Origin of the sequence: Cupriavidus sp. IDO, from assembly GCF_000812465.1 — a bacterium.
Classification (GTDB): domain Bacteria; phylum Pseudomonadota; class Gammaproteobacteria; order Burkholderiales; family Burkholderiaceae; genus Cupriavidus.
The window spans coordinates 114,286-213,886 of sequence record NZ_JWMA01000006.1 but is presented as its reverse complement, the minus strand read 5'-3'; the positions used below and the strand labels follow the sequence as shown (position 1 = coordinate 213,886).

Here is a 99,601-nt window from a genome sequence, read left to right as displayed (position 1 = left end):
ACGACCCGCACGCACATGCGCACGGGTCGTTAAGTCTCGACCTTCTCGTTACACCGTTCGGTTCCTGAGAAAGGACCTTAACTGAACGGCATTACAGCTTTGGCTGCGGTTTTTTTCTGGGTTTGTCGCTAGGGTATCGGTGCGCCAGTGAGGTAGGCCGGAGGTGCGCCCAAAAAAATCTTGATCTGTTGTGCGCGTCCGCAGCATGAGCGGTCACTCCGCGGTGCCAAGTATCATGGCGTCGACGGCTCCGTTATGAGCGGTGCCACATACCGGGCCGAGAGCATCGGCCCCTACCGGCTGAGCTTCGCAGAACGCCGTTTACACAGTTTAAGAGGAGGGCTATGCGCGCCATTTCTCGCTTGGTTTTGTGGTTGGGCTTCTTGCTTGTATGCGCCGTTCAGTGCTGGCTGGCGCTAGCCCAATTTTTTGGCAAGCCATCTCTCCTCGCGAGCTATCAAAGACATTACCCAGGCGAAGTCTGGATGATTGCATCATTGATCCCCCCCTTGTGACCAGCCTGCTGTCGCTGACCCTGATTGTCAGGACCGTACTAGGCAGGGCGGATTTACTCCGCGGAACGTTGCTATCCTCCGCATTGATTGCGATTCAACTACTCTTGTCTACGCGACTGGCAATATCAGTCCTCCGATTCACCTTCGGTTGAAGTCAAGAGGCCGGCGCACCCCGCTCCGGTCGTACGTTGAGTGGAGACGGTGAGCAACGACTGCAACGAGTCGGCTGCGGCCGCCCTTTAGCGAAGTCCCACCCAGATTAGGGGTCTGACATACTGTCTCAGAGCACGAATGACAGACAGCATGACCCAAAAGACGAGCGATGGGGCTATTCCAGAGGCCGAGCAAATCGATGCAATTTTATCTGGACGTATATGGAACCTCGTCCACCGATATTGCAATGGAGCGTGGAACCGCTTGCCGGCCTGCTGGACAGCGTCATTTGTTGATATTCTCGCGGAAGGCAGGAGGCGCGGCCTTGGCAGCTTTGTAATGGCAAGATCAATTACTGAAGGGTATTGGCTGGCCAGTACGGAATCCGGTTACGCCACCTTCTATTGGGAAAGGGGTATCCGAATGTACGAAGGACTTCGTCGATCTTGAGCAGGCCTTTGAGGCATGGCTGAAGCAAGAGATGAGTTCCATGCAACTACCAATCCTGCCGCGGGATACCTGAAGGTCTACTCAGGGTCCGTAAACCGGCGGCTGACGTCGGCTGCTGGTGGAGATTGCCTGGCGAAGGGACCCAAGGAGAATTGCGAATCCTCTGATCGCCACGCCAGACAGAAACGGCAACACTAATCGCCGTCGCCGAAACAACGGCGACCGGGCGTAGCAACCCGAACAACTCCAGAGGATGCCGTTTCAGACGGTCTCGTCCAGCGTTTTTACGCACCATTCAATGGTGGGCCGGGCGGGGCAGCCGTAAGGCTGGCCGGGCTCCTCTGGATTGCCGGTATTGCTACCCCCGCCGTCAGGCCCGCCACCCTTTATCTGAATGCATCAGGCGGGTTTCCCAATCCTTTGTAGGAACTCGCAATGCAAGAAAGAACCACGTCGAAACACGAAACCGTGCTTGCAGCCATTCCGGCTTCATGCCTTGAATCACTCGATCGCGTCAGTGCCGGCCTCGGCAGCATCCTCTCCCTCCTGGAAGTCCAAAGCGAACACTCAGAGGCCGCTCACCGCGTGCATTGCCTGCTGGCAATGATCAAATCGCAGCTCGACCAGACTGCCGGAGAGCTTTGTCCAGCGGAGTAAGGAGGGGGTGCAGGTTGTTGGGAGGCGCTGGTGATGGACGCGCTGGCCCTCTCCCCCGGCCCCTCTCCCGCAGGCGGGAGAGGGGAGCAAACTAATATCAGAACGGCGGCAGCATCGCCTCCGTGAACTCCTTCGCTTCTTCCAACTGACGTTGTGCCCTGCAGCGGCTAGCAATCCAACTCCCTATTGGAACGTCAGCGAACCCTGCTGCCCGTTGACGGCAAAGCCGGTTACCTTTTCCGAGACGAACTGGATATTGCCCATGGTATCGACCCGGAACGTCGTTTGCGCGTCCGCGGTCTTGACGCTGTTGTTGTCGAAATCGGTCTCGGTGAACGTCACCAGCAGACTGGTCGAAGTATCCGCGGCAACGCTATAAGAGCGGGTGACTGTGCCGATCTTGGTTGTCCGGGCGCTGCTGGAGAACGCCGTGCCGGTGACGAGCGTGGCCGAATCGCCGGCCTTCACCGTTGCGGGATACGTGTAGTCGGGGAAGTCGACGACCTGGTCACCGAGGTCTTCGGAAAACTCCGCGAAAGTCGCGGGATTCCTGAAAATGATCGTTGTGACAGAAAACGGGGCAGAAACTCCGTTCACCGTGATGGTGCCGCTGACGGTCTCCGTTGTCTTGAGGGCGGCAGCGCCGTTGAACGTGGCGGCAACAGGCTTGTCATCCTTCAGTGTTCCCGACCCGGTCACCGGGACGCCGCTGACCGTGCCCGAAATCGAGAAATTCACGGTGATGCCGTTATTGACCTCATTCGCCACGGCGGTCTGCAGGGGAACCGAGACGCTCTGCGTCGATGCGCTGTTGCTACTGCTGCCACCGTCTCCGCCTCCTCCGCACGCTCCCAGCAACATTGTGAAGACTACGGCCATCAGATTGTTCTTGCGCATTGCCGTCTCCTGTCAGACCCGTGATCATTCGAGTTCTTGTCCCCACCTAGCAATTTCACTATATGGAGCCGGCGGCCAAGCACAATTGACTCGCGGTTTACTCAGATCTGTCAGAGATTAAATTCGTTACATTGATGAAACGGGTTGTCGGTGGCGTCTGGGCGGAGTCCATTCGACGGCAGGTCATGGCCCCTTATAAGCCCTGGCCGCAGCCGCGATCTCCGCCTGGTTGAAACTGTTGATGTCGCCGATCAGGTCATTGGTGATAAGTTCGCTTGCCGGGACTTTTCCTTTGGTGATCCCCCATTTCTCCATGAAGTCGGCATAGGCGGCGTAGTGGGTTTCGGAACTCTCTCCCCACCTGGAGACACCGGCTTTCTCGAGTTTCCAGTTCTGGGTGCGCGCTTCGAGCGTCTTCGTGCCTTCGCGGATGGCGGTGGCTTCGTCGATACCGGTCGGCCTGGTTTCGGGAAAGACCTCCCAAAGAATGCGAATGGCCGCCACCGGATTGGCAATGGTGAAGATGGTTCCCTTGGCATAGCCCTGCGCCAGCGCAACCGCCTGTTTGCGGTTGTTGCGCAGCGTGTCCTCAAGCGCCAGGAAGCCGTTGGAAGGGTACTGCTCGATCTCCTTGCCAGGCAGCATCCGCAGCTTGATGCCTGCGTTTTCGACCATTGCGTATTGCGTGTCAAACTGGCTCAGCGCGTCGACCTGCCCGCTGCGAACCAGGGCCGCCGTCTGCGCGCCTTCGCCGACCACGACGATGCGGATGTCGCTGTCGGGATTGAGTCCGGCATTGGCAGCCAGGGCGCGCGCGATGATGACGCCGGCCGAGCCCATCGACGTGACGCCGATGGTCTTGCCTTTGAGGTCCGCTGCTCGCGTGATGGCGCTGCCCTGGGGCACGGCGAGCCCATAGATGTTCCCCTGGTATGCAGTATAGAAAATCCTTGCCTTCACGCCTTGCTGCCGGATGATGGCCAGTGGCTCGACCGAGGGCAGGGAGTACGGAACTTCTTTCGTCGCCACGAGCTTCACGCAGTCAGTGGAGCCTGCAATGGGCACAAGCTCTACCTTGATCCCGTCACGGGCATACCAGCCCATCTTCATGGCAACGGCGAACGGCGCGGCGGCGGTGCTGATCGTGCGTGCACACCAGCCTAGCCGCACGAGCGTCTGGGCAGAGGCGTCGGCAGCGCAAATGCCAAGGAAGATGACTGCAGTGGCAAGGAAATGAATGCGCTTCATTTGAGTTGTCCCTCCGGTGGCATATCGGGGGTCTTCTGCTGCGAGACTTCCCAGAAGAGCAGTCGCCTGCGAATGACGACGATCAGGGTATGGAGCAGCAGGCCCAGCAACGACAGGATGATGAGCACCGAGAACTGCCCGGCGACATCCATCGTGAACGTCATGCTCATGATCAGCACGCCAAGCCCTTTCTGCGCGCCGACGAATTCCGCGACGATCGCGCCGATCAGCGAAAGCATCATGGCGATCTCGAAGCCGGCGAAGATGAACGGCAACGCGCTGGGAATGCGCAGCATGCGGAAGATCTGCATGTCCGAGGCGTCGATCGAGCGCATGAGTGCAACGCGATCCTCGTCCGCCGAGTTCAGGCCGGCGATCGTGTTGACCATCAGCGGAAAGAAGGCAGTCAGGGCTGCCTGCGCGACTTTTGAACTGATGCCCAGTCCGAACCAGACGATGATGAGCGGGGCCAGTGCCACTTTCGGCATCGCCTGGAACATGACGATGAACGGGTAGAGGAAGTATTCTCCGTGGCGGCTCAGGGCGATCACGGTGCCGAGCGTGAGGGCAAGCACGGAGCCGGCCAGGAAACCGATCAGCGTTTCGGCAAGGGTGATCCACAAGTGCCGGACATAGAGCATCGATACGGTGCCCTGGTACAGCGCCATGAAGACTCTCGACGGCGCCGGCAGGATATAGGCAGGCATTGCCGAGAGGCGTACGGCGCCTTCCCAGATAGCGAGCACCACGAGCACGAGGAGCAGGCGCAGCACGAAGTCTGGTGGCCGGATCATGGTGCAGACGCCCCCGAATTCGTGAATTCGGCCCGAATGCGCTTCACATGGCTGCCAAACTCCGATGTGGTCATGACATCCAGGCTGCGCGGTCGTGCAAGATCCACGGCAAGGTCATGCACGATCCTGCCCGGGCGCTGCGTCATCACCAGCACCCGGTCCGCCAGGAAGACGGCTTCGGGGATGGAGTGGGTGATAAACAGCACGGTTTCCGCCCGGTCCAGCCAGATCTCCTGCAGCTGCAGATTCATCTGCTCCCGGGTCATGGCGTCCAGCGCGCCGAACGGTTCATCCATCAGCAGGATCGCAGGGTCATGGATCAGCGCCCTCACCATCGCCACGCGCTGCTGCATGCCGCCCGACAACTCGCGCGGATAACGCTCTTCAAAGCCCTGCAGGCCGACCAGGGAAAGCAGGGCCATGGCGTGCGTCCTCAGCCTGTCGCGGCCCAGGCGCTGGACATCCACGGGAAGCATGACGTTGCCGAGCACGGTACGCCAGGGAAACAGGACCGGCGACTGAAAAACAACCCCGATATCGCGCCGCGGCCCGGTAATCGGCGTGCCGCTGAGGCGGGCCTCGCCGTGCGAGGCGGGGATCAGCCCCGTCAGTATCTTGAGGAGTGTTGTCTTCCCGCAGCCAGACGGGCCGACAATGGCGACGAACTGGCCCCGTTCGACCGTGAAGTGAATGTCACGCAGTGCAACCACCGGACCCGTTCGTGTCCGGTAGGTCTTCCCGAGGCCATTCACCGCAATGAGTTCCACGACGACACCAGGCAGCGTGATCAGCCGCGCCGATCGCGGCTGACTGGGGCCCGACTATTCCCGAGCCGGGGCGCTTATGGGCGGCGCCAGGCATCCGGATGCAACGCCGTTGCCGGCGAGCCGCCGGTGGGATTTGGCAGGCACATGAATTCTAGGCAATCCATGATGGTTCGAAACCGGACATTTGGCCGGTAGGGCACGTGGTCGGAATGATGCGGTGCGGCAAGGCTTCGATATCAGACCGATGCGCAGATCGGCCCTGAGACAGGCCATCGGCGCCCCGGCCTTATTCCTCGCTAGTCCACTCGACTTGCACGCCGAGGCTGCGCAGGTTCTCGACAAAGCGCGGGTGCGCGCGGCGGATCGGCGTGGCGTTGCGGATCTCGGAGCGGCCATCGATGCTGGCCGCGACCATGAACAGGGCGATCGCGACCCGAATGATGTACGGGCTCTCGACCACCGCCGGCGTCAGCGGATTGCCGCCGAACGTGATCAGCCGGTGCGGGTCGGACGAGAACACGTGCGCGCCGAACTTCGACAGCTCGCCGGTCCAGCCGAGCGCGCCGTCGTAGATCTTGTTCCAGAACATCGCGTTGCCCTGCGCGCGCACGCCCAGCGCGATGAAGATCGGCAGCAGGTCGACCGGGAAATACGGCCACGGCGCCGCCTCGACCTTGGTCAGCACGTTGCTGGTGAAGGGCGTCTGCACCTTCAGCGGACCCGGGCGCAGCGCGCGCGACCAGCCGTTCTCGTGCACCACCTGCACGCCGAACTTGGCGAAGGTGCGGTCGATCAGCGGAAAGTTGCCGGGCGTGCTGTTGCGCACTGCCACGTCGCCGCCGGTGATCGCGCCGAGCGCGAGGAAGGTGGTGATCTCGTGAAAGTCCTCCTCGAAGGTGAACTCGCCACCGCGCAGCCTGGCGCCGCCGCGCACCGTCAGCCGCGAGGTGCCGATGCCGTCGATGTCGGCGCCCATCATTGCCATGAAGCGGCAGAACTCCTGCACGTGCGGCTCCGAGGCGGCGTTGGTCAGCGTCGATTCGCCTTCCGCCGCGGCCGCGCACAGCACGAAGTTCTCGGTGGTGGTCACCGATGCATAGTCGAGCCAGTGGTGGGTCGGCTTCAGCGGGCCGCCGCTACGGACCAGCAGCGAGCCGCTGGCGCGCTCCACCTCGCCGCCGAACGAGCGGAAGATATCGACGTGCGGATCGATCTCGCGCACGCCCAGCGTGCAGCCCTTGACGTTGTCTTCGAGCCGCGCCACGCCGAAGCGGGCCAGCAGCGGCGGCACCAGCATGATCGACGAGCGCATTTCCTCGGGCAGCCGGTGCGTGGCGGCGTCGAACGCGGTGTCGCGATGGTGCAGGTCCAGCGTGCCGGTCGCGTCGTCCAGGTGAACTTCACTGCCCAGCGTACGGAAAATATCGAGGATCTTGCGGACATCCGTGATGTCCGGAACGCCGTGCAGCCGCAGCGGCTGGTCGGTCAGCAGTGTGGCGCACAGCACCGGCAGCACCGCGTTCTTGTTGGCCGAAGGCGTGATGCGGCCGCGCAGGGGCGTGCCACCGTGGACGATGAGATTGGACATGGGCGAGGCGGTCGGGTGGCGGGAAAGGCAGATTGGGGAAAGGCGCCAGGTATTTTACTGTTCTCGCGCAGCGAACGCCCCGATCCGCCGCGGGCGACCCTGCCAGTACAGCACCTGCGGCAGCCACCGGCCAATGCCGCGGTACACATACGACAGCGCTAGCGGCACCACCTGGATGGCGTTCCGACACCCTGTTGAAACTGCTGTGAGCCCTGCTATCCGCCAGTCTTACTGGAAGTCGTGCCGTGGCACGGGACTCGCTACGGCGTTATCGGCCGACGCTCCTGAATCGATCCATCCAAGCAGCCTGGCCTTTACCCACTCCGAGAGCCCGCGCTCAAGGAGCGCGTGGCTGATAGCGGCGAATACCAGTGCGAGAACGGTGGTGAACAGGATGTGCGACCAGGTTTGCGTCAGATCGTGGCGCCGCATGCCGTCCAGAATCCGCGTCACGATGCCTTGCGCAATAGGGTGGGCAAGGTAGAGCGAGAACGAGACTTCGCCCAGCCACATCAATGGCCCCGGTACCTGGATGTCGAGGTTCTTCGATCCCAGCGCGAAAACCGTAAAGGCGACTGCCAACGGTCCGCCCCATTCCGTAATGCCATGGATTGTCGAGACGCCGGAGTAAGACCACCAAAGCGCAAAGGCCACCAGAAGGCAGACGAGGCAGCGGGTTGCCAAGCAGTCGGCAAGGCACAGGCGGGTCCGATACAGCAGGCCCGCGGCCACGCCGGCGCCGAAGACCCAGATAATGGGATTGGTGGCCTGGTTGAGGTAGCCAAGGCTGAAGTGATAGTCATGATCAACCTTCAGGCTGAAGTGTCCGGCGGCAAGCAGCGGCAAGCCGATCAGCGAAATGCCGAGCCACCCGAAAAACACGGGCCAGCGGAGCCGCCCGGCCAGCATGGAAATCCCGAACACAAGGTAGAAGTAGATCTCGAAGTTTAGCGTCCAGCCAAGGCCGTAAGGCAAGCCATAGAACGGGGGGCTGTATGGCGCGACGGGCAAGAACAGCAGGCTCTTGCCAAAGTCGGCCAGATGAGCCGGATCGGCGAAGTACGCCAACGGCATGATGGCCTGGATGCCCAGAAGGGCGAGCACGGCATAGACAGGCCAGATCCGGGCGATCCGCTTGGCGAGGAAGTGCATCACTTCGCGCGGTTTGCCGGCGGCATCAGCCGTGGTAAGGACCATGATGAAGCCGCTGATCAGGAAAAACAGGTCGACGCCCATCGCGCCCGGGCGCATGAGCGCGTTCGCAAAATTCTGGGTGGGGGTCCAGCTGAAGAAATAGCGGGCATGCACAAACACGACAAGCAGCGCGGCAATTCCGCGCAATGCCTGCAACCACGCGAGTTTCTTCGTTTGCATTCCCGGGCCTCACCGCGTCTTTTTGACGCGCGATGGTAGGTCCCGGGGAAGAATTTTGGGAATCACCCTGCAGGAGGGCAAGTCCGCCCATGGCATCTCTCACAGGCTGCAAGCGGGCGGCGAGTGCAACTTTCGTTGGCTTTCCTGCTTTGTTATAGGTCATCGTATAACTAGGGAGGGGGCCAAATATTGGGGAAGGGCGCAAAAGCGATCAGATAGGGGTGATTCCAAAGGCTCAGCCAGTCCGGGAGAAGTGGCACTCGGTTCACGTGATCAGGCGCGAAGCCGTGCGGGTTTGCGGCGATTACCGGCGGGAAATCCATCCAATTGCCTTGATCGCACGGGCTCACAGCCCGTGGAAAGATCTTCGGCTAGGGAAATCCCCAATAAGGCAGACATGGTATCGCAACAGTCTAAGTTGTATGATGACGTAACACAGGATAAGTGCCGCTGGCGGAACGTATATCCGCACAAACGGAGGCAGCTTGGGGCGCGACGACACGGTCCGCCCGGCCTGCATTGAGGGCATTGCCCCTCCGCTGGCGAGATCGCCGCGAAGGGGCAATGCCACTCCGATGCCGGACTACCCTGACTTCAAGGGGGCAGGTCTGCAAGAAGCATCGTTCCCCACGCTGGCGCGCGACGCCCACAAATTGCCAACAGGATTCCCTATGTCATCTCAAGCCACACCGCTGATCACTTCGCTGCGCGTGATTCCCGTCGCCGGGCGCGACAGCATGCTCATGAACCTGAGCGGGGCGCACGGACCGTTCTTCACCCGCAACCTGCTGATTCTTACCGACAACGCCGGGCGCACCGGCGTAGGCGAGGTGCCTGGCGGCGAGAAGATCCGCCAGACACTCGACGATGCAAGCGAACTCATCGTTGGCCAGCCGCTCGGCTCGCATCAGCGGCTGCTTGAAGAAGTGCACCGCAAGTTCGCGGACCGCGATTCAGGCGGGCGTGGCCTGCAGACTTTTGATCTGCGCACAACGATTCATGCGGTCACGGCAATCGAGTCTGCCTTGCTCGATTTGCTTGGCCAGCATCTGGGCGTACCGGTGGCGGCCTTGCTGGGGGAGGGGCAGCAGCGCAGCGCGGTGGAGATGCTGGGCTACCTGTTCTACGTTGGCGACCGCACGAAGACCGACCTGCCCTATGCGAGCGACCCGGGTGCCGACAACGACTGGTTCCGCCTGCGCCACGAAAAGGCGCTGACGCCCGACGCGGTGGTACGCCTGGCCGAAGCTGCGCACGCGCGCTACGGCTTCAACGATTTCAAGCTCAAGGGCGGCGTGCTGCGCGGCGAAGACGAGGTCGAGGCCATCGAGGCGCTGCACGAACGCTTCCCGCAGGCGCGCGTCACGCTTGATCCGAACGGCGGCTGGCTGCTCAAGGACGCGATCCGCCTGATGCGCAACATGCACGGCGTCGTTGCCTATGCCGAAGACCCTTGTGGCGCCGAAGACGGCTTCTCGGGCCGTGAAGTGATGGCCGAGTTCCGGCGGGCCACCGGCCTGCCGACGGCCACCAACATGATCGCCACCGACTGGCGCCAGCTGAGTCATGCCCTTGCGCTGCAGTCGGTCGATATTCCGCTGGCCGATCCGCACTTCTGGACCATGGCCGGCTCGGTGCGCGTGGCGCAGACCTGCCGAGACTGGGGCCTGACCTGGGGCTCGCACTCGAACAATCACTTCGACGTGTCGCTGGCGATGTTCACGCATGTCGGCGCCGCGGCGCCGGGCCGCGTGACGGCGATCGATACGCACTGGATCTGGCAAGACGGCCAGCGGCTGACCAGGGAGCCGCTGCGTATCGAAGGCGGCCTCGTGCAGGTGCCGACGAAGCCGGGCCTGGGCGTCGAACTTGACATGGGCGAGGTCGAGAAGGCGCACGCGCTTTACAAGCAGCACGGTCTGGGCGCGCGCGACGATGCCGCGGCGATGCAATACCTGATCCCGGGCTGGACCTTTAACCCCAAGCGCCCGGCGCTCGACCGCTGAGGCAGGCAGGGTTGCCGTCAGGCAAGGCGCCATCGGCGATGCCATGCAGGGATCGCCGACATCATGAGAGCGCCATTTCAAGATCTAAGTGGTAGCAGGAGCGCGAGTTGAATGTTGTAACCGCTGTCGCAGACAGCAAAATGAGCCGGACGCGCTACGCGATTGTCGCGATGCTCTTTCTGGTGACCGCCGTGAACTATGCGGATCGCGCGACGCTGTCGATCGCGGGCACGGCATTGTCCAGGGACTTCGGCTTTGATTCGGTGACGATGGGGTACATCTTCTCGGCGTTCGGATGGTCCTACGTGATCGGGCAGCTTCCGGGCGGCTGGCTGCTGGACCGCTTCGGCTCGAAGACTGTGTACGCCGCGAGCATCTTCATCTGGTCGGTCTTCACATTCCTGCAGGGCGGCGTGAGCTTCCTGACGGCCACCGCCACGACAGCGGTCGTCGTGCTGTTTTCGCTCCGGCTTCTGGTGGGCTTCAGCGAGGCGCCGTCATTCCCGGCGAACGGGCGCATCGTCGCAGCGTGGTTTCCTGCAAACGAGCGTGGAACGGCGTCCGCGGTGTTCAACTCGGCCCAGTACTTTGCCACCGTGCTGTTCGCGCCGGTCATGGCGTGGATCACGCATACCTATGGCTGGCCCTATGTGTTCTATTTCATGGGGGTGGTCGGCGTCCTGGCCAGCGTGATCTGGTGCAAGGTGGTCTACAGCCCGAAGGACCATCCGCACATCAACCGCAGCGAACTCGATTACATCGAGCAGGGCGGCGCGCTGGTCGACATGGACCAGGCGAAGGCTGCCCGGACGGGTGGCGCCGGCACCGCTGCCAATGCGCGGGCGGCAGCCCCGAAGCTGTCATACATCAAGCAACTGCTGGGCAACCGGATGCTGCTGGGCATCTACATCGCCCAGTACTGCATCACCACGCTCACTTACTTCTTCCTGACCTGGTTCCCGGTGTACCTGGTCAAGGAGCGGGGCTTCTCGATCCTGAACGCAGGCTTCGTCGCGGCCATTCCGGCGATCTGCGGATTCGTCGGGGGTGTGCTTGGCGGCCTGATTTCCGACTACCTGTTGCGCAAGGGGCATTCGCTCACCTTCGCCCGGAAAATGCCGATCGTGCTCGGCATGCTGCTCTCGACCTCGATGATCGCGTGCAACTATGTGAGCAGCGCATCCGTGGTGGTCGCGGTGATGGCGTTTGCGTTCTTTGGCAAAGGCCTCGGCGCGCTCGGCTGGGCGGTGGTGTCCGACACCTCGCCGAAGGAGATCGCGGGTCTGAGTGGTGCGCTGTTCAATACGTTTGGCAATGTCGCGGCGATCACCACGCCTATCGTCATCGGCTACCTCGTCAAGGGCACCGGCTCCTTTAACGCCGCGCTTGTTTTTGTAGCCGCCAATGCGCTGGTGGCTGTTTTGAGCTACCTCTTTCTTGTCGGCGAGATCAGGCGGGTCGAGTTGACCAAGGACTGATCCCCGTTGCCGCCCGGCAGGCGGTTGCTTCGAATCCCAGGAGATTGGCCATGAGAACAAACAGGTTGCGCGAGGTCTGGAGTCAGGGAGGGGCTGCCGTCAACGGCTGGCTCGCCATCCCCAACAGCTTTTCCGCCGAGACCATGGCCCACCAGGGCTGGGACTCGCTGACAGTCGACCTGCAGCATGGCGTCGTCGACTACCAGGCGATGGTTACGATGCTGCAGGCGATCTCTACCACCAGCACCGTGCCGGTCGTGCGCGTGCCCTGGCTGGAGCCCGGCATCCTGATGAAGACGCTCGATGCGGGCGCCTACGGCGTCATCTGCCCGATGGTCAATACGCGCGAGGACGCGCAGAAGCTGGTGGCCTGGACGCACTATGCCCCGCGCGGCAGCCGCAGCTTCGGGCCGGTGCGGGCGCTGCTTTACGGCGGCGCCGACTACCCGCAGCACGCGAACGATACGGTCGTGAGGTTCGCCATGATCGAGACGGCCCAGGCCCTGGACAACCTCGACGAGATCCTTTCCGTCGAAGGGCTCGATGCCATTTACATCGGCCCGTCCGACCTGTCGCTGGCGCTGGGGTGCAAGCCGACGTTCGACGATGTGGAACCCAGGGTGGCCGAGGCCATCGACCATATCCTTGCGCGCGCAAAGGCGCACGGTGTGGTGGCCGGTATCCACAACGGCAGCCCGGAAGCGGCCTTGAAGCGCATTGAAAAAGGCTTCCAGTTCGTGACGGTCAGCTCGGACGCACGGCTGATGGCCGCGGGCGCGCAGCAGGTGATCGCGCAGATGGGCGCGGCGCGCAAGCCGGCTGGCTCCGGCAGCTATTGATACTTCAGTGCCCTGCCTGCAGGCCGCCGTTTGCCCGATGGTTCGGGCCGATCGGGTGCGGGCCGGAAATCGAAGACGCTGGCCCGTTTTCTTTCAGCCTGGTGCGCAAGCGCGGGCATCACTCAATGCAGCTCAAAGGAGCCATACATGAAGATCGGATTTATCGGCCTTGGCATCATGGGTACGCCCATGGCCCTGCACCTTGTGGGAGCGGGTCACCAGCTGTTCGTCAATACGGCAGGCAAGCTGCCGGAAAGCATTGCAGTCTCGACGGCGACACCCTGCGCCAATGCGGCCGAGGTGACGCGCAATGCCGAGATCGTCTTTACGATGGTGCCGGATACGCCAGACGTGGAGTCGGTGCTGTTCGGCAAGGACGGCGTCGCGGACGGCCTGAAGGCTGCGGGCGACGGTGGCGCGCGCCGGATCATCGTCGACATGAGTTCGATCTCGCCGATGGCGACCAAGGCTTTCGCCGGCCGGATCAACGCCCTCGGCGCCGACTACATCGATGCGCCGGTCTCGGGCGGCGAGGTGGGCGCCAGGGCGGCTTCGCTGACGATCATGTGCGGCGGTGATCCCGCCGTGTTCGAGAGGGTGCGCCCGTTGCTCGAGACGATGGGAAAGAACATCACCCTTGTCGGCGGCAATGGCGACGGCCAGACTACCAAGGTGGCGAACCAGATCATCGTCGCGCTCAATATCGCTGCGGTCGGCGAGGCGCTGTTGTTTGCCTCCAAGGCGGGTGCCGATCCTGCAAAGGTCCGCCAGGCGCTGATGGGCGGCTTCGCATCCAGCCGCATCCTCGAAGTCCACGGCGAGCGCATGATCAAGCGCACCTTTGAACCGGGATTCCGTCTCCGGCTGCACCAGAAGGACCTGGGTCTTGCCTTGCAGGGCGCGCGCGAACTCGGCGTGGCGCTGCCGCAAACGGCAGGCGCCGCGCAACTGATGCAGGCGTGTGCAGCCAATGGGATGGCCGACCTCGATCACTCGGCGCTCGTGCGGGCGCTGGAGCTGATGGCACAGCACGAAGTCGCCGGCGACGCCTGAGGCAGGCGCCGAGGTGCGTCGCGGATAGGGGCTTCGGAGAGAACGCGGTCTGAACGGCGCCGACGGGAAGTCTGCTTCCCCGGGCGCCGTCCCGCGCAAAACGATGGGTCCTGCTTCTCAGGCCCGCACCGGGCCTGCACCGGCCATCAGAACGACGGCAGCATCGCGCCCTTGAACTGGGCCTTCATGAACTGCTTCACATCTTCCGACTGATACGCCGCCACCAGCTTCTTCACCCACGGCTTGTCCTTGTCCTGCGTGCGCACGACGATGATGTTGGCGTACGGGCTGTGCAGGTCTTCCAGCGCGATCGCGTCCCTGGTCGGCTGCAGGCCGGCGGCCAGCGCGTAGTTGGTGTTGATCACGGCGGCGCCGACGTCGGGCAGGGCGCGCGCGAGCTGGGCGGCGTCGAGTTCCACGATCTTCAGCTTCTTGGGGTTCTCGGCCACATCCAGCGGCGTGGCGTTGACGCCGTTGGTGCCCGCGCCGGCCTTCAGCTTGATCACGCCCTGCGACTGGAGCAGCAGCAGCGCGCGGTTCTCATTGGAGGGGTCGTTCGGCACGGCCACCTTGGCGCCTTGCGCCAGGTCCTTCGGCGACTTGAGGCTCTTCGAATAAACGCCCAGCGGCGAGATATAGGTGTAGCCGACGCTCACCATCTTGTAGCCGCGCTGCTTGACCTGGCTGTCGAGGTAGGGCTGGTGCTGGAAGCTGTTGGCGTCCAGGTCGCCGGCGTCGAGCGCCGCGTTGGGCTGCACGTAGTCGTTGAACTCCACGACCTTGACGTTGAGGCCGTTCTTCCTGGCCACTTTCTGGACGACTTGCCAGACCTCGGCGTCCGGCCCGCTGACGGTGCCTACGCGAATGGTCTGTTCCTGGGCCGACGCACTGCCGGCAGCGATGAAGCCGACGGCGGACACGGCGACCGCCAGGCGTTTGTAGAGAGAAGAGCTGCGCATGAGAGATTGGATTTTCGTTGGAATCATGTGACTTCTGAGAGCCATCCTCCGCCGACCGGCCGGGCCAGTCGGGCGAGGTCACAGATTAACGCAATTGCGTCCAAGTCGGGCAGCGTGATTGATTCTGGCGTCTATTTCTTTTTCATATGCTTATGAAATCCAAACGACGCTGGAATCTGGCATTTAATGCTTTGCCGCTGGAGGGGCGTCTGCTAGACCTTGCGGCGAACTACCATTTCAGCGCCGCATCATCATTATTGGCAAACTCACCTAGCGCCAAGGCGTCATCGCCGGAGTCCGCGACGGCCCGGCTGGCCTCGGACCAGCCCGACCGCCGTTGCCTCAGGCGCCTGATGACTAGCGCGTCATTCCTGACTTCCAACTCGACCTCATCTTCGAGGCCTAGCTGTGCAAGGATTGGCTCCAGGATCAGGAGTCCCCGGGAGCTGCCGAATTTGAGGATTGTTGCTTTCATTACGTCGTCGTCTCATCACTGTTTGCACCGCGAAAGGGGCGGGGCAGCACTACGTGATAGCCGCGCGACAGCCTCGATACAAGGCGAAACTTCTGAATCCGCAGAGCGTGTTCTTTCTGGCCCGCCTAATGCCGCACCACCCCATACCCCTCACCCTTCCACTCAATAAAACAAAGCCCATGCCCGAACGGGTCCGACAGCGTCGCCTGCCGGCCCCAGTCGAATTCCTGCGGCCAGTCTTCGATCTCCGCGCCGGCTTCCAGCGCGCGCTCGATCGCCTGTTCCAGGTTCGGCACAACAAAGTCCAGGTGCACCGGCGTCCAGTGGCGCCGGTAGTCGCGCCGGGTATCGGCGCGTGAGGTCGGGCGGGTACCCGGGGGCTTGGCGAGCAGGTAGATGGGGGTGGCGCCGCCCAGCATTTCGGCGACGGAGCCGTCGAACAGCTTGCGGTTGAGTTTCAGCCCCAGTCCCTGCTGGTAAAAGCCGATGCCGCGTGACAGGTCATCGACGTCGATATTGATCAGCAACTCCATGACAGCCTCCTGACGGCGTTCTGTTGAGAGCCGCCGCATTGTGCGCCGGGTCTCCTGACACCTGCTGTCAGGAGTGATGTTTCAGCGCGGCCGTCGGGCTGGACTGTCAGCGGCCGAGCAGGTCGCGCACCACCGGGCGCAGGGCGTCGCCGAGAGCCAGGTGGGCGTGGGCGTCGAGGTGGACGCCATCGACGTCGCTGGTGCGGATGACGGTGCCGGCGTCGAACAGGTCGCAACCGAGGCTGGCGCAGACGTCACGGTAGGCCTCGGCCAGCCCCACGCACTTGTGCTCGCCGCCGGCGAACTTGGGTGCGAGCGGGCCGCGCGGGGTGCGGATCGGCGGTGGCGTGATCACCAGCAGCGGGGGCACTGGCATGCCGGGCTCGATCGGGGCGGTGCGGATGGCGTTGACCAGTGCGCCCACGCCTTGCGCCGCGTGCCAGGCGTTGTGCGGGTGCATGGACTGGAAATCGTTGCTGCCGAGCATCAGGATCACCAGCGCCAGCGGCGAGTGGATTTCGATGCGCTGCGCCAGCCCCTGCATGCCGTTGCGGCCGGGCTTGAACGGGTCGTCCCAGACCGTGCGGCGGCCGTTCAGGCAGTCTTCAAGGATGCGCACCGGGGGCTGTCCGTCAGCGTTCAGACCGATTTCCAGCCGGCCGGGCCAGCGCACCGGGAATGGCAGGCGCTGGCGGGTGCCGGGGACGATGCCCCATGAGAGTGAATCGGCGTAGACCAGGACCTGCAGGGGATCGATATCGGCCGGCGCGGGTGCGGGCATGAAGAACTCCAGGAAAATGCCGTCAATACAGGCGAAGAAGGATTAACCCGGGCAAGAAACGCAGGGATTATGTTGCGCCGCGTAGACGAAATGGTCTCTGTCAAATGCGCGGAGACTTCATAATATCGCTTAATCACAGATATGGAGAATGAAGTTGCGCTTCGAGCACTTGGTAGAGATCAACGATCCAGGCAATCCTCAACTGGATCCGCTCACGCCTGAACAGCTCTGGCAAGGGCTAGTGCTGCGCGCCGAATCGCCCGAATTGTTCGTGCTCGGGCTGGACCGCGCGGAAGTTGTCGGGCGAGGCGACAACTGGATCGATCGCGTGCTGCATTTCGGCGAGGCCAGGATCCACGACCGGGTCGTGTTCGAGTCGCGCCGCCAGGTCCGCTATGAAACGGCCGCGACGGCTGAACATGCCGGCGGCACGCTGACCATGGTCATCGAAACCCCGGGGCCGGGCGCGCTGCTGGTGCGCTTTATCTACGAGACCACGCTGCCGGCAGTCGATGCCACCGGCGACGACCGCTACGCCGAGATCGTCAAATCGGCCTACCACCAGGCCGACCTGGACACCGTCCGCAAGATCCGCGAGATCGCCGACACCGGGCGGCTGGGGTGAGCGAGGGTTTGGGGGCGCCGGATCATTCCGGCGGCGAGCGGGCCGGCCCGACCCGCGCGATCCTGCATGCGCGCTATGGCGACCGGCTGCGCTGGCTGGTGCTTGTCACGCTGATGCTGGGCACCGTCTCGTCGATCGTCTCATCCACCATCATCAACGTTGCGATTCCTGACCTGAGCCGGCATTTCGGGCTGGGGCAGGAACGCGCCCAGTGGGTGGCAGCCAGCTTCATGATTGCCATGACGCTGTCGATGCTGCTCACGCCCTGGCTGCTCAATCGCTACGGCCTGCGCCGTACCTTCCTGGGTGCGCTGCTGCTGCTCGGGGCGGGCGGGCTGGTGGGCGGATTCTCGCCGACGTACGGCGTGATGATCGCCATGCGCGTGGCGGAGGGCGCGGCGGCCGGGGTCATGCAGCCGCTGCCCAATATCCTGATCCTGCGGGTGTTCGATGAGCGGGAGCAGGGCAAGGCGGTGAGTATGTTCGGCTTTGGCGTGGTGCTGGCGCCGGCACTGGGGCCGAGCCTTGGCGGCTTCCTGGTGGAGGCGTTCGGCTGGCGGTCGATTTTCTTCGTGGTGGTGCCGCTGACGATAATTGGCGCGCTGCTGGCGCGCCGCTTCATGGCGGTGGATTCCGCCATGATGGGCGAGCGCAAGCCGCTGGACTGGCGCGGCCTGGCGCTGGCCGGGGTTGCCACGGTCAGCCTGCTCAACGGGCTGGTCGAGATGCGAGAGAGCGTGGGAGCCGGCATGGCGATGGCGGGCCTTGGCGTGGTGCTGCTGGTCGCCTTTGTGCTGTGGCAACTGCGCGCGCCCGATCCGCTGATGAATATGCGGCTATACAGCTACCAGCAATTCTCAGCGGGCGCGGTGGTGGCATTCATCTACGGCGCGGGGTTGTTCGGCTCGACCTACCTGTTCCCGGTTTATATGCAGATGGCGCTGAACTACTCGCCGTCCCGGGCTGGCCTGGTGCTGCTGCCGGCTGGCGTCGTGCTGGCCCTGACCATTGCTGCGGCGGGGCGATTCACCAATCGCGTTTCGCCACACTTGCAGGTGTCGTTCGGGCTGGCGCTGCTGGCGTTGTCGTTCCTGCTGATGGCAACCGGATCGCCGGCCACGCCTTACGTATTGCTGGTGCTGCTGGCCGTGCTGGGGCGGATCGGGCTGGGCTGCATCCTGCCGTCGCTGACGCTGGGCGCAATGCGCGGCGTGGACTTCTCGCTGATTGCGCAGGGGTCGAGCTGCATCAACTTCCTGCGGCAGCTCGGCGGCGCCATTGGCGTGGCGCTGGCGGGCGTCGGGCTGCAGTGGCGGCTGGGCGAGCATGGCGCGGTGCTCGGGCATGGCGGCGATGCGGTGGCGCAGGCCGCACGCATCCGGGCCTTCGATGAAACCTTCCTGGCGGTCGGCGTGGTCATTGCCACGGCCATCTTCGCGGCCTGGCGGATTCGTCCGCGGCCATTGCCAGCGAACTGAGGACTGACCGGCGGGCGCTGCCTGCCGGTCATGAGCTTGCGGGGCCGCTCAGGTGGTGGCGCCGCTGCGCAGTTCCTCGACCAGGGCGATGTACTTCTCCATCGCTTCATCCTTGCTGGTGCCCTTCAGCGTTTCCCAGGCTTCGAACTTGTAGCGGCCGACAAAATCGGTCATGCCGGGCTTGTCGCCGTGGGCATCGCCTTCGCTGCCTTGCTTGAAGAGGGCGTACAGGCGCAGCAGCGTCATGTTGCTGGGGCGCTCGCTGAGTTGCTTGACGTCGATCTGGGCTTGGTCGAAGCGGGCCTGCAGGTCGCTCATGGGGATCTCCTGAATCAGATGGCAAGTAAGGGGTTCGATGATAGCCGCGCCACAGTGTCCGGCGGGCCGTATGAAACCGAAGAAGGACTCGGTTTCGGGCGGCTCCGGCTACAATCGCGCCATGTCCTGGATTCTTGCTGTTGAAACTTCCACCGAGTGGTGTTCGGTCGCGCTTGGTCGCCCCACAGCCGATGGCGGCATCGAGTGTTTTTATCGTCATGAACACACCGGACCGCGCTCCTCGTCGCGCGTGCTGCCGGCCGCCGGCGAGTTGCTGGCCGAAGCCGGCATCGCGCTCGCGGACTGTGCCGCGATCGCCTTCGGGGCCGGCCCGGGCTCGTTCACCGGCCTGCGCACGGCTTGTGGCGTGGCGCAGGGGCTGGCCTTTGGCGCCGGCCTGCCGGTCATTTCCGTCAATACGCTGATGGCCTGCGCGGAAAGCGCACGCTACGCCACGCCGCCGTTGCCCGCCGACACCGCTGTGCTGGTGGCGCTGGATGCCCGCATGGATGAAGCCTACTCGGGCGCCTTCCGCTGGGACGCGGCCGTGCAGGAGTGGGCCACGGTCACGCCGATGCGCGTCGGCGCGCCGGAAACCGTGACGTTGCCGGACGGCGACTTCTGGCTGGCCGGCAATGCGGCGGCGGTCTTCGATGAACGCCTGCCAACGGCGCGCGCGCAGCGCGTGCTGGCCGATGCCATGCCGCATGCGCGCCAGGTGGTCAGCATCGCCCTGCGCGCACTGGCCCGTGGCGAGACCATCGATGCGGCCGATGCCATGCCGCTGTACCTGCGCGACAAGGTCGCCCAGACCATTGAGGAGCGCGAGGCCATTGCCGCCGCGCGCGCCGCGGCGCAGGCCACGGCAGGAGGGGCGTCGTGAGCGCAGCCCTCGGACCTTCGACCGATCATGACGCCGACGATGCCCGCTGGCCCGTGGTGCCGGTCATGCCGGCGCTGCCGGCTGGCTGGGAACTGGGACGCATGAGCGCACTCGACCTCGAGGCCGTGGCCGAGATCGAGAAGCGCGCCTACAGCCATCCATGGACGCGGGGCAATTTCGAGAACTCCGTCAAGGCGGGGCACCTCGGCCTTACGCTGCGGAACCCGGCGGGCAAGCTGGTGGCCTATGCGGTGCTGATGCCGGTGGTGGACGAAATGCACCTGCTGAACATCACCGTGGATCCGCGCCTGCAGCGGCAGGGGCTGGGCCGGTTGCTGCTGGGCATGGCACTGGCCACCACCCACGGACACCATCTCTACACCATGCTGCTGGAAGTCAGGCCGTCCAACACGGGCGCGCTGGCCTTGTACCAGGAGGCCGGATTCACCGAGATCGGCCGCCGCAAGGGCTACTACCCGGCTGCCGGGCAGCGGCGCGAAGATGCGCTGGTACTGCGCCGCGCCTGGCCGGCTGGGGAGGGAGGGGCATGAGCCGTCGCGCGCAGTTTCTTGAGGTGCTCGGCATCCCGACCGAGTGGGTGCCGCGCCGAACCGCGCCCGGCTTGCCAGCGGCGGAAGCCGTAGCCGAAGTCGCCGTCACGCAGGTCCTGGCCGAAGAGCTTGCACCGATCCCGGCGGTGACTGAATTTGCAGAGCCGCCAGTCGCGGTTGCTGAAACGGCAGCCCGGCCAGTGCCCGTCGCCCTGGTCCCGGAATCCGCACCATCCGATCGCGAGGCCGCCATCGCGGCCATGTCCTGGGCTGAGCTGGAAGCCGCCGTCTCGGGCTGTACCGCTTGCGGCCTTTGTGAAACCCGTACCAACACCGTATTCGGCGTCGGCGACCGCGAGGCCGACTGGATGCTGGTCGGCGAGGCCCCCGGCGAGAACGAGGACAAGCAGGGCGAGCCCTTTGTCGGCCAGGCCGGCAAGCTGCTCGACAATATGCTGGCCTCGCTCGGGCTGGCGCGGGGCCGCAATGTCTTTATCGCCAACGTGCTCAAGTGCCGGCCGCCGGGCAACCGCAATCCGGAACCGCAGGAAGTGGCCGAGTGCGAGCCCCACCTGCGACGCCAGATCGCGCTGATCCGGCCGAAGGTGATCGTGGTGCTGGGCCGCTTTGCCGCCCAGTCGCTGCTGCGGACCACCACGCCGATCGGCAAGCTGCGCGGCACTGTGCACACCTACGAAGGCATTCCGGTGGTGGTGACCTATCACCCCGCCTACCTACTGCGCACACTGACCGACAAGGTACGCGCCTGGGAAGACTTGTGCCTGGCCCGGGAGGTATATGACCGTGCGGGAGCTCGGACCTGATCTCGCGGTGAGCCCTGGCGGCGACGGCGCGCATCGTGACGCGCCGCCGCTGTGGCGCCATGCCGCCTCGCCGCGTACGCGCGACCTGGCCTGGTGCACGCTGTCGCCGCAGTTGCTGGCGCAGCTTCCTGCCGAATACAACGGCGACACGGCACTGGCGCGCTGGCCGGCCGGCTTCCGGCAGGCGTGGCAAGGCTGGCTGCAAGCCGCCGATCCCGCCGTGCTGCCGGCCACCATCACCGAGCTGGCCAGCGGCGTTTCCGATCAGACCGATGCGGAAACCAGCGCCAGCCGCAGCCTGCGGCTCGGGCGCCACGCCGAGCGCCTGCTGCACTTTGGCCTGCGCCATGGCGAGGGCCTGGAACTGCTGGCCGCCAACCTGCCGGTGCGCCGCGCGGGCAGCCACGGCGTGCAGACGCTGGGCGAACTGGACTTCGTCTGGCGCGACACGGCTAGCGGTGCAGTCGTGCACTGGGAAATGGCGGCCAAGTTCTATCTGATGGTCGAGCCGGAAGCGGGAGCGCCTTCGCGCACCCAGGATTTCGTGGGGCCAAACCTCGTCGACCGGCTGGGCGACAAGCTCGATCACATCGTCCATCGCCAGCTGCCGCTGGCACGCACGCCGCAGGCGCAGGCATTGCTGGGCCGTTCGGTCGATCGCAGCGAGGTCTACCTGCTGGGCTGGCTGTTCTACCGCAACGGACACAAGCCGGCTGATCTGTACTCACTGGGTATTGCAGACGATCACCTGCATGGCTGGTGGTCCTCGCTGGAGGAGTGGGCTGCGCGGGCCGGTGGCTCAGCCGGCACACGCTGGTGCCGGCTGCAGCGCTCGGGCTGGCTGTCCGGCGCGCTGGTGGCCGACAGCGAAACCGAGTCTGTCGAAACCTTGCGCGATGCCCTCGCGCAGCGATTCGCCGATCCGCACCACGACCGTGGCTGGCGGCGCGAGTCGCCGGTCATGCTGTGTGAACTGGAGCCGGCCGGACCGGGGTTGCCGGGGCTGTGGCGCGAGCGCTCGCGGGGCTTTGTGGTGCCGCCGGGGTGGGAAGCGAGGGCGCGCGCGCGCGCCGCCGAGCCGGCGGTGCGTCAGGGAGAAAACGGGGAGGTCGCCCGCTAGTGGCGATCTGACGGCGGGCGGCCGGATGACCGCCCGGGAAGCTGGTCAGTGGTGCTTGTCCTCGCCGATCATCGCCAGCGAGTTGTAGTTGCGCACATTGGACTTGTGCAGCCGCATCACCATCAGCATGGTGATGCAAATGAACAGGCCCAGCGCGATGATCACAAACCCGATCGGCGCATTCAGCTTGATCAGCAGGGCGTACAGGCACAGCATCAGCAGCACCGAGACGTTCTCATTGAAGTTCTGCACCGCGATGGAGTGGCCGGCCGACAGCAGCACATGGCCGCGGTGCTGCAGCAGCGCATTCATCGGCACCACGAAGTAGCCCGACATCGCGCCCACCAGCATCAGGAAGACATAGGCAATCGCCATGTACAGCGGCATGTTCATGCCCATGGCGTGCAGCGTGACCTGCGGCATGGTGTCCTTGGTGTAGAACGCCATCAGCATCACCGTCGCGCCCATGGCCACGCCGAAAGGCAACACCGACAGCGACTTGCGCAGCGGAATACGCGCGGCCGCGAGGATGGCACCCACCGCCACGCCAACCGCCACCACCGCTTGCAGCAGGGCACCCTGCGACAGGTTCAGGCCGAGCGACTTCTCGGCCCATTTCAGCACGATGAACTGCAGGGTGGCGCCCACGCCCCAGAACAGGGTGGTCACCGCCAGCGAGATCTGGCCGACCTTGTCGCGCCAGAGCGCGCTGAAGCAGTCGCCGAACTCGGCAATCAGCTTGATCGGGTTCTTTTCCTGCTGCGGGTAGCGCGCGCCGGTATCGGGGATAAACAGGTTGAAGACCGAGGCGATCACGTAGAACAGCATGATCACCACCATCGCGGCTTCAGCCGGGGTCTGGATGCCGGTATCGATATAGGGGATGTCGAAGCGCAGCAGGATCTGCGACACATGCACCGAGATCAGCGCGCCGCCGACCACCGTGCCGAGGATGATGGAGCCCACCGTCAGGCCCTCGATCCAGCCGTTGGCCATGACCAGCTTCTCGGGTGGCAGCAGCTCGGTCAGGATGCCGTACTTGGCCGGCGAATAGGCCGCCGCCCCGAATCCCACGATGCCGTAGGCAAGCAGCGGATGCAGCCCGAACATCATGATGGCGCAGCCGGCGATCTTGATTGCGTTGGTGATCAGCATCACCCGGCCCTTGGGCATGGAGTCGGCAAATGCGCCGACAAAGGCAGCCAGGACGACGTAGGAGAGGACGAAGAACAGCTTGAGCAGCGGGGTCATCCACTGCGGGGAGTGCAATTCGGTAAGAAGGGCAATGGCGGCGATCAGTAAGGCATTGTCGGCCAGCGACGAAAAAAATTGCGCGGCCATGATGGTGTAAAAACCCTTCTTCATACTGTCGACTTTGTCTCCATCGCGCACTCCGTGCAGATCGGGCAGGCTGAAGCCCACCGGCGTGGCCATGGTTTGCAGGGAACCTTGGGCCGTGGCCGTGTCGAATTGTGTCGGATGCGCGGCGCTCTGGCGCCGTCCGGCTTTCCTGACCCTCATTGACATATTGCTTCGCTTTTAGAACATGGCCGTAGCGTCCGGCTTTATATCACGAAAGTACGACAATCCCGAACCCCGGCAAGGCGCCTGTTTGACAGCCGGGGGCCGTTCCGATTCCCGGAAGTCGTGCCCGAATGTGTTCAAATAACGGCTGCGATCGCGGCCCGTCGACCGGGTCTTCCCTGATCTGGTGCAATCGCCGCGAGGCGTGACGACTGATCCACATGAAGGTGGGCAGCGCCATCCTCCCGGCCGCCGCGACGCCTGCTTCCTGAGATGTGACTCCATGCCAAGACCCATCCACGCCGTCATTCACCAACCCGCCATTGCCAACAACCTTGAAGTGGTCCGCCGCAGCGCGCCCGATTCGCGCGTCTGGGCGGTCGTCAAGGCCAACGCCTACGGCCACGGGATCCGCCGTGTCTTTGCCGGCCTGCGCGCCACGGACGGCTTCGGGCTGCTGGACCTGAACGAGGCCGTGCTGCTGCGCGACCTCGGCTGGCAGGGACCGATCCTGCTCCTTGAGGGGTTCTTCCAGCCGCAGGACGTTCCCCTGCTGGAACAATATCGCCTGACGACGGCTATCCACTGCGAAGAGCAACTCCGCATGCTGGAAACCGCACGTCCGAAAGGCCCGCTGGCGATCCAGCTCAAGCTCAATACCGGCATGAACCGGCTGGGCTTCCATCCGACGCAGTATCGCGCCGCCTGGGAACGCGCCCGGGCCATGCCCTGTGTAGGCAGTATCGTCCATATGACGCATTTTTCCGATGCGGATAGTCCCCGAGGTATCGCCCACCAGATCGAGGCCTTCGATGCTGCCACGGCGAACCTGCCGGGCGAGGCCAGCCTGTCGAACTCGGCCGCGGTGCTGTGGCACCCGCAGGCGCACCGCGCCTGGGTGCGCCCTGGCGTGATCCTGTATGGCGCTTCGCCCACCGGCCGCGATGCGGACATCGCGGGCACCGGCCTGCAGCCGGCCATGTCGCTGCACAGTGAGCTGATCTCGGTCCAGGATCTGCAACCCGGCGATACCGTGGGCTACGGCTCCATGTTTACCGCGGAGCGCCCGATGCGCATCGGCGTGGTTGCCTGCGGCTATGCGGACGGCTATCCGCGCCATGCGGCCGGCTGGGGCGAAAACCGCGCCCCGGTGCTGGTCGACGGCGTGCGCACCCAGCTCGTCGGCCGGGTGTCGATGGACATGATTTGCGTGGATCTTGCGCCGTGCCCGAAGGCCAGGGTCGGCAGCCCCGTCACCCTGTGGGGCCAGGGCCTGCCCATCGACGACGTGGCGCAGGCTGCCGGCACGGTCGGCTACGAGCTGATGTGCGCACTGGCGCCGCGCGTGCCGACCACCGTGGCAACCATCACCGCCTCGGACAGCGCCGCCCCGGCTGTCGCCTGAGCGCCAGCAACTGACTGACCGATCCAGTCGGCCGGACGTCACATGACGCCGGCCGCTTTGCCTTGCAAGGACACCCGTTGGCCAAGACCAAGACTGTCTATACCTGTACCGAATGCGGCGGCACCACGCCGCGCTGGGCGGGCCAGTGCCCGCACTGCCAGCAGTGGAACACGCTGGTCGAGACCGTGGCCGAATCGGCTTCGAACAAGCGCTTCCAGCCGCTGGCGGCATCCGCCACGGTGCGCAAGCTTTCCGAGATCGATGCCGCCGACGTGCCGCGCTTTTCCAGCGGCATCGACGAATTCGACCGCGTGCTGGGCGGCGGGCTGGTATCGGGCGGGGTGGTGCTGATCGGCGGCGATCCGGGGATCGGCAAGTCCACGCTGCTGCTGCAGGCGCTGGCCAACCTGGCCGGGCAGCGGCGGGTGTTGTACGTGAGCGGCGAAGAGTCTGGGGCGCAGATTGCCTTGCGCGCGCAGCGGCTGGGCGTGGAGAGCCCGTCGCTCGGCCTGCTGGCCGAGATCCAGCTGGAAAAAATCCAGGCCACGCTCGAGGCGGAAAGGCCCGAGGTGGCCGTGATCGACTCCATCCAGACCCTGTACTCCGAGGCGCTGACCTCGGCGCCCGGCTCGGTGGCGCAGGTGCGCGAGTGCGCGGCGCAGCTGACGCGTATCGCCAAGAGCAGCGGCATCACCATCATCCTGGTCGGCCATGTGACCAAGGAAGGCAGCCTGGCCGGGCCGCGCGTGCTGGAGCACATCGTCGATACGGTGCTGTACTTCGAGGGGGACACACATTCCTCGCACCGCCTGATCCGCGCCTTCAAGAACCGTTTCGGCGCGGTGAATGAACTGGGCGTGTTCGCCATGACGGAGCGCGGCCTGCGCGGCATCAGCAACCCGTCGGCACTGTTCCTGTCGCAGCACGAGGAAACCGTGCCCGGCTCCTGCGTGCTGGTGACGCAGGAGGGCACCCGCCCGCTGCTGGTGGAAGTCCAGGCGCTGGTCGATACGGCGCACGTGCCGAATCCGCGCCGGCTGGCGGTGGGGCTGGAGCAGAACCGGCTGGCGCTGCTGCTGGCCGTGCTGCACCGGCATGCCGGCATCGCCTGCTTCGACCAGGATGTGTTCCTGAATGCGGTGGGTGGCGTCAAGATTACCGAGCCCGCGGCCGACCTGGCCGTGCTGCTGTCGATCCATTCGTCCATGCGCAACAAGCCCTTGCCGCGCGGCCTGGTGGTGTTCGGCGAAGTGGGCCTGGCCGGCGAGATCCGCCCCAGCCCGCGCGGGCAGGACCGGCTGAAAGAGGCGGCCAAGCTGGGCTTCACCATCGCCGTGATCCCCAAGGCCAACGCGCCCAAGCAGAAGATCGACGGGCTGGAAGTGATCGCGGTGGAACGCATCGAGCAGGCCATCGATCGCGTGCGGCATCTGGATTGATCCGGACATGCCCGCATTGATCGAGCTCGAAACCGATCGCCTGCGCCTGCGCCAGTGGCGCGAAAGCGATCTTGAGCCGTTCGCTGCGCTCAATGCCGATCCCGAGGTGATGCAGAACTTCCCGGCCACGCTGACGCGCGCGGAGAGCGATATCCTGGCGACCCGTTGTCGCGACCGCATCACAACGATCGGCTGGGGACTCTGGGTGGCGGAACGCAAGGCTGACGGCGCCTTCCTCGGGTTTGTCGGCCTGAACGAGCCGGCGGCCGCGCTGCCGTTCTCGCCATGCGTTGAAATTGGCTGGCGGCTGGCGCAGCACGCCTGGGGGCAGGGCTACGCCACCGAAGCCGCGCGCGGCGCCTTGCAGGTTGGCTTCGAGCGGCTAGGCCTCGACGAAATCGTCTCTTTCACCACCCTCGGCAACCGCCGCTCGCGCGCCGTGATGGAGCGGCTCGGCATGCAGGAGGACCCGGTAGGCTTCGAGCATCCCGGTGTGCCGGCGGGCCATCCGCTGCGGCCGCACTGCCTGTACCGGCTCTCGAAGGCGTGCTGGGAGAAAGGGATTTCGGGCTGACAGAACCCGCGACGCGGACCCTGCGTCATTTCGCCACAGGCACACTCGCTGCGGATCGATCCCTGCAGCCATTGGCGAAGCGCAAAATCGGTAATAATGCGCAGCAATGCTGGCGCCGGACCTGAAGGTGGCGCCGGCCGCCTCAATCCGAGTCAACCCATCGCCCATGCAAGCCAACTCTCGCGCCTATTTCCTGCTGATCGCCATCATTTCGTTTGCGCTGGTCGGCGTCGCGCTCTACCTGCAATACGAAAAGGGCTACCAGCCCTGTCCGCTCTGCGTGATGCAGCGCTTTGCATTTATCGGCATCGGTATCTTCTCGCTGCTGGCGGCGATCGCGCAGAACACGCGCACGCTGTGGCAGGGGCTGGGGATGCTGTCGGGCGTCGGCGGCATTGCCGTGGCGGTGTACCACGTGTCGCTGCTGCTGAATCCGAAGGCGAGCTGCGGGATCGATCCGCTGGAGAACTGGGTCAATGCCTTGCCCACGGCCAAGGTGCTGCCGCAGGTGTTCTATGCGGACGGGCTTTGTACGGCGCCGCTGCCGCCGGTGCTGGGTTTGTCCGTGCCGGCGTGGTCGCTGATCTGGCTGTTCATCCTGACGCTGACGCTGGCGGTGGGGCTGATTCGGCGGGAGAAGAATTTCCGCTAAGCGGTGAAGTCATAAACAAAAAACCGGCGCCGAGGCGCCGGTTTTTATTGGGGGCAATGCGTGGTGCCAGGGAGGGGACTCGAACCCCTCACGCAATCATCTCGATCTGCTCCTGCAGCTCCAGCCATTTCTCTTCCAGCTCGCCAAGCTCGCCGTTCACTTCGCCCTGCCGCTTGAGCATCTCCATCAGCTTCGCCTTGTTCGCCTCGGCATAGCTGGTTTCATCGGCCATGAAGCGGTCGATCTCGTCCTTGGCGCTTTGCAGAACCGCCATCCGCTTTTCGACCTTTTCCAGTTCCTTCGTCAAGGGCTTGCGCAGCGCTGACAGCCGCTGCCTCTCATCCGCCTCCGCACGGCGCTGGTCCTTGCGGTTGACCGCGCCATTGCCAGCGTCGCCGCCAGCCTCGGCCTGATGCGCTGCCGTCGCGGCATTGCGCTTGGCCGCTGCCTGCTGCAGCAGCCAGTCGCGGTAGTCGTCCAGGTCGCCGTCGAACGGCTTGATGGTGCCGTCGGCCACCAGCATGAACTGGTCGGACGTGGCGCGCAGCAGGTGCCGGTCGTGGGAGACCAGGATCAGCGTGCCTTCGAACTGCGCCAGCGCCATGGTCAGCGCCTCGCGGGTATCGAGGTCGAGGTGGTTGGTCGGTTCGTCGAGCAGCAGCAGGTTGGGCTTCTGCCAGACGATCAGCGACAGCGCGAGCCGCGCCTTTTCGCCGCCGGAAAAGGGCTCGATCGGCGAGGTCGCCATGTCGCCGCGGAAGTTGAAGCTGCCGAGGAAGTCGCGCAGTTCCTGCTCGCGCGTATCGGGCGCCAGCCGCGCCAGGTGTTGCAGGGGCGAGTCGTGGTCGCGCAGGGTTTCCAGCTGGTGCTGGGCGAAGTAGCCGATCTGCAGGCCCTTGCCGAGGCGCAGCGTGCCGGTGAGCGGATCCTGCGTGCCGGCCAGGGTCTTGACCAGCGTCGACTTGCCCTGGCCGTTGGCGCCCAGCAGGCCGATGCGCTGGCCGTTCTGGATCGACAGAGCCAGGTTGTGCAGGATGGTGACCGGCGGGTCGGCCTCGGCGTAGCCGCAGTCAACGCCTTCCAGCACCATCATCGGATTGGGCGCGGCGTCCGGCTCGCGGAATTCAAAGGCGAAACCGGCGGCGACGTGCACCGGCGCCAGCCGCTCCATCTTCTCCAGCGCCTTGACCCGGCTCTGCGCCTGGCGCGCCTTGGTGGCCTTGGCCTTGAAGCGTGTGATGAACGACTCCAGGTGCGCGATTTCCTTCTGCTGGCGCGAATAGGCGGCCTGCTGTTGCGCCATCTGCTGCAGGCGCATGGTCTCGAACAGCGTGTAGTTGCCGCCGTAGCGGCGCAACTGCTGGTTCTCGATGTGCACGGTGACGTTGCAGATCGCATCGAGGAATTCGCGGTCGTGCGAAATCATCACCAGCGTGCCGGCGTAGCGCGCCAGCCAGTCTTCCAGCCAGACGATGGCGTCCAGGTCCAGGTGGTTGGTCGGTTCGTCGAGCAGCAGCAGGTCCGACGGGCACATCAGCGCCTGCGCCAGGTTCAGGCGCATGCGCCAGCCGCCGGAGAACGACGACACCGGCTGCGATACCTGCGCCAGCGTGAAGCCCAGGCCCAGCAGCAGGGCTTCGGCGCGGGCCGGGGCGGTGTAGCCGTCGGCGTCGGCGAAAGCGGCGTGGGCTTCTCCTTCGGCGCTGCCGTCGCCGGTGCCCTGTGCGCGGGCGATGGCCGCTTCGATCTCGCGCAGCCGGGTGTCGCCGTCGATCACATACTCCACGGCGCTGCGCGCCACCGCCGGTGTTTCCTGCGCGACGTGCGCAATCCGCCACTGCGCAGGCACGGCCACATCGCCGCCGTCCGCGTGTAGCTCTCCGCGCAGCATGGCGAACAAGGTCGACTTGCCGCTCCCGTTGGCGCCGACAAGGCCGACGCGCTCGCCCGGGTTGATGGTCACGCTGGTGTGGTCGAACAGCACCTTGGTGCCGCGCTGGAGGACTAGCTGGTCGATTCGGATCACGGAGGGAACTTCGGGATGAAAGCGGAAAAAGCGGAGAACATGCAGGCAACTGTCAGAGTTGCGGCGCTGGCCGGCATTGTAGCGTTTCCGGGCTGTCCTTCCGCGGCGAATGCGCGCAACTGGGGCCCGCGTGCTGTTCGATTCCCTAGGGAATACCCTCGATCCGTAAAACTCTATTTTCTTTGGGGCGCGATTCCGTGTAAATTCATTTTCATCACGTGGCCGGGAATGAAAATTTCCAACCACCCCCAGACAACCCACTCTCCAGACACCTTGCCGACCGACGCCAGCATGCCGAATGGCTATTCGATCTCAGAACGCATCGCGCGCAGCCTGCCGACGCTGACGCCCGCGCATCAGCGCATGGCGGAATATGTGCTGGCGAACCTGTTCCGTGCCGCCACCATGCGTATCGACGAGTTCGCCGCTGCCGTGCAGGTGTCGGTGGCCACCGCCAACCGCTTTGCGCGTGCGCTGGGTTTCGACGGCTACCCGCAGTTCCGCGCCGAACTGGTGCGCGGCTTCGAGGCCACGCTGGCACCGGTTGAGCGGCTGCGCACGGAACTGGAGCGGCCCTCTACGGCAGCGGAGGTCTTTGCCGCCTCGCTGGAAGATGCAGCCGCCAACCTGGAGGCCACGCGCCGCGGGCTCGATGCGGAAACCTGTGAGCGCGCCGTCACCGCCATCCTGGCCGCGGACCGCATCTATGTCGCGGGCTTCGGCGCCAGCGGCTTCCTGGCGGGGCTGGTCCAGCACGGGCTGGAAATGCATTGCCGCACCGTCATGTCGGTGGCGGGCGCGGGCGGTGCCTCGCATGCCGCGCGGCAGCTGTTCAAGCTGCAGCCTGCCGACCTGGTGATCGCGATTGCCTTCCCGCGCTATGTGGCCGATACCGTGCTGCTGGCCAAGCGCGCCAAGGCGCACGGCGCGCGCCTGCTGGCGCTGACCGACGGGCCGACCTCGCCGCTGGCGCCGCTGGCCGATATCGCGCTGTACGCACAGGCAGCCAACCGCCTTTCGGCCAACTCCGATGCAACGGTGCTGGCGCTGATCGAGGCGCTTTGCGGTGCGGTCGCGCACCGGGCTGAACGTCCGGTGAAGGCCGCCGCCGAAATGACTGAATTCCTGCTGCCGTGGCTTTACGGCACCGAGGCGACCGGCACCGCCAGCGCGACGAACACCCAGCGCAGCGGCGAGCCGCGCGCGCCACAGGCCGCGGCCGATGCCGCCGGCGACAAAAACAAACGTGCCGCACGGCATTTCAAGGCGTAGCCACTCATGAATCAAGCAGTCATTGCCATCCACGGCGGGGCCGGCACCATCACCCGTGCCGCCATGGATTCCTCCCGCGAACGCGAATACATCGAAGCGCTGGAGCAGGTGCTGATAGCCGGCCAGCGCGTGCTGGCCGACGGCGGCAGCGCCATGGACGCGGTCACCGAAGCCGTGCGCCTGCTCGAAGAGTGCCCGCTCTTCAACGCCGGCAAGGGCGCCGTGCTGACGCACGAGGGCACCTACGAACTGGATGCTGCCGTGATGGATGGCGCCACGCTGAATGCCGGCGCCGTGGCCTGCGTCACGCGCCTGCGCAATCCGGTGCTGGCCGCACGCGCGGTGATGGACCACAGCGAGCACGTGCTGTTCGCAGGCGAGGGCGCCGAGGCCTTCGCCCTGTCGCAGGGGCTGGAACTGGTCTCCTCGGATTACTACTTCACCAAGGCGCGCCACGAGCAATGGGAGCGCGCACGGGCGGTCAAGGGCATGGCGCTGCTGGACCATGACGCGGCAGCGCTGGCGAACGGCGCGCTGGCCGGCCAGGCCGACCCCATCGACCCGGACAACAAGTTCGGCACGGTCGGCGCGGTGGCCTGCGACGCTCACGGCAACCTGGCGGCCGCCACGTCGACCGGCGGCGTCACCAACAAGCAGGTCGGGCGCGTCGGCGACACGCCGGTGATCGGCGCCGGTTGCTATGCCGACGATGTCGCGGCGATCTCCGCCACCGGCACCGGCGAGATGTTTATCCGCACCGTGGCCGCGCACGACGTGGCCGCGCAGATGCGCTACGCACGCGTGACGCTGGAAGAAGCCGCACGTCGCGTGGTGATGGAGAAACTCCCGGCCATCGGCGGCCGCGGCGGACTGATCGCGGTCGACCGCGCCGGCAATGTCACGCTGCCATTCAACACCGAAGGCATGTATCGCGGCCTTGCCCGCGTGGGCGAGCCGGTGATGGTGGCGATCTACGGCTGAGGCGCGGCTTCAGTCATCCAGGCAGGAATCACGCTTCAAGCATCAAGGGGTACCAGTGGCTGCATCCTCTTCTCAATCCAACCTCGTGCTGCCGCCGCAGCGCGTGGTATCGGTAGACGGGCTGACCGTGCGCTTTTCGACGTCGGAGCGTACCGTCGAGGCCGTGCGCAATTTGTCGTTCCACGTCGACCGTGGCGAAACGCTGGCGGTGGTGGGCGAATCCGGTTCGGGCAAGTCGGTGACCTCGCTGGCGCTGATGCGGCTGGTCGAGCATGGCGGCGGCAAGATCGCTTCGGGCAGCATGGCGCTGCGCCGGCGCGGCGGCGAGGTGATCGACCTCGCCCGCGCGAACAGCGCCACGCTGCGCAGCGTGCGCGGCTCGGACGTGGCGATGATTTTCCAGGAGCCGATGACCTCGCTCAACCCGGTGTTCCCGGTGGGCGAGCAGATTGCCGAGTCGATCCGCCTGCACCAGGGCAAGAGCCGCGCGGCGGCGCGCGCCGAGGCGCTGCGCATGCTGGAACTGGTGCGCATCCCCGAGGCGAAGCGCGTGCTGGACCGTTTCCCGCACCAGCTGTCCGGCGGCATGCGCCAGCGCGTGATGATTGCCATGGCGCTGTCTTGCAAGCCGGCTTTGCTGATCGCCGACGAGCCGACCACCGCGCTGGACGTGACCATCCAGGCCGAGATCCTGCAACTGATCCGCAACCTGCAGTCCGAAATGCACATGGGCGTGGTCTTCATCACGCACGACATGGGCGTGGTGGCCGAAGTGGCCGACCGCGTGCTGGTGATGTATCGCGGTGAGAAGGTGGAAGAGGGCACTTCGAACGATGTGTTCAAGGCCCCGGCCCATCCCTATACCCGCGCGCTGCTGTCGGCTGTGCCCAAGCTGGGCGCGATGGCCGGCACCGACCTGCCGGCCAAGTTCCCGCTGCTGCAGCTCGGCAGCGCCAATGCCGAGGCGGAAATCCCGCAGGACACCGTGACACCGGGCGTCCAGCCGATCCTGCGCGTCAGCGACCTGGTGACGCGCTTTGACGTGCCGGGCGGCCTGTTCGGCCGTGTCACGCGCCGCGTGCATGCGGTGGAGAAGGTCAGCTTCGATCTCTATCCGGGCGAGACGCTGGCGCTGGTGGGTGAGTCGGGCTGCGGCAAGTCCACCACCGGCCGCTCGCTGCTGCGCCTGGTCGACACCCAGAGCGGCACCATCGAGTTTGCCGGCCAGAACATCAGCCAGATGCACGGCCCGGCGCTGCAGAGCCTGCGCCGCAATATCCAGTTCATTTTCCAGGACCCGTTCGCTTCGCTCGACCCGCGTGTGCCGGTCGGCTACTCGATCATGGAGCCGCTGCTGGTGCACAAGGTGGCCAGCGGCAAGGAAGCCGAGCAGCGCGTGGCCTGGCTGCTGGAGAAGGTGGGCCTCACGCCCGCGCATGCGTCGCGCTACCCGCACGAGTTCTCGGGCGGCCAGCGCCAGCGCATATGCATTGCGCGCGCGCTGGCGCTCAACCCGAAGGTGGTGGTGGCGGACGAATCGGTCTCGGCGCTGGACGTTTCGATCCAGGCCCAGATCGTCAACCTGATGCTCGACCTGCAGCGCGAGCTGGGCGTGGCCTTCCTGTTCATCTCGCACGACATGGCGGTGGTTGAGCGCGTGAGCCACCGCGTGGCGGTGATGTATCTGGGCCAGATCGTCGAGATCGGCCCGCGCCGCGCGATCTTCGAGAACCCGCAGCACCCGTACACGAAGAAGCTGATGTCGGCGGTGCCGATCGCCGATCCGGCGCGGCGGCATCTGAAGCGCGAGCCGCTGAACGATGAAATCCCCAGCCCGATCCGCATGGTCGGCGACGAGCCGGTGGTGCAGCCGCTGGTGGCGGTCGCCGGCAGCGGCGCGAATGGTCATTTTGTTGCCCGGCACGCCGTTGGCGGCGCCTACTGAAGTTCTGGTCTATCCAAGGAGATTCGATAATGTCTGCACGTATGGTTTCGCCCGGGCTCGTCGCCGGCGCCTTTGCAGTAGGCGCACTGGGCACGCTGGTCTCGGCCCCCGCCTTCGCGGCCAAGGACGCCGTGATGGCGGTGTACTCCACCTTCACCACGCTGGACCCGTACGATGCGAACGACACGCTGTCGCAGGCCGCCAGCAAGTCCTTCTATCAGGGCCTGTTCGGCATGGACAAGGACATGAAGCTGGTCAACGTGCTGGCCGAAAGCTATGAAGTCAGCAAGGACGGCCTCACCTACACCTTCAAGCTGAAGAAGGGTGTCAAGTTCCACGACGGCACCACCTTCGACGCCGCCGCCGTCAAGGCCAACCTCGACCGCGTGACCAACCCGGCCAACAAGCTCAAGCGCTACACGCTGTTCAACCGCGTGGCCAGGACCGATGTGGTCGACGCCAATACCGTCAAGGTCACGCTGAAGGAGCCGTTCTCGCCGTTCATCAACGTGCTGGCCCACCCGTCGGCAGTGATGATTTCGCCGGCGGCGCTGCAGAAGTACGGCAAGGACATCGCCTTCCACCCGGTCGGCACCGGCCCGTTCGAGTTCGTGGAGTGGAAGCAGCCCGATCACCTGAAGGGCAAGAAGTTTGCAGGCTACTGGAAGACCGGCTATCCGAAGATCGACACGATCACCTGGAAGCCGGTGGTGGACAACAACACCCGCGCCGCCATCATGCAGACCGGCGAGGCGGACTTTGCCTTCAGCATTCCGTTCGAGCAAGCGGCCGTGCTGAAGAACAGCGCAAAGGTGGACCTGATCTCGGCGCCGTCGATCATCCAGCGCTACCTGAGCCTGAACACCACGGTCAAGCCGTTCAACGACCCGAAGGTGCGCCAGGCCATCAACTACGCGATCAACAAGGACGCACTGGCCAAGGTGGCCTTTGCCGGCTACGCGGTGCCGTCCGAGGGCGTGGTGCCGCCGGGCGTGGACTTCGCCGAGAAGCTGGGCCCGTGGCCGTATGACCCGGCCAAGGCGCGCGCGCTGCTGAAGGAAGCCGGCTATCCGAACGGCTTCGAGACCACGCTGTGGTCGGCCTACAACCACACCACCGCGCAGAAGGTGATCCAGTTCGTGCAGCAGCAGCTGCAGCAGGTGGGCATCAAGGCCCAGGTGCAGGCGCTTGAAGCCGGCCAGCGCGTGGAGAGGGTGGAAAGCGTGCCGAAGCCGGAAGAGGCCGGCGTGCGCATGTACTACGTGGGCTGGTCGTCGTCGACCGGTGAATCGGACTGGGCGCTGCGTCCGCTGCTGGCTTCGGAATCGATGCCGCCCAAGCTGCTGAACACCGCGTACTACAAGAACGACCAGGTCGATGCCGACATCGCCGGCGCCCTGCGCACGACGGACCGCGGCGAGAAGGCCAGGCTGTACAAGGACGCACAGGAGCGCATCTGGAAGGATGCACCGTGGGCCTTCCTGGTGACGGAGAAGGTGCTGTTTGCACGCAGCAAGCGCCTGGCCGGTGCGTATGTGATGCCGGATGGTTCGTTCAATTTTGACGAGATCGACATCAAGCAATAACTGCAGCAGTGCCTTGCGCAGCGTGGCAATGCGCTGCAGTAACGAGCAGTAAGCAGTAAGCCGTAGAAAGCCGCCTGCCCAGGTTTGCGGGGGCCAGGGCGGCGGCTGGCGGCCTCTTAATCTGGTGTGTGATGCTGAACTATTTCCTCAAACGATTCCTGGGCGTGATCCCCACATTGCTGATCGTGGCAGTGCTGGTGTTCCTGTTCGTCCACCTGCTGCCCGGCGACCCGGCGCGGCTGGCCGCCGGCCCCGAGGCCGACGCGGCCACGGTCGAGCTGGTGCGCAAGGACCTGGGCCTGGACCGGCCGATGCCCGAGCAGTTCGTGAACTTCTTCTCGAACGCGGTCCGTGGCGAGTTCGGCCATTCGCTGCGCACTAAGCGCCCGGTGAGCGAGGAGATCGGCGACCGCTTCATGCCGACGCTGCTGCTGACGCTGGCCTCGATGGTCTGGGCGGTGGTGTTCGGCATGGTGATCGGGGTTTGCTCGGCAGTGTGGCGCAACCGCTGGCCGGACCGGCTGGGCATGACGCTGGCCGTGTCGGGGATTTCGTTCCCGGCTTTTGCGCTGGGCATGCTGCTGATGGAAATTTTCTCGGTGCAGCTGGGCTGGCTGCCGTCGATCGGCGCCGACACCTGGAAGCACTACATCCTGCCTTCGCTCACGCTGGGCGCGGCGGTGGCGGCCGTGATGGCGCGCTTTACCCGTGCCTCGTTCGTGGAAGTGCTGCAGGAAGATTTTGTCCGCACCGCCCGTGCCAAGGGCGTGCATGAAACGGTGGTCGTGGCCAAGCACACGCTGCGCAACGCCATGATCCCGGTGGTCACCATGATGGGCCTGCAATTCGGCTTCCTGCTGGGCGGCTCGATCGTGGTCGAGAAGGTGTTCAACTGGCCGGGCCTAGGCCGGCTGCTGGTCGATGCGGTGGAAATGCGCGACTACCCTGTGATCCAGGCCGAAGTGCTGCTGTTCTCGCTCGAATTCATCCTGATCAACCTGGTGGTGGACATGCTGTACACCGTGATCAACCCCACCATCCGCTATAAGTGAGGCCGGCCATGACGCAGCTTTCCACGCCCGCCGCAGACGAAGCGGCACCCGCCACCGCCCCCGTGCCCGAGGCCGTGCGTACGCCCTGGAGCGAGTTCTGGCGCAAATTCCGCAAGCAGCACCTGGCGCTGGGGGCCGGCGTGTTCGTGCTGCTGCTGATCGTGGTGGCGGTCCTGTCGCCGCACCTGGTGCCGTACGACCCGGAAAACTTCTTCGACTACGACGCGCTCAACGCAGGGCCGTCGGCCGCGCACTGGATGGGCGTCGACTCGCTCGGGCGCGATATCTTCAGCCGCATCCTGGCCGGTACGCGGATCTCGCTGGCGGCGGGCTTCCTGTCGGTCATCATCGGCGCGGTGATCGGCACTGTGCTGGGCCTGCTGGCCGGCTACTACGAGGGCTGGTGGGACCGCATCGTGATGCGGATCTCCGACGTGCTGTTCGCCTTCCCGGGCATCCTGCTCGCGATCGGCATCGTGGCCATCCTCGGCAACGGCATGACCAACGTGATCTTCGCGGTCGCGATCTTCAGCATTCCGGCGTTTGCACGGCTGGTGCGCGGCAATACGCTGATGCTCAAGCGGCTGACCTATGTGGAAGCGGCGCGCAGCATCGGCGCCTCGGACTGGACCATCCTGATGCGGCATATCCTGCCGGGCACGGTGTCGTCCATCGTGGTGTACTTCTCGATGCGGATCGGCACCTCGATCATCACCGCCGCAAGCCTGTCGTTCCTCGGTCTTGGCGCGCAGCCGCCTACGCCGGAATGGGGCGCGATGCTCAACGAGGCGCGCGCCGACATGGTGACCGCGCCGCACGTGGCGATCTTCCCGAGCCTGGCGATTTTCCTGACCGTGCTGGCCTTCAACCTGCTGGGCGACGGGCTGCGCGACGCGCTCGATCCCAAGATCGACCGTCGCTGAGTTTGCGATGACGGACACCATGCGCGGAATGCCGGCCATCGGCACGCTGCCGGCCGGCGCGCTCGACAGCATTGCCGACGTGCCCGGCGTGACCGTCGGCCATTGCACGCTGGACGAGGCGGGCCTGCAGACCGGCGTGACCGTCGTCCGCCCGCACGCGGGCAATCCCTACATCGACAAGGTGCCGGCTGCCGCCACCGTGATTAACGGATTCGGCAAGAGCGTGGGGCTGGTGCAGGTCGAAGAGCTTGGCGTTCTCGAAACGCCCGTTGCTCTGACCAATACTTTCTCCGTCGGCGCGGTGGCGCAGGCTCAGATTCGCGAGGCCATCACGGCCAATCCGGAAGTCGGGCGCTCGCTGCCTACCGTGAATCCGCTGGTGTTCGAGTGCAACGACGGCTATCTCAACGATATCCAGGCGATGGTCGTCAACGGCCGCCACTACGCAACGGCTTGTGCGTCGGCGGATACGGAGTTTGAACAGGGCGCGGTCGGGGCAGGGCGCGGCATGTCGTCGTTCGGTGTGAAGGGTGGCATCGGCTCTGCGTCACGAATGGCCGGCGGCTACTGCGTCGGCGCACTGGTGCTGGCCAATTTCGGCACGCCGGAGTCGCTGACCATCGCGGGCCGCGCGGTTGGCGCGATGCTGGCGGAGCGGCTTGCGCAGCAGGCGGCCGGGCCGGAGAAGGGCTCGATCATCATGATCGTGGCCACGAATGCGCCGCTGGACGCGCGCCAGCTGCGGCGCCTGTCGCTGCGTGCCGGTGCGGGGCTGGCGCGCACCGGCTCCGTGTTCGGGCATGGCTCCGGCGACATCGCGCTGGCATTCTCCACCGCCTATACGGTGCCGCAGCACGCGGACATGCCGATGCCTGCGGTGGCCATGGTCCACGAGAGCCGGCTCGATCCGCTGTTCAGGGCCGCTGCCGACAGCGTCGAGCAGGCCATCCTGCGCGCGCTGTGGTGCGCCCAAACCGTACAGGGACGCGATGGCCATAGCCGGCGCGCCTTGCTGGACCTGATGCCGGAACTGGCAGCGTCTTCATCATGAAAATCCTGATCTCGACTGACATCGAAGGCATTGCCGGCGTTTTCCACGCTGAACAGACACGGGCCGGCAACGGCGAGTACGAGCGCGCGCGCGCATGGATGACTGCCGAAGCCAATGCCGCCGTGCAGGGCGCCTTTGCCGGCGGCGCCACACAGGTGCTGGTCAATGACTCGCACGGCGGCTTCCGCAACCTGCTGCCTGACCAGCTCGACCCGCGCGCCCGGGTCGTGCTGGGCAAGCCTCGCTACCTCGGCATGATGGCCGGGGTGGAGACGGGCTGCGACGGCGTATTCATGATCGGCTACCACGGCCGCGCGCAGAGCCGCGGCGTGCTGGCGCACACCATCAACAGCAGCGCATTTGCCCGGGTCTGGCTGAACGGCCAGGAACTGGGCGAAGCCGGCCTGTACGCGGCGCTGGCGGGAGAGTTCGGCGTGCCGGTCCTGCTGGCCAGCGGCGACGATGTCTTCGTGCAGGAGACGCAGGCGCTGATGCCGTGGGTGCGCTATGTCGAGACCAAGTCCGCGGCCGGCTTCGGCAGCGGTACGACGCTTTCGCCGGCCGCGGCGCGCGAAGCCATTGCCGCGGCAGCCGAAACCGCGGTGCGCGAGCGTGCCCGGGCCAGTTGCCTGCAGATCGCGGCCCCGGTGACCTGCCGGCTGCAGACGCAGACTTCCGCCCACGCAGACCTGTTCTGCCAGTGGCCGGCGCTCGATCGCATCGACGGCGTCACGCTGTCTTTTGGTGCCGATTCGGTCCAGTCCGCAGTGCGCATGCTGAACTGCCTGTCGGCCATGTCGTTCATGCTGAAGTAGCCGTTTCAGCCGCGCATGGCCGGGGATCGGCGACAATAGCGGTTTGCGGCGCGGGCCGTGCAGCGCCTCCGCCGTCTTCTCCAGGCAATACCGCAGACTCATGACCCAGGCACAGGACGGGGGCTGGATTCCCGTACGCAAGGATTTCGTCGATCTCGACACGCGTTGCCACGCGCGCGGCAACAGCAGGCGGCATCACGGCTTCCCCACCGGCCAGGCCTACATCCTGCGAGACCCTGCCGGCCACGAATATCCTTTCGGCGAAGACTGCGCCCGCGCTGCAGTGCTGCATGCGGGGCTGCTTGCGCAAGTGCCGGACTACACCGAGCGCGATGTCGTCAGCCGGTTGGCCGAGCCAGGCAATCTGCCGCCACCGGCCCGCGCCCGCCGGCCTACGGCCGCGCAGGCCGAGGCCGCGCAGCGCGCCGCCGCCATCCGCTACCTCGTGCTCCGCATGGAAAAGGCCGCCGCGGTGCCGCGCGTGCAACCCACCGTGCGCTTTGCGCCGCTTGAGGCAGTTTACGAGCAGTACCAGCGCACGGGCGAGATCACGACGGCGCAGGTCCGCCGCATCCTGGCGATCGAGCGCAGCCCCACCACGCCACCGCGCTTGCGGGCCACCAACCTGCTGGACGTCTATACCGCGCACATCAAGCTGGAACGCCTGATTGCGGCTTCGAACAGCGTCGACAACATCCGTTTCCTGCGCAGCCTGCACGATTGGCTGGCGCGTCACCTGGTGCTGTCCACCGCGCAGCTCGCCGCGGCCGGGATTGAAATGCATCCGCAGGCATTCGGTTCCCCGGGCGTGTGGGGGCCGGAAGACGCGGCGCCTGCCGGCAGTACCGGATCGCTGTTCTAGCGCCCCGCGCCCGCTGGCAAGCCGGCCGGAATTGGCGTCTAATGCCTGCATTGCCATTCGCGACGGTGCGCCGCCATGAGTCAGTTCTCGCGCAGTTATGCCGAAGCCCGCCAGAAGTTCCTGACCGCCGCGCGCGGCGCGGGGGCGACGCTGGCGGAGTTCCCCCATCCCACCAAGCGCGGCAGCGCGGGCGAAGACCTGGCGATGGACGTGGCCTGGACCGGCGCGGCCGATGCCCGCCATTGCCTGATGATCACCTCCGGCACGCACGGCGCGGAGGGTTTCTGCGGCGCGGGCGCGCAGGTCGCCATACTGGAAGACGCCTCGCTGCTGGCCGACTGCGAGGCCACCGGTATCAGCCTGCTGCTGGTCCACGCGATCAATCCCTATGGCTTTTCGCACCTGCGGCGGGTCAACGAGGACAACGTTGACCTGAACCGCAACTTCATGGATTTCACGCAGCCGCTGCCGTACAACACGCCGTATGCGGAGGTCTCGCCGCTGCTGCTGCCGCCTCAATGGCCGCCGTCCGATGTCGACCAGGCGCAGCTGATGAAAATGGTCGCCGAGCGCGGCATGCAGTGGTACCAGGCCGCGGTGAGTGGCGGCCAGTACCAGGAGCCGGACGGCATGTTCTTCGGCGGCGACAAGGCTACCTGGAGCAACTACACGCTGCGGCGGGTACTGGCGCGCTTCGGCGCCGGCCGCCAAACGCTGCGCTGGATCGACATCCACACCGGGCTCGGGCCCTGGGGCTATGGCGAATCGATCTACATGGGTCCGGACGAGACCGGGCAGGTCGCCCGCACGCGCAAGATCTGGGGTAGCGACGTCACCTCGATCTATGACGGCTCATCGACTTCGGCCAACCTGACCGGCCTGGCCTGGCTGGCGGTACCGGAAACGCTGCCCTCCGTCGACTATGCCGGCATCGCCCTGGAATTTGGCACGCTGCCGGTGAGCGAAGTCCTCGATGCCCTGCGCGGCGACCACTGGCTGCATCGCCATCCCGAGGCCGACGAGAACCAGCGCACGCTGATCAAGCAGGCCATGTGGAAGGCTTTCTACGGCGATACCGACGACTGGCGCGAAGGCGTGGTGGCGCAGGTTACGGATGCCGTGCGCAAGGTGCTGGCTGAAAAGTAAGCGGCGTCGTCAGGCGATGGGGGCAATCCCCATCGCCAGTCAGATCTCCATTTCCTCGCACCATTTCACCACCGCATCCCGGAAATCCTGGCAGATGGGCGACAGGTATCCGCTCGCCCGCCAGAACATGGCCAGCTCATGCTGCCATGACATGCCGGGGCCTTCGATGGCCGCCAGTCCCTGTCCTTCAGCCTGTTTCAGGATGCGGGGCGGCATGATGCCAAGCAGGTCGGACTGGCGCAGCAGTTCGCCGAACGCGATCGGCGATGCCGTGCTTTCAACGGCCACGCGGGGTGGCGGCAGGCCGATCGAGGTAAAGCGCTCTTCCAGCCATTGCCGCAGGTAGAGCGAGCTGGCGGGCACGGCCCAGCGCTCTTCGCTCAGGTCGGCCAGCGTGTGGAAGGCCGCGCGGCGCGGATGCCCGGTGCGGGCGACGATCTGCATGGTCAGCGGGCCCAGCGGCAGGCCGCAGACATCCTCGGGCACGCTGGTGGGGCGGGCCGCGAGGATCAGGTCGACATTGCCGCTTTGCAGGACCGCCATCAGCCGCGCGCTCAGGTGCGTGTCAATCGAGAAAACGGCCAGCGGCCGGCTGATGAAGAAGCGGGCCAGCAGTGGCGAGAGCAATGAAGGCACCAGGTACGGAATCGCTCCCAGGCGCACCGAGCCGGTCCGCGCCAGGCGCTGCTCGGCCAGCTCGTTGCGCATGTCGCTGGCGGCCAGCGAGATCCGGCGCGCGTGGGCGAGCAGGGTGCGGCCCACGCTGGTCGGCACCAGCCCGCGGGGGGTGCGCTCGAACAGCGGCATGCCGGCTTCGCCTTCCAGCCGTGCCAGCGTCTTGGACAAGCCGGACTGGGTCATGCCCAGGGTGTCGGCGGCGCGGTGCAGATTGCCGTGCTCGCTGACAACCAGGAAGGCTTCAAGATCCTCGAATCGCATGGCGCCCGCGTTGTCGCGCAAGAGTGGGGTCGGCGCATTGTAAAGCCTGTGTTGCGTCCGGCCGCCATTCCCGGCAGGACTTGCGTCGGTCCGCGCAGGAATCGCGCGGTGCGGGGCACTGGCCTAGACTGCGGGCAAGGCATCTCTCGGACACAGCAGGGAGCCGCACACAGGAGACAAACCGAATGTTCATCAGAGCCGCTGTGCTTGGTGTGGTGCTGGCCGCCGCTGTGGCGAATGGTGCCGCCGCCGAGGCCGAAGCCTATCCCTCGCGCCCCCTGACCATCGTGGTACCGTCGGTGGCCGGGAATGTGAACGACGCCGTGGCGCGGCTGATCGGCCAGGAGCTGACGAAAACCTGGGGGCAGCCGGTCATCGTCGACAACAAGCCCGGCGCCGGCACCACCACGGGCACCAAATACGTGGCCCGGGCCGCGAAGGACGGCTATACCGCGCTGCTGACCTTCACCGCGCACGTGCAGAACCCCTCGCTGTACCAGCGCATCGGCTATGACCCGATCGCGGATTTCACGCCGGTCAGCGAGGTGGCGATCTCGTCCACCATCCTGGCGGTGTCGCCGGACTTCCCGGCGCGCACGCTGCCCGAGGTGGTGGCGCTGCTCAAGGCCAATCCGGGCAAATATCCGTACGGCTCCTACGGGGCCGGCACCACCGGGCATATCCTGGGCGAGCTGTTCAGGCGCGAGGCGGGGTTGCAGATGGACCACGTCGCCTACAAGGGTGGTGCGCCGCTGGCGACGGACCTGGCAGCGGGCCATGTCAAGCTGGGCTTCATTGCCGTGGGCACCGCCATGCCGCTGCTGCAGGGCGGCAAGCTGGTGCCGGTAGCCATTGCCGGCACCGAGCGCTCGGCGCTGCTGCCAAAGGTGCCGACCTTCCGCGAAGCGGGCTACAAGGGCTTCGAGCCCGATGCCTGGATGGGCTTGCTGTTTCCCGCGGGCGTGCCGAAGGCCAGGGTCGAGGCGCTGTCGCGCGAGGTCGCGCGCATCGTGCGCCTGCCGGAAGTCGCAAAGAAGATGCAGGACCTGAACCTGGTGCCGGTGGGCGGCACGCCGGAGGCCTTTGACACGGTGATGAAGAGCGACCGCGACAAATGGAGCCGCATCATCAACGATGTCGGCATCACGCTCGAATGACAGGATCGGCGATGCAAGAGAACGACTACCTGGGACTGGTCTGCTCACGCTGGTGCCACTGGAGCGAGCTGGCGCTGCAACGGATCCCGCGCCAGCCGCTCGCGCCGGGTCAGGTGCGCATCCGCGTGCGGCATGCCGGCGTGGGCTTTGCGCTGAGCCTGTTTGTCTCCGGCAAATACCAGCGCAAACCGCCGCTGCCATTTACGCCGGGCACGGAGGCCGCGGGCGAGATCATCGAGGTTGCGCCAGACGTGACCCGGCTGCGTCCGGGCCAGCGCGTAACGGCGGCGCTCGACTGGGGCGGCTTTGCCGAGGAAGTGGTCACGACGGCGGATACGGTCTACCCCGTGCCCGACACGCTCGATCTGGCGCACGCGGCGGCGCTGCCGGTCACCTGCGGCACTGTATGGGCCGCGCTGGACTGGCGCGCGGCGCTGCGGCCCGGCGAGACCATGCTGGTGCACGGTGCGAGCGGCGCGCTGGGCACGGCGGCGGTGCAGATCGGGCGGCTGATGGGGGCGCGCGTAATCGCTACGGCAAGCACCGAGGCCAAGCGCGAGGCTGCCTTGCGCAACGGCGCCACGCATGCGCTGCCGCCCGACCCGGAGACGCTGGCGGCGGCAGTCAAGGCACTGTGTCCCGCCGGGGGCGTCGATATCGTGTTCGATCCGGTTGGTGGAGATCTGTTCGATGCTTCGCTGCGTTGCGCTGCCCCCGGCGCGCGGCTGCTGTCGATCGGCTACGCCAGCGGGCGCATCCCGCAAGTGCCGGCGAACCTGCTGCTGGTGAAGAACCTGACGCTGATCGGTTTCAACTACGGCTACTACATCGGCTGGGGCCTGACCGACGAGCGCCGCCGCTTTGCGCCGCAGGTGCAGGAGATGGTTGGCAGGATCCTCAACGCCGTCGACAAGGGCGAGCTGCCGCCGCCAGTGCTTCAGCGATTCCGCCTTCAGGACTGGTACGAGGCAGTCGAGACCACGATGTCGCGCCGCGCCATCGGCAAGGTCATGCTGGACCTCTAGGAAACAAACATGAACGAGAATGCTGACGACGAAGGCATGCTGGCCGGGCTGACGGTGCTCGACCTGAGCCAGGGCATTGCCGGGCCCTACTGCGGGCTGATCCTGCGGCAGCAGGGTGCGCGCGTGATCAAGGCGGAACCGCCGGTCGGCGACTGGGCCAGGCAGATGGGGCGGGTGCGCGAAGGACAGACCGCGATTTCGATTGCCTACAACGCGGGCAAGGAGAGCGTGGTGCTTGATGCGCGGACGGAAGACGGGCGCGCCGCCATGCGTATGCTTGCCGAGCAGGCCGATGTGATCATCCAGAACTTCCGGCCCGGCGTGGCCGAGCGGATGGGGCTGGGCTACGCAGACCTGGCCGCGCTCAATCCGGCACTGGTCTATGTGTCGATCTCCGGTTACGGCCACACCGGCCCGATGGCGGCGATGCCGGCGGTCGACACCACCATGCAGGCGTTCAGCGGACTGATGCATATCAACCGGGACAGCGCCGGCCAGCCACGGCGCATCGGTTTCTTCCTGGTCGATCTCAGCACCGGCCTGTACGCCGCGCAGGGGGCTTCGGCAGCGCTCTACAAGGCAGCCCGCAGCGGCAAGGGGCGGCATGTGCAGGTATCGCTGCTGGAAGCCAGCGCCGCGCTGCAGTCTTACCTTGTGCTGGACGACGCCATGTTCCCGGATGCCGAGCTCGCCGCGGCCAACGCGCCGACTGGCATGTTCGAGGCATCTGATGGGCAGCTTTATCTGAGCATGCTCAACGACGCCATGTTCAGCCGGCTCGCCAGGCTCCTCGGGTTTCATGACTGGCTGGCAGACGCCGGGCTGCGCACCAGTGCCGGACGCCTGCCGCGTGCGGCGGAATTGTGCCAGCGCGTAGGCGCCGCGCTGCGCGCGCGGCCGCTGGCACACTGGGAGGCCGCCTTCACCGAGCACGATGTGCTGTTCGCGCGAATTGGCCATCCGCGCGATTTGCGCGGCAGCGCCCAGTGCAGGGAAGTCGGTGTGTTTGCCCGGTTGGCGCAGGCCGGGCTGGGCGAGCTGCCCTGGGCGAACCTGCCGGGGCAGGCCAGCGCCGCCCGGCCGCTCGGCGTGGCACCGCTGCTGGGAGAGCATACGGACGCCGTGCTGGCGGAATTAGGCATCGCCGGCGCATGACCCGAACAGCCTGATCCGGGACGGGTTTTCCCCACTTATGGGCGCGCATCGCGGTGAGACAATCCAGCCGTGCCGCACGACGCAGGCTTCGTGGCGATGCACTGATGACCGCAGGTCAACCCAAGGGAGAAAAACATGCGTCGCTTTGCCGTTCTTGCTGCTGTCCCGGCCGCCTTTGCTTGCGGCTACCTTGCGGCCCGCGTGGAGCTGCCGCAGGCTCACGCGCAGACCCCGCCGGCCGCGCTGACGCCGCAGATCATCAACCTGGCAGCGATGACCAATGAAGACATCGGACCGCAGGTTCCCAATATGGGCACGCTGCGCACGAAAGGGCTGGTGTCGACGCCGCACGGGACCATTGCCGTGCAATCGGGAAACGTGCCGAAGCACTATCACACCAGCGCCGACGAGATCCAGTACGTCATTTCGGGCAGGGGCACATTCTGGCTGGGCAGCGAACAGCGCGAGGTCGGCCCTGGTGACCTGATCATCATCCCGAAGGGCGCTGCGCATGCGGGCTCGGTCGCAACCAGTGGCGAATTCAAGGCGCTGGCAATCAAGTTGCCGCCACAGGCCGCGGGCGATACGCACTTGCTGCCCTGAACCATCGCCCTGAACCACCGGAGAAGCCGCCGGCGCGGCCAAAAAGAAAACGGACGGCATGCATGACTGCGTGCCGTCCGTGTCCTGTTGTGCGTTGGTAGGCTCGATTGGACTCGAACCAACGACCCCCACCATGTCAAGGTGGTGCTCTAACCAGCTGAGCTACGAGCCTAGCGAAGGCGCGAATTATAGAGACGCCTTTGCAATTGCGCAAGCGCCCTCGCGAACTTTCCCTGAGCGTGTCGTGCGCGCCGCGTCAGGCGCCGGCGATGCGGTCGCGCAGTTCGCGCTTGAGCACCTTGCCGATGGCGCTGCGCGGCAGGGTGTCGACCTCGTGCAGCGCGGCCAGCCGCTGGGTCTTGCCCAGGCGCTCGTTGGCCCAGGCCAGTATGTCCTGCGCGGTGGCGCCGCTGCCTGCACGCAGCGCGACGAATGCCACCGGCGTTTCGCCCCAGCGCTCCGAGGGCACGCCTACCACTGAGACTTCGGCGACCGCCGGGTGTTCGCGCACCACCGACTCGATATCGCTCGGGTAGATATTGAAGCCGCCCGAGATGATCATGTCTTTCTTGCGGTCCAGCAGGATCAGGAAGCCGTCTTCGTCAAAGCGGCCAATGTCGCCGGTGCGGATGAAGCGGTTGCCCTCGACGTCATGCCATTCCGTTTCGGCGGTCTTGGCCGGCTGGTTGTGATAGCCGTTCATCATCGCGGCCGAGCGGCCGACGACTTCGCCGACGCTTCCCGGTGGCAGTTCCTTGCCTTCGTCGTCGATGATGCGCACGTCGGCGCCGGTGGCGGGGCGTCCGACCGTGTGCAGCTTGTCCGGGAACTGGTCGGCAGCCAGCAGGCACCCGCCGCCACCTTCGGTCATGCCGTACAGCTCCATCAGGCCGCCGGGCCAGCGCCTGAGCACTTCGGCCTTCAGCGCAGCACTGAACGGCGCGCTGGTGCAGAACTTCTGCTGGAAGGCCGCCAGGTCGGCGCGATCGAAATCCGCATGCGCGAGCAGGCGCTGGTACTGCACCGGCACCAGCATGGTATGCGTCACGCGGTGGCGCTGCGCCAGTTCGAGATATTCCCTTGCATCGAACTTCGCCATCAGCACGGCAGTGCCGCCCAGCCCGATGGTGGGAAAGAAACTCGCCAGGGTGGTGTTGGAGTAGAGCGGTGTCGACAGCAGCGTGATCGCGCTGGTGCCATAGCCGGTCATCGCGCCACGCGACACATGCGCCCAGCGCATGCCGTGCGACTGCACGATGCCCTTGGGGCTACCGGTGGTGCCGGAGGAGTAGATGATGTTGAGCGGCATCTCCGCGCCGATCTCGGGCTCGGTCACGGGCGTGCCCGCGGGAGCGAGCCAGGTCTCATACGGCTGGCCCGCGTCGCTGCCATCCAGAGTGACGATGGGCGTGCCCGCCAGCTTGTCGCGCACGGGCTGCAGCGCGCCGGCCACCGTAGCGTCCGTGAACAGGATGCGCGCGCCCGAGTCGGCAACCATGCCGGCCAGGCTGTCCGGCGTGGACGATGGCGCCAGCGGCGCCACCACCACGCCCGCGCGCACGGCGCCCAGGTAGACCGCCGCGTATTCGATCGACGACGCGGCGCAGATGGCAATGGCCTCGCCGGGGCGCACGCCGTCGCGTGCCAGCGCGGCGGCAACGCGGTCCATGGCGGCGTCGAGGCCGGCATAGTCGAGCACGCGCTCGCCGTGCATCAGGGCGCGCTGCGTGGGGCGTTGGGTGGCGTGCTCGCGCACGAGCACGGACATGGTGGTGAAGGGGCGTTGGATCGGGGTCGGCTGGGTCATGTTCGGCAAGGAGGAGTGCGGGCGCCGGCGTGGCAGCGCCCGGCAGGCAATGATGGCTCGAAGGACGTATCGAAGGACTTATTGGATTTGCGCCCCGGATTCCTTGACCACCTTGCTCCAGCGGTTGATCTCGGCATCGATGTGGGTGCGCAGCGCGGCGGGCGTGGAGCCCACCGGCTCATAGCCGTTGGCGGCCAGCGTGGCTTTCAGTTCGGGTTGGCGCAGCACCGTCGCGATCTCGGTGCTGAGCCGGTCGATGACGGGCTGCGGCGTGCCGGCCGGCGCCAGCACCGCGTACCAGCCGGTGATGTTGATGCCTGGCACGCCGGCCTCGGCCAGCGTCGGCACCTCGGGCGCGACCGCGGCCCGCTGGCTGCCGGTCACGGCCAGCGCGCGCAGCTTGCCGCTGCGCACATGCGGCAGGGTGGTGGAGATGCTGTCGAAGGTCAGCTGGACCTCGCCCGACAGCATCGCCGTCACCACCTGCGCGCTGCCCTTGTAGGGAACGTGGGTCATCTTGATGCCCGCGACGGAATCGAACAGCTCGCCGGCGAGGTGGCCGGTGTTGCCGTTGCCCGCCGAGGCGAAGGTGAGCTTGCCGGGAGCAGCCTTGGCCTGCGCGATCAGCTCCGCCACATTGCTTGCCTGCAGCGACGGACTGCCCGCCAGGATCATCGGCAGGTTTGCCACCAGCGAGACCGGTGCGAAGTCCTTGCGCGTGTCGTACGGAAGCCTGGGGTACAGGCTGGCGTTGATGGCGTGCGCCGCCAGCACCATGATCAGCGTGTTGCCGTCAGGCCTGGCGCGCGCCAGCATCTGGCTCGCGATGGTGCCGCCGGCGCCGGGCCGGTAGTCGAGCACCACGGGCTGGCCCAGCCGCTCCTGCAGCCTGGCCGCGACCGGGCGCGCCAGCAGGTCGGCGCTGCCGCCGGGCGGATAGGGGATCAGCAGCTGGATCGGCCGGGCTGGCCAGACCTCGGCCTTTGCGGCGACGGGATGCCCCAGCGCGACGGCTGCGACGGCAGCCATTGCACCCAGCGAGAGCAACGATCTGCGGCGCAGCGTGGCGCGCGGGCAGAGGCGCGAAGATTCCATGCCTTGTCTCCTTGGTGTCGGTCCTCTGATTTGGGACGCTTTTGTCACAGACGGTAAAGGCCCGAGGACGGGAGCGGAATTCGGGAATCGCTAAGGCAGCCTTTCTGTGCCCGGAACCGTCCTGATCGCCGGCATTGACGGCAGCACGGTTGGTGAGCTGCGGGACGAACAGGATATTTTGGATGTGCGTGATCCGCTTTACAATCGCCGCCGACAGTGCGGGCCTGTCGCGCCCGTGAGAGGAGCTTTCAGCGCTTGCCCGATCCCGGGCTGAAGAGATAAGGCACCAGCGACGCGGCAATCATCATGGCGGCGCAGAGGAAAATTGCCGAATAGGTCGTCGGCATCGGCCACTGGCGCACATGGCCGGCGTTGGCGATCAGCCCGAACGCCCACGACGCCAGCGCCGAGCCCAGGAACACGAAGGTATTGAGCAGGCCCAGGCCGCGCCCCCGGCTCGATGGCGGAATCAGGCCGCGGCCCTGCGCCATGACCAGCGGATGAAGCATGCCGATGGTCGACAGCAGCGCCATGAAGCCGACGCCCGACGCCACGCCGCCGGCAGGCCAGAGGGTCAGCACGATGCCGCCGGACATGGAGACACACGCCCACGCCACGATGGCCGTCTTGAGCGTACTGCGCCGGACCAGCACCGGCAGGACAAAGGCCGTGAGGAAGCCGGCCAGGCTGAGCAGGGTCAGCGCCACGCCGCGAGGGCCGGAGCCCATGCCGTAGACGTCGGCCAGGTACGGACCGCTCCAGGCGTTGCGGAATGCCGTGCCTGCCGCCATTGCCGCGCACAGCGGAATCAGCGTCCAAAGCGGCGCCATGCCCAGCAGCCTGACGCTTTGCGAGAGCATCGAACCCAGCGGCGCGTTGCGGGCTTCCGCATGGCCCTCGTCGCGCACGAAACGCCACACGCCGTAGCAGGCCGCGACCGTGCCAAGGGCGGACACCGACATCGAGGCACGCCAGCCGATCCACTCCGTGGCCCAGCCCAGCGGCGCCGTGGCGCACAGCGCGCCGATCATGCCCATGGCGTTCGATTTGCTGACGATCCGGGTGTAGTCCCGTTCGGAAAGCTGCTCCGAGGCAAAATGCAGCAGCCCCATGAAGACCGGCGCGCAAGCGAGCCCAAGCCCGATCTGCGCCAGCGTGGCGACGGTACCGCTCGGCGCCAGCACGAACAGGACGGAGCACACCGCGCCCACACCCAGCAGCAGTGCGGTGGGCCGCCCGACGCCATAGCGGTCGAAGGCGATCCCGCACGGTATCTGCGCCACCGCGAATGCCAGGAAGAAGCAGGACGACAGCGCGCCGAACCCTGCCGGCGACAGGCCGAAGTCATGCTGCAGTTCCGGCGCCATCACGGCGAGGCATGAGCGGAAGAACTGGCTGAGCATGAACGCGAAGGTCAGCCATGCAATACCGTGCGCCGCGCTCCGGGCGGCAGCCGACTTGTCGGGCACGCTGGAAGATGAGGGGAGCGGATGGTTGCTGGCGGTCACGGCTTCAGCGGGCGCGGCCGTTCCGGGCCGCGTTGTCTCGATATTGTGTGATTCGATTGCCACCAGTGGCGGTGGTCTGCCGCGAGTGTAGATGGTCTGCGGCCATGGATGTCGGGGCCTGGCCGGTGTTCGCCCAGTTTGCGCGGGTGATGGCGGGCAGGATCGAGTATGCGAGACCCCTTGCGGGCTCCCTCTCCCGCAAGCGGGAGAGGGGAGCAAACAATCGGGCGGTTGGTTACCCCGGCAACGCGTCGTAGGTCAGCAGGAATACCTGTTCGTCGCCGGCGCTGACGGGCAGCCACACGATCTCCAGGTCCGGGAAGGCCGCTTCCACGTTGGCGTGCTCGTTGCCGATCTCCACCACCAGCACGCCGCCCGGATTGAGCCGTGCCTTGGCGCCGGCGATGATCTGGCGCACCACGTCCATGCCGTCGTCGCCGCCGGCCAGGGCAATGCGCGGCTCGGCGAGGTATTCGGGCGGCAGCGCCTGCATCGAGGTTTCATTGACATACGGCGGATTGGTCAGGATCACGTCGTAGGTGGCGCCGGCCGGCAGCGGGGCGTACAGGTCGCCTTCGTACAGATGGATGCGGTCTTCCATCTTGTAGTCGGCCACATTGCGGCGCGCGACCGCCAGAGCGTCGGAGGATATGTCCACCGCGTCGACCTGCGCGTTCGGCCAGACGTGCGCGGCGATGATCGGCAGGCAGCCCGAGCCGGTGCACAGTTCCAGCACCGGGCCGATCTTGCCGGTCTCGCCGATCCACGGCTCCAGGCCTTCCTGCAGCAGTTCGCCGATGAAGCTGCGCGGCACGATGACGCGCGAGTCCACGTAGAAGCGCAGGCCATGCATATAGGCCTCGTGCGTGATGTAGGCGGCCGGCACGCGCTCGTTGACGCGGCGGTCGATGACCTTCATCACGGCGTCGATTTCCTCGGGCAGGAGGCGCGCGTCGAGGAACGGGTCGAGCGTGTCGAGCGGCAGGTTCAGCGTGTGCAGGACCAGATAGGCCGCTTCGTCATAGGCATTGGCGCTGCCGTGGCCGAAGGACAGGCGTGCAGCGGTAAAGCGCGAGACTGCGAGCCGCAGCAGGTCGCGCACGGTGCGCAGGGGGGAGGGCGTTGCCATGTGTGGTGTCTTCCGGCGAAAAAAATCAGGCGATCAGGCGTTCCAGCACGCCGCGGTAGACGTTCTTGAGCGGCTCGATGAAGCGGACTTCGACGTGTTCGTCGATCTTGTGGATGCTGGCGTTGGGCGGACCGAACTCGATCACCTGTGGGCAGATCCTGGCGATAAAGCGGCCGTCGGAGGTGCCACCGGTGGTCGACAGCTCGGTCTTGACGCCGGTCTCGGCTTCAATGGCCGCGGACAGCGCATCGGACAACTCGCCGCGCGGGGTCAGGAACGGCTCGCCGCCCAGGGTCCAGTCCAGCGTGTATTCGAGCTGGTGGCGGTCCAGGATGGCATGCACGCGCGCCTTCAGGCCTTCCGGCGTGCTGGCGGTGGAGAAGCGGAAATTGAAATCGATGGTGACGTGGCCCGGGATCACGTTGGTGGCGCCGGTGCCGCCGTGGATGTTCGACATCTGCCAGCTGGTGGGCGGGAAGTACTCGTTGCCTGCGTCCCAGGTTTCGGCAGCCAGTTCGGCCAGCGCGGGCGCGGCCTCGTGGATGGGATTGCGGCCCAGGTGCGGGTAGGCGATGTGGCACTGCACGCCAATGACGGTCAGCTTGCCCGACAGCGAGCCGCGTCGGCCGTTCTTGACCATGTCGCCCAGCGTATCGACCGAGGTCGGCTCGCCGATCACGCAGTAGTCCAGGCGCTCGCCCCGGGCTTTCAGCGCTTCGACGACCTTGACGGTGCCGTCATGGGCCGGGCCTTCCTCGTCGCTGGTGATCAGGAAGGCGATGGAGCCGGCGTGGGCCGGGTGCGCCTTGACGAATTCCTCGACGCCCACCACGAAGCCGGCGATCGACGTCTTCATGTCGGCGGCGCCGCGGCCGTACAGCTTGCCGTCGCGGTGGGTCGGCTGGAACGGATCGGAGTGCCACTGTTCGAGCGGGCCGGTGGGCACCACGTCGGTGTGGCCGGCAAAGACCAGCAGCTTGCCGTCCTTGCCCTGCGTACCGCGCTTCACCGCCCACAGGTTGGTCACGCGGAAATCGTCGGGGCCGCTGACGAGGGCTTCGCAGTCAAAGCCAAGCGCCTTCAGGCGGGTTTCCAGCACGGCCTGGCAGCCTTCGTCGGCGGGCGTGACGGAGCGACGGCGGATCAGGTCTTCGGTGAGGGCAAGGGTGGCGGTCATGGGACGACGGAATAGGGGATCAGAACTGGCTGGCGTATTGGTCGGTGGAGAAGCCGACCATCACCTTGCCGCTGTGGGCCAGCACCGGACGCTTGATCAGCGACGGGCTTTGCTGCATCAGCGCGATGGCGCCGGCTTCTTCCTCGGCACGGGCCTTGTCGGCGTCGGACAGCGCGCGCCAGGTGGTGCCCTTGCGGTTGAGCAGCGTCGCCAGCGGCACATGCCTGAGCCAGCCGCGCAGCATGGCTTCGTCCACGCCTTGCTTCTTGAAGTCGTGGAACGTGTAGGCCACGCCGTTGGCATCCAGCCAGGTGCGGGCTTTCTTGACGGTATCGCAGTTGGGAATGCCGTAGAGCAGGACGGTCATGGCTTGTCTTGGAGGAATTCGGATACGTTGGCCAGAGCAGGCTTAGCGGAACAGCAGGTTTAGCGCGATCACCAGGCTGCCGAGTCCCAGCGCCACGCCGCCCATCGCCACCGCGGTCATCAGGCGCAGCCGGCGGTCCAGCCGGGCGGCTTCCTTGCGCAGCGCCTCGATGGTGATGGCATGCTGTTCGGCCAGCAGCTTGACGGCCTCGGCCTGCTGCACGGCGGCGGCTTCCAGCTCGGCAATGCGGGCCGCGGGATCGCGCGCGTCGGCAACGGTTCCCTCCGGCATCCCGTCCTTGCGCTTGCCCTTCTTGATCTTCTCGATGGTCTTGTTGGCCTGTTCGAGAATGGTGGGCAACAGGGAGAGCACGGTACTGACGGTGGTGGGATCCAGGGCCATGAGTCGCTTGCGGAGGGAAGGCATGTTCAGCCTGGCCAGGCGGGGTGACAGCAGGAAATGCGGTCCCGGGGCACGGCCCCGGGACAGTGTGGCGCAGCCCTCAAGGCGTGCGCCGTACGCGGAATCAGTCGCCGCGCAGCAGGTCGTTCAGGCTGGTCTTGGCACGGGTCTGCGCGTCGACCTTCTTCACGATCACGGCGCAGTACAGGCTGTACTTGCCATCCTTGGAGGGCAGGTTGCCCGCCACCACCACCGAGCCGGCCGGCACGCGGCCATAGTGGATCTCGCCGGTTTCGCGGTCATAGATCTTGGTCGACTGGCCGAGGTACACGCCCATCGAGATCACCGAGTTCTCTTCCACGATCACGCCTTCGACCACTTCCGAACGCGCGCCGATGAAGCAGTTGTCTTCGATGATGACCGGGTTGGCCTGGAGCGGCTCCAGCACGCCGCCGATGCCCACGCCGCCCGACAGGTGGACGTTCTTGCCGATCTGGGCGCACGAACCGACGGTGGCCCAGGTGTCGACCATGGTGCCTTCATCGACATAGGCGCCGATATTGACGTACGACGGCATCAGTACGGCGTTCTTCGCGATAAACGAACCGCGGCGGGCCACGGCGGGCGGCACCACGCGGAAGCCGGCCTTGGCGAAGTCGTCGCCGCTCCAGTTGGCGAACTTGGTCGGGACCTTGTCGTAGAACTGGGCAAAGCCGCCGGCGCTCATCGGCGCATTGTCTTCCAGGCGGAACGACAACAGCACGGCCTTCTTGACCCACTGGTTGACGATCCACTCCTTGCCTTGCTTTTCGGCCACGCGCAGGGCGCCGGCGTCGAGCTGGCTGATGACGTTGGCAACCGCTTCGCGGATATCGTTGGGGGCGGACTTCGGCGACAGGCTGGCGCGGTCTTCCCAGGCCTGGTCGATCAGGGCTTGCAGTGCTTGCGTCATGTTCGTTTTCTCAGTGGTTGATTGGGTTGCGGGAGAGGGCGGAAACCCCTCCCGGGATTCATGCGGGTCAGCCCAGCGATTTGCAGAAGGCGACAATCCGGCGCGCGCCTTCCAGGCATTCCTCGGGCGTGGCGACCAGCGCCATGCGTACGCGGTTGGCGCCGGGATTGATGCCGTCGGCTTCGCGCGCGAGGTAGCTGCCGGGCAGCACGGTCACGTTCTGTTCCGCCAGCAGGCGGGTCGCGAATGCCGTATCGCTCAGGCCGGTGCGCGAGACGTCGGCCCACAGGTAGAAGCCGGCGTCGGGCAGCGCCACGTCGAGGACTTCCGCCAGCAGCGGCGTCACTTCGCTGAACTTGCGGACGTAGGCGGCGCGGTTGTCGCGCACGTGCGCCTCATCGTTCCAGGCGGCCACGCTGGCGGTCTGCACCGCCGGGTTCATGGCGCCGCCATGGTAGGTACGGTATAGCAGGAATTTCTTCAGCAGCGAGGCGTCGCCGGCCACGAAGCCCGAGCGCAGGCCCGGCACGTTGGAGCGCTTGGACAGGCTGGAGAACATTACCAGCCGCTCAAAGCCGCGGCCCAGCTTGTGGGCGGCTTCCAGCGCACCCAGCGGCGCACGGCCTTCATCGAAATAGATCTCGGAGTAGCACTCGTCCGAGGCAATCACGAAGCCGTAGCGGTCCGACAGCGCAAACAGCTGCTTCCAGTCTTCCAGCGAAAGCACCGCGCCGGTCGGGTTGCCCGGCGTGCACACATAGAGCAGCTGCACCTTCTGCCAGACATCGTCGGCGATGCGGTCGAACGCGGGCGCAAAGTTGCGCGCCGGGTCGCTGTTGGCGAACACCGGGGTGGCGCCGGCCAGCAGCGCCGCACCTTCGTAGATCTGGTAGAACGGGTTCGGGCACAGCACCAGCGCGCCCGGACGGGTGCCGTCGACCACGGTCTGGGCAAAGGCGAACAGGGCCTCGCGCGAGCCGGTTACCGGCAGCACCTCGGTGGCGGCATTGACCTTGGGCAGGCCATAGCGGCGTTCCAGCCAGCCGGCAATGCACTGTCGTAGTGCATCGGAACCAGCCGTTGTGGGATAATTCGCCAGTCCCGCCAGCGACTCGGCCAGCGCAGTCTTGATGAACTCGGGCGTGGGATGCTTGGGTTCGCCGATGCCGAAGCTGATTGCCGGCTTGTCGGCAGGTTTCACATCCGCGAAGAGCACCCGCAGTTTCTCGAAGGGGTAGGGCTGGAGCAGGTCGAGGCGCGGATTCATCTGGTTGGGGCCGGTTAAAACGAAGCATTATAGAGGAATGGCACGGTTTTCCGTGCGGCGGCAAGGGCCTGGCGGCAGTCTGCGCACCAATGCCGGGCATCACCTTCCGGTGATGGCAACCGCACTGGCCCGTCACTGGCCGAATGCCGGCGACTTCCTCGCCACGCCGCGCGCTTCCTGCGGCCACCGGCCTCCAGTCTTTCCCGTTCCAATGAGCGCATCTCCTGTTGCGGCGCAACATTCCGCCGCCGACCCGCATTCGGTCAAATCCTCCCTGTCCATCCTGCTGGGCGCCTCGGTCTGGGGCATCGCCTGGTTCCCGTATCGCCTGTTGAACGGCTGGGGCCTCGGCGGCATGAGTGCCGCCGCCCTAGTGAGCTGCACTGCCGCGCTGATTTCGCTGATCGCGTTCCGGCGACAGCTGTCGGGCATGCGCGCGTCGTGGCTGTTCGTGGCGATCGGGCTGGCGGCCGGCGTGACCAACGCGGGCTTCGTGTGGGGCAGCGTCAACGGCCACGTGATGCGCGTGCTGCTGCTGTTCTACCTCACGCCGGTATGGACCGCGCTGTTCGCCCGGATTTTCCTCGGCGAGCGGCTGTCCGCCGCGGGCCTGCTGCTGGTGGCGCTGGCGCTGTTCGGCGCCGGGCTGATGCTGTGGACGCCGGAGGTCGGCGTGCCACTGCCCGGCAATGCTGCCGAGTGGTCGGGGTTGATCGGCGGCATGGGGTTTGCCGTCAACAACGTGCTGTCCCGCCGGGCCGGCCAGCGCTTTCCGGACATGGATGCCCGCCTGCGCACGGTCGTCGTCTACCTTGGCTGTACGGTGGTAGGCGTGCCCTGCGCGTTGTTTCTGGAAGCCGGGCACGTGGTGCCGGCGCCTGGCGCGCCGGTGTCGGCGGGGATGCTGGTGCTGGGGCTGGCCGCCGTGCTGGTCGTGAGCAATTCGGTCGTCCAGTACGGGCTGCAGCGGCTGCCGGCCAACCGGGTGTCTTTGCTGATGCTGTTCGAAATCGTGGTTGCGGCGGTATCGGCCTGGTGGCTGGCCACCGAGACGCTGAGCTGGAAGGAAGCTGCCGGCGGGCTGTGCATCGTGGCGGCGGGTGCCTTGTCAGGACTGGTGCACCGGACTCCGCGCGCGTCCGCCAGCGAGGCCTGCGAAGCCGGCGCGGCGGCCTGAGCACGACCCCCGGCGATTCTTGCTACAGTCCCTGCATGGCTGCGGCCGGCGGGTGCAACGCTGACCGCAAGGCGCGATCCGAAGGGGGCATCATGCGAATTCTCGTTGTCGGCGCGGGGGCGGTAGGCGGATATTTCGGCGGGCGGCTGGCCGCTGCCGGCCGCGATGTGACGTTCCTGGTCCGGCCGCATCGCGCGCAGGCGCTGCACACCAACGGCCTGATCATCAGCAGCCCCCGCGGCGACCTCGCCCTGCACGAAATCAGGACCGTCCTCACCAATGCGATTACAGACCCCTTCGACCTGGTCCTGCTGAGCTGCAAGGCCTACAGCCTGGACGAGGCCATCGCATCGTTCGCGCCCGCGGTCGGTCCCTCGACAGTGATCCTCCCGCTGCTGAACGGCATGCGCCATATCGACGTGCTGAAGCAGCGGTTCGGCCATGACAAGGTGCTGGGCGGCCTGTGCATGATCGCCGCCACGCTGAATCCCGAAGGGGAAATCGTCCATCTCAACGATACCCACGGCCTGACCTTCGGTGAGCTGGAGGGCGGCCTGTCGCCGCGCTTGCAGGCCATTGCGGCAGCACTGGGCGATGCCGGGTTCGATGCCTCGACCAGCATCCAGATCATGCAACGCATGTGGGAGAAGTGGATCTTCCTGGCCACGCTGGCAGGCAGCACCTGCCTGATGCGGGCGGCCATCGGCGATATCCTTGGCACGCCGGACGGCCGGCGCGTGATTGAAGGCATTCTGGCCGACTGCCGCGCCGTGGCGCAGTACAACGGCTTCCCGATGCCGCCGGATTTCGATTCTCGTGCCGGGCAGATGCTGCTGACGCCGTCGCCGCTGAACGCCTCGATGCTGCGTGACGTGGAAAACCGCTCCCGCACGGAAGCGGACCATATCCTGGGCGACCTGATCGCGCGCGGGGCGCCGCAGCAGGGCGGGCCGCTGTCGCTGCTGCAGGTCGCATACAGCCACCTGAAAGCCTACGAGGCCCGGCAGGCGCGCGGCGGCTGACGGGCCGGCTGCCGTTCAGTGCAGCATGACCCGTGATACGACCGCCACCAGGGGCTTGCGCACCGCTCGCTCCACGCCGCTATGCAGGTGCAGCGGGCGCAGCAGCATCTTCACGGTCATATCGATCGGCAGGTTCTTGCGGATCACCGCGCTGACGCGGGAGTTCAGCGCCTTCACTTCCTGGTCGGGGATCTCTTCGACGCCGCGCTCCATGCGCAGCACGTTGCGCAGCGCGATCTCGGCGTCCTCGTTCTTGATTTCCAGCAGGCGGCGCGTCAATGCGCCAAGGACGCGATGGCGGCCCAGCCCCTCCTGGTCCAGGAACTGGTTGAAGAACCGGTAGAAGTGCTTGTAGTGGCGGACCTCGTCATTGGCAATCCGGCGGGTGAGGGCACGCAGCACGGGCTCGTCGCTGGCCTGTTCCAGCGCGCGATAGTAGGCGGCGGTGCCGGTTTCGACCACGCAGCGGGCGGCCATTTCCAGGGCCTCGGTGGGCTCGAACTGATCGATCGAGCAGGTGACGCGGTATTCCTCGAAGAAGCGGGCGTAGCCGCGCTCCCAGTCGAACTCGGGCCAGACATGCTCGACATAGCGGCGCAGCGCCAGGCCGTGCTGGAGTTCTTCGGCTTCCCAGTGTCGGGAAAGCCAGTCGGCGGCCTCGGGTGTGTGCGCGTAGTAGGTGGCAAGGTTGCCCGCGTAGGTGTCGGATCCGCTTTCGATAAACGAGGCCGAAGCCAGCAGGTAGAACAGGTCGCGATCCGGGCGGATGCGGTCCACCTCGATCGCCTGGTAATCAATCTCGCTCACTGACCACGGCAGCTTTGCCGGGGACGATTCGATCATGCTCAGTCCTCCTGTGGGGCCGCGCACTCCTGGCCGCGGCCGGTGCGATGCCGAGGGCATCCGGGATCACGCTGACATTATTCAGAGACTAGCATTTACCCTAGTTAGTTTCCCGACTGTTACATAACCATGTCAGACAGCAGCCACAGGCACGAATTCAGAAGTGAAGGCGGTGGCGCCCGGAAGTGGCCGGCAAATGGCGGAAAGGCAAGGGAATGCTGGCGGGAAATATGGCCTGGAGGAGACTGGCAAACCGGTCGGAAGCCGGGGCTGCGATGGTATGATTAGCGCCAACTATCGGGCACAAGGGGGGCGGAAAGGGGCGCAGGCAGCACGCCGCGCCGGCCCTCCTGTGGCCCGGCTTTCCTGAACGCTGCATAGGCCGATACCACACGACAACGTGCGACTATCCTCGATCAAGCTGGCGGGCTTCAAGTCATTTGTCGATCCCACCAATTTTCAAGTCCCCGGCCAACTGGTCGGCATCGTAGGTCCCAACGGCTGCGGCAAATCGAACATCATCGATGCGGTGCGCTGGGTGCTGGGCGAGTCACGCGCTTCCGAGCTGCGCGGCGAGTCCATGCAGGACGTCATCTTCAACGGTTCCACGGCCCGCAAGCAGGCCGGGCGGGCAAGCGTCGAGCTGGTCTTCGACAACGCCGAGGGCCGCGCCGCCGGCCAGTGGAGCCAGTACGCCGAAGTGGCGGTCAAGCGCGTGCTGACCCGCGACGGCACCTCGTCCTACTACATCAACAACCAGCCGGTGCGCCGGCGCGATATCCAGGACATCTTCCTGGGCACCGGCCTGGGGCCGCGCGCCTACGCCATCATCGGGCAGGGCATGATCTCGCGGATCATCGAGGCCAAGCCCGATGACATGCGGATCTTCCTGGAAGAGGCCGCTGGCGTGTCCAAGTACAAGGAGCGCCGCCGGGAGACGGAAAACCGGCTATCGGATACCCGCGAGAACCTGACCCGCGTGGAAGACATCCTGCGCGAGCTCGGCGCCAACCTCGAAAAGCTCGAAGGCCAGGCCGAAGTCGCGCAGCGGTTCAAGACGCTGCAGGCCGACGGCGAAGAGAAGCAGCACCTGCTGTGGCTGCTGCGCAAGCGTGAGGCGCAGGCCGAGCAGGAGCGTCACCAGCGCGCCATCGAGCAGGCCCAGATCGACCTGGAAGCCCAGACGGCGCAACTGCGCCACGTCGAGGCCGAGCTGGAAACCATGCGTGCCGCGCATTACGCGGCGTCCGACGGCATGCACGCGGCGCAGGGTGCGCTGTATGAAGCCAACACCGAGGTCAGCAAGCTCGAAGCGGAAATCCGCTACGTGGTCGAGTCGCGCAACCGCGTGCAGGCCCAGATCGCCGCCCTGACCGCCCAGCGCGAGCAGTGGCAGGGCAAGGCCGGGCAGGCCACCGACGAACTGGCGCAGGCCGAGGAAAACCTCGCCGTGGCGGAAGGCCGCACGGTCGAGGCGCAGGAGGCCGTTGCCCACAAGAACGACGAACTGCCGACGCTGGAAGCCCAGTGGCGCGATGCCCAGCAACTGCTCAACGAGCAGCGCGCCGGCATCATGCAGGCAGAACAGGCGCTCAAGCTCGAAGCCGCCCAGCAGCGCAGCGCCGACCAGATGCTGCAGCAGCTCGAGCAGCGGCGCGAGCGCCTGTCGGCGGAAGAAAAGGGCCTGGACCGGCCCGATGAAACCCGCCTGGAGCAGGCCCGCGCCGAACTGGCCGAGCAGGAAGCGGTGCTGGAAGAGGCGCAGGCCATCCTGGTCGATGCCGAAGACAGCGTGCCGCGCCTGGACAGCGAGCGCCGCGCCGCGCAGGAGCGCGTGCAGAGCGAGGCCGCCGCCATTGGCTCGCTGGAAGCCCGGCTGTCAGCGCTCAGGCAGCTGCAGGAAAACGTGCAGACCGACGGCAAGGTCCAGCCCTGGCTGGCCAGGCACGGCCTGTCGGAACTGCCGCGCCTGTGGAAGAAGGTCCATATCGAGCCGGGCTGGGAAAACGCCCTCGAATCCGTGCTGCGCGAAAAGCTGGCCGCGCTGGAAGTGTCAAACCTGGACTGGGTCAAGGCCTTCCTGTCCGACGCCCCGCCCGCCAAGCTCGCCTTCTATTCGCCGCCGCCGGCCGCGCGTCCGGTGGAAACCCCGGCCGGCCTGCGTTCGCTGATGTCGCTGGTGCAGATCACCGAGCCGGGCATCCGCGCCGTGATGCAGGACTGGCTGGCGGACGTCTATGTCGCGACCGACATGGCCGCCGCGCTGGCCGCGCGCGGTACGCTGCCCGAAGGGGCATCGTTCGTCGTCGCCGAAGGCCACCTCATCGGCCGCAACGCGATCCAGATCTACGCTGCCGATTCCGAGCAGGCCGGCATGCTGGCCCGCGAGCAGGAAATCGAGAACCTGCAGAAGCAGGCGCGCGCGCAGTTGCTGCTGTCCGACGAGGCCAGGAGCCAGGCCGTGCGTGCCGAAGCGGCATACACGCAAGCCAGCCAGTCGCTCGGCGAAGCGCGCTCGCGCAGCGAGCAGGCCACCCGCCGCGTGCATACGCTGCAGATGGACGTGCTCAAGCTGTCGCAGGCGATGGAACGCTACTCGGCCCGTAGCGGCCAGATCCGCGAGGAACTGGAAGAAATCGGCGCGCAAATCGACGAACAGCGCGCCATTCGCGCCGAGTCGGAAGCCAGCTTCGAGCAGCACGACGCCGCGCTGGCGGAGATGCAGGCCACGCACGAAGACCAGCAGATGGCATTCGAGGCGCTCGACAGCAAGCTCTCGGGTGCCCGCCACCAGTTGCGCGATCTGGAGCGCGCCGCGCAGGAAGCGGTCTTTGCCGAACGCAACCTCGCCAGCCGCATCGACGAGCTGCGCCGAAATATCCAGGTGGCCGCCGACCAGGCCGAACGCATCGCCGAGTCGCTGGAAAACGCGCGCGCCGAGCTGGAAACCATCAATGAGCAGACCGCCCACACCGGCCTGCAGGAAGCGCTGGAACTGCGCGCCGAAAAGGAAGAGAAGCTGGGCGCGGCCCGCATCGAACTCGATGCGCTGTCGGCCCAGTTGCGCCAGTTCGACGACCAGCGCCTGGCCGCCGAGCGCAGCCTGCAGCCGCTGCGCGACCGCATCACCGAGCTCCAGCTCAAGGAACAGGCTGCGCGCCTGAACCAGGAGCAGTTCAGCGAGCAACTCGCCACCGCCGAGGTGGACGAAGCCGCGCTGGCGGAAAAGCTCACCGGCGACCTGAAGCCGTCGTACCTGCAAGGCGAAGTCACGCGCATCAACAACGCCATCAACGGGCTGGGCCCCGTCAACATGGCCGCGCTCGACGAACTGGCCGCGGCGCGCGAACGCAAGACCTTCCTCGATGCGCAGTCGGCCGACCTGAACGACGCCATCACCACGCTGGAAGACGCCATTGCCAAGATCGACCAGGAAACCCGGGCGCTGCTGCAGGGTACCTTCGATCAGGTGAACCATCATTTCGGCGAGCTGTTCCCGTCGCTGTTCGGTGGCGGCCAGGCCCGCCTGATCATGACCGGCGAGGAAATCCTCGACGCCGGCGTGCAGGTCATGGCGCAGCCGCCGGGCAAGAAGAACTCGACCATTCACCTGCTTTCCGGCGGCGAGAAGGCGCTGACCGCGATCGCGCTGGTGTTTGCGATGTTCCAGCTCAATCCGGCACCGTTCTGCCTGCTGGACGAGGTGGACGCGCCGCTGGACGACGCCAATACCGAGCGCTACGCCAACATGGTGGCGCGCATGTCCAGCAAGACGCAGTTCGTATTTATTTCACACAACAAGATCGCCATGGAAATGGCTCATCAACTCATCGGCGTGACCATGCAGGAGCAGGGTGTCTCGCGTATTGTGGCTGTCGACATGGACGCGGCGGTTTCTATGGCGGAGGCAGCATGAGCATGGCCATTGATTCCTCGGAGGCTGCAGCATGAACCTGAACATGGACCTGCAGACCGCGCTGATCGTCGCGGGCCTCGTCTTCCTGGCGCTGCTGTTTGCCTACAACCAGTGGCAGATCCGCAAGGCGCGCCGTCCGCGCGAGCTGAGCCCGGAAGACGACCTGCCGCCGATGCGCGAGCCGGTGGTAGGCCAGACCACTGCGCCTGAAGTCGCGGCCAAGCTGCATGAGACACCCGCGCAAGAGCACATCGAGCGACGCGAGCCGACGCTGGCGGCCAAGCCGGCGGCACCGGCGCCTTCGCCAGTCACCTCGAACGACGTGGCGGTTGCCGCAGCGGCAGCTGCCGCCAGTTCCGCCGATGCGGACGAGACAATTGCCGAAGAGGTGGCACTCGCCGCAGCGCCTGCTGCTTCGACGTCGGCCCATGCACAGCCTGGGCCGGCTGCCCAGGCCGAGGCTGTCGAGGAAGAGCCTGCCGTGGCCGTGCTGGATGGCCAGCCCACGCCGGCCGTGATCGATCCGCTGATCGACTGCATCGTGCCGCTGCACCTGGAGCGCAAGGCTTCCGGCGACCGCATCCTGCCGCTGACCGGCCGTCTGCGCCGCGCCGGCACCAAGCAGGTTCATATCGAGGGCCTGCGTGCCGAGGCCAATGCGTGGGAAGCGGTGACCGCCGGCCATCAGTACGAGGATATCCAGGTCGCCGTGCAGCTCGCCAATCGCGGCGGTCCGCTCAATGCGCTGGAATTCTCCGAATTCGTCAACGCCGTGGAATCGCTGGCCGAATCGCTTGACGCCTCGGCCGACCTGCCCGACATGACGGAAACCGTGGCCAATGCGCGCGAGCTCGATGCCTTTGCGGCAGGCTGCGACGTGCAGCTTGGCGTCAACGTGATCTCCGACGGCGCGCCGTGGTCTGCCGCTTACGTGCAGAACGTGGCCACGCAGGACGGCCTGGTGCTGTCGCGCGATGGCACCCGCTTTATCCGCTACCAGGCTGGCCCTGACGGCGTGCAGCGTCCGCTGTTCACGCTGCAGTTCGGCGATACCAACTTCCTGCGCGATGACCTGACCATCAAGGCCGGACGCCGGATCACGCTGCTGCTGGATGTGCCGCAGGCCGACCAGTCGGCAAAGCCGTTCAAGACGGTCTGCGAGTATGGCCATACCCTGGCGCAGCGCATGGGGGCGCAGCTGGTCGACGACAATATGCGGCCGCTGAGCGAGCCGTCGTTCGTCGCCATCTTCAACCAGCTCGAAGCGCTGTACGTCAAGCTGGAAGCGCGCGGCATGCCCGCCGGCTCCCCGGTGGCGGTGCGTCTGTTCAGCATTTAGCCGGAGTCAGCAATGAGCGGAACCCATCACGGCGCGAAGGCCAATGCCTCCGCGCCCGGCGCCGGCTTGCCGCCCAAGGCGGCTGCCGATCGCGTCCAGTGGCTGCGCGAAGAGCTGGATCGCCACAACTACCAGTATTACGTGCTCGATGCGCCGACCATTCCGGACGCCGAATACGACGCGCTCTTCAGCGAGCTGCAGGCGCTGGAAATCGAGCATCCGGAGCTGCTTACGCCCGACTCGCCCACCCAGCGCGTCGGCGGCCAGCCGCTGTCGGCGTTCGACACCGTGCGGCACCGCGTGCCGATGCTGTCGCTCAACAACGGTTTCTCCGACGAGGACGTCATCGCCTTTGACCGCCGCTGTGCGCAAGGGCTGGGCCGCAGCGTGCTTGCCGGCGGCGCGCAGGACCTGTTCAGCGCCGCCGATGCGGTGGAGTACGCCTGCGAGCTGAAGTTCGATGGCCTGGCGATGTCGCTGCGCTACGAGGACGGCCGGCTGGTGCAGGCCGCCACCCGCGGCGACGGAGAGACCGGCGAGGACGTGACCGTCAACGTGCGCACCATCAAGGCGATCCCGCTCAAGCTGCGTGGCCAGGCGCCCGCGGTGCTGGAAGTGCGTGGCGAGGTGTTCATGTACCGCCGCGACTTCGACAAGCTCAACGAGCGCCAGGCCGAAGCCGGCGAGAAGACCTTCGTCAATCCGCGCAACGCCGCCGCTGGCAGCCTGCGGCAGCTCGATCCGCGCATTACCGCGCGCCGGCCGCTTTCGTTCTTTGCCTATGGCCTGGGTGAATTGCAGGGCGTGGACCGGCCGCCAACCCACAGCGCCATGCTCGACGGGTTTGCCACCCTGGGCCTGCCGGTCTGCAAGGAGCGGGCGGTGGTCAAGGGCGCGCAGGGGCTGCTGGATTTCTACCGCGATGTCGGCGAAAAGCGCGATGCGCTGCCGTATGACATCGACGGCGTGGTCTACAAGGTCAACGCGCTGGACGAACAGGAGAGGCTCGGCTTTGTTTCGCGCGCGCCGCGATTTGCGCTGGCGCACAAGTTCCCGGCGCAGGAAATGACGACCATCGTCGAGGACATCGAGGTGCAGGTGGGCCGCACCGGCGCGATCACGCCGGTGGCGCGGCTCAAGCCGGTGTTTGTCGGCGGGGTGACCGTGACCAACGCCACCCTGCACAACGAGGACGAGGTTCGCCGCAAGGATGTGCATATCGGCGACACGGTGATCGTGCGCCGCGCCGGCGACGTGATTCCGGAGGTGGTGGCAGTCGTCGCCGACCGGCGTCCTGCCGACGCGCGCGCCTTTGTGATGCCGACCGAATGCCCGGTGTGCGGCTCGCACATCGAGAAGCTTGAGGATGAAGCGATTGCACGCTGCACCGGCGGCCTGATCTGCGCCGCCCAGCGCAAGCAGGCGCTGCTGCATTTCGCGCAGCGCCGCGCCATGGATATCGAAGGGCTGGGCGACAAGGTGGTCGAGCAGCTGGTCGACCAGGGCATCGTGCGCACGCCGGCCGACCTGTTCAAGCTCGGCGTGGCTAAGCTGGCGGCGCTGGACCGGATGGCGGACAAATCGGCTTCCAACCTGGTGGCTGCGATCGATGCTTCGCGCGAGACCACGCTCAACCGCTTCATCTTTTCGCTGGGCATCCGCCATGTGGGCGAGGCCACGGCCAAGGACCTGGCCAGGCATTTCGGCAAGCTCGACGGGCTGATGGCCGCCGACGAGGCCGCATTGCTCGAAGTGAACGATGTCGGCCCGGTGGTGGCGCAGTCGATCGCGAATTTCTTCGGCGAGCCGCACAATGTCGAGGTAATCGAACAGCTTCGCGCGGCAGGCGTACACTGGCCGGAAAGCGAACCGGCCGCGAAGGCGCCGGCGCCGCTGGCGGGCAAGACTTTCGTGCTCACCGGCACGCTGCCGACGATGTCGCGCGAAGACGCCAAGGAACGGCTGGAAGCAGCCGGTGCCAAGGTGGCGGGTTCGGTTTCAAAGAAGACTGACTATGTGGTGGCCGGCGCCGAAGCCGGCAGCAAGCTCGACAAGGCCGAGGCACTGGGCGTGCCGGTCCTGGACGAGGCAGGCATGCTCAAGCTGCTGGCCGAATTCGGCGCAGGCCAACCGGGGGAACCGCAATGATTCGCGAAATTCTCAAGATGGGCGATCCGCGCCTGCTGCAGGTGGCGCGGCCGGTGGAGCGCTTCAATACGCCGGAGCTGCGCATCCTGGTCGACGACATGTTCGACACCATGGACCATGCCAATGGCGCGGGCCTGGCGGCGCCGCAGATCGGCGTCGACCTGCAGGTGGTGATCTTCGGCTTCGACCGCAATCCGCGCTATCCGGACGCACCGACGGTGCCCAAGACGGTGCTGATCAATCCGGTGCTGGAAATGCTGTCCGATGAGATGGAGGACGGCTGGGAAGGGTGCCTGTCGGTGCCGGGGCTGCGCGGCGTGGTGCCGCGCCATGTCAGTCTGAAATACAGCGGCTACGACATGATGGGCAACCGCATCGAGCGCATTGCCGAAGGCTTTCATGCGCGTGTGGTGCAGCATGAATGCGATCACCTGCAGGGCATTCTGTATCCGATGCGGGTGAAGGACTTTGCGCGTTTCGGATTTACCGAGGTGCTGTTCCCCGACTTGCCGCCCAACAGCGACGACTGAAATGCCGCTGACAGTCCGGCGTGCCCTCCTCATGTGAGGACACGCCGGATCTCGCTACCTCAGAACTTCTCGAACGGTCCCAGGAAACGCCACTGTCCGGGCGGCAGATCGCCCAGCACGACGCGGCCCATGCGGACCCGCTTCAGCCCCACCACTTGCAGGCCCACCTGTTCGCACATGCGGCGAATCTGGCGCTTGCGGCCTTCGCGCAGGACAAAGCGCAACTGCTCCTCGTTCTGCCAGCTGACCTTGGCCGGCTTCAGTGCCACGCCGTCGAGCGACAGGCCGTGGCGCAGACGCTCGATCTCTTCGGGCGGGAAGACCGCGCTGATATTGCGCTCGACCAGCCCGTTCGGCGAATCCCAGGTCACGCGAACCAGATACTCTTTCTCGACGTTCGAATCCTCGCCGATCAGCGCACGCGCCACGCGGCCGTCCTGCGTGAGCACCAGCAGGCCGGTGGAGTCGATATCGAGGCGGCCAGCCGGCGCCAGGTTCTTGCGCTGCCAGGGCGCAAAGCGCTTGCGCGTCGGGTCTCCCTCCCACTGGTTCTCCGCGGTAAAGAGCACCGCTGCCGGCTCGTAGCCGTCTTCCGCCTGGCCCGACACAAAGCCGACCGGCTTGTTCAGGAGCACGGTCACGCGTTCGCCTTGCTCGGAGCGCGCAGCCTGCAGAATCTCGATCTCGGCGTCAGGGCGGATGCGCGAGCCCAGTTCGGTGACCGGCTTGCCGTCGACCAGCACCCAGCCCCGCGGAATCCATTCATCGGCCTCGCGCCGCGAGCACAGGCCGAGCTCGGACATGCGCTTGGACAGGCGGACCAGCCCGTCGTCGTGCGCCGGTTCGCGTGCCATGGCAGCAGGCGCGGCCGGGCGGCTTTCCGTGCGTGCGTCCGGTTGGCGCGCGGCGCGGTCGCCTGTGGGGCGTGCCGGCCGGGCGCGATCCGCCGTGTCGCTGAACCGGCGTGCAGGCGCTGCGCCTTCGCGGCGGCGGTCATCGGGACCCGGCGCGCGGCGCTGGCGGCCTTCGTCATCGCCGAAGCGCCGCGGACGGGATTCGCCGGTGTCAGGACGGCGCGGACGCGACTGGCTGCTGTCGTCGCCATAGCGGCGTGGACGCTGCTCGTCATTGCTGAAGCGGCGCGGGCGCGATTCATCGTCACCGGCCCTGCGCGGGCGGGACTCTCCGTTGTCGAAACGTCGCGGGCGTTGCTGGCTGTTGTCATCGCCGTAACGGCGGGGACGCGATTCATCATCGCCAAAGCGGCGCGGGCGCGATTCATTGTCACCGGCCCTGCTCGGGCGCGACTCGCCGTTGTCGAAGCGCCGCGGACGCTGCTGGCTGGTGTCGTCACCATAACGGCGAGGACGCGATTCATCATCGCCAGAGCGGCGCGGACGCGACTCGTCATTGCCGAAGCGGCGCGGGCGTGATTCATCGTCACCGGTCCGGCGCGGGCGGGGCTCGCCATTGTCGAAACGCCGCGGACGCTGCTGGTTGTCGTCGCCATAACGGCGGGGACGGGATTCATCGTCGCCAAAGCGGCGTGGACGGGCCTCGCCTTCCTCGAACCGGCGCGGGCGGGCCTGCCGTTCGCCGTCGGCCGGACGTCCTTGCCGGGCCGGGCGGAAATCGCGGTCGCCCTCGCTGCGTGCCGGGCGGGCGGGCCTGCCGGCGGCATTGTCACGGCGCCCGCCTGCACCTTGCTCCGGCTGCGACGGTGTGCGCTTGGCAGACTTTTCGCCGGCCCGCTCGTGCGCACGCTTGATGCCTTCGGCAACGGCCTGGACGCGCTTGCGGTTCAGGTCGGAGACGCGCACGGGCCGGTTGCCGGAGGGCTTGCGGGTGGCGGTGCCGGCGGGCGGCTTGATGCCCAGCGTCTTGCGCTTGGGCGAATTGCTATCGGTCATATCTTCAATGCTGCCAGCGGGAATCAGATTTCCAGCGCGGCGAGCAGGTCCTGTTCAAGCTGAATCTGCGATCGGTTGTCGGCGGCAAGACGGCTGCCGTCGACCAGGAACACGTCTTCGACGCGTTCGCCAAGGGTGTTGATGCGGGCGGTGTGGACTGAGACGCGATGCTGCGTGAGCACGCGGGCAATCGCATACAGCAGGCCAGTGCGGTCGTTGGCCGACACCGACAGGAGGTAATACTGGCCGCGCTCGTCAGGCCGCAGGTCTACGCGCGGCTTGATCGGGAAGCTGCGCGACTGGCGCGACAGCCGGCCCTGGCTGGGCTCGGGCAGTGGCGCCTGCAGGCGCAGGCGCTCGGACAGCTCGTGTTCCACCAGCGCAAGGATGTCACGGTAGTTGCCGCCGTCGCCGGAGATGCCTGGATCGGTCACCTGGAAGGTATCAAGCGCGTAGCCGTGGCGAGTGGTGTGGATCTTGGCGTCCTGGATGGAGTACGCCTTGCGCTCGAAGTAACCGCAGATCCGTGCAAACAGGTCCGGCTGGTCCTTGACGTACACGGCCACCTGCAGGCCCTCGCCGGCGGGCGAGATGCGCGCCTTCACTACTGGCGTGGGGCTGTTCACCTTGTCGTAGAGATGGCGCGTGAGCCAGGCGATGTCGCGCGAGTCATGCCGCAGGAAGAACGCCACGTCGAGCTGCGCCCACAGCGGCTTGCCCAGCTCCGGGTCGAAGGCCTTGAGGCGCAACTGCGCGATGGTCTCTTCCTTGCGCTGGGACCAGAGCGAGTGCGGATCGACCCTGGCGCCGCCGAGCACGCGCAGCGTGATGCGGTAGAGGTCTTCCAGCAGCTTGCCCTTCCATGCGTTCCAGACCTTCGGGCTGGTGCCGCGGATATCGGCCACGGTCAGCAGGTAGAGTGCCGTCAGGTAGCGCTCGTTGCCGACCACGCGGGCAAAGGCATGAACCACTTCCGGATCGGTCAGGTCCTGCTTCTGCGCCACGTGGCTCATGGTCAGGTGATGCTCGACCAGCCAGCAGATCAGGTCGGCGTCCTCGCGCGCGATGCCGTGCTGCTTGCAGAAGCGGCGCGCATCCACGGTGCCGAGCTTGGAGTGATCGCCGCCGCGGCCCTTGGCGATGTCATGGAACAGCGCCGCCACCGACAGAACCCATGGCTTGTCGAAGCTGGCGATCAGCTGGCTGCAGAACGGGAATTCGTGCGTGTGCTCGACGATGGCGAAGCGGCGCATATTGCGCACCACCATCAGGATGTGCTGGTCCACTGTGTAGACGTGGAACAGGTCGTGCTGCATCTGCCCGACGATGCGCCGGAAGTTGATCAGGTAGCGGCCCAGCACGCTGGTCTGGTTCATCAGGCGCAGCGCGTGAGTGATGCCCTGCGGCTCCTGCACGATGGCCAGGAACAGGCGGCGGTTCTCGGGATCGTTGCGCCAGCTTGCACCCATGAGGGTGCGCGCGTTGTACAGCCCGCGCAGCGTGCGCGGCGACAGGCCCTTCACGCCCGGCGTGCGCTCGTACAGCAGGAAGGTTTCGAGGATCGCGTGCGGGTCGCGCTCATAGACGTCGTCGCTGGTGATTTCCAGCATGCCCTGGCGCTCGACAAAGCGCTCGTTGAGGACGCGCGTCACCTGCGACTCGCAGGGGAACAGCAGCGCCTCGATATTGAGCAGCAGCACGCTGTTGAGCTGCGTGACGGCCTTGGCGGCCCAGTAGTAGCGGCGCATCAGCTGTTCGCTGGCACGCTTGTTGTCGTTCTGCCGGTAGCCGAAGGATTCGGCCAGGGCGGTCTGCAGGTCGAACACCAGCACATCCTGACGGCGGCCCGCCACCAAGTGCAGGCGGGCGCGGATGGTCTTCAGCAGGCGTTCGTTGCGGGCCAGTTCCTGGGCTTCGCGCTCGGTCAGCAGGCCCTTCTCGAACAGCTCTTTCCAGCTGTCGCCGAGACCCGCCGCCTTGGTCATCCAGAGGATGACCTGCAGGTCACGCAGGCCACCGGGGCTTTCCTTGCAGTTGGGCTCCAGCGCGTAGGGCGTGTCCTGGTACTTGGCGTGGCGCTGGCGCATTTCCAGCAGCTTGGCCTGGAAGAATGCTGCCGGGTCCAGGTCGGCCTGGTAGCGTTGCTGCAACTCCGCAAACAGCTTGCGACTGCCGGTCAGCAGGCGTGCCTCCAGCAGCGAGGTCTGGATCGTGACGTCGAGCCGCGATTCACGAATGCAGTCGTCGACCGTGCGCACGGATGAGCCGATTTCGAGTCCGAGATCCCAGCACAGGCCGATGAAGCGCTCGAGCCGGCCGGTGGTGTCTGCGTCCGGCTCGGTCGGAAGCAGGAGCAGGACATCCACGTCCGAATAGGGAAACAGTTCGCCGCGGCCATAGCCGCCAACCGCCACCAGTGCCGCGCCGGCGGGCATCTCCAGCCCGCGCCAGGCCTCGATCAGGGCGGTATCCACCGCCCGGCGCAGACGCGTGATCAGCGTCGTGGCCTGGGCAGTTGCCTCGAAATCGGCGAACAGGGCCTGCTTGTCGGACTTCAGTCTGTCGCGAACACGGGCGGCGAGCAGGAGTTCCGGCGTGGTGTCCATGGAGTGGGCGTGGAGGTTCGTGGGCACGGCTGAAATGAGAAGGGCGCCTGTCAGGCGCCCCTGGCTTGGTGCGGCGTCAGGCCGCAACGGATTCCGTAATGAACGCGGGCGGCGCCGGGGTGTTGGCCGACACGGTCAGCACTTCGTAGCCGGTCTCGGTGACCAGCACGGTGTGCTCCCACTGGGCCGACAGGCTTCGGTCGCGCGTCTTCACCGTCCACTGGTCGGGCATGGTGCGGATGTCGCGCTTGCCGGCGTTGATCATCGGTTCCACCGTGAAGATCATGCCGGCCTTGATCTCGGTGCCGGTGCCGGGGCGGCCGTAGTGCAGGATCTGCGGGTCTTCATGGAAGTTCTTGCCGATGCCGTGGCCGCAGTATTCGCGCACCACGCTGTAGCCGGCGGCCTCGGCGTGCACCTGGATGGCATGGCCGATGTCGCCCAGGCGGGCGCCGTCGCGCACCTGCGCGATGCCCTTCCACATGCACTCATACGTCACCTGTGCCAGGCGCTTGGCGAGGATCGAGCCCTCGCCGACGATGAACATGCGGCTGGTGTCGCCGTAGTAGCCTTCCTTGGTGATGACGGTGATATCCAGGTTGATCGCGTCACCGCTCTTCAGCACGCGCTCGCCGGGGATGCCGTGGCAGATCACGTCGTTGACCGAGGTGCAGATTGCGCCGGGGAAGGGCGGATAGCCCGGGGGCGCGTAGTTCAGCGGCGCGGGCACGGTGCCTTGCACGTCACGCATATAGGCATGGCACAGGCGGTCCAGCTCGCCGGTGGTCACGCCCGGCTTGACGAAGGGGGTGATGTAGTCGAGGACTTCGGAGGCAAGGCGGCAAGCCACGCGCATTTGGGCGATGTCTTCGGCGGTATTCAGATAGATGCTCATGCTGCGTCGCCAGAAATGTGACGGCGAGGCCTCAGGCCGCGCCGGAATCGAATGGTCAATGTGGGATTATCGCACCATCGCGAGGGGATCGCAGCCAATGGCGTGCCAATCGGAGGCAGACAAGGCTTCTGTATTCCCGAGGCGTCTGGCCGGAGGTGATGCAGGGGCGCCTCGTCCGGCAAAGGTCGGGCAGGCTTGAGCGGCCTGCGTTTTTATTGCTACAATAGCAGGCTAGCTTGTTTGCGATGCAGCAAACCCTTTGCGGGGATGTTGCCGGCAGGCCGGAATCTCGAAATCGCTGGTCCGCTCATCCGGGGTGTTCCTCTTCAGGAATGTCGGGGCGGACTTCAGACCAAACCCTATTGGAGAATTACATGTCCGTCACCATGCGCGAAATGCTGGAAGCCGGTTGCCACTTCGGCCACCAAACCCGCTTCTGGAACCCGAAGATGGCTCCCTTCATCTTCGGTCACCGCAACAAGATCCACATCATCAACCTCGAAAAGACGTTGCCGATGTTCCAGGACGCACTGAAGTACGTGCGTCAGTTGGCCGCCAACCGCGGCACCATCCTGTTCGTGGGCACCAAGCGCCAGTCGCGCGAAATCCTGGCTGAAGAAGCCGGCCGCGCAGGCATGCCTTACGTCGACGCCCGCTGGCTCGGCGGCATGCTGACCAACTTCAAGACGGTCAAGATCTCGATCAAGCGCCTGAAGGACATGGAAGCTGCCAAGGAAGCCGGCGCGCTGGACACCATGAGCAAGAAGGAAGCGCTGATGTTCGAGCGCGAGATGCTCAAGCTGGAAAAGTCGATCGGCGGCATCAAGGACATGGGCGGCGTTCCTGACGCCATCTTCGTGGTCGACGTCGGCTACCACAAGATTGCCGTGACCGAAGCCAACAAGCTGGGCATCCCCGTGATCGGCGTGGTCGATACCAACCACTCGCCGGAAGGCATCGATTACGTGATCCCGGGCAACGACGACTCGAGCAAGGCCGTGGCCCTGTACGTGCGCGGCGTGGCTGACGCGATCCTGGAAGGCCGTGCCAACGCGGTGCAGGAAGTCGTGGAAGCCGCACGCGGCGGCGACGAATTCGTCGAAGTCCAGGAAGGCTGATCGCCTGCCGGCGAAAGGACCCCGATAGCGCGCATCGCCTCGGAACGACAAGCAGGCATCGTCAGCCGCCCGGAGCATGGGGCGGCCGTTGCGCGAAGCCGGGGGACGCCGGCATATAAGCAGGGCGATAAAAGGGGGCACATCTGGCGCCCCTTTTTTTTGAATTTTTGATTTGTTGTCATCCGCCGCAGGCAATCTGTCGCGGGTGAGGCTGTACACCCCGGCCGGCAGTCTGACAGGGCAACCGCGGACAGGCTGGCGCGAACCATTCAAGGAGTGACAAATGGCGGCAATTACCGCAAGCATGGTGGCTGAACTGCGCGCGAAGACCGACGCGCCGATGATGGAATGCAAGAAGGCCCTGACCGAGGCCGACGGCGACCTGAACAAGGCTGAAGAGCTGCTGCGCGTCAAGCTGGGCAACAAGGCCAGCAAGGCCGCGTCGCGCGTGACCGCCGAAGGCGTGGTCGCATCGTTCATCGACGGCACCACCGGCGCCCTGGTCGAACTGAACTGCGAGACCGATTTCGTCTCCAAGAACGACGACTTCCTGGCTTTCTCGGCCAAGGTGACCGAGCTGGTCGCCAAGCAGAACCCGGCCGACGTGGCTGCCCTGTCGGCGCTGGAAATCGACGGCGTGAGCGTTGAGGCCACCCGCACCGCCCTGATCGGCAAGATCGGCGAAAACCTGACGATCCGCCGCTTTGCCCGCTACGCCAACGGCGGCAAGCTGGTGTCGTACCTGCACGGCACCCGTATCGGCGTGATGGTCGAGTTCGACGGCGATGAAGCCGCCGCCAAGGACGTCGCCATGCACGTGGCCGCCATGAAGCCGGTGTCGCTGTCCGCCGACCAGGTCCCCGCCGACCTGATCGCCAAGGAGCGCAGCATCGCCGAGCAGAAGGCTGCCGAATCGGGCAAGCCGGCCGAGATCGTCGCCAAGATGGTTGAAGGCTCGGTGCAGAAGTACCTGAAGGAAGTCTCGCTGTTCAACCAGCCGTTCGTGAAGAACGACAAGCAGACCGTTGAGCAGATGCTGAAGGCCGCCAACACGACCGTCAAGGGCTTCACCCTGTACGTCGTGGGTGAAGGCATCGAGAAGAAGCAGGACGACTTCGCCGCTGAAGTGGCCGCCCAGGTGGCCGCTGCGCAGAAGGCCTGATGTCCCGGCGGTCCGGACCCCTCGTGGAGGGTGACTGGCCCGCCGTATAATGCCGCAGGGGCGCCGAAAGGTGCCCCTCTGCACAAGTAGGAACACGCTGCCTGTCCCGCGCGGCGTGCGCTGCAGCAGTCTGTTTTCGCGGTCACCCGCCCAACTGGACGGGTGACCGCGAAAACCGGCTTTCTCCCGCGGACGGCGCGCCGATCCGTGCCGTTCGCGTTAAAACATACGTCTCAAAACGAGCGTCCAGCTCTTGCCCGAGGGTGAACATGCCAGCCTATAAGCGCGTCCTTCTGAAATTGTCCGGTGAAGCCCTGATGGGCGACGATGCCTTCGGCATCAACCGCTCCACCATCGAGGCCATGGTCAATGACATTGCCGAGATCGTGAAGCTCGGCGTCCAGGTGGCGGTGGTGATTGGCGGCGGCAATATTTTCCGCGGCGTCGCCGGCGGTGCCGCCGGCATGGACCGCGCCACGGCCGACTACATGGGCATGCTGGCCACCATGATGAACGCACTGGCCCTGCAAGACGCCATGCGCCACGCCAACATCGAAGGCCGCGTCCAGTCGGCGCTGCGCATGGACCAGGTGGTCGAGCCCTACATCCGTCCGCGGGCGATCCGCCAGCTGGAGGAGGGCAAGGTGGTGATTTTCGCCGCCGGCACCGGCAACCCTTTCTTCACCACCGACACCGCCGCAGCGCTGCGCGGCTCGGAAATCGGTGCCGAGGTCGTGCTCAAGGCGACCAAGGTGGACGGCGTGTACACCGCCGACCCCAAGAAGGACCCGAGCGCCACGCGATACACCACCATCAGCTTCGACGAGGCCATCTCGCGCAATCTGCAAGTGATGGACGCCACCGCCTTCGCGCTGTGCCGCGACCAGAAGCTGCCGATCCGGGTGTTCTCGATCGTCAAGCCGGGTGCGCTCAAGCGCATCATCCTGGGCGAGGACGAAGGTACGCTGGTGCACGTCTGAGCGCCGCCGGCCGCGCCACAATGGTGGTACGCGGCCGGGCAAAGAGTAGAATGATTCATTTTCGATCCCGGCCTGCGGGATCATGATTGCCCTGTTTTCCGGAGGTTATGATGAGCGTCGCCGACACAAAGAAGAGCGCCGAGCAGAAAATGCTGAAGTCGATCGAGTCCTTCAAGGCCGATCTGGCGAAGATCCGCACTGGCCGTGCCCACACCGGCCTGCTCGACCATGTACAGGTTGATTACTACGGCTCGATGGTGCCGATCAGCCAGGTCGCCAACATCGGCCTGGCCGACGCACGGACCATCTCCGTGCAGCCCTGGGAAAAGAAGATGGTCGGCGCGGTCGAAAAGGCCATCCGTGATTCCGACCTGGGCCTGAACCCGGCCACCATGGGTGACATCATCCGCGTGCCGATGCCTGCCCTGACCGAAGAGCGCCGCAAGGAGCTGACCAAGGTCGTCAAGAGCGAGGCCGAAGGCGCCAAGGTTGCCGTGCGCAACCTGCGCCGCGATGCCAACGAGCAGTTTAAGAAGCTGGTCAAGGACAAGACCATCTCCGAGGACGACGAGCGCCGCGGCCAGGACGAAGTGCAGAAGCTGACCGACAAGTTCGTCGCCGAGATCGACAAGATGGTCGCGGAAAAAGAGAAGGAGATCATGACGGTCTGACCCGTCCCCGGCGAGCTTTCGCCGGGACTGTCAGTGACCGTCTGCCATCATGCAGCACATCAGTTCAACGCTCGGCGTTCCCGATACCACGTATGTGCCCCGGCACGTTGCCATCATCATGGACGGCAACGGCCGCTGGGCGACTCAGCGACACCTTCCGCGCGTGGCCGGCCACAGCCGTGGGCTGGATGCCGTGCGGGCGGTGGTGGAAGCCAGCGCAGCGCGCGGCGTGCAGTTCCTGACGCTGTTTGCGTTCAGTTCCGAGAACTGGCGCCGTCCGGCGGATGAAGTCTCGTTCCTGATGCGGTTGTTCATGACCGCCCTGCGCCGGGAAGTGGTCAAGATGCACGCCAACAACATCCGCGTGCGGGTGGTTGGCGACCTGAGCCGCTTCAGCCCGCGCATCCAGCAGCTGATCAGGGACGCCGAAGCGCGTACGGACGGCAATACCGGCCTGACCGTGACGATCGCCGCCAACTATGGCGGGCGCTGGGACCTGCTGCAGGCCATGCGCAAGATGCTGGCCCGCTCGCCGATGCTGGATCCGGACACCATCGACGAGGCCGTGCTGGCCCCGCACCTGGCAATGTCATACGCGCCGGAGCCCGATCTGTTCATCCGCACGGGCGGTGAGCAGCGCATCAGCAATTTCCTGTTGTGGCAGCTCGCGTATTCCGAGCTGTATTTCACCGACGTCTACTGGCCGGACTTCGACGCCGCGGAACTGGACAAGGCCTTCGCCTCGTACCGCCAGCGCGAACGCCGCTTCGGCCGCACCAGCGCACAGCTGGTCGCCCGGGGGCTGTCCGGCACCGCCTGAGCCGGCCCTTTCCACCATTACCCAACGGGAACCACCGCAGCGCATGCTCCTTACCCGCGTCATCACCGCCCTGTGCCTGTTGCTGCTGATCCTGCCGATCCTGTTCCTGGCGCCGCCCGTGGCGCTGGCCGGGCTGATCGCGGTGATCGTGCTGCTGGCGGGCTGGGAGTTCGGCCGACTGATCGGGCTGCGCCGTGCCTGGCCTTACGTCTATGCGGTGGCTTGCCTGCTTGCGCTGATCGTTTGGCATGACCTTCCGGGCCGCGCTGCGCTGACCTGGCTGCTCGAGGCCGCCGTGGTCTGCTGGGGCGTGGCGGTGGTGTTGCTGGCCCGCGGCGTGCGGACTGCCACGCCGGGCTTTACCGCACTGGGCGCGATACTCGGGCTGGTGATGCTGCCCGCGTTCGGCCATGCCACGATGATCCTGCGCGGCGCCGGCATCGGCGTGCTGCTCACCGCCGCCGTGCTGGTCTGGGCCGCCGACATCGGCGCATACTTTGTTGGCAAGGCCATCGGCCGGCGCAAGCTGGCGCCGGCCATCAGCCCGGGAAAATCCTGGGAAGGGGCCATCGGCGGCTGGCTGCTGGCCATGGCGATCGGCCTCGGCTTGGCCGCCACGCACGCGTTCGAGCCGACCTGGTTCTCGGTCATGGGCGACCGCGGCGGGCCGGTGCTGGTTGCAGTCCTGACCACGCTGCTGGTCGCCGCCAGCATCGCCGGCGACCTGTTCGAGTCGCTGCTCAAGCGCCAGGTCGGCATGAAGGACAGCAGCCGCCTCCTGCCCGGCCACGGCGGTGTGCTGGACCGCATCGACGCCTTGCTGCCGGTATTCCCGCTGGCGGCTCTCATGGTGACATTTTTCTGAAGCTGGCCTGATATGCATCGCATTACCATCCTTGGCGCCACCGGCTCGATCGGCGAAAGCACGCTCGACGTGATCCGGCGCCATTCCGACCGCTATGCGGTGCACGCGCTGACGGCGCACCGCCAGGTGGCCAAGCTTGCCGCCAGCTGCATCGAATTCCGCCCGGCCCGGGCAGTGGTTGGCACGGCCGAGGCCGCGCGCGAACTGGAAGGCCTGCTGCGCAATGCAGGCGTGCCTACCGAAGTCAGCCACGGCGAGGCGGCACTCGAGTCGGTGGCAAGCGACGCTGGGACGGATTCCGTAATGGCCGCAATCGTTGGCGCGGCCGGCCTGCGACCGACGCTGGCCGCGGCGCGCGCCGGCAAGCGGGTACTGCTGGCGAACAAGGAAGCGCTGGTCATGTCGGGGCGCATCTTCATGGATGCGGTGCGCGAGCATGGCGCCACGCTGCTGCCGATCGACAGCGAGCACAACGCCATCTTCCAGTGCCTGCCGGCGGACGATCCGCGCTACCGCGCCGGCGTGGCAAAGGTCGTCCTGACGGCCTCGGGCGGGCCGTTCCGCACGCGCGATCCGGCCACGCTGCACGACATCACGCCCGACCAGGCCTGCGCGCACCCGAACTGGGTGATGGGGCGCAAGATCTCGGTCGATTCGGCCACGATGATGAACAAGGGCCTGGAGGTGATCGAGGCCCACTGGCTGTTCGGCGCACCGCCGGAACGCATCGAGGTGCTGATCCACCCGCAGAGCATCGTGCATTCGATGGTCGCGTATATGGACGGTTCGGTGCTGGCGCAGCTCGGCAATCCCGATATGCGCACGCCGATCGCCTACGGCCTGGCCTATCCGGAGCGGATCGAGGCGGGCGTGTCGCCGCTGGACCTGGCGCTGGCGGGCACCCTCAGCTTCGAGAAGCCGGAGATGGCGCGCTTCCCGTGCCTCGGGCTGGCCTTCGACGCGCTGCGCGTCGGGGGGCTGGCTCCGGCGGCGCTGAATGCCGCCAACGAAGTGGCGGTTGAGGCCTTTCTGGACGGAAAGATCCGCTTCACGGATATCGCCCGCATCGTCGCTCGTGTGCTCGAAAAGGCACCACAGGGCGTGGCTGATTCGCTCGGCGCGGTGCTGGAGGCAGATACTGCCGCACGTGAGGCGGCACGTGCAGCGCTGGGCAAGCTTGGCTGAACTGGCGTCTGTGACGGGGCGGCTCGCGGCATCTGCGACAATGGCGCTGCGGCTGCGCCCGGCTGTGTCTCCGGGCCGCTGCCAGCCCCGCTATCGTTTCTGACGACCCAACGCTGCCATGCAAACCGTTCTCGCTTTTGTCGTCGCCCTCTGCGTCCTCATCTTCGTGCACGAGATGGGGCACTACCTTGCCGCGCGCGCTTGCGGGGTGAAGGTGCTGCGCTTCTCGATCGGCTTCGGCCGTCCGCTGCTGCGCTGGATTTCCAGGGGCAGGGACCGCACGGAGTGGACCGTCGCGGCGATTCCGCTCGGCGGCTACGTCAAGATGCTGGATGAACGGGAAGTCGATCCCCAGCGCGAAGCGCCGATCGATCCCGCCGAACTGCCGCGCGCGTTCAACCGCCAGCCGGTCGGCAAGCGCTTCATCATTGTCGCGGCAGGTCCGCTGGCGAATTTCGCGCTGGCCATTGTCCTGTATTTCGGGTTGTTCTCCGGCGGCATGCGCGAGCCCGCGCCGGTAGTGGCCGCGCCGGCGGCCGGCACGGTGGCTGCGCAGGCGGGCCTCCGCGAAGGTGACCGTGTGCTGTCGCTCAGTGCCAATGACCGCACCGAGCCGGTCCGCTCCTGGAACGACTTGCGGATGGCCGTATTTTCAGAAGGTTTCGGCGATGCGCGCGCTGTGCTGCGCGTGCGCGGCGCGGACGGCGCCGAGCGCGACGTTACCCTGTCGCGCCTGCCGAATACCGGCGGGAATCCCGAGCAAGACCCGCTTGCCACGCTCGGCCTGTTCCTCAAGGGCGGGCCGGTGACGATCACCGAGGTCATGCCGGATTCCGCCGCTGAACGCGGCGGCCTGAAGCCGGGTGACCGCGTGGTGGCCTGGCAGGGCAAGCCGCTGACGCAGGCCAGCGAGCTGATCAAGGCCGTGCGCAGCCAGCCCGGCCAGCAGGTCACGCTCGGGATCGAGCGCGGTGGCCAGCGCCTGGAGATTCCGGTGACGCTGGACACGAATCCCGCCGCGAAGGACGGCGCCGGCAGCGCCGCGGGACCGACCGGCAAGCTGGGCGCGGCGCTCAGCCAGGCGGTGCAGATGGAAACGGTGCGCTACCGGCCGGCCGAGGCGTTCAGCCGGGCGGTCGGGCAGGTCTGGAATACCAGTGCGTTGTCGCTGAAGCTGCTTGGCAAGATGCTGGTCGGGCAGGCATCGCTGCAGAACCTGAGCGGGCCGCTGACCGTGGCCGATTACGCCGGGCGCGCCGCAAACCTCGGCTGGCAGGCCTTTATCAGCTTCCTGGCGCTGGTCAGCGTGAGCCTTGGCGTGCTGAATTTGTTACCTATTCCGGTTCTGGATGGGGGGCATTTGCTGTATTATTGCGTGGAATTTTTGACTGGCAGGCCCGTCCCAGACCACTGGCAGGCAATGCTGCAGAAGGTTGGCATCGCCTGCATCTTGCTCCTGACTTCGCTCGCTTTGTTCAATGACGTCAGCCGAATGTTTCTGGCACACGGCTAGAAACACATGTCGGCGCAGGGGCGGTCGTGTCATCGACACCGTCGCCCGGGACGCTATTGTCAGGCGCAGCCCGACGAAGCATCGGAGCGCAATCCTGGATGGAATCAAAGAGGGGATCAAGATTGATCAGACATAAGCGCATTTCGCTAGGGTTGCTGGCGAGTGCCGTTATTTCCGCCTGGAGCCCGGCGAGCTGGGCCGCCGATCCGTTCGTTGTCAAGGACATCCGCGTTGAGGGCCTGCAACGCGTGGAACCGGGCACCGTGTTTGGCTATCTCCCGGTCCGCGTCGGCGAAACGTTCACCGACGACAAGGGCGCCGACGCCATTCGCGCGCTGTACAACACCGGCTTCTTCAAGGACGTGCAGATCCGTGCCGAGGACGGCGTGCTGGTCGTGCAGGTGGAGGAGCGGCCGGCGATCTCGCAGCTCGAGTTTGTCGGCATCAAGGAATTCGACAAGGACACGCTGCGCCGTTCGCTGCGCGCTGTCGGCGTTGCCGAAGCCCGCTACTACGACAAGGCACTGATCGACAAGGCCGAGCAGGAGCTCAAGCGCCAGTACGTGGCGCGCGGCTACTACGCGGCTGACGTACAGACTACCGTGACGCCGGTCGACCGCAATCGCGTGTCGGTGGTATTCAACGTGGACGAAGGCCCGGTCGCCAAGATCCGCCAGATCAATATCGTCGGCAACAAGGCCTTCAAGGAAGGCACGCTGCGCGACGAGATGCAGCTTTCCACGCCGAACTGGCTGTCCTGGTACACCAAGAACGACCTGTATTCCAAGCAAAAGCTCACGGCTGACCTGGAAGCGCTGCGCTCGTACTACCTGAACCGCGGTTACCTCGAGTTCGCGATCGAATCGACCCAGGTGTCGATCACGCCGGACAAGAAGGACATCTACCTGACGCTGAACATCAAGGAAGGCGACCAGTACAAGGTGTCGGATATCCGCCTGGCAGGGGAGCTGCTCGGCAAGCAGGAGGAGATGGAGAAGCTGCTGCAGCTGAAGAAGGGCGATATCTTCTCGTCCGAAAAGCTTACGCAGAGCACCAAGTCCATCACCGACCTGCTGGGTACCTACGGCTACGCATTCACCACGATCAACCCGCAGCCGCAGATCGACCAGGAGAAGCGTGAAGTCGCGCTGACGCTGATGGTCGACCCGGGTCGTCGCGTCTATGTGCGCCGCGTCAACGTGATCGGCAACAGCAAGACCCGCGACGAAGTGGTGCGCCGTGAAATGCGGCAGATGGAAAGCTCCTGGTTCGACAGCGAGAAGCTTACACAGTCGCAGGCGCGTATCAACCGTACCGGCTACTTTACCGACACCAACATCACCACCGAGGACGTGCCCGGCGCGCCCGACCAGGTCGATGTGAACGTCAACGTGACCGAAAAGCCGACCGGCCAGATCAGCCTGGGTGTGGGCTTCTCGTCCACCGACAAGCTGGTGCTGCAGGCAGGCCTGCGCCAGGACAACGTATTCGGCTCGGGCACGAGCCTTGGCCTGGACGTGAACACGGCCAAGTCGTTCCGCACCATCTCGCTGACGCAGTACGACCCGTACTTCACGGTGGACGGCATCAGCCGGTCGACCGATATCTACTACCGTACGTCGCGTCCGCTGTATTACACCGGCGACCAGGACTACAAGATCGTGTCGATGGGCGGCGGCTTCAAGTTCGGCGTGCCGTTCTCGGAAGTCGATACGGTGTTCTTCGGCATTGGCTACGAGCGCACGCAGGTCTACACCTCGGTGAACACGCCGAACCAGTACACGCAGTGGCTGAAGGATATCGGCAAGGCCAGCGGCGACCCGATCAACAACATCCCGTTCACGATCGGCTGGGCACGTGACCGCCGCGACAGCGCGCTGGTCCCGACCAAGGGCCCGTACACCCAGGCCAACCTGGAAGTCGGCCTGCCGGGCGGCGATACGCAGTACTACCGCGCCAGCTTCCAGCAGCAGTACTTCTATCCGATCTCGAAGGCGTTCACGCTGGCGTTGAACGGCGAAGTCGCCTATGGCCACGGCTACGGCAATACGCCGTTCCCGGTGTTCAAGTACTTCTACGCCGGTGGTATCGGCTCGGTGCGCGGCTACCAGACCAGCACGCTGGGTCCGAAGGACCAGAACGGCAACCCGGTGGGCGGCGCCTCGAAGATGATCGGCAACGTCGAATTCATCTTCCCGCTGCCTGGTTCGGGGGTCGACCGTACGCTGCGCCTGTTCACGTTCTTTGACTTCGGTAACGTGTACCAGGAAGGCGCACCGCTGTTGTTCAGCGACCTGAAGTATTCGACGGGCTTCGGTATGTCCTGGCTGTCGCCCATCGGTCCGCTGAAGATCAGCATGGGCTTCCCGCTGAAGAAGGATGCCACCGACAAGGTTCAGCGCTTCCAGTTCCAGATCGGCACTGCGTTCTGATTCTGATAAAGGATCTGTTTCATGACGACAAAATACAAATTGGTCAAATCCCTGAGCGCCGCGGCGCTTGCCGCCGCAGCACTGTGCGCGGCGGCGCCGGCGATGGCGCAGGAAGCGCGCATTGCCGCCGTCAACTCCGAGCGCATCCTGCGCGATTCCCAGCCTGCCAAGCAGGCCCAGGTGAAGCTGGAGCAGGAGTTCTCCAAGCGTGACCGCGAACTGCAGGACATGGCCCAGAAGATCAAGGGCATGGCCGACAAGCTCGACAAGGACACCGCCGTCCTGGCCGATTCGGACCGCCAGCGCCGCCAGCGTGAAGTGGCCGATCTCGACCGTGAATTCCAGCGCAAGCAGCGCGAGTTCCGCGAAGACCTGAACCAGCGCCGCAACGAAGAGCTGGCCCAGGTGCTGGAGCGCGCCAACCGCGTGATCCGCCAGCTGGCCGAGCAGCGCAAGTACGACCTGATCGTGCAGGAAGCGGTGTATGTGAATCCCCGCATCGACATCACCGATGACGTGATGAAGGCGCTGAACGCCGGCGGCAAGTAAGCCGCGGACGTTTTTTTTCAAGGAAGTACCGCCATGCAGACACCCACACTGGGTCAGCTCGCCACCGAGAACGGCGCGCAGGTTGTGGGTGACCCCGACCTGGCGATCGTCGGTCTGGCGCCTCTGGATCAGGCCGAGGCCGGCGAGCTCTCGTTCCTTTCCAATCCGCTTTACCTGTCACAGGCGCTGGCTTCCCGAGCTGGCGCGGTGATCGTTTCGGCGCAGGACCTGGCGCGCATCCGCGCGGAAGGCCAGGCCGACGGCCGCAACTGGCTGGTGGCGCGCAATCCCTATGTCTGCTTCGCCCGCGTCGCGCAGCGCTTTGATCGCGCTGCCAACAGCGACGCGCGCAGCGGCATCGATCCGCGTGCCAGTGTCTCGCCGGACGCCGTGGTGCCGGCATCGTGCTATATCGGCCCGAACGTGGTGATCGAGCGCGGCGCGCGCCTGGGCGAGCGCGTGCGCATCCTGGCCAACGGCTATGTCGGGGCCAAGGCGGAGATCGGCGACGATTCGCTGATCTACGCCAATGTATCCATCTATCACCAGTGCGTAGTCGGCGCGCGTGCGATCCTGCACAGCGGCGTCGTGATCGGCGCGGACGGTTTCGGCTTTGCGCCAGATATCGGGCCGGCCGGGGTCGAATACGTCAAGATTCCGCAAACCGGCCGCGCCGTGCTGGGCAATGACGTGGAGGTCGGCGCCAACACGGCGATCGACCGCGGCGCCATGGCCGACACGGTGATCGAGGATGGCTGCAAGATCGACAACCAGGTCCAGATCGCACACAACGTGCGCGTCGGGGCCCATACCGTGATCGCTGGCTGCGCGGCTGTGTCGGGCAGCACCAGGATCGGACGTTTTTGCGTGATCGGCGGGGCGGCGAATTTTGCCGGACACCTGACAATCGCCGACCGCACCACGGTATCGGGGGGCACCTCGATTACCAAATCCATTACCAAGCCCGGGGGGCACTTCACCAGCGTGTTTCCGTTCCTGCCGCATGGCGACTGGGAACGCAATGCCGCCATCGTTCGGGGCCTGACCAGGCTGCGCGAACGCGTGGTGCAGCTGGAACGCCGCCTGCGCGGACAGCCCGCCGGGAACCATACCTCACAAGACGAAGAGAAATCATCATGACCGCAGCCGACATCGATATCCGCCAGATCCTCAAGCTGCTGCCGCATCGCTACCCGTTCCTGATGGTGGACCGCGTGCTCGAATTCGATCCGGGCAAGCGCATCAAGACGCTGAAGAACGTGACCATCAACGAGCCCTATTTCATGGGCCACTTCCCCGAGCAGCCGGTGATGCCGGGTGTGATGATCCTCGAGGCGCTGGCGCAGTCCGCAGGACTGCTGACGTTTGGCGCGGAGATGGAGCGCAAGGAAGGCGCGCTGTACTACTTTGTCGGCATCGACGGGGCGCGCTTCAAGCAGGTGGTGCTTCCGGGCGACCAGTTGCACATGAACGTGACGGTGGAACGCTACATCCGCGGCATCTGGAAGTTCAAGGCATTCGCCACGGTGGACGAGAAGGTTGCCTGCGAAGCCGAACTGATGTGCACCGTCAAGCAGGCCGAGTAAAACCCGCTTTCGGGGCGACGGCGCGAACGTCTGGCGAAACCGCCGGCCGCTGCGCGCCGCGTCCTGAGAACGAGTCTGGACCCAGCGGTCCATTGTTGCAAATTCAGACCATAGGACAGGACGTATGACGCAAATCCATCCCACCGCACTGGTCGACCCGAAGGCAGAACTTGGCGCCAACGTTACCGTCGGCCCGTTCTCCATCGTCGGCCCCAATGTGCGGATCGGCAGCGGCACCCGGATCGGCTCGCATACCACCGTCGAGGGCCACACCACCATCGGTGCGGACAACCGGATCGGTCCCTATGCCTCGGTTGGCGGCATGCCGCAAGACATGAAGTACCGCGACGAGCCGACCCGGCTCGAGATCGGCGACCGCAATACCATTCGCGAATTCACCACCATCCACACCGGCACGGTGCAGGATCGCGGCCTGACCAACATCGGCAACGACAATTGGATCATGGCCTATGTGCACATCGCGCACGATTGCAGCGTGGGCAACAACACGGTGTTCTCGAGCAACGCGCAGATTGCCGGGCACGTGGAGGTTGGCGACTGGGCCATCCTCGGCGGCATGAGCGGCGTGCACCAGTTCGTGCGCATCGGTGCGCATGCCATGCTGGGCGGCGCATCGGCACTGGTGCAGGACGTGCCCCCGTTCGTGATCGCAGCCAGCGACAAGAACGGCAACAAGGCCACCCCTCACGGCATCAACGTGGAAGGGCTGCGCCGGCGCGGTTTCGATGCCGGCCAGATCGCCGCGCTGCGCCAGGCTTACAAGCTGCTGTACAAGTCCGATCTCAGCTTCGACGTTGCTCGCAACGAGATAGCCGCCACGCTGGCGCAGGCCGATGCCGGCACTGCCACGCCGCTGCGCGCATTCCTCGATTTCCTCGCCGCGACGCAGCGCGGCATCGTGCGCTGAGACCGGGCCGGACATGATCGACGCCGCGATTCTGGGCGAGATGCCCGCGAGCACCGGAACCCACGGCAGCAAGCGCGGCACCATTGCCATGGTGGCGGGCGAGGCTTCAGGCGACCTGCTGGCCTCGCTGATGATGGGGGGGCTCAAGGCCCGCCTTGGTGATACCACGGAGTACTCGGGCATTGGCGGCAAGCGCATGATGGCCGAGGGGTTCGTCTCGAACTGGCCGATGGAGACGCTTTCGGTCAATGGCTATGTCGAGGTGCTCGGCTCGCTGCGCGAGATCCTGGCTACCCGCCGCGCCATTCGGGAGCAGCTGCTGGCAAAGCCGCCGCTTTGCTTTATCGGCGTCGATGCGCCGGATTTCAATTTCGGGCTCGAAGTGCCGCTGCGCCGTGCCGGCATCCCCGTGGTCCACTTTGTCAGCCCGTCGATCTGGGCGTGGCGTGGCGGACGTATCCGCACCATTGCGCGCGCGGTCGACCATATCCTCTGCCTGTTTCCGTTCGAGCCGGAGATCTATGCCAGGGCCGGCATTCCCGCAACCTATGTCGGTCATCCGCTGGCCGATGTGATCCCGATGGTGCCCGACGTCGCCGGGGCCCGCGCGGCCCTGGGCCTGCCGCCAGGACACCGGGTGGTTGCGGTGCTTCCCGGCAGCCGGCAGTCGGAGGTGCGCAATCTTGGTGCGACGTTCTTCGCCGCCATGGCAAGGATGCAGCGCATGGATGCCAACCTGGCATTCGTGCTGCCGGCAGCGAGTGCCCCGTTGCGGGCGATCGTCGAAGAGTTGCACAAGCAGTACCCGGAGATTCGCCTGACCATTGTCGATGGCAAGTCGCATCTGGCAATGGAGGCGGCCGACGTCGTGCTGCTGGCCAGCGGCACGGCCACGCTTGAGGCCGCGCTGTACAAGAAGCCGATGGTGATCTCGTACAAGGTGCCCTGGCTGACCGCGCAGATCATGAAGCGCCAGGGCTATCTGCCCTATGTGGGATTGCCTAATATCCTTTCAGGGCGCTTTGTCGTGCCCGAGCTGCTGCAGGACGATGCCACGCCCGAGGCACTGGCACGCGAAACGCTGCTGCAGCTCAATGATGAGGGCAACACCGCCTTCCTGTACGAGCATTTCACCAGGATGCACGAGACCCTCAAGTGCAACACCGCCCAGCTGGCCGCCGATGTGGTGGTCGACCTGATGCATAGCCGGGGAGTGGTCTGATGGCCCGCCGCAATGCCGATACGCCGCAGATGGGGCTCGATCTCGCGCCCGCGACGGCTGCCGTGCAGCGCCTGTGCGGGGTGGACGAAGCGGGCCGCGGGCCACTGGCTGGTCCGGTCTATGCCGCCGCGGTCGTGCTCGACCCGGCCCGGCCGATCCGCGGCCTGGACGATTCCAAGGTGCTGACTGCGCGCAAGCGTGAAGAGCTCTACGACAAGATCTGCGAACGCGCGCTGGGCTGGCACATCTCGTTTGCCACGGTTGAAGAGATCGACACGCTGAACATCCTGCACGCAAGCATGCTCGCCATGCAGCGCGCCGTGCACGGGCTCGCGGCCAGCGGCCTGACGCCTGACCTGGTGCAGGTGGACGGCAATCGCTGCCCGCAGGTGCCGTTCCCCGTGGAGGCCATCGTCAAGGGCGATTCGCTGGTCAAGGCGATTTCGGCCGCCTCGATCCTGGCCAAGGTAGCGCGCGACCGCGAACTGCTGGTCCTGCACGAGAGCTATCCGCAATACGGATTTGATTCGCACGCCGGCTACGGCACGCCGCAGCATCTGGCTGCGCTGGCGGAGTTCGGCGCAACGCCGCACCACCGTCGTTCCTTCGCCCCGGTTCGCGAAGCACTGGCCCGCGGGCCGATGCTGTCCTGATCGCCGGGTGCCATGACATTGACACCGTGAAGCATGTAACGTCGCGCGACAACGCGCTGTTCAAACACCTCAAGGCGCTTGCCACCTCCACGCACCAGCGCCGCAAGGCAGGGCAGTCGCTGCTGGACGGCGTTCACCTGGCGCAGGCCTACGTGGCCGCGCTCGGCCAGCCCGTCAGTTGCGTGGTGTCGGAACGTCACTACGATCACATCGAGGTGGCGCCGCTGCTGGGACAGGTCGAAGCGGACCGGCTCGTGGTGCTGGCAGACACGCTGTTTGCGCAGATCAGCGGGGTCGTCAACGGGATCGAGCTGATGCTGGTCATCGAGACGCCGTCCGGCCACCTGCCGGCTAGCATCGATGAGGACTGCGTGATCCTGGATGGCGTGCAGGACGCCGGCAATGTCGGCTCGATCCTGCGCAGCGCGGCTGCGGCCGGCATCCGGCATGCGTTCCTGACCACCGGCTGTGCCTTCGCGTGGTCGGTCAAGACCCTGCGCGCGGGCATGGGCGCGAACTTCCATCTGAATATTGTCGAGCACTGCACGCTCGACTCGCTGGCACCGCGCCTGGCGGTGCCCTTGCTGGCCACCTCGTCCCATGCGGACGCCGCGGTCTTCGATACCGATCTGCGCGGGCCGGTTGGCTGGGTGGTAGGGAATGAAGGGGCGGGCGTGAGCGAGCCCTGGATGGAACGCGTCACACGTACCGTGGGCATTCCGCAGCCTGGCGGGCTGGAATCCCTGAATGTGGCGGCGGCGACGGCTATCTGCCTGTTCGAGGCGGTGCGCCAGCGTCGTCCCGGCGCCTGAATCCCGATCCAGACCCCGGGGCGGCGAAATTGCCGCAGCCCGGGTGCAGAGCTTAGTAGTTGTCGCGATCTACCTTGATTTCCTGCAGGATCGTCGTCGCGATCTCTTCGATCGACTTGTGGGTCGACGACAGCCACTTGATCCCTTCACGCCGCATCATGGCTTCGGCCTCGTTGACCTCGTAGCGGCAGTTCTCCACCGCCGCGTACTTGCTGCCTGGGCGCCGCTCGTTGCGGATTTCCGTCAGCCGCTGCGGGTCGATCGATAGCCCGAAGATCTTGCTCTTGTAGTCATACAGCGCAGAGGGCAAGCGTCCGCGCTCGAAATCATCGGGGATCAGCGGGTAATTTGCCGCCTTCAGCCCGTATTGCATCGCGAGGTACAGGCTGGTCGGGGTCTTGCCGCTGCGCGACACGCCAACCAGTATCACATCCGCCTCGGCCAGGTTTTTATGAGACTGGCCGTCATCATGCGCCAGCGAGAAATTGATCGCCTCGATGCGGTTCTTATAGGCCTCGGTGTCGGCATTCTGGTGGAAGCGGCCGATCGCATGGGTCGACTTCAGTCCCAGTTCTTTCTCGAGTGGCTCGATAAAGGTCTGGAACATGTCCAGGATCATTGCCTTGGCGCGTCGCAGTGCCTTGTTCGACTCCTGGTTGACCAGCGTCGTAAATACGATGGGCTGCACGCCTTCCGCATAAAAAGCCTCATTGATCTTGCCGACCGCAATATGTGCCTTTTCCGGCGTGTCGACGAACGGCATGCGCACTTTTCGGAAGCGCATTTCGAACTGGGCAAGAATGGAGTGGCTGAATGTTTCGGCGGTAATGCCAGTCCCGTCGGAAACGATGAATACCGACCGCACTGCCGGACGATCCACGGCTACAGGCTGGGGTGCCGGCGCGATTGCGGCCTGGGATGCCGGCTGGGAGCCGTCCGGTGTTTCTGGCAGAGACATAAGCAGCTAATAAATTGATTCAATGTTCCGCAGAAAAGTGCGGCGCAGCACGGTAGAATAGCGGCGATCTTTTCGCTAAGCAATTCCGCAGGCGCTGGCCGGTCCAACCATCCAGGGCAGGGATTGTCGACAATGTGCGCTGCGAGATGAAAGCCACGACGCAATTCCCCTGTCAGATAAATGGGGTTGTTTAGCCAAGCGATCCGTCCGGGAACAGAACGCCAACAACATACCGGGCACACGCGACAGGTTTCTTACTTTGTTTTGAGGCTTTCATGACTAACCAGGCAGATAACGGCGCCTACGTGTTGCCGTTCGAGCAGTTGCGTATGGCGGATGTGGAAATCGTCGGCGGCAAGAATTCGTCGCTCGGCGAGATGATTTCCCAGCTGGCGGAAGCCGGCGTCCGTGTTCCCGGCGGCTTTGCCACCACGGCACTCGCATTCCGCGACTTCCTCGCCCACAACAACCTGACGGCACGCATCTCCGAGCGCCTGAAGGCGCTGGACGTTGACGATGTCAAGGCACTGGCCGAGGCCGGCGCCGAAATCCGCGGCTGGGTTGCCAATGCCCCGTTCCAGCCCCGCCTGGAACAGGAAATCCGCGACCACTACGCACGCGTGTCGGCCCGTGAAGGCGCCGAAGCTTCGTTCGCCGTGCGTTCGTCCGCCACCGCGGAAGACCTGCCCGACGCTTCGTTCGCCGGCCAGCAGGAGTCCTACCTGAACGTCAGCGGCATCGATGACGTGCTGGACAAGATCAAGCACGTGTTCGCCTCGCTGTACAACGACCGCGCCATTTCCTACCGCGTGCACAAGGGCTTTGCCCACGACGTGGTGGCCCTGTCGGCAGGCGTGCAGCGCATGGTCCGTTCGGACCTGGCCGCTTCGGGTGTGATGTTCACCATCGACACCGAATCGGGCTTCCCTGACGTGGTCTTCATCACCTCCAGCTACGGCCTGGGCGAAACGGTGGTGCAGGGCGCGGTCAACCCGGACGAGTTCTACGTCTTCAAGCCGACCCTGCAGGCCGGCAAGTACCCGATCATCCGCCGCTCGATCGGCTCCAAGCTGATCAAGATGGAATTCACCAAGCCGGGCGAAGCCGGCCGTGTGAAGACCGTGGACGTGCCCACCGAACTGCGCAACCGCTACTCGATCACCGATGACGACGTGACCGAACTGGCGCGCTACGCCATGATCATCGAGAAGCACTATGCGCGCCCGATGGACATCGAGTGGGGCAAGGACGGCAAGGACGGCAAGATCTACATCCTGCAGGCCCGCCCGGAAACGGTGAAGAGCCAGTCCGCCGGCAAGGCCGAGCTGCGCTTCAAGCTCAAGGGCACCGCACCCGTGCTGACCAGCGGCCGCGCCATTGGCCAGAAGATCGGCACCGGTCCGGTCCGCGTCATCAACGATCCGTCCGAGATGGAACGCGTGCAGCCTGGCGACGTGCTGGTGGCCGACATGACCGACCCGAACTGGGAACCGGTGATGAAGCGCGCGTCGGCCATCGTGACCAACCGCGGCGGCCGTACCTGCCACGCGGCCATCATTGCCCGTGAACTGGGCGTGCCGGCCGTGGTCGGCTGCGGCGACGCCACCGATGTGCTGAAGGACGGCACGCTGGTGACCGTGTCGTGCGCCGAAGGCGACGAAGGCCGCATCTACGACGGCTTGCTCGAAACTGAAGTGACCGAAGTCCAGCGTGGCGACATGCCGGAGATCGACGTCAAGCTGATGATGAACGTGGGCAATCCGCAGCTGGCGTTCGACTTCGCGCAGATCCCGAACCACGGCGTCGGCCTGGCCCGCCTGGAATTCATCATCAACAACAATATTGGCGTCCACCCGAAGGCCATCCTCGACTATCCGCAGGTCGATGCCGACCTGAAGAAGGCCGTGGAAAGCGTGGCCCGCGGCCATGCCAGCCCGCGCGCGTTCTACGTCGACAAGCTGGCCGAGGGCATCGCCACCATCGGCGCGGCGTTCTACCCGAAGCCCGTGATCGTGCGCCTGTCTGACTTCAAGTCGAACGAGTACAAGAAGCTGATCGGCGGTTCGCGCTACGAGCCGGATGAAGAAAACCCGATGCTGGGCTTCCGCGGCGCCTCGCGCTACATCGCCGACGACTTCGCCGAAGCGTTCGAGATGGAATGCAAGGCCATGAAGCGCGTGCGCGACGAAATGGGCCTGACCAACGTCGAGATCATGGTGCCGTTCGTGCGTACGCTGGGCCAGGCTGCCAAGGTCATCGAGCTGCTGGCCAAGCACGGCCTGAAGCGCGGCGAAAACGGCCTGCGCATCATCATGATGTGCGAGGTGCCGTCCAACGCGATCCTGGCTGAAGAGTTCCTGCAGTACTTCGACGGCTTCTCGATCGGCTCGAACGACCTGACGCAGCTGACGCTGGGCCTGGACCGCGACTCCGGCATGGAGCTGCTGGCCAAGGACTTCGATGAACGCGATCCGGCGGTGAAGTTCATGCTGTCGCGCGCCATTTCGACCGCGATCCGCCTGAACAAGTACGTCGGCATCTGCGGCCAGGGTCCTTCGGATCATCCGGACTTTGCCGCGTGGCTGACCAAGGAAGGCATCAAGTCGATCTCGCTGAACCCGGATTCCGTGGTGGAAACCTGGCGCCTGCTGGCATCCTGAGGCATTTCGCGTCACAATAAGCAAACCATAGCCGGTGCCCGTCGGGCGCCGGCAGGCACCGGCCCTGCGTCAGGTGTTGCATCTGCCCCCGCAGACGCCGTTGGCGTTGCGGGGGTTTTTACTTTTTGGGCCTTCAGGGATTCGGGACTTTCGGGGAGCTTGGATGTCGCACTACATCTGGTTCGTGGCAGCCGTGGTGCTGGTGATCGTCGAACTGGCGACCGGGACTTTCTACCTGCTGATGGTGGCGCTGGGTCTTGTCGCGGGCGGCGTGGGCGCCTGGTTTGGCCTGGAGCCCGGAGCCCAGACCCTGTTGGCGGCGCTGGTCGCGATCGCCCTGATTGCCGCGCTGCGCCGTACGCGCTTCGGGCGCCTGCGCCGCAGCACTGCCGCCACCGATCCGGACGTGAATCTCGATATCGGCCAGGTACTGGAAGTGCCGGCATGGGACGCCTACCGCCGCGCCCGCGTTCCGTATCGCGGCGCCGACTGGACCGTCGAGCTGGCCCCGGACTATGCGGCGGCGCCCGGACGGTTCCGCATCGTCGCGGTGCAGGGCTGCACGCTGATTGTTTCGCCGTGCTGACGCGATAGCCTCAGCACGCCATGCAGCAAAGCCGGCCTTGTCTGGCGGCTTTCTTTCCGTCGTTTCCAGCCTGGAGGGTATTACATGCTCGCATTGCAGCTTGGCCTGTTGCCGCTGATCATCCTTATCGCCGCCGTGGTGCTGATCGCCAAGTGCATCAAGATCGTGCCGCAACAGCACGCCTGGGTGCTGGAACGCCTTGGCCGCTATCACGCAACGCTGACGCCGGGGCTCTCCATCGTGGTGCCGTTCGTCGACCGGGTGGCCTACAAGCACGTGCTGAAGGAGATTCCGCTCGACGTTCCCAGCCAGGTCTGCATTACCAGGGACAACACGCAGCTGCAGGTGGACGGCGTGCTGTACTTCCAGGTCACGGACCCGATGAAGGCCTCGTATGGCTCCAGCAACTTCGTGGTGGCGATCACGCAGCTGTCGCAGACCACGCTGCGCTCGGTGATCGGCAAGCTGGAGCTGGACAAGACCTTCGAGGAGCGTGAATTCATCAACCACAGCGTCGTCAACGCGCTGGATGAAGCCGCCGCCAACTGGGGCGTGAAGGTGCTTCGCTACGAGATCAAGGACCTGACGCCGCCCAAGGAAATCCTGCATGCGATGCAGGCGCAGATCACGGCCGAGCGCGAGAAGCGCGCGCTGATTGCCGCATCCGAGGGCAAGCGGCAGGAGCAGATCAACCTGGCCACCGGCGCGCGCGAGGCGGCGATCCAGAAGTCGGAGGGCGAGCGGCAGGCCGCGATCAACAGGGCCCAGGGCGAGGCAAGCGCGATTCTTGCGGTGGCCGAAGCCAATGCGCAGGCCATCCAGAAGATCGGCAATGCAATCCGTACCGAAGGCGGCATGGATGCGGTCAACCTGAAGGTTGCCGAGGAGTATGTCGCGGCGTTCGGCAACCTGGCCAAGCAGGGCAATACGCTGATCGTGCCGGGCAACCTCGGCGAGATGAGCAGCATGATTGCGTCGGCCCTGCAGATCGTAAAGGGACAGAAGGCCGCCTGAGGTTGCCGGCGCGGACGCGGTGCCGGGCTTACTCCTTGGCGCCGCCCTTCAGGATACGGGCCTTTTCGCGCTGCCAGTCGCGCTGCTTCTCGGTCTCGCGCTTGTCGAACTGCTTCTTGCCCTTGGCCAAGCCGATCTCGCATTTCACGCGGCCGCGCGTGTAGTGCAGGTTCAGCGGAACCAGCGTATAGCCGCGTTGCTCCACCTTGCCGATCAGCTTCTTGATCTCGTCGGCCTTGAGCAGCAGCTTGCGGGTGCGGACCGGGTCCGGATTGACGTGGGTCGAGGCGCTTTGCAGCGGGCTGATATGGGCGCCAATCAGGAACATTTCCGCGTCCCGTACCACCACGTAGCCTTCCTTGATCTGCACGCGGTTGGCGCGGATCGCCTTGACTTCCCAGCCTTCAAGCACGATCCCGGCCTCGTATCGCTCTTCGATGAAGTAGTCGAAAAAGGCCTTCTTGTTGTCTGCGATGGTCATGCGTGCGGGTAGGGTGCGATGAGAGGTGGAAGCCGTCGGTTTTGCGCGGATGTGACGGCGGGGATGCCGCGGGCGCGCGGGTCGGCTAAAATCGGGATTCTAGCAAACCAGCCCCGGCACCGGTTCATGCGAGCTGCACGCCATGCGCAATCCGTGCGCAATGCGTCCAGGCACGGCCGGTAGTCAGATTTTCCCCCATACATGGCAGACGTCCATAAATCCGTCCTGCTCGGTTTCTCGGCCGCGCAGATGTACGACCTGGTCACGCGAGTGGAAGACTACTCCAAGTTTCTTCCATGGTGCGGTGGCGTGGAGGTGTTCGAGCAGACCGATACGCTGCTCGATGCCAAGATCCACATCCATTTCAAGGGCATCCAGCAGTACTTCCACACCCGCAATACGCAGGAGCGTCCGACGCGCATCGACATGACCTTCGCCGACGGGCCGTTCAAGACCTTCAACGGCTCCTGGCGCTTTACTCCACTGCGCGAAGACGCCTGCAAGATCGAGTTCCACCTGCACTACGAGTTTTCGAGCATTTTCCTCGAGAAAATCATTGGTCCGGTATTCAGCATGATCGCCAATACCTTTGTGGACGCCTTCGTCAAGCGTGCCGAGGTAGTCTATGCCACAAGCTGAGCCAGGGGCCGCGACTGTGCGGCTTTCTGTCTGCTACGCGAAGCCGGACTACGTGTTCGTCAAGGACATCGAAGTCCCGGCCGGTACGACGATCGCCGCCGCGATCGTCGGCTCCGGCCTGCAGCAGGAATGCCCGGAGGTAGATCCTTCGACCATGCGCGTGGGCATCTTCGGCAAACTCAAGACGCCTGAGACCGTAGTGCGCGAAGGCGATCGCGTCGAGGTTTACCGTCCGTTGACGGCCGACCCGAAACAGGCGCGCCGCAAGCGTGTCCAGAAAACCCGCGAGGGCGGGACGCGCGAAGGGCAGAAGTGGCTGCGCGGCGGCAACACCTGAAGCGCTGACCCGCCACCGGCCGCCGCGTTCAGCGGACGGCCCTCAACACCGCATCAGCTGCAGTTTTTCTCGAGATTCGCGTTGGTCCTGAGCATCTCGGCCTGGCGCTGGTCGCCGTCGAGATGCTGGAGCGAGCCGTCCGGCCCGATCACGGCGGCGCGGACGCCTTGCTGCAAGCCGTTGGCGTAGTTGCGCATTTCATTGCAGCGGGCCTGGCGCTCCGCCGCTTCGCGCTCCCTGGTGGCCTGCTCGTTATCGGCCTTCAGGCGGGCTTCACGGCGCTTCTGGAAGGCCTCTTCCGCCGTCGGGGCGGACGCCGCGGCTGGTTTGGCGGAGGGCTTTGCGGCGGCAGCGTCGGTGCTTGCCGGCGTGGCTTCGACCGGCCTGAACTCGCCGGCGAACCGGCCAGGCGCCTCCACGATCCTCGAAACCGAAGGCGGCGGGGGCACGTCGCTGTAGACCATACGGCCGTTGGCGTCGCGCCACTGCCAGTAGGCAAATGCCTGGGCAGGGATGGCAACAGCAGCTGTAGCAAGCAGGAACAGCGCGGACGATCGTTTCATGGCGAGGCGTCGAAAGTGGCTCGGAAGGAACTGGTACGGCTGGGAGATGCTGCAGGGACGCCGGCGCCGCAGGCGGGCGAGCGATTCCGCGAGCGACTGCCGCGGAAAGACCTGGCGCGCGGAATGGCGCCGACATTGACCCTGTTCGTGGGGCGCGTGTGACCCCCGCGCCATCGACCATTAGTCTACGCAGACTTGTCAGTGGCGTGCAAGCGGACCGACCAGGCGACGCCGACCATTAACAACACAATGGCGGCAATCTCGAGCGGGCGCGGCCAGCGGTGGTCGAACACGAAACCGTACGCCAGCGCGAAAAGGGTCTCGAACACGATCATCTGGCCCGACAGCGTCAGCGGCAGGCGGCGGCTGGCGATATTCCACAGGTTGTTGCCGATCAGCGACGCGCCGAGCGCCACGGCGGCATTGACCATCCAGAACCACTGCCAGTCGCGGCCGCTGCCTGGCGCGGTCAGGCTGTCGCCGGCCAGCAGCCAGCCGATCACGGCCAGCACCGCGGAAACGGCGCCCGTGGACAGGCCATAGAGTGCCGACCATTCATTGCCGCTGTAGTGCGGGTTGCGCTGAAGGTAGCGCGCGTTGTCGACGGCATAGAGCGTCCAGCAGAGCAGCGCGCCGGCCGCGCAACAAACGCCGGCCAGCTTCTGCCAGACCGGCCGCACGACCGCGCCGGCCGCTGCCGCATGCGCACCCTGGCCGCCGCCGAACAGATCGATATTGATGCAGGCAATGCCGGCGGCCACCACCAGCAGCGGCCACAGCAGGCGCGACAGCGGCACCGCGCCATGGTCACGGCGTCCCATGATGGTCACGGAAATCGGCAGGATGCCGATGATCAGCGAGGTGGGGCCCACGCCCGCCAGCTGCACGCCAAAGGCCAGCAGCACGTAGTAGAGCAGGTTGCCGGTGAAGGCTTGGCGGAGCAGGGCGATGCAGTCCGCCCTGGTCAGCTTGCGGGCGATGCGCGTCATCAGCGGCAGCGCGGCGATGAACGCTACCAGTCCGTAGGCGAGATAGCGCCCGATGGCGAGTTCCCAGGGCGAGAACACCGGCAGCAGTTTCGGGGCGATGAACACCATGCCCCAGAACGCCCCCGCCAGCAGCCCGCACAGTACCCCGATCCCCATCTTTGCCGCGCCCCGCCTAAAAAAGACGTCGAGCATAGCAGAGAGTTGGTCCGGAGGCGCTTTGCGGTGCATCAGCAAGTCCGCCATTCCTGTATAATCTGCTTTTGCGCCTAGAGGAATTGCTATGCGTCTTGTCCAGAAAGCACTCACATTCGATGACGTGCTGCTCGTCCCGGCCTATTCGGCCGTCCTTCCCCGGGATGTTTCCCTTCGTACCCGCCTGTCCCGTTCGATCGAACTGAACATTCCGCTGGTGTCCGCTGCCATGGACACGGTGACGGAGGCCCGCCTGGCGATTTCCATGGCGCAGGCCGGTGGCATCGGTATCGTCCACAAGAACCTGAAGCCGGCCGACCAGGCTCGCGAAGTGTTGCGCGTGAAGCGCTATGAATCGGGTGTGCTGCGTGATCCGATCACCATTTCGCCGGACATGAAGATCCGCGATGTGATTGCCCTGTCGCAGCAGCACGGCATTTCGGGCTTCCCGGTGCTGGAAGGCAAGGTCGTGGTGGGCATCATCACCAACCGCGACCTGCGTTTCGAGGAAGAGCTCGACGCGCCGGTGCGCGCCAAGATGACCCCGCGCGAAAAGCTGGTGACCGTGGCCGAAGGCGCGACGCTGGAAGAAGCCAAGCGCCTGATGAACCGCCACCGCCTCGAGCGTGTGCTGGTGGTCAACCAGGCCTTCGAGCTGCGTGGCCTGATCACGGTGAAGGACATCCAGAAGGCGGTCGACAACCCCCTGGCGAGCAAGGACGACCACGGCCAGCTGCGCGTAGGCGCCGCAGTCGGCGTGGGTCCGGACAATGACGAGCGCGTCGAACTGCTGGTCAAGGCCGGCGTCGACGTGATTGTGGTCGATACCGCTCACGGCCACAGCCAGGGCGTGCTGGACCGCGTGCGCTGGGTCAAGCAGAACTTTCCGCAAGTCCAGGTCATCGGCGGCAACATCGCCACCGGCGACGCCGCGCGTGCGCTGGTCGAGCACGGCGCCGACGGCGTCAAGGTCGGTATCGGCCCCGGTTCGATCTGTACCACCCGTATCGTGGCTGGCGTGGGGGTGCCGCAGATTACCGCGGTCTCCAACGTGGCCGAGGCACTCAAGGGCACCGACGTACCGCTGATCGCGGATGGCGGCGTGCGCTACTCGGGCGATATCGCCAAGGCGCTGGCAGCCGGCGCGCATACGGTGATGATGGGCGGCATGTTCTCGGGTACCGAGGAAGCCCCGGGCGAAACGTTCCTGTTCCAGGGCCGTTCGTTCAAGAGCTACCGCGGCATGGGATCGGTCGGCGCGATGCAGGACGGCGCCGCTGACCGTTACTTCCAGGAAGACAACACCGCCAACGTCGACAAGCTGGTGCCGGAAGGCATTGAAGGCCGCGTGCCCTACAAGGGTTCGGTGATGACCATCATCCACCAGCTGTGCGGTGGCGTGCGTGCCTCGATGGGTTATTGCGGCAGCAAGTCGATCGCCGACTGGCACGAAAGCGCCCAGTTCGTGCAGATCACCGCGGCCGGCATGCGTGAATCGCATGTGCACGACGTGCAGATCACCAAGGAAGCGCCGAACTACCATATCGACTGACGCGCCGAAGGCCGGCCACGCGTGAAGCGCGGGCCGGCCTGAACGACCGTCAGGAGCGGAACGGTGCGCTGCCTGCCAGCCGCGCCGCCCGCGCCGGACCGGAACGCCATTGCCCTGCCGCACGCCACGCTTGCGTTGCTTGTAAGCCAGCCGCATCACCGGCCGGGTCCAAGACGAGGAGCGCCAATGAAGGTATTGCTGCGTGCCGTGCTGTTTTTCGATGCCTTGCTCGACCTGATGCTCGGCATTCTGCTGCTGATGTCCCCGTTTACCACGCTGTATGCTGCGCTGCAGTTGCCGCAGCCCCAGCCGGCGCTGTTCGGCCAGTTGCTTGGGGTGGCCCTGATCGGCCTCGCCTGGCTGTTGTGGCAGGCCACGGTCAACGGCCAGCTGACGGTGCCGGTGGCGCGCACGGTCGGTCAGGTCAACCTGGCCAGTGCGCTGCTGATCGTCGCGTGGATGATCTTCCTGGAACTGCCGCTGCAGGGCGCAGGGAAGATCTGGCTGCCTGTGCTTGCCGTCGTGCTGGCGTTCTTTGCCGCGGTG

90 protein-coding genes and 1 tRNA gene (1 of these 91 cut by a window edge) are annotated in these 99,601 nt (G+C 65.7%); 59 read left to right on the top strand and 32 right to left on the bottom strand.

Annotated elements, in window-relative coordinates; translation table 11 throughout:
* The first annotated feature begins 818 nt into the window (after nucleotides 1-818).
* Together RM96_RS38390 and RM96_RS02775 are read left to right on the top strand one after the other, a co-directional pair.
* On the top strand, nucleotides 819-1,118 hold the full coding sequence (locus tag RM96_RS38390; protein WP_152624024.1) for a hypothetical protein: 300 nt from the start codon (nucleotides 819-821) through the stop codon (nucleotides 1,116-1,118).
* 435 nt (nucleotides 1,119-1,553) lie between these two features.
* Nucleotides 1,554-1,775, top strand: a complete 222-nt coding sequence (locus tag RM96_RS02775; protein ID WP_039007363.1) for a DUF1484 family protein — start codon at nucleotides 1,554-1,556, stop codon at nucleotides 1,773-1,775.
* 183 nt (nucleotides 1,776-1,958) lie between these two features.
* On the opposite strand, the gene RM96_RS02770 is transcribed toward RM96_RS02775, so the two are convergent.
* From RM96_RS02770 to RM96_RS02745, 6 genes are all read right to left on the bottom strand, one after another.
* Nucleotides 1,959-2,672: a hypothetical protein gene (locus tag RM96_RS02770; RefSeq protein ID WP_039007360.1), complete on the bottom strand. Its 714-nt coding sequence runs from the start codon at nucleotides 2,670-2,672 to the stop codon at nucleotides 1,959-1,961.
* Nucleotides 2,673-2,855: 183 nt separating this feature from the next.
* Complete coding sequence (locus RM96_RS02765) at nucleotides 2,856-3,920, bottom strand: ABC transporter substrate-binding protein (protein WP_039007358.1); 1,065 nt, start codon at nucleotides 3,918-3,920, stop codon at nucleotides 2,856-2,858.
* Entirely contained in the window at nucleotides 3,917-4,714 is a 798-nt protein-coding gene (locus tag RM96_RS02760; RefSeq protein ID WP_039007357.1) for an ABC transporter permease, read from the bottom strand. The genes RM96_RS02765 and RM96_RS02760 overlap by 4 nt, the downstream gene beginning before the upstream one ends.
* Nucleotides 4,711-5,481 (bottom strand): ABC transporter ATP-binding protein, encoded by a 771-nt coding sequence (locus tag RM96_RS02755; protein WP_039007355.1) that lies wholly within the window; start codon nucleotides 5,479-5,481, stop codon nucleotides 4,711-4,713. Before RM96_RS02755 ends, RM96_RS02760 begins: the two co-directional genes overlap by 4 nt.
* Before the next feature lie 286 nt (nucleotides 5,482-5,767).
* Complete coding sequence (locus RM96_RS02750; protein WP_039007354.1) at nucleotides 5,768-7,069, bottom strand: UDP-N-acetylglucosamine 1-carboxyvinyltransferase; 1,302 nt, start codon at nucleotides 7,067-7,069, stop codon at nucleotides 5,768-5,770.
* A 228-nt stretch (nucleotides 7,070-7,297) separates the two neighbouring features.
* The gene (locus RM96_RS02745; protein ID WP_193752378.1) at nucleotides 7,298-8,419 is read right to left on the bottom strand and encodes an acyltransferase family protein; all 1,122 of its coding nucleotides are present in this window, start codon (nucleotides 8,417-8,419) and stop codon (nucleotides 7,298-7,300) included.
* 695 nt (nucleotides 8,420-9,114) lie between these two features.
* On the opposite strand from RM96_RS02745, the gene gudD reads away from it, so the two are divergent.
* The 4 genes from gudD (at nucleotide 9,115) to RM96_RS02725 (ending at nucleotide 13,819) form a co-directional block, all read left to right on the top strand.
* Complete coding sequence (gene gudD / locus RM96_RS02740) at nucleotides 9,115-10,449, top strand: glucarate dehydratase (protein ID WP_039007353.1); 1,335 nt, start codon at nucleotides 9,115-9,117, stop codon at nucleotides 10,447-10,449.
* 140 nt (nucleotides 10,450-10,589) lie between these two features.
* Nucleotides 10,590-11,927, top strand: a complete 1,338-nt coding sequence (locus RM96_RS02735; RefSeq protein ID WP_052279277.1) for an MFS transporter — start codon at nucleotides 10,590-10,592, stop codon at nucleotides 11,925-11,927.
* 50 nt (nucleotides 11,928-11,977) lie between these two features.
* Nucleotides 11,978-12,766 (top strand): HpcH/HpaI aldolase family protein, encoded by a 789-nt coding sequence (locus RM96_RS02730; RefSeq protein WP_039007347.1) that lies wholly within the window; start codon nucleotides 11,978-11,980, stop codon nucleotides 12,764-12,766.
* A 147-nt stretch (nucleotides 12,767-12,913) separates the two neighbouring features.
* Complete coding sequence (locus tag RM96_RS02725) at nucleotides 12,914-13,819, top strand: 2-hydroxy-3-oxopropionate reductase (protein WP_039007345.1); 906 nt, start codon at nucleotides 12,914-12,916, stop codon at nucleotides 13,817-13,819.
* Between the two features lie 146 nt (nucleotides 13,820-13,965).
* On the opposite strand, the gene RM96_RS02720 is transcribed toward RM96_RS02725, so the two are convergent.
* The 4 genes from RM96_RS02720 to RM96_RS02705 form a co-directional block, all read right to left on the bottom strand.
* Nucleotides 13,966-14,778, bottom strand: coding sequence for a MetQ/NlpA family ABC transporter substrate-binding protein (locus tag RM96_RS02720; RefSeq protein ID WP_039007343.1), 813 nt, complete (start codon nucleotides 14,776-14,778; stop codon nucleotides 13,966-13,968).
* Nucleotides 14,779-15,007: 229 nt separating this feature from the next.
* Nucleotides 15,008-15,253 carry an AbrB/MazE/SpoVT family DNA-binding domain-containing protein gene (locus tag RM96_RS02715; protein WP_039007340.1) on the bottom strand — a complete coding sequence of 82 codons (246 nt, stop codon included), beginning with the start codon at nucleotides 15,251-15,253 and terminating at the stop codon, nucleotides 15,008-15,010.
* A gap of 125 nt (nucleotides 15,254-15,378) precedes the next feature.
* Complete coding sequence (locus RM96_RS02710; protein ID WP_039007338.1) at nucleotides 15,379-15,786, bottom strand: VOC family protein; 408 nt, start codon at nucleotides 15,784-15,786, stop codon at nucleotides 15,379-15,381.
* A 106-nt stretch (nucleotides 15,787-15,892) separates the two neighbouring features.
* Nucleotides 15,893-16,567 carry an SGNH/GDSL hydrolase family protein gene (locus tag RM96_RS02705; RefSeq protein ID WP_039007336.1) on the bottom strand — a complete coding sequence of 225 codons (675 nt, stop codon included), beginning with the start codon at nucleotides 16,565-16,567 and terminating at the stop codon, nucleotides 15,893-15,895.
* A gap of 148 nt (nucleotides 16,568-16,715) precedes the next feature.
* On the opposite strand from RM96_RS02705, the gene RM96_RS02700 reads away from it, so the two are divergent.
* Both RM96_RS02700 and RM96_RS02695 read left to right on the top strand, forming a co-directional pair.
* Entirely contained in the window at nucleotides 16,716-17,192 is a 477-nt protein-coding gene (locus RM96_RS02700) for an SRPBCC family protein (RefSeq protein ID WP_082016394.1), read from the top strand.
* Nucleotides 17,189-18,670, top strand: coding sequence for a DHA2 family efflux MFS transporter permease subunit (locus RM96_RS02695; protein WP_039007334.1), 1,482 nt, complete (start codon nucleotides 17,189-17,191; stop codon nucleotides 18,668-18,670). The genes RM96_RS02700 and RM96_RS02695 overlap by 4 nt, the downstream gene beginning before the upstream one ends.
* A gap of 48 nt (nucleotides 18,671-18,718) precedes the next feature.
* Here the strand turns inward: RM96_RS02695 and RM96_RS02690 are convergent, their stop codons facing one another.
* Nucleotides 18,719-18,988, bottom strand: a complete 270-nt coding sequence (locus RM96_RS02690) for an acyl-CoA-binding protein (RefSeq protein ID WP_039007332.1) — start codon at nucleotides 18,986-18,988, stop codon at nucleotides 18,719-18,721.
* 121 nt (nucleotides 18,989-19,109) lie between these two features.
* Between RM96_RS02690 and tsaB the strand changes: the two genes are divergently transcribed.
* The 4 genes from tsaB to RM96_RS02670 all read left to right on the top strand — a co-directional run bounded on the left by tsaB (nucleotide 19,110) and on the right by RM96_RS02670 (nucleotide 22,366).
* Nucleotides 19,110-19,871: a tRNA (adenosine(37)-N6)-threonylcarbamoyltransferase complex dimerization subunit type 1 TsaB gene (gene tsaB / locus RM96_RS02685; RefSeq protein ID WP_039007431.1), complete on the top strand. Its 762-nt coding sequence runs from the start codon at nucleotides 19,110-19,112 to the stop codon at nucleotides 19,869-19,871.
* A gap of 65 nt (nucleotides 19,872-19,936) precedes the next feature.
* Nucleotides 19,937-20,422, top strand: a complete 486-nt coding sequence (gene rimI, locus RM96_RS02680; protein WP_052279284.1) for a ribosomal protein S18-alanine N-acetyltransferase — start codon at nucleotides 19,937-19,939, stop codon at nucleotides 20,420-20,422.
* The gene (locus tag RM96_RS02675; RefSeq protein ID WP_039007327.1) at nucleotides 20,419-21,246 is read left to right on the top strand and encodes a uracil-DNA glycosylase; all 828 of its coding nucleotides are present in this window, start codon (nucleotides 20,419-20,421) and stop codon (nucleotides 21,244-21,246) included. The genes rimI and RM96_RS02675 overlap by 4 nt, the downstream gene beginning before the upstream one ends.
* Entirely contained in the window at nucleotides 21,221-22,366 is a 1,146-nt protein-coding gene (locus tag RM96_RS02670; RefSeq protein ID WP_039007325.1) for a DUF1853 family protein, read from the top strand. Before RM96_RS02675 ends, RM96_RS02670 begins: the two co-directional genes overlap by 26 nt.
* 45 nt (nucleotides 22,367-22,411) lie before the next feature.
* On the opposite strand, the gene lplT is transcribed toward RM96_RS02670, so the two are convergent.
* On the bottom strand, nucleotides 22,412-23,731 hold the full coding sequence (lplT, locus tag RM96_RS02665) for a lysophospholipid transporter LplT (protein ID WP_039007429.1): 1,320 nt from the start codon (nucleotides 23,729-23,731) through the stop codon (nucleotides 22,412-22,414).
* 442 nt (nucleotides 23,732-24,173) lie between these two features.
* Here lplT and alr point away from each other — a divergent pair, with 442 nt between their 5' ends.
* From alr to RM96_RS02645, 4 genes are all read left to right on the top strand, one after another.
* Nucleotides 24,174-25,295 (top strand): alanine racemase, encoded by a 1,122-nt coding sequence (gene alr / locus RM96_RS02660; RefSeq protein WP_039007323.1) that lies wholly within the window; start codon nucleotides 24,174-24,176, stop codon nucleotides 25,293-25,295.
* A gap of 77 nt (nucleotides 25,296-25,372) precedes the next feature.
* Nucleotides 25,373-26,734 (top strand): DNA repair protein RadA, encoded by a 1,362-nt coding sequence (gene radA / locus RM96_RS02655; RefSeq protein ID WP_039007321.1) that lies wholly within the window; start codon nucleotides 25,373-25,375, stop codon nucleotides 26,732-26,734.
* 7 nt (nucleotides 26,735-26,741) lie between these two features.
* Nucleotides 26,742-27,308: a GNAT family N-acetyltransferase gene (locus tag RM96_RS02650; protein ID WP_039007319.1), complete on the top strand. Its 567-nt coding sequence runs from the start codon at nucleotides 26,742-26,744 to the stop codon at nucleotides 27,306-27,308.
* A 166-nt stretch (nucleotides 27,309-27,474) separates the two neighbouring features.
* A complete protein-coding gene (locus tag RM96_RS02645; RefSeq protein ID WP_039007428.1) occupies nucleotides 27,475-27,960 on the top strand; it encodes a disulfide bond formation protein B in 486 nt (161 codons plus the stop codon).
* An 88-nt stretch (nucleotides 27,961-28,048) separates the two neighbouring features.
* Here RM96_RS02645 and RM96_RS02640 read toward each other — a convergent pair whose 3' ends face one another.
* Entirely contained in the window at nucleotides 28,049-29,986 is a 1,938-nt protein-coding gene (locus tag RM96_RS02640; protein WP_039007317.1) for an ATP-binding cassette domain-containing protein, read from the bottom strand.
* Between the two features lie 291 nt (nucleotides 29,987-30,277).
* Here RM96_RS02640 and RM96_RS02635 point away from each other — a divergent pair, with 291 nt between their 5' ends.
* The 10 genes from RM96_RS02635 (at nucleotide 30,278) to RM96_RS02590 (ending at nucleotide 41,619) form a co-directional block, all read left to right on the top strand.
* Nucleotides 30,278-31,258 carry a MurR/RpiR family transcriptional regulator gene (locus RM96_RS02635; protein ID WP_039007426.1) on the top strand — a complete coding sequence of 327 codons (981 nt, stop codon included), beginning with the start codon at nucleotides 30,278-30,280 and terminating at the stop codon, nucleotides 31,256-31,258.
* 6 nt (nucleotides 31,259-31,264) lie between these two features.
* Entirely contained in the window at nucleotides 31,265-32,239 is a 975-nt protein-coding gene (locus tag RM96_RS02630) for an isoaspartyl peptidase/L-asparaginase family protein (protein ID WP_039007316.1), read from the top strand.
* Between the two features lie 55 nt (nucleotides 32,240-32,294).
* Nucleotides 32,295-34,184: a dipeptide ABC transporter ATP-binding protein gene (locus RM96_RS02625; RefSeq protein WP_039007313.1), complete on the top strand. Its 1,890-nt coding sequence runs from the start codon at nucleotides 32,295-32,297 to the stop codon at nucleotides 34,182-34,184.
* 29 nt (nucleotides 34,185-34,213) lie between these two features.
* Nucleotides 34,214-35,770: a glutathione ABC transporter substrate-binding protein GsiB gene (gene gsiB, locus RM96_RS02620; protein ID WP_039007311.1), complete on the top strand. Its 1,557-nt coding sequence runs from the start codon at nucleotides 34,214-34,216 to the stop codon at nucleotides 35,768-35,770.
* A gap of 131 nt (nucleotides 35,771-35,901) precedes the next feature.
* On the top strand, nucleotides 35,902-36,822 hold the full coding sequence (gene gsiC, locus RM96_RS02615; protein WP_039007309.1) for a glutathione ABC transporter permease GsiC: 921 nt from the start codon (nucleotides 35,902-35,904) through the stop codon (nucleotides 36,820-36,822).
* 8 nt (nucleotides 36,823-36,830) lie between these two features.
* On the top strand, nucleotides 36,831-37,745 hold the full coding sequence (gene gsiD / locus RM96_RS02610; protein WP_039007307.1) for a glutathione ABC transporter permease GsiD: 915 nt from the start codon (nucleotides 36,831-36,833) through the stop codon (nucleotides 37,743-37,745).
* A 7-nt stretch (nucleotides 37,746-37,752) separates the two neighbouring features.
* Nucleotides 37,753-38,796: a DmpA family aminopeptidase gene (locus RM96_RS02605; protein WP_039007305.1), complete on the top strand. Its 1,044-nt coding sequence runs from the start codon at nucleotides 37,753-37,755 to the stop codon at nucleotides 38,794-38,796.
* On the top strand, nucleotides 38,793-39,611 hold the full coding sequence (locus RM96_RS02600; protein ID WP_039007303.1) for a M55 family metallopeptidase: 819 nt from the start codon (nucleotides 38,793-38,795) through the stop codon (nucleotides 39,609-39,611). Before RM96_RS02605 ends, RM96_RS02600 begins: the two co-directional genes overlap by 4 nt.
* Nucleotides 39,612-39,711: 100 nt before the next feature.
* Entirely contained in the window at nucleotides 39,712-40,473 is a 762-nt protein-coding gene (locus tag RM96_RS02595) for a hypothetical protein (RefSeq protein WP_039007301.1), read from the top strand.
* Nucleotides 40,474-40,548: 75 nt separating this feature from the next.
* Nucleotides 40,549-41,619, top strand: coding sequence for a M14 family metallopeptidase (locus RM96_RS02590; RefSeq protein ID WP_039007299.1), 1,071 nt, complete (start codon nucleotides 40,549-40,551; stop codon nucleotides 41,617-41,619).
* Nucleotides 41,620-41,658: 39 nt separating this feature from the next.
* Here RM96_RS02590 and RM96_RS02585 read toward each other — a convergent pair whose 3' ends face one another.
* Nucleotides 41,659-42,558: a LysR family transcriptional regulator gene (locus tag RM96_RS02585; RefSeq protein ID WP_039007424.1), complete on the bottom strand. Its 900-nt coding sequence runs from the start codon at nucleotides 42,556-42,558 to the stop codon at nucleotides 41,659-41,661.
* Nucleotides 42,559-42,743: 185 nt separating this feature from the next.
* Here RM96_RS02585 and RM96_RS02580 point away from each other — a divergent pair, with 185 nt between their 5' ends.
* The 4 genes from RM96_RS02580 to RM96_RS02565 all read left to right on the top strand — a co-directional run bounded on the left by RM96_RS02580 (nucleotide 42,744) and on the right by RM96_RS02565 (nucleotide 46,498).
* Entirely contained in the window at nucleotides 42,744-43,715 is a 972-nt protein-coding gene (locus tag RM96_RS02580; protein WP_039007298.1) for a tripartite tricarboxylate transporter substrate binding protein, read from the top strand.
* An 11-nt stretch (nucleotides 43,716-43,726) separates the two neighbouring features.
* Nucleotides 43,727-44,740, top strand: a complete 1,014-nt coding sequence (locus tag RM96_RS02575) for an NADPH:quinone oxidoreductase family protein (RefSeq protein ID WP_039007422.1) — start codon at nucleotides 43,727-43,729, stop codon at nucleotides 44,738-44,740.
* Between the two features lie 9 nt (nucleotides 44,741-44,749).
* Entirely contained in the window at nucleotides 44,750-45,895 is a 1,146-nt protein-coding gene (locus RM96_RS02570) for a CaiB/BaiF CoA transferase family protein (protein WP_039007296.1), read from the top strand.
* A 135-nt stretch (nucleotides 45,896-46,030) separates the two neighbouring features.
* The gene (locus RM96_RS02565) at nucleotides 46,031-46,498 is read left to right on the top strand and encodes a cupin domain-containing protein (protein ID WP_039007294.1); all 468 of its coding nucleotides are present in this window, start codon (nucleotides 46,031-46,033) and stop codon (nucleotides 46,496-46,498) included.
* Nucleotides 46,499-46,593: 95 nt separating this feature from the next.
* Here the strand turns inward: RM96_RS02565 and RM96_RS02560 are convergent.
* From RM96_RS02560 to dapC, 10 genes are all read right to left on the bottom strand, one after another.
* Nucleotides 46,594-46,670 (bottom strand) — tRNA-Val (locus tag RM96_RS02560).
* 84 nt (nucleotides 46,671-46,754) lie between these two features.
* A complete protein-coding gene (locus RM96_RS02555) occupies nucleotides 46,755-48,305 on the bottom strand; it encodes a class I adenylate-forming enzyme family protein (protein WP_039007292.1) in 1,551 nt (516 codons plus the stop codon).
* Between the two features lie 78 nt (nucleotides 48,306-48,383).
* A complete protein-coding gene (locus tag RM96_RS02550) occupies nucleotides 48,384-49,400 on the bottom strand; it encodes a tripartite tricarboxylate transporter substrate binding protein (RefSeq protein ID WP_039007289.1) in 1,017 nt (338 codons plus the stop codon).
* A 248-nt stretch (nucleotides 49,401-49,648) separates the two neighbouring features.
* Nucleotides 49,649-50,908 carry an MFS transporter gene (locus tag RM96_RS02545; RefSeq protein ID WP_039007420.1) on the bottom strand — a complete coding sequence of 420 codons (1,260 nt, stop codon included), beginning with the start codon at nucleotides 50,906-50,908 and terminating at the stop codon, nucleotides 49,649-49,651.
* Nucleotides 50,909-51,143: 235 nt separating this feature from the next.
* On the bottom strand, nucleotides 51,144-52,037 hold the full coding sequence (prmB, locus tag RM96_RS02540; RefSeq protein WP_039007287.1) for a 50S ribosomal protein L3 N(5)-glutamine methyltransferase: 894 nt from the start codon (nucleotides 52,035-52,037) through the stop codon (nucleotides 51,144-51,146).
* Nucleotides 52,038-52,062: 25 nt separating this feature from the next.
* Nucleotides 52,063-53,214: a succinyl-diaminopimelate desuccinylase gene (gene dapE / locus RM96_RS02535; RefSeq protein WP_039007285.1), complete on the bottom strand. Its 1,152-nt coding sequence runs from the start codon at nucleotides 53,212-53,214 to the stop codon at nucleotides 52,063-52,065.
* Between the two features lie 19 nt (nucleotides 53,215-53,233).
* The gene (locus RM96_RS02530) at nucleotides 53,234-53,581 is read right to left on the bottom strand and encodes an ArsC family reductase (protein ID WP_039007283.1); all 348 of its coding nucleotides are present in this window, start codon (nucleotides 53,579-53,581) and stop codon (nucleotides 53,234-53,236) included.
* Nucleotides 53,582-53,623: 42 nt separating this feature from the next.
* On the bottom strand, nucleotides 53,624-53,983 hold the full coding sequence (locus tag RM96_RS02525) for a hypothetical protein (RefSeq protein WP_238587048.1): 360 nt from the start codon (nucleotides 53,981-53,983) through the stop codon (nucleotides 53,624-53,626).
* A gap of 124 nt (nucleotides 53,984-54,107) precedes the next feature.
* Entirely contained in the window at nucleotides 54,108-54,935 is an 828-nt protein-coding gene (gene dapD / locus RM96_RS02520; protein ID WP_039007275.1) for a 2,3,4,5-tetrahydropyridine-2,6-dicarboxylate N-succinyltransferase, read from the bottom strand.
* A 67-nt stretch (nucleotides 54,936-55,002) separates the two neighbouring features.
* Nucleotides 55,003-56,202, bottom strand: a complete 1,200-nt coding sequence (gene dapC / locus RM96_RS02515) for a succinyldiaminopimelate transaminase (RefSeq protein WP_039007273.1) — start codon at nucleotides 56,200-56,202, stop codon at nucleotides 55,003-55,005.
* A 211-nt stretch (nucleotides 56,203-56,413) separates the two neighbouring features.
* Between dapC and RM96_RS02510 the strand changes: the two genes are divergently transcribed.
* A complete protein-coding gene (locus tag RM96_RS02510) occupies nucleotides 56,414-57,379 on the top strand; it encodes a DMT family transporter (protein WP_039007418.1) in 966 nt (321 codons plus the stop codon).
* 92 nt (nucleotides 57,380-57,471) lie between these two features.
* The gene (gene panE / locus RM96_RS02505; RefSeq protein ID WP_039007416.1) at nucleotides 57,472-58,401 is read left to right on the top strand and encodes a 2-dehydropantoate 2-reductase; all 930 of its coding nucleotides are present in this window, start codon (nucleotides 57,472-57,474) and stop codon (nucleotides 58,399-58,401) included.
* A gap of 15 nt (nucleotides 58,402-58,416) precedes the next feature.
* Here panE and RM96_RS02500 read toward each other — a convergent pair whose 3' ends face one another.
* Entirely contained in the window at nucleotides 58,417-59,244 is an 828-nt protein-coding gene (locus RM96_RS02500; RefSeq protein WP_039007271.1) for a ferritin, read from the bottom strand.
* 400 nt (nucleotides 59,245-59,644) lie between these two features.
* Between RM96_RS02500 and smc the strand changes: the two genes are divergently transcribed.
* The 4 genes from smc to def are packed head-to-tail and all read left to right on the top strand — an operon-like array spanning nucleotide 59,645 to nucleotide 67,177.
* Nucleotides 59,645-63,160, top strand: a complete 3,516-nt coding sequence (gene smc / locus RM96_RS02495) for a chromosome segregation protein SMC (protein WP_039007269.1) — start codon at nucleotides 59,645-59,647, stop codon at nucleotides 63,158-63,160.
* A gap of 31 nt (nucleotides 63,161-63,191) precedes the next feature.
* Nucleotides 63,192-64,499 (top strand): cell division protein ZipA C-terminal FtsZ-binding domain-containing protein, encoded by a 1,308-nt coding sequence (locus tag RM96_RS02490; RefSeq protein ID WP_039007267.1) that lies wholly within the window; start codon nucleotides 63,192-63,194, stop codon nucleotides 64,497-64,499.
* A 12-nt stretch (nucleotides 64,500-64,511) separates the two neighbouring features.
* A complete protein-coding gene (ligA, locus tag RM96_RS02485; protein WP_039007265.1) occupies nucleotides 64,512-66,647 on the top strand; it encodes an NAD-dependent DNA ligase LigA in 2,136 nt (711 codons plus the stop codon).
* Nucleotides 66,644-67,177, top strand: a complete 534-nt coding sequence (gene def, locus RM96_RS02480) for a peptide deformylase (protein WP_039007263.1) — start codon at nucleotides 66,644-66,646, stop codon at nucleotides 67,175-67,177. The genes ligA and def overlap by 4 nt, the downstream gene beginning before the upstream one ends.
* A gap of 59 nt (nucleotides 67,178-67,236) precedes the next feature.
* On the opposite strand, the gene RM96_RS02475 is transcribed toward def, so the two are convergent.
* The 3 genes from RM96_RS02475 to map all read right to left on the bottom strand — a co-directional run bounded on the left by RM96_RS02475 (nucleotide 67,237) and on the right by map (nucleotide 72,636).
* The gene (locus RM96_RS02475) at nucleotides 67,237-69,087 is read right to left on the bottom strand and encodes a pseudouridine synthase (protein ID WP_039007261.1); all 1,851 of its coding nucleotides are present in this window, start codon (nucleotides 69,085-69,087) and stop codon (nucleotides 67,237-67,239) included.
* Between the two features lie 23 nt (nucleotides 69,088-69,110).
* Nucleotides 69,111-71,693: a [protein-PII] uridylyltransferase gene (locus RM96_RS02470; RefSeq protein WP_039007260.1), complete on the bottom strand. Its 2,583-nt coding sequence runs from the start codon at nucleotides 71,691-71,693 to the stop codon at nucleotides 69,111-69,113.
* Between the two features lie 76 nt (nucleotides 71,694-71,769).
* Nucleotides 71,770-72,636: a type I methionyl aminopeptidase gene (gene map, locus RM96_RS02465; RefSeq protein ID WP_274520136.1), complete on the bottom strand. Its 867-nt coding sequence runs from the start codon at nucleotides 72,634-72,636 to the stop codon at nucleotides 71,770-71,772.
* 326 nt (nucleotides 72,637-72,962) lie between these two features.
* Between map and rpsB the strand changes: the two genes are divergently transcribed.
* The 16 genes from rpsB to RM96_RS02385 all read left to right on the top strand — a co-directional run bounded on the left by rpsB (nucleotide 72,963) and on the right by RM96_RS02385 (nucleotide 89,084).
* Nucleotides 72,963-73,706: a 30S ribosomal protein S2 gene (gene rpsB / locus RM96_RS02460; protein WP_039007256.1), complete on the top strand. Its 744-nt coding sequence runs from the start codon at nucleotides 72,963-72,965 to the stop codon at nucleotides 73,704-73,706.
* 283 nt (nucleotides 73,707-73,989) lie between these two features.
* Nucleotides 73,990-74,868: a translation elongation factor Ts gene (gene tsf, locus RM96_RS02455; protein WP_039007255.1), complete on the top strand. Its 879-nt coding sequence runs from the start codon at nucleotides 73,990-73,992 to the stop codon at nucleotides 74,866-74,868.
* Nucleotides 74,869-75,137: 269 nt separating this feature from the next.
* Entirely contained in the window at nucleotides 75,138-75,848 is a 711-nt protein-coding gene (gene pyrH, locus RM96_RS02450; RefSeq protein ID WP_010809599.1) for a UMP kinase, read from the top strand.
* Nucleotides 75,849-75,958: 110 nt separating this feature from the next.
* Nucleotides 75,959-76,519, top strand: coding sequence for a ribosome recycling factor (frr, locus tag RM96_RS02445; RefSeq protein ID WP_039007250.1), 561 nt, complete (start codon nucleotides 75,959-75,961; stop codon nucleotides 76,517-76,519).
* A 49-nt stretch (nucleotides 76,520-76,568) separates the two neighbouring features.
* Nucleotides 76,569-77,339 carry an isoprenyl transferase gene (locus RM96_RS02440; RefSeq protein WP_039007248.1) on the top strand — a complete coding sequence of 257 codons (771 nt, stop codon included), beginning with the start codon at nucleotides 76,569-76,571 and terminating at the stop codon, nucleotides 77,337-77,339.
* 43 nt (nucleotides 77,340-77,382) lie between these two features.
* Nucleotides 77,383-78,204 (top strand): phosphatidate cytidylyltransferase, encoded by an 822-nt coding sequence (locus RM96_RS02435; protein WP_039007246.1) that lies wholly within the window; start codon nucleotides 77,383-77,385, stop codon nucleotides 78,202-78,204.
* 12 nt (nucleotides 78,205-78,216) lie between these two features.
* The gene (gene ispC, locus RM96_RS02430; RefSeq protein WP_039007244.1) at nucleotides 78,217-79,389 is read left to right on the top strand and encodes a 1-deoxy-D-xylulose-5-phosphate reductoisomerase; all 1,173 of its coding nucleotides are present in this window, start codon (nucleotides 78,217-78,219) and stop codon (nucleotides 79,387-79,389) included.
* A gap of 118 nt (nucleotides 79,390-79,507) precedes the next feature.
* Entirely contained in the window at nucleotides 79,508-80,902 is a 1,395-nt protein-coding gene (gene rseP, locus RM96_RS02425) for an RIP metalloprotease RseP (protein ID WP_039007242.1), read from the top strand.
* Between the two features lie 98 nt (nucleotides 80,903-81,000).
* Complete coding sequence (gene bamA / locus RM96_RS02420) at nucleotides 81,001-83,334, top strand: outer membrane protein assembly factor BamA (RefSeq protein WP_193752377.1); 2,334 nt, start codon at nucleotides 81,001-81,003, stop codon at nucleotides 83,332-83,334.
* 21 nt (nucleotides 83,335-83,355) lie between these two features.
* Nucleotides 83,356-83,883 (top strand): OmpH family outer membrane protein, encoded by a 528-nt coding sequence (locus RM96_RS02415; RefSeq protein ID WP_039007238.1) that lies wholly within the window; start codon nucleotides 83,356-83,358, stop codon nucleotides 83,881-83,883.
* Between the two features lie 33 nt (nucleotides 83,884-83,916).
* Nucleotides 83,917-85,023 (top strand): UDP-3-O-(3-hydroxymyristoyl)glucosamine N-acyltransferase, encoded by a 1,107-nt coding sequence (gene lpxD, locus RM96_RS02410; RefSeq protein ID WP_039007236.1) that lies wholly within the window; start codon nucleotides 83,917-83,919, stop codon nucleotides 85,021-85,023.
* A complete protein-coding gene (gene fabZ, locus RM96_RS02405; protein ID WP_039007234.1) occupies nucleotides 85,020-85,469 on the top strand; it encodes a 3-hydroxyacyl-ACP dehydratase FabZ in 450 nt (149 codons plus the stop codon). The genes lpxD and fabZ overlap by 4 nt, the downstream gene beginning before the upstream one ends.
* A 124-nt stretch (nucleotides 85,470-85,593) precedes the next feature.
* Complete coding sequence (lpxA, locus tag RM96_RS02400) at nucleotides 85,594-86,397, top strand: acyl-ACP--UDP-N-acetylglucosamine O-acyltransferase (protein ID WP_039007232.1); 804 nt, start codon at nucleotides 85,594-85,596, stop codon at nucleotides 86,395-86,397.
* 13 nt (nucleotides 86,398-86,410) lie between these two features.
* Nucleotides 86,411-87,619 carry a lipid-A-disaccharide synthase gene (gene lpxB, locus RM96_RS02395; RefSeq protein ID WP_039007230.1) on the top strand — a complete coding sequence of 403 codons (1,209 nt, stop codon included), beginning with the start codon at nucleotides 86,411-86,413 and terminating at the stop codon, nucleotides 87,617-87,619.
* Nucleotides 87,619-88,272 (top strand): ribonuclease HII, encoded by a 654-nt coding sequence (gene rnhB, locus RM96_RS02390; protein ID WP_039007228.1) that lies wholly within the window; start codon nucleotides 87,619-87,621, stop codon nucleotides 88,270-88,272. Before lpxB ends, rnhB begins: the two co-directional genes overlap by 1 nt.
* 26 nt (nucleotides 88,273-88,298) lie before the next feature.
* Nucleotides 88,299-89,084 (top strand): TrmH family RNA methyltransferase, encoded by a 786-nt coding sequence (locus RM96_RS02385; protein ID WP_039007226.1) that lies wholly within the window; start codon nucleotides 88,299-88,301, stop codon nucleotides 89,082-89,084.
* 52 nt (nucleotides 89,085-89,136) lie between these two features.
* Here the strand turns inward: RM96_RS02385 and ppsR are convergent, their stop codons facing one another.
* Nucleotides 89,137-90,042, bottom strand: coding sequence for a posphoenolpyruvate synthetase regulatory kinase/phosphorylase PpsR (gene ppsR, locus RM96_RS02380; RefSeq protein WP_039007225.1), 906 nt, complete (start codon nucleotides 90,040-90,042; stop codon nucleotides 89,137-89,139).
* A 275-nt stretch (nucleotides 90,043-90,317) separates the two neighbouring features.
* Between ppsR and ppsA the strand changes: the two genes are divergently transcribed.
* The 3 genes from ppsA (at nucleotide 90,318) to RM96_RS02365 (ending at nucleotide 94,302) form a co-directional block, all read left to right on the top strand.
* Nucleotides 90,318-92,702 (top strand): phosphoenolpyruvate synthase, encoded by a 2,385-nt coding sequence (ppsA, locus tag RM96_RS02375; protein ID WP_039007223.1) that lies wholly within the window; start codon nucleotides 90,318-90,320, stop codon nucleotides 92,700-92,702.
* A gap of 163 nt (nucleotides 92,703-92,865) precedes the next feature.
* Nucleotides 92,866-93,288, top strand: coding sequence for an NfeD family protein (locus RM96_RS02370; protein WP_039007221.1), 423 nt, complete (start codon nucleotides 92,866-92,868; stop codon nucleotides 93,286-93,288).
* Nucleotides 93,289-93,372: 84 nt separating this feature from the next.
* Nucleotides 93,373-94,302, top strand: a complete 930-nt coding sequence (locus tag RM96_RS02365; protein ID WP_039007219.1) for an SPFH domain-containing protein — start codon at nucleotides 93,373-93,375, stop codon at nucleotides 94,300-94,302.
* Nucleotides 94,303-94,330: 28 nt separating this feature from the next.
* Here the strand turns inward: RM96_RS02365 and smpB are convergent, their stop codons facing one another.
* Nucleotides 94,331-94,783 carry an SsrA-binding protein SmpB gene (smpB, locus tag RM96_RS02360; protein WP_039007217.1) on the bottom strand — a complete coding sequence of 151 codons (453 nt, stop codon included), beginning with the start codon at nucleotides 94,781-94,783 and terminating at the stop codon, nucleotides 94,331-94,333.
* Between the two features lie 201 nt (nucleotides 94,784-94,984).
* Between smpB and RM96_RS02355 the strand changes: the two genes are divergently transcribed.
* Together RM96_RS02355 and RM96_RS02350 are read left to right on the top strand one after the other, a co-directional pair.
* Nucleotides 94,985-95,422 (top strand): type II toxin-antitoxin system RatA family toxin, encoded by a 438-nt coding sequence (locus RM96_RS02355; protein WP_039007216.1) that lies wholly within the window; start codon nucleotides 94,985-94,987, stop codon nucleotides 95,420-95,422.
* Nucleotides 95,409-95,759 (top strand): RnfH family protein, encoded by a 351-nt coding sequence (locus RM96_RS02350; protein ID WP_039007214.1) that lies wholly within the window; start codon nucleotides 95,409-95,411, stop codon nucleotides 95,757-95,759. Before RM96_RS02355 ends, RM96_RS02350 begins: the two co-directional genes overlap by 14 nt.
* A 53-nt stretch (nucleotides 95,760-95,812) precedes the next feature.
* Here RM96_RS02350 and RM96_RS02345 read toward each other — a convergent pair whose 3' ends face one another.
* Nucleotides 95,813-96,322, bottom strand: a complete 510-nt coding sequence (locus tag RM96_RS02345) for a DUF4124 domain-containing protein (protein ID WP_039007211.1) — start codon at nucleotides 96,320-96,322, stop codon at nucleotides 95,813-95,815.
* A 185-nt stretch (nucleotides 96,323-96,507) separates the two neighbouring features.
* The gene (locus tag RM96_RS02340) at nucleotides 96,508-97,467 is read right to left on the bottom strand and encodes a DMT family transporter (RefSeq protein ID WP_039007414.1); all 960 of its coding nucleotides are present in this window, start codon (nucleotides 97,465-97,467) and stop codon (nucleotides 96,508-96,510) included.
* 124 nt (nucleotides 97,468-97,591) lie between these two features.
* Between RM96_RS02340 and guaB the strand changes: the two genes are divergently transcribed.
* Together guaB and RM96_RS02330 are read left to right on the top strand one after the other, a co-directional pair.
* A complete protein-coding gene (gene guaB, locus RM96_RS02335) occupies nucleotides 97,592-99,055 on the top strand; it encodes an IMP dehydrogenase (RefSeq protein ID WP_039007210.1) in 1,464 nt (487 codons plus the stop codon).
* Between the two features lie 186 nt (nucleotides 99,056-99,241).
* A protein-coding gene (locus RM96_RS02330) for a hypothetical protein (RefSeq protein WP_039007208.1) crosses the window boundary here: on the top strand, nucleotides 99,242-99,601 show its 5' portion. The gene runs 264 nt beyond the window's last position; 360 of the gene's 624 nt are visible here — the first part of the coding sequence; it begins with the start codon at nucleotides 99,242-99,244; its stop codon lies beyond the right edge, outside the window.

What these genes read in the sequence shown, in the direction of transcription:
- RM96_RS38390 (WP_152624024.1), top strand. Translation starts at nt 819, where the DNA reads ATGACCCAAAAGACGAGCGATGGGGCTATTCCAGAGGCCGAGCAAATC.
- RM96_RS02775 (WP_039007363.1), top strand. Translation starts at nt 1,554, where the DNA reads ATGCAAGAAAGAACCACGTCGAAACACGAAACCGTGCTTGCAGCCATT.
- RM96_RS02770 (WP_039007360.1), bottom strand. Translation starts at nt 2,672, where the DNA reads ATGCGCAAGAACAATCTGATGGCCGTAGTCTTCACAATGTTGCTGGGA.
- RM96_RS02765 (WP_039007358.1), bottom strand. Translation starts at nt 3,920, where the DNA reads ATGAAGCGCATTCATTTCCTTGCCACTGCAGTCATCTTCCTTGGCATT.
- RM96_RS02760 (WP_039007357.1), bottom strand. Translation starts at nt 4,714, where the DNA reads ATGATCCGGCCACCAGACTTCGTGCTGCGCCTGCTCCTCGTGCTCGTG.
- RM96_RS02750 (WP_039007354.1), bottom strand. Translation starts at nt 7,069, where the DNA reads ATGTCCAATCTCATCGTCCACGGTGGCACGCCCCTGCGCGGCCGCATC.
- gudD (WP_039007353.1), top strand. Translation starts at nt 9,115, where the DNA reads ATGTCATCTCAAGCCACACCGCTGATCACTTCGCTGCGCGTGATTCCC.
- RM96_RS02735 (WP_052279277.1), top strand. Translation starts at nt 10,590, where the DNA reads ATGAGCCGGACGCGCTACGCGATTGTCGCGATGCTCTTTCTGGTGACC.
- RM96_RS02730 (WP_039007347.1), top strand. Translation starts at nt 11,978, where the DNA reads ATGAGAACAAACAGGTTGCGCGAGGTCTGGAGTCAGGGAGGGGCTGCC.
- RM96_RS02725 (WP_039007345.1), top strand. Translation starts at nt 12,914, where the DNA reads ATGAAGATCGGATTTATCGGCCTTGGCATCATGGGTACGCCCATGGCC.
- RM96_RS02720 (WP_039007343.1), bottom strand. Translation starts at nt 14,778, where the DNA reads ATGCGCAGCTCTTCTCTCTACAAACGCCTGGCGGTCGCCGTGTCCGCC.
- RM96_RS02715 (WP_039007340.1), bottom strand. Translation starts at nt 15,253, where the DNA reads ATGAAAGCAACAATCCTCAAATTCGGCAGCTCCCGGGGACTCCTGATC.
- RM96_RS02710 (WP_039007338.1), bottom strand. Translation starts at nt 15,786, where the DNA reads ATGGAGTTGCTGATCAATATCGACGTCGATGACCTGTCACGCGGCATC.
- RM96_RS02705 (WP_039007336.1), bottom strand. Translation starts at nt 16,567, where the DNA reads ATGCCCGCACCCGCGCCGGCCGATATCGATCCCCTGCAGGTCCTGGTC.
- RM96_RS02700 (WP_082016394.1), top strand. Translation starts at nt 16,716, where the DNA reads ATGAAGTTGCGCTTCGAGCACTTGGTAGAGATCAACGATCCAGGCAAT.
- RM96_RS02690 (WP_039007332.1), bottom strand. Translation starts at nt 18,988, where the DNA reads ATGAGCGACCTGCAGGCCCGCTTCGACCAAGCCCAGATCGACGTCAAG.
- tsaB (WP_039007431.1), top strand. Translation starts at nt 19,110, where the DNA reads ATGTCCTGGATTCTTGCTGTTGAAACTTCCACCGAGTGGTGTTCGGTC.
- rimI (WP_052279284.1), top strand. Translation starts at nt 19,937, where the DNA reads ATGCCGGCGCTGCCGGCTGGCTGGGAACTGGGACGCATGAGCGCACTC.
- RM96_RS02675 (WP_039007327.1), top strand. Translation starts at nt 20,419, where the DNA reads ATGAGCCGTCGCGCGCAGTTTCTTGAGGTGCTCGGCATCCCGACCGAG.
- RM96_RS02670 (WP_039007325.1), top strand. Translation starts at nt 21,221, where the DNA reads ATGACCGTGCGGGAGCTCGGACCTGATCTCGCGGTGAGCCCTGGCGGC.
- lplT (WP_039007429.1), bottom strand. Translation starts at nt 23,731, where the DNA reads ATGAAGAAGGGTTTTTACACCATCATGGCCGCGCAATTTTTTTCGTCG.
- alr (WP_039007323.1), top strand. Translation starts at nt 24,174, where the DNA reads ATGCCAAGACCCATCCACGCCGTCATTCACCAACCCGCCATTGCCAAC.
- RM96_RS02650 (WP_039007319.1), top strand. Translation starts at nt 26,742, where the DNA reads ATGCCCGCATTGATCGAGCTCGAAACCGATCGCCTGCGCCTGCGCCAG.
- RM96_RS02645 (WP_039007428.1), top strand. Translation starts at nt 27,475, where the DNA reads ATGCAAGCCAACTCTCGCGCCTATTTCCTGCTGATCGCCATCATTTCG.
- RM96_RS02635 (WP_039007426.1), top strand. Translation starts at nt 30,278, where the DNA reads ATGCCGAATGGCTATTCGATCTCAGAACGCATCGCGCGCAGCCTGCCG.
- RM96_RS02630 (WP_039007316.1), top strand. Translation starts at nt 31,265, where the DNA reads ATGAATCAAGCAGTCATTGCCATCCACGGCGGGGCCGGCACCATCACC.
- gsiB (WP_039007311.1), top strand. Translation starts at nt 34,214, where the DNA reads ATGTCTGCACGTATGGTTTCGCCCGGGCTCGTCGCCGGCGCCTTTGCA.
- gsiC (WP_039007309.1), top strand. Translation starts at nt 35,902, where the DNA reads ATGCTGAACTATTTCCTCAAACGATTCCTGGGCGTGATCCCCACATTG.
- gsiD (WP_039007307.1), top strand. Translation starts at nt 36,831, where the DNA reads ATGACGCAGCTTTCCACGCCCGCCGCAGACGAAGCGGCACCCGCCACC.
- RM96_RS02605 (WP_039007305.1), top strand. Translation starts at nt 37,753, where the DNA reads ATGACGGACACCATGCGCGGAATGCCGGCCATCGGCACGCTGCCGGCC.
- RM96_RS02600 (WP_039007303.1), top strand. Translation starts at nt 38,793, where the DNA reads ATGAAAATCCTGATCTCGACTGACATCGAAGGCATTGCCGGCGTTTTC.
- RM96_RS02595 (WP_039007301.1), top strand. Translation starts at nt 39,712, where the DNA reads ATGACCCAGGCACAGGACGGGGGCTGGATTCCCGTACGCAAGGATTTC.
- RM96_RS02590 (WP_039007299.1), top strand. Translation starts at nt 40,549, where the DNA reads ATGAGTCAGTTCTCGCGCAGTTATGCCGAAGCCCGCCAGAAGTTCCTG.
- RM96_RS02585 (WP_039007424.1), bottom strand. Translation starts at nt 42,558, where the DNA reads ATGCGATTCGAGGATCTTGAAGCCTTCCTGGTTGTCAGCGAGCACGGC.
- RM96_RS02580 (WP_039007298.1), top strand. Translation starts at nt 42,744, where the DNA reads ATGTTCATCAGAGCCGCTGTGCTTGGTGTGGTGCTGGCCGCCGCTGTG.
- RM96_RS02575 (WP_039007422.1), top strand. Translation starts at nt 43,727, where the DNA reads ATGCAAGAGAACGACTACCTGGGACTGGTCTGCTCACGCTGGTGCCAC.
- RM96_RS02570 (WP_039007296.1), top strand. Translation starts at nt 44,750, where the DNA reads ATGAACGAGAATGCTGACGACGAAGGCATGCTGGCCGGGCTGACGGTG.
- RM96_RS02565 (WP_039007294.1), top strand. Translation starts at nt 46,031, where the DNA reads ATGCGTCGCTTTGCCGTTCTTGCTGCTGTCCCGGCCGCCTTTGCTTGC.
- RM96_RS02555 (WP_039007292.1), bottom strand. Translation starts at nt 48,305, where the DNA reads ATGACCCAGCCGACCCCGATCCAACGCCCCTTCACCACCATGTCCGTG.
- RM96_RS02550 (WP_039007289.1), bottom strand. Translation starts at nt 49,400, where the DNA reads ATGGAATCTTCGCGCCTCTGCCCGCGCGCCACGCTGCGCCGCAGATCG.
- prmB (WP_039007287.1), bottom strand. Translation starts at nt 52,037, where the DNA reads ATGGCAACGCCCTCCCCCCTGCGCACCGTGCGCGACCTGCTGCGGCTC.
- dapE (WP_039007285.1), bottom strand. Translation starts at nt 53,214, where the DNA reads ATGACCGCCACCCTTGCCCTCACCGAAGACCTGATCCGCCGTCGCTCC.
- RM96_RS02530 (WP_039007283.1), bottom strand. Translation starts at nt 53,581, where the DNA reads ATGACCGTCCTGCTCTACGGCATTCCCAACTGCGATACCGTCAAGAAA.
- RM96_RS02525 (WP_238587048.1), bottom strand. Translation starts at nt 53,983, where the DNA reads ATGGCCCTGGATCCCACCACCGTCAGTACCGTGCTCTCCCTGTTGCCC.
- dapD (WP_039007275.1), bottom strand. Translation starts at nt 54,935, where the DNA reads ATGACGCAAGCACTGCAAGCCCTGATCGACCAGGCCTGGGAAGACCGC.
- dapC (WP_039007273.1), bottom strand. Translation starts at nt 56,202, where the DNA reads ATGAATCCGCGCCTCGACCTGCTCCAGCCCTACCCCTTCGAGAAACTG.
- RM96_RS02510 (WP_039007418.1), top strand. Translation starts at nt 56,414, where the DNA reads ATGAGCGCATCTCCTGTTGCGGCGCAACATTCCGCCGCCGACCCGCAT.
- panE (WP_039007416.1), top strand. Translation starts at nt 57,472, where the DNA reads ATGCGAATTCTCGTTGTCGGCGCGGGGGCGGTAGGCGGATATTTCGGC.
- RM96_RS02500 (WP_039007271.1), bottom strand. Translation starts at nt 59,244, where the DNA reads ATGATCGAATCGTCCCCGGCAAAGCTGCCGTGGTCAGTGAGCGAGATT.
- RM96_RS02490 (WP_039007267.1), top strand. Translation starts at nt 63,192, where the DNA reads ATGAACCTGAACATGGACCTGCAGACCGCGCTGATCGTCGCGGGCCTC.
- ligA (WP_039007265.1), top strand. Translation starts at nt 64,512, where the DNA reads ATGAGCGGAACCCATCACGGCGCGAAGGCCAATGCCTCCGCGCCCGGC.
- def (WP_039007263.1), top strand. Translation starts at nt 66,644, where the DNA reads ATGATTCGCGAAATTCTCAAGATGGGCGATCCGCGCCTGCTGCAGGTG.
- RM96_RS02475 (WP_039007261.1), bottom strand. Translation starts at nt 69,087, where the DNA reads ATGACCGATAGCAATTCGCCCAAGCGCAAGACGCTGGGCATCAAGCCG.
- RM96_RS02470 (WP_039007260.1), bottom strand. Translation starts at nt 71,693, where the DNA reads ATGGACACCACGCCGGAACTCCTGCTCGCCGCCCGTGTTCGCGACAGA.
- rpsB (WP_039007256.1), top strand. Translation starts at nt 72,963, where the DNA reads ATGTCCGTCACCATGCGCGAAATGCTGGAAGCCGGTTGCCACTTCGGC.
- tsf (WP_039007255.1), top strand. Translation starts at nt 73,990, where the DNA reads ATGGCGGCAATTACCGCAAGCATGGTGGCTGAACTGCGCGCGAAGACC.
- pyrH (WP_010809599.1), top strand. Translation starts at nt 75,138, where the DNA reads ATGCCAGCCTATAAGCGCGTCCTTCTGAAATTGTCCGGTGAAGCCCTG.
- frr (WP_039007250.1), top strand. Translation starts at nt 75,959, where the DNA reads ATGAGCGTCGCCGACACAAAGAAGAGCGCCGAGCAGAAAATGCTGAAG.
- RM96_RS02440 (WP_039007248.1), top strand. Translation starts at nt 76,569, where the DNA reads ATGCAGCACATCAGTTCAACGCTCGGCGTTCCCGATACCACGTATGTG.
- RM96_RS02435 (WP_039007246.1), top strand. Translation starts at nt 77,383, where the DNA reads ATGCTCCTTACCCGCGTCATCACCGCCCTGTGCCTGTTGCTGCTGATC.
- ispC (WP_039007244.1), top strand. Translation starts at nt 78,217, where the DNA reads ATGCATCGCATTACCATCCTTGGCGCCACCGGCTCGATCGGCGAAAGC.
- rseP (WP_039007242.1), top strand. Translation starts at nt 79,508, where the DNA reads ATGCAAACCGTTCTCGCTTTTGTCGTCGCCCTCTGCGTCCTCATCTTC.
- bamA (WP_193752377.1), top strand. Translation starts at nt 81,001, where the DNA reads ATGGAATCAAAGAGGGGATCAAGATTGATCAGACATAAGCGCATTTCG.
- RM96_RS02415 (WP_039007238.1), top strand. Translation starts at nt 83,356, where the DNA reads ATGACGACAAAATACAAATTGGTCAAATCCCTGAGCGCCGCGGCGCTT.
- lpxD (WP_039007236.1), top strand. Translation starts at nt 83,917, where the DNA reads ATGCAGACACCCACACTGGGTCAGCTCGCCACCGAGAACGGCGCGCAG.
- fabZ (WP_039007234.1), top strand. Translation starts at nt 85,020, where the DNA reads ATGACCGCAGCCGACATCGATATCCGCCAGATCCTCAAGCTGCTGCCG.
- lpxA (WP_039007232.1), top strand. Translation starts at nt 85,594, where the DNA reads ATGACGCAAATCCATCCCACCGCACTGGTCGACCCGAAGGCAGAACTT.
- lpxB (WP_039007230.1), top strand. Translation starts at nt 86,411, where the DNA reads ATGATCGACGCCGCGATTCTGGGCGAGATGCCCGCGAGCACCGGAACC.
- rnhB (WP_039007228.1), top strand. Translation starts at nt 87,619, where the DNA reads ATGGCCCGCCGCAATGCCGATACGCCGCAGATGGGGCTCGATCTCGCG.
- ppsR (WP_039007225.1), bottom strand. Translation starts at nt 90,042, where the DNA reads ATGTCTCTGCCAGAAACACCGGACGGCTCCCAGCCGGCATCCCAGGCC.
- ppsA (WP_039007223.1), top strand. Translation starts at nt 90,318, where the DNA reads ATGACTAACCAGGCAGATAACGGCGCCTACGTGTTGCCGTTCGAGCAG.
- RM96_RS02370 (WP_039007221.1), top strand. Translation starts at nt 92,866, where the DNA reads ATGTCGCACTACATCTGGTTCGTGGCAGCCGTGGTGCTGGTGATCGTC.
- RM96_RS02365 (WP_039007219.1), top strand. Translation starts at nt 93,373, where the DNA reads ATGCTCGCATTGCAGCTTGGCCTGTTGCCGCTGATCATCCTTATCGCC.
- smpB (WP_039007217.1), bottom strand. Translation starts at nt 94,783, where the DNA reads ATGACCATCGCAGACAACAAGAAGGCCTTTTTCGACTACTTCATCGAA.
- RM96_RS02355 (WP_039007216.1), top strand. Translation starts at nt 94,985, where the DNA reads ATGGCAGACGTCCATAAATCCGTCCTGCTCGGTTTCTCGGCCGCGCAG.
- RM96_RS02350 (WP_039007214.1), top strand. Translation starts at nt 95,409, where the DNA reads ATGCCACAAGCTGAGCCAGGGGCCGCGACTGTGCGGCTTTCTGTCTGC.
- RM96_RS02345 (WP_039007211.1), bottom strand. Translation starts at nt 96,322, where the DNA reads ATGAAACGATCGTCCGCGCTGTTCCTGCTTGCTACAGCTGCTGTTGCC.
- RM96_RS02340 (WP_039007414.1), bottom strand. Translation starts at nt 97,467, where the DNA reads ATGGGGATCGGGGTACTGTGCGGGCTGCTGGCGGGGGCGTTCTGGGGC.
- guaB (WP_039007210.1), top strand. Translation starts at nt 97,592, where the DNA reads ATGCGTCTTGTCCAGAAAGCACTCACATTCGATGACGTGCTGCTCGTC.